The sequence below is a fragment of the Peribacillus sp. Bi134 genome, assembly GCF_918698065.1.
Lineage (GTDB): Bacteria > Bacillota > Bacilli > Bacillales > DSM-1321 > Peribacillus.
The window spans coordinates 56,146-171,488 of the sequence record NZ_CAKKLN010000009.1; the positions used below are offsets into that span (position 1 = coordinate 56,146).

At 39.5% G+C, this 115,343-nt stretch carries 100 protein-coding genes, 1 tRNA gene, 4 pseudogenes and 3 riboswitches (2 of these 108 only partly in view); of the genes and pseudogenes, 82 read left to right on the forward strand and 23 right to left on the reverse strand.

The genetic code is table 11. From position 1 onward, the window contains the following. The 4 genes from LQ188_RS20595 to LQ188_RS20610 all read left to right on the forward strand — a co-directional run. On the forward strand, positions 1-937 hold the 3' portion of the coding sequence (locus LQ188_RS20595) for a glycosyltransferase (RefSeq protein WP_230178028.1). Its footprint begins 854 nt before the window's first position; 937 of the gene's 1,791 nt are visible here — the last part of the coding sequence; its start codon lies off the left edge, out of view; its stop codon occupies positions 935-937. Positions 938-1,181: 244 nt separating this feature from the next. Then, positions 1,182-1,667, forward strand: coding sequence for a PaaI family thioesterase (locus tag LQ188_RS20600; RefSeq protein ID WP_101223403.1), 486 nt, complete (start codon positions 1,182-1,184; stop codon positions 1,665-1,667). Positions 1,668-1,898: 231 nt separating this feature from the next. Next, the gene (locus LQ188_RS20605) at positions 1,899-2,354 is read left to right on the forward strand and encodes a LytTR family DNA-binding domain-containing protein (RefSeq protein WP_101223402.1); all 456 of its coding nucleotides are present in this window, start codon (positions 1,899-1,901) and stop codon (positions 2,352-2,354) included. Continuing rightward, complete coding sequence (locus LQ188_RS20610; RefSeq protein WP_230178030.1) at positions 2,351-2,770, forward strand: DUF3021 domain-containing protein; 420 nt, start codon at positions 2,351-2,353, stop codon at positions 2,768-2,770. Before LQ188_RS20605 ends, LQ188_RS20610 begins: the two co-directional genes overlap by 4 nt. Positions 2,771-2,833: 63 nt before the next feature. Here the strand turns inward: LQ188_RS20610 and LQ188_RS20615 are convergent, their stop codons facing one another. Beyond that, positions 2,834-4,900, reverse strand: a complete 2,067-nt coding sequence (locus tag LQ188_RS20615) for a Na+/H+ antiporter (protein WP_230178032.1) — start codon at positions 4,898-4,900, stop codon at positions 2,834-2,836. A gap of 374 nt (positions 4,901-5,274) precedes the next feature. Between LQ188_RS20615 and LQ188_RS20620 the strand changes: the two genes are divergently transcribed. The 10 genes from LQ188_RS20620 (at position 5,275) to LQ188_RS20665 (ending at position 14,768) form a co-directional block, all read left to right on the forward strand. Then, complete coding sequence (locus tag LQ188_RS20620; RefSeq protein ID WP_230178034.1) at positions 5,275-6,852, forward strand: spore germination protein; 1,578 nt, start codon at positions 5,275-5,277, stop codon at positions 6,850-6,852. Positions 6,853-6,878: 26 nt separating this feature from the next. After that, positions 6,879-8,099 (forward strand): Ger(x)C family spore germination protein, encoded by a 1,221-nt coding sequence (locus tag LQ188_RS20625; protein ID WP_230178035.1) that lies wholly within the window; start codon positions 6,879-6,881, stop codon positions 8,097-8,099. Continuing rightward, the gene (locus LQ188_RS20630; protein ID WP_101223397.1) at positions 8,096-8,317 is read left to right on the forward strand and encodes a hypothetical protein; all 222 of its coding nucleotides are present in this window, start codon (positions 8,096-8,098) and stop codon (positions 8,315-8,317) included. The genes LQ188_RS20625 and LQ188_RS20630 overlap by 4 nt, the downstream gene beginning before the upstream one ends. A gap of 57 nt (positions 8,318-8,374) precedes the next feature. Next, the gene (locus tag LQ188_RS20635) at positions 8,375-9,475 is read left to right on the forward strand and encodes an endospore germination permease (protein ID WP_101223396.1); all 1,101 of its coding nucleotides are present in this window, start codon (positions 8,375-8,377) and stop codon (positions 9,473-9,475) included. A gap of 188 nt (positions 9,476-9,663) precedes the next feature. Then, entirely contained in the window at positions 9,664-10,770 is a 1,107-nt protein-coding gene (locus tag LQ188_RS20640; protein ID WP_230178036.1) for an endospore germination permease, read from the forward strand. A gap of 431 nt (positions 10,771-11,201) precedes the next feature. After that, on the forward strand, positions 11,202-11,939 hold the full coding sequence (locus tag LQ188_RS20645; RefSeq protein WP_363320603.1) for an extracellular solute-binding protein: 738 nt from the start codon (positions 11,202-11,204) through the stop codon (positions 11,937-11,939). A 21-nt stretch (positions 11,940-11,960) separates the two neighbouring features. Then, positions 11,961-12,431, forward strand: coding sequence for a hypothetical protein (locus LQ188_RS20650; RefSeq protein ID WP_101223394.1), 471 nt, complete (start codon positions 11,961-11,963; stop codon positions 12,429-12,431). A 77-nt stretch (positions 12,432-12,508) separates the two neighbouring features. Beyond that, positions 12,509-13,063, forward strand: a complete 555-nt coding sequence (locus LQ188_RS20655) for a sigma-70 family RNA polymerase sigma factor (protein WP_101223393.1) — start codon at positions 12,509-12,511, stop codon at positions 13,061-13,063. Further along, positions 13,064-13,786 carry an anti-sigma factor gene (locus tag LQ188_RS20660; protein WP_101223392.1) on the forward strand — a complete coding sequence of 241 codons (723 nt, stop codon included), beginning with the start codon at positions 13,064-13,066 and terminating at the stop codon, positions 13,784-13,786. A gap of 286 nt (positions 13,787-14,072) precedes the next feature. After that, on the forward strand, positions 14,073-14,768 hold the full coding sequence (locus LQ188_RS20665; protein WP_230178037.1) for a YjjG family noncanonical pyrimidine nucleotidase: 696 nt from the start codon (positions 14,073-14,075) through the stop codon (positions 14,766-14,768). Positions 14,769-14,858: 90 nt separating this feature from the next. Here the strand turns inward: LQ188_RS20665 and LQ188_RS20670 are convergent, their stop codons facing one another. Then, positions 14,859-16,157, reverse strand: coding sequence for an MFS transporter (locus LQ188_RS20670; protein WP_101223390.1), 1,299 nt, complete (start codon positions 16,155-16,157; stop codon positions 14,859-14,861). A 431-nt stretch (positions 16,158-16,588) separates the two neighbouring features. Between LQ188_RS20670 and LQ188_RS20675 the strand changes: the two genes are divergently transcribed. The 3 genes from LQ188_RS20675 to LQ188_RS20680 all read left to right on the forward strand — a co-directional run bounded on the left by LQ188_RS20675 (position 16,589) and on the right by LQ188_RS20680 (position 17,681). Beyond that, complete coding sequence (locus LQ188_RS20675; RefSeq protein ID WP_101223389.1) at positions 16,589-16,768, forward strand: IDEAL domain-containing protein; 180 nt, start codon at positions 16,589-16,591, stop codon at positions 16,766-16,768. 286 nt (positions 16,769-17,054) lie between these two features. Beyond that, positions 17,055-17,183, forward strand: a complete 129-nt coding sequence (locus tag LQ188_RS26865) for a hypothetical protein (RefSeq protein ID WP_260359184.1) — start codon at positions 17,055-17,057, stop codon at positions 17,181-17,183. Between the two features lie 177 nt (positions 17,184-17,360). Beyond that, complete coding sequence (locus LQ188_RS20680; protein WP_053533860.1) at positions 17,361-17,681, forward strand: antibiotic biosynthesis monooxygenase; 321 nt, start codon at positions 17,361-17,363, stop codon at positions 17,679-17,681. A gap of 710 nt (positions 17,682-18,391) precedes the next feature. Here LQ188_RS20680 and LQ188_RS20685 read toward each other — a convergent pair. Further along, entirely contained in the window at positions 18,392-19,795 is a 1,404-nt protein-coding gene (locus LQ188_RS20685; RefSeq protein ID WP_230178038.1) for a sigma 54-interacting transcriptional regulator, read from the reverse strand. Positions 19,796-20,098: 303 nt separating this feature from the next. Here LQ188_RS20685 and speB point away from each other — a divergent pair, with 303 nt between their 5' ends. The 9 genes and pseudogenes from speB to LQ188_RS20725 all read left to right on the forward strand — a co-directional run bounded on the left by speB (position 20,099) and on the right by LQ188_RS20725 (position 29,004). Further along, positions 20,099-21,097: an agmatinase gene (gene speB / locus LQ188_RS20690; protein WP_101223388.1), complete on the forward strand. Its 999-nt coding sequence runs from the start codon at positions 20,099-20,101 to the stop codon at positions 21,095-21,097. 99 nt (positions 21,098-21,196) lie between these two features. Continuing rightward, positions 21,197-22,636, forward strand: coding sequence for a sodium:solute symporter (locus tag LQ188_RS20695; RefSeq protein WP_230178039.1), 1,440 nt, complete (start codon positions 21,197-21,199; stop codon positions 22,634-22,636). Continuing rightward, positions 22,636-23,439: a class II aldolase/adducin family protein gene (locus LQ188_RS20700; protein WP_290370131.1), complete on the forward strand. Its 804-nt coding sequence runs from the start codon at positions 22,636-22,638 to the stop codon at positions 23,437-23,439. Before LQ188_RS20695 ends, LQ188_RS20700 begins: the two co-directional genes overlap by 1 nt. An 89-nt stretch (positions 23,440-23,528) precedes the next feature. After that, a complete protein-coding gene (locus LQ188_RS20705) occupies positions 23,529-24,518 on the forward strand; it encodes a D-2-hydroxyacid dehydrogenase (RefSeq protein WP_230178040.1) in 990 nt (329 codons plus the stop codon). 155 nt (positions 24,519-24,673) lie between these two features. Continuing rightward, entirely contained in the window at positions 24,674-24,766 is a 93-nt protein-coding gene (locus LQ188_RS27020; protein ID WP_220126990.1) for a putative holin-like toxin, read from the forward strand. Positions 24,767-25,019: 253 nt separating this feature from the next. Beyond that, entirely contained in the window at positions 25,020-25,592 is a 573-nt protein-coding gene (locus LQ188_RS20710; RefSeq protein ID WP_230178042.1) for a TetR/AcrR family transcriptional regulator, read from the forward strand. 61 nt (positions 25,593-25,653) lie between these two features. Then, positions 25,654-27,081, forward strand: a complete 1,428-nt coding sequence (locus tag LQ188_RS20715) for an MDR family MFS transporter (protein ID WP_101223383.1) — start codon at positions 25,654-25,656, stop codon at positions 27,079-27,081. A 219-nt stretch (positions 27,082-27,300) separates the two neighbouring features. Next, a pseudogene (locus LQ188_RS20720) lies at positions 27,301-28,347 on the forward strand (alkene reductase); the annotation flags it as partial. Positions 28,348-28,482: 135 nt separating this feature from the next. Then, positions 28,483-29,004: a topology modulation protein gene (locus LQ188_RS20725; RefSeq protein WP_230178043.1), complete on the forward strand. Its 522-nt coding sequence runs from the start codon at positions 28,483-28,485 to the stop codon at positions 29,002-29,004. Between the two features lie 168 nt (positions 29,005-29,172). On the opposite strand, the pseudogene LQ188_RS20730 reads toward LQ188_RS20725, so the two are convergent. The 3 genes and pseudogenes from LQ188_RS20730 to LQ188_RS20735 form a co-directional block, all read right to left on the reverse strand. Beyond that, positions 29,173-29,478, reverse strand: a pseudogene (locus LQ188_RS20730) (amidohydrolase); the annotation flags it as partial. Between the two features lie 55 nt (positions 29,479-29,533). Further along, positions 29,534-29,638, reverse strand: a pseudogene (locus LQ188_RS27025) (IS6 family transposase); the annotation flags it as partial. 188 nt (positions 29,639-29,826) lie between these two features. Continuing rightward, positions 29,827-31,059 (reverse strand): MerR family transcriptional regulator, encoded by a 1,233-nt coding sequence (locus LQ188_RS20735; protein WP_230178045.1) that lies wholly within the window; start codon positions 31,057-31,059, stop codon positions 29,827-29,829. 185 nt (positions 31,060-31,244) lie between these two features. On the opposite strand from LQ188_RS20735, the gene LQ188_RS20740 reads away from it, so the two are divergent. From LQ188_RS20740 to LQ188_RS20780, 9 genes are all read left to right on the forward strand, one after another. Then, positions 31,245-32,531, forward strand: a complete 1,287-nt coding sequence (locus LQ188_RS20740) for an FAD-binding oxidoreductase (protein WP_230178047.1) — start codon at positions 31,245-31,247, stop codon at positions 32,529-32,531. A 13-nt stretch (positions 32,532-32,544) separates the two neighbouring features. Further along, positions 32,545-34,017: an aldehyde dehydrogenase family protein gene (locus tag LQ188_RS20745; protein WP_230178049.1), complete on the forward strand. Its 1,473-nt coding sequence runs from the start codon at positions 32,545-32,547 to the stop codon at positions 34,015-34,017. A gap of 45 nt (positions 34,018-34,062) precedes the next feature. Beyond that, positions 34,063-35,481, forward strand: a complete 1,419-nt coding sequence (locus LQ188_RS20750; RefSeq protein WP_230178050.1) for an MATE family efflux transporter — start codon at positions 34,063-34,065, stop codon at positions 35,479-35,481. Between the two features lie 45 nt (positions 35,482-35,526). Next, complete coding sequence (locus LQ188_RS20755; protein WP_230178051.1) at positions 35,527-35,808, forward strand: cupin domain-containing protein; 282 nt, start codon at positions 35,527-35,529, stop codon at positions 35,806-35,808. 91 nt (positions 35,809-35,899) lie between these two features. Continuing rightward, a complete protein-coding gene (locus tag LQ188_RS20760; protein WP_148357307.1) occupies positions 35,900-37,519 on the forward strand; it encodes an amidohydrolase in 1,620 nt (539 codons plus the stop codon). Positions 37,520-37,938: 419 nt separating this feature from the next. Next, positions 37,939-39,237, forward strand: coding sequence for a hypothetical protein (locus tag LQ188_RS20765; RefSeq protein WP_230178224.1), 1,299 nt, complete (start codon positions 37,939-37,941; stop codon positions 39,235-39,237). A 172-nt stretch (positions 39,238-39,409) separates the two neighbouring features. Further along, the gene (locus tag LQ188_RS20770; protein WP_230178052.1) at positions 39,410-40,597 is read left to right on the forward strand and encodes a M20 family metallopeptidase; all 1,188 of its coding nucleotides are present in this window, start codon (positions 39,410-39,412) and stop codon (positions 40,595-40,597) included. 12 nt (positions 40,598-40,609) lie between these two features. Beyond that, positions 40,610-40,810: a DUF3311 domain-containing protein gene (locus LQ188_RS20775; RefSeq protein ID WP_053344651.1), complete on the forward strand. Its 201-nt coding sequence runs from the start codon at positions 40,610-40,612 to the stop codon at positions 40,808-40,810. Next, complete coding sequence (locus tag LQ188_RS20780; RefSeq protein ID WP_230178053.1) at positions 40,807-42,306, forward strand: sodium:solute symporter; 1,500 nt, start codon at positions 40,807-40,809, stop codon at positions 42,304-42,306. The genes LQ188_RS20775 and LQ188_RS20780 overlap by 4 nt, the downstream gene beginning before the upstream one ends. Before the next feature lie 317 nt (positions 42,307-42,623). Here the strand turns inward: LQ188_RS20780 and LQ188_RS26870 are convergent, their stop codons facing one another. Both LQ188_RS26870 and LQ188_RS20785 read right to left on the reverse strand, forming a co-directional pair. Next, the gene (locus tag LQ188_RS26870; protein ID WP_290370132.1) at positions 42,624-42,752 is read right to left on the reverse strand and encodes a hypothetical protein; all 129 of its coding nucleotides are present in this window, start codon (positions 42,750-42,752) and stop codon (positions 42,624-42,626) included. A gap of 1,240 nt (positions 42,753-43,992) precedes the next feature. Next, positions 43,993-45,240, reverse strand: a complete 1,248-nt coding sequence (locus LQ188_RS20785; RefSeq protein ID WP_230178054.1) for an alpha/beta hydrolase — start codon at positions 45,238-45,240, stop codon at positions 43,993-43,995. 430 nt (positions 45,241-45,670) lie between these two features. Next, a riboswitch (M-box (ykoK) riboswitch) is annotated at positions 45,671-45,836 on the forward strand. A 265-nt stretch (positions 45,837-46,101) separates the two neighbouring features. On the opposite strand from LQ188_RS20785, the gene mgtE reads away from it, so the two are divergent. The 5 genes from mgtE to LQ188_RS20810 all read left to right on the forward strand — a co-directional run bounded on the left by mgtE (position 46,102) and on the right by LQ188_RS20810 (position 51,883). Continuing rightward, positions 46,102-47,460, forward strand: coding sequence for a magnesium transporter (gene mgtE / locus LQ188_RS20790; protein ID WP_202190588.1), 1,359 nt, complete (start codon positions 46,102-46,104; stop codon positions 47,458-47,460). A 377-nt stretch (positions 47,461-47,837) separates the two neighbouring features. Beyond that, a complete protein-coding gene (locus tag LQ188_RS20795; protein WP_230178055.1) occupies positions 47,838-48,866 on the forward strand; it encodes an NADP-dependent oxidoreductase in 1,029 nt (342 codons plus the stop codon). Between the two features lie 240 nt (positions 48,867-49,106). After that, on the forward strand, positions 49,107-51,059 hold the full coding sequence (locus LQ188_RS20800; protein WP_230178056.1) for an FUSC family protein: 1,953 nt from the start codon (positions 49,107-49,109) through the stop codon (positions 51,057-51,059). Positions 51,060-51,218: 159 nt separating this feature from the next. Further along, entirely contained in the window at positions 51,219-51,632 is a 414-nt protein-coding gene (locus LQ188_RS20805; protein ID WP_063235961.1) for a YbjN domain-containing protein, read from the forward strand. Between the two features lie 177 nt (positions 51,633-51,809). Then, a tRNA-Gly gene (locus tag LQ188_RS20810) sits at positions 51,810-51,883 on the forward strand. Between the two features lie 854 nt (positions 51,884-52,737). Here the strand turns inward: LQ188_RS20810 and LQ188_RS20815 are convergent. Continuing rightward, on the reverse strand, positions 52,738-53,406 hold the full coding sequence (locus LQ188_RS20815; RefSeq protein ID WP_230178058.1) for a phenylalanine--tRNA ligase beta subunit-related protein: 669 nt from the start codon (positions 53,404-53,406) through the stop codon (positions 52,738-52,740). Positions 53,407-53,512: 106 nt separating this feature from the next. Between LQ188_RS20815 and queG the strand changes: the two genes are divergently transcribed. From queG to LQ188_RS20855, 8 genes are all read left to right on the forward strand, one after another. Then, a complete protein-coding gene (gene queG, locus LQ188_RS20820; RefSeq protein WP_230178059.1) occupies positions 53,513-54,652 on the forward strand; it encodes a tRNA epoxyqueuosine(34) reductase QueG in 1,140 nt (379 codons plus the stop codon). Between the two features lie 199 nt (positions 54,653-54,851). Then, positions 54,852-55,709 carry an amidase domain-containing protein gene (locus tag LQ188_RS20825; protein WP_101223367.1) on the forward strand — a complete coding sequence of 286 codons (858 nt, stop codon included), beginning with the start codon at positions 54,852-54,854 and terminating at the stop codon, positions 55,707-55,709. Positions 55,710-55,776: 67 nt separating this feature from the next. After that, positions 55,777-56,265 (forward strand): tRNA (uridine(34)/cytosine(34)/5-carboxymethylaminomethyluridine(34)-2'-O)-methyltransferase TrmL, encoded by a 489-nt coding sequence (trmL, locus tag LQ188_RS20830; protein ID WP_101223366.1) that lies wholly within the window; start codon positions 55,777-55,779, stop codon positions 56,263-56,265. Positions 56,266-56,344: 79 nt separating this feature from the next. Then, a complete protein-coding gene (gene nfsA / locus LQ188_RS20835; RefSeq protein ID WP_101223365.1) occupies positions 56,345-57,094 on the forward strand; it encodes an oxygen-insensitive NADPH nitroreductase in 750 nt (249 codons plus the stop codon). A gap of 290 nt (positions 57,095-57,384) precedes the next feature. After that, entirely contained in the window at positions 57,385-58,233 is an 849-nt protein-coding gene (locus LQ188_RS20840) for an ABC transporter ATP-binding protein (protein ID WP_101223364.1), read from the forward strand. Continuing rightward, a complete protein-coding gene (locus tag LQ188_RS20845; protein ID WP_230178060.1) occupies positions 58,184-59,104 on the forward strand; it encodes an iron-hydroxamate ABC transporter substrate-binding protein in 921 nt (306 codons plus the stop codon). Before LQ188_RS20840 ends, LQ188_RS20845 begins: the two co-directional genes overlap by 50 nt. Positions 59,105-59,170: 66 nt before the next feature. Continuing rightward, complete coding sequence (locus tag LQ188_RS20850) at positions 59,171-60,181, forward strand: iron ABC transporter permease (protein ID WP_230178061.1); 1,011 nt, start codon at positions 59,171-59,173, stop codon at positions 60,179-60,181. After that, positions 60,178-61,185: an iron ABC transporter permease gene (locus LQ188_RS20855; protein WP_230178062.1), complete on the forward strand. Its 1,008-nt coding sequence runs from the start codon at positions 60,178-60,180 to the stop codon at positions 61,183-61,185. The genes LQ188_RS20850 and LQ188_RS20855 overlap by 4 nt, the downstream gene beginning before the upstream one ends. An 83-nt stretch (positions 61,186-61,268) precedes the next feature. On the opposite strand, the gene LQ188_RS20860 is transcribed toward LQ188_RS20855, so the two are convergent. Continuing rightward, the gene (locus LQ188_RS20860; protein ID WP_101223360.1) at positions 61,269-62,216 is read right to left on the reverse strand and encodes a response regulator; all 948 of its coding nucleotides are present in this window, start codon (positions 62,214-62,216) and stop codon (positions 61,269-61,271) included. Between the two features lie 4 nt (positions 62,217-62,220). Further along, the gene (locus LQ188_RS20865; protein WP_230178225.1) at positions 62,221-63,483 is read right to left on the reverse strand and encodes an ATP-binding protein; all 1,263 of its coding nucleotides are present in this window, start codon (positions 63,481-63,483) and stop codon (positions 62,221-62,223) included. A 427-nt stretch (positions 63,484-63,910) separates the two neighbouring features. Here LQ188_RS20865 and LQ188_RS20870 point away from each other — a divergent pair, with 427 nt between their 5' ends. The 3 genes from LQ188_RS20870 (at position 63,911) to LQ188_RS20880 (ending at position 69,096) form a co-directional block, all read left to right on the forward strand. Continuing rightward, positions 63,911-64,900 carry a glutaminase gene (locus tag LQ188_RS20870; protein WP_202190600.1) on the forward strand — a complete coding sequence of 330 codons (990 nt, stop codon included), beginning with the start codon at positions 63,911-63,913 and terminating at the stop codon, positions 64,898-64,900. 199 nt (positions 64,901-65,099) lie between these two features. Next, on the forward strand, positions 65,100-66,734 hold the full coding sequence (locus LQ188_RS20875; RefSeq protein ID WP_101223358.1) for an APC family permease: 1,635 nt from the start codon (positions 65,100-65,102) through the stop codon (positions 66,732-66,734). Positions 66,735-67,200: 466 nt separating this feature from the next. After that, positions 67,201-69,096, forward strand: coding sequence for a PrkA family serine protein kinase (locus LQ188_RS20880; RefSeq protein WP_207437311.1), 1,896 nt, complete (start codon positions 67,201-67,203; stop codon positions 69,094-69,096). Positions 69,097-69,283: 187 nt separating this feature from the next. Here the strand turns inward: LQ188_RS20880 and LQ188_RS20885 are convergent, their stop codons facing one another. Next, positions 69,284-69,493 carry a metal ABC transporter ATPase gene (locus tag LQ188_RS20885; RefSeq protein WP_034315156.1) on the reverse strand — a complete coding sequence of 70 codons (210 nt, stop codon included), beginning with the start codon at positions 69,491-69,493 and terminating at the stop codon, positions 69,284-69,286. 118 nt (positions 69,494-69,611) lie between these two features. Here LQ188_RS20885 and LQ188_RS20890 point away from each other — a divergent pair, with 118 nt between their 5' ends. The 14 genes from LQ188_RS20890 to LQ188_RS20955 all read left to right on the forward strand — a co-directional run bounded on the left by LQ188_RS20890 (position 69,612) and on the right by LQ188_RS20955 (position 88,462). After that, entirely contained in the window at positions 69,612-69,791 is a 180-nt protein-coding gene (locus LQ188_RS20890; RefSeq protein WP_098370934.1) for a hypothetical protein, read from the forward strand. Positions 69,792-70,247: 456 nt separating this feature from the next. Then, positions 70,248-71,417, forward strand: a complete 1,170-nt coding sequence (yhbH, locus tag LQ188_RS20895; RefSeq protein WP_101223356.1) for a sporulation protein YhbH — start codon at positions 70,248-70,250, stop codon at positions 71,415-71,417. A 1,498-nt stretch (positions 71,418-72,915) separates the two neighbouring features. Next, the gene (locus tag LQ188_RS20900; RefSeq protein WP_230178063.1) at positions 72,916-76,125 is read left to right on the forward strand and encodes a toxin Cry1Ac domain D-VI-related protein; all 3,210 of its coding nucleotides are present in this window, start codon (positions 72,916-72,918) and stop codon (positions 76,123-76,125) included. Between the two features lie 190 nt (positions 76,126-76,315). Continuing rightward, the gene (locus tag LQ188_RS20905) at positions 76,316-76,843 is read left to right on the forward strand and encodes a hypothetical protein (protein WP_101223353.1); all 528 of its coding nucleotides are present in this window, start codon (positions 76,316-76,318) and stop codon (positions 76,841-76,843) included. A 616-nt stretch (positions 76,844-77,459) separates the two neighbouring features. Further along, positions 77,460-78,815: a nucleotide sugar dehydrogenase gene (locus LQ188_RS20910; protein ID WP_230178064.1), complete on the forward strand. Its 1,356-nt coding sequence runs from the start codon at positions 77,460-77,462 to the stop codon at positions 78,813-78,815. A 58-nt stretch (positions 78,816-78,873) separates the two neighbouring features. After that, positions 78,874-79,566, forward strand: coding sequence for a Wzz/FepE/Etk N-terminal domain-containing protein (locus tag LQ188_RS20915; RefSeq protein WP_230178066.1), 693 nt, complete (start codon positions 78,874-78,876; stop codon positions 79,564-79,566). A gap of 35 nt (positions 79,567-79,601) precedes the next feature. Further along, a complete protein-coding gene (locus LQ188_RS20920; protein ID WP_290370133.1) occupies positions 79,602-80,300 on the forward strand; it encodes a CpsD/CapB family tyrosine-protein kinase in 699 nt (232 codons plus the stop codon). Positions 80,301-80,361: 61 nt separating this feature from the next. Then, the gene (locus LQ188_RS20925) at positions 80,362-81,093 is read left to right on the forward strand and encodes a CpsB/CapC family capsule biosynthesis tyrosine phosphatase (RefSeq protein ID WP_230178068.1); all 732 of its coding nucleotides are present in this window, start codon (positions 80,362-80,364) and stop codon (positions 81,091-81,093) included. Between the two features lie 26 nt (positions 81,094-81,119). After that, on the forward strand, positions 81,120-82,931 hold the full coding sequence (locus tag LQ188_RS20930) for a nucleoside-diphosphate sugar epimerase/dehydratase (RefSeq protein ID WP_101223349.1): 1,812 nt from the start codon (positions 81,120-81,122) through the stop codon (positions 82,929-82,931). Positions 82,932-83,178: 247 nt separating this feature from the next. Then, the gene (locus LQ188_RS20935; RefSeq protein ID WP_290370134.1) at positions 83,179-83,763 is read left to right on the forward strand and encodes a sugar transferase; all 585 of its coding nucleotides are present in this window, start codon (positions 83,179-83,181) and stop codon (positions 83,761-83,763) included. 82 nt (positions 83,764-83,845) lie between these two features. Further along, positions 83,846-84,466 (forward strand): acetyltransferase, encoded by a 621-nt coding sequence (locus tag LQ188_RS20940; RefSeq protein WP_101223347.1) that lies wholly within the window; start codon positions 83,846-83,848, stop codon positions 84,464-84,466. A 15-nt stretch (positions 84,467-84,481) separates the two neighbouring features. Then, entirely contained in the window at positions 84,482-85,642 is a 1,161-nt protein-coding gene (locus LQ188_RS20945) for an aminotransferase class I/II-fold pyridoxal phosphate-dependent enzyme (RefSeq protein ID WP_230178070.1), read from the forward strand. Between the two features lie 113 nt (positions 85,643-85,755). Then, entirely contained in the window at positions 85,756-85,929 is a 174-nt protein-coding gene (locus LQ188_RS20950; protein WP_157831043.1) for a hypothetical protein, read from the forward strand. A 1,036-nt stretch (positions 85,930-86,965) separates the two neighbouring features. Beyond that, complete coding sequence (locus tag LQ188_RS20955) at positions 86,966-88,462, forward strand: helix-turn-helix domain-containing protein (RefSeq protein ID WP_230178072.1); 1,497 nt, start codon at positions 86,966-86,968, stop codon at positions 88,460-88,462. Positions 88,463-88,819: 357 nt separating this feature from the next. On the opposite strand, the gene LQ188_RS20960 is transcribed toward LQ188_RS20955, so the two are convergent. The 6 genes from LQ188_RS20960 to galU all read right to left on the reverse strand — a co-directional run bounded on the left by LQ188_RS20960 (position 88,820) and on the right by galU (position 96,087). Next, on the reverse strand, positions 88,820-90,004 hold the full coding sequence (locus LQ188_RS20960) for an MFS transporter (RefSeq protein WP_230178228.1): 1,185 nt from the start codon (positions 90,002-90,004) through the stop codon (positions 88,820-88,822). A gap of 56 nt (positions 90,005-90,060) precedes the next feature. Then, on the reverse strand, positions 90,061-90,738 hold the full coding sequence (locus LQ188_RS20965; RefSeq protein ID WP_101223342.1) for a FadR/GntR family transcriptional regulator: 678 nt from the start codon (positions 90,736-90,738) through the stop codon (positions 90,061-90,063). A 447-nt stretch (positions 90,739-91,185) separates the two neighbouring features. Next, positions 91,186-92,517: an amino acid permease gene (locus tag LQ188_RS20970; RefSeq protein WP_230178229.1), complete on the reverse strand. Its 1,332-nt coding sequence runs from the start codon at positions 92,515-92,517 to the stop codon at positions 91,186-91,188. 755 nt (positions 92,518-93,272) lie between these two features. Beyond that, positions 93,273-94,667, reverse strand: coding sequence for a cytochrome P450 (locus LQ188_RS20975; RefSeq protein WP_230178074.1), 1,395 nt, complete (start codon positions 94,665-94,667; stop codon positions 93,273-93,275). A 196-nt stretch (positions 94,668-94,863) separates the two neighbouring features. Further along, positions 94,864-95,004: a hypothetical protein gene (locus tag LQ188_RS20980; protein WP_230178076.1), complete on the reverse strand. Its 141-nt coding sequence runs from the start codon at positions 95,002-95,004 to the stop codon at positions 94,864-94,866. A 222-nt stretch (positions 95,005-95,226) separates the two neighbouring features. After that, positions 95,227-96,087 carry a UTP--glucose-1-phosphate uridylyltransferase GalU gene (gene galU, locus LQ188_RS20985; RefSeq protein ID WP_101223339.1) on the reverse strand — a complete coding sequence of 287 codons (861 nt, stop codon included), beginning with the start codon at positions 96,085-96,087 and terminating at the stop codon, positions 95,227-95,229. 168 nt (positions 96,088-96,255) lie between these two features. On the opposite strand from galU, the gene LQ188_RS20990 reads away from it, so the two are divergent. The 6 genes from LQ188_RS20990 to LQ188_RS21015 all read left to right on the forward strand — a co-directional run bounded on the left by LQ188_RS20990 (position 96,256) and on the right by LQ188_RS21015 (position 103,758). Then, positions 96,256-97,929, forward strand: a complete 1,674-nt coding sequence (locus tag LQ188_RS20990) for a DUF6044 family protein (protein ID WP_101223338.1) — start codon at positions 96,256-96,258, stop codon at positions 97,927-97,929. A gap of 15 nt (positions 97,930-97,944) precedes the next feature. Continuing rightward, positions 97,945-98,967 carry a glycosyltransferase family 2 protein gene (locus LQ188_RS20995; protein WP_101223337.1) on the forward strand — a complete coding sequence of 341 codons (1,023 nt, stop codon included), beginning with the start codon at positions 97,945-97,947 and terminating at the stop codon, positions 98,965-98,967. Next, the gene (locus LQ188_RS21000; protein ID WP_101223336.1) at positions 98,927-99,382 is read left to right on the forward strand and encodes a GtrA family protein; all 456 of its coding nucleotides are present in this window, start codon (positions 98,927-98,929) and stop codon (positions 99,380-99,382) included. Before LQ188_RS20995 ends, LQ188_RS21000 begins: the two co-directional genes overlap by 41 nt. A 346-nt stretch (positions 99,383-99,728) precedes the next feature. Next, positions 99,729-99,875: riboswitch (cyclic di-AMP (ydaO/yuaA leader) on the forward strand. A 138-nt stretch (positions 99,876-100,013) separates the two neighbouring features. Then, positions 100,014-101,840, forward strand: coding sequence for an APC family permease (locus tag LQ188_RS21005; protein WP_230178231.1), 1,827 nt, complete (start codon positions 100,014-100,016; stop codon positions 101,838-101,840). Positions 101,841-102,102: 262 nt separating this feature from the next. Beyond that, positions 102,103-102,957, forward strand: a complete 855-nt coding sequence (locus LQ188_RS21010; RefSeq protein ID WP_101223334.1) for a RhaT/GlcU family sugar-proton symporter — start codon at positions 102,103-102,105, stop codon at positions 102,955-102,957. Positions 102,958-102,972: 15 nt separating this feature from the next. Beyond that, positions 102,973-103,758, forward strand: a complete 786-nt coding sequence (locus LQ188_RS21015) for an SDR family oxidoreductase (RefSeq protein ID WP_101223333.1) — start codon at positions 102,973-102,975, stop codon at positions 103,756-103,758. Between the two features lie 65 nt (positions 103,759-103,823). On the opposite strand, the gene LQ188_RS21020 is transcribed toward LQ188_RS21015, so the two are convergent. Continuing rightward, positions 103,824-104,369: an NAD(P)H-dependent oxidoreductase gene (locus tag LQ188_RS21020; RefSeq protein WP_101223332.1), complete on the reverse strand. Its 546-nt coding sequence runs from the start codon at positions 104,367-104,369 to the stop codon at positions 103,824-103,826. Between the two features lie 422 nt (positions 104,370-104,791). On the opposite strand from LQ188_RS21020, the gene LQ188_RS21025 reads away from it, so the two are divergent. From LQ188_RS21025 to LQ188_RS21055, 7 genes are all read left to right on the forward strand, one after another. Next, positions 104,792-105,259, forward strand: a complete 468-nt coding sequence (locus tag LQ188_RS21025; RefSeq protein WP_230178078.1) for a GNAT family N-acetyltransferase — start codon at positions 104,792-104,794, stop codon at positions 105,257-105,259. 140 nt (positions 105,260-105,399) lie between these two features. Continuing rightward, a riboswitch (SAM riboswitch) is annotated at positions 105,400-105,511 on the forward strand. A gap of 254 nt (positions 105,512-105,765) precedes the next feature. Then, on the forward strand, positions 105,766-106,788 hold the full coding sequence (locus tag LQ188_RS21030) for a methionine ABC transporter ATP-binding protein (protein WP_230178080.1): 1,023 nt from the start codon (positions 105,766-105,768) through the stop codon (positions 106,786-106,788). Between the two features lie 13 nt (positions 106,789-106,801). After that, the gene (locus LQ188_RS21035) at positions 106,802-107,452 is read left to right on the forward strand and encodes a methionine ABC transporter permease (RefSeq protein WP_053537357.1); all 651 of its coding nucleotides are present in this window, start codon (positions 106,802-106,804) and stop codon (positions 107,450-107,452) included. A 21-nt stretch (positions 107,453-107,473) separates the two neighbouring features. Beyond that, on the forward strand, positions 107,474-108,346 hold the full coding sequence (locus tag LQ188_RS21040) for a MetQ/NlpA family ABC transporter substrate-binding protein (RefSeq protein ID WP_101223329.1): 873 nt from the start codon (positions 107,474-107,476) through the stop codon (positions 108,344-108,346). Positions 108,347-108,433: 87 nt separating this feature from the next. Then, positions 108,434-109,636 (forward strand): M20 family metallopeptidase, encoded by a 1,203-nt coding sequence (locus tag LQ188_RS21045; protein WP_230178082.1) that lies wholly within the window; start codon positions 108,434-108,436, stop codon positions 109,634-109,636. A 192-nt stretch (positions 109,637-109,828) separates the two neighbouring features. After that, entirely contained in the window at positions 109,829-110,035 is a 207-nt protein-coding gene (locus LQ188_RS21050; protein ID WP_076372309.1) for a Fur-regulated basic protein FbpA, read from the forward strand. Positions 110,036-110,060: 25 nt separating this feature from the next. After that, on the forward strand, positions 110,061-110,255 hold the full coding sequence (locus LQ188_RS21055) for a Fur-regulated basic protein FbpA (RefSeq protein ID WP_101223327.1): 195 nt from the start codon (positions 110,061-110,063) through the stop codon (positions 110,253-110,255). Between the two features lie 15 nt (positions 110,256-110,270). On the opposite strand, the gene LQ188_RS21060 is transcribed toward LQ188_RS21055, so the two are convergent. Further along, positions 110,271-110,864: a dienelactone hydrolase family protein gene (locus LQ188_RS21060; protein WP_230178084.1), complete on the reverse strand. Its 594-nt coding sequence runs from the start codon at positions 110,862-110,864 to the stop codon at positions 110,271-110,273. Positions 110,865-110,995: 131 nt separating this feature from the next. Next, positions 110,996-111,391 (reverse strand): SRPBCC domain-containing protein, encoded by a 396-nt coding sequence (locus tag LQ188_RS21065; protein WP_101223325.1) that lies wholly within the window; start codon positions 111,389-111,391, stop codon positions 110,996-110,998. Positions 111,392-111,574: 183 nt separating this feature from the next. Between LQ188_RS21065 and LQ188_RS21070 the strand changes: the two genes are divergently transcribed. From LQ188_RS21070 to LQ188_RS21080, 3 genes are all read left to right on the forward strand, one after another. Then, complete coding sequence (locus LQ188_RS21070; protein WP_230178085.1) at positions 111,575-112,189, forward strand: undecaprenyl-diphosphatase; 615 nt, start codon at positions 111,575-111,577, stop codon at positions 112,187-112,189. A gap of 110 nt (positions 112,190-112,299) precedes the next feature. Further along, on the forward strand, positions 112,300-112,725 hold the full coding sequence (fabZ, locus tag LQ188_RS21075; RefSeq protein WP_063575217.1) for a 3-hydroxyacyl-ACP dehydratase FabZ: 426 nt from the start codon (positions 112,300-112,302) through the stop codon (positions 112,723-112,725). Positions 112,726-112,733: 8 nt separating this feature from the next. Next, positions 112,734-113,147 (forward strand): NUDIX domain-containing protein, encoded by a 414-nt coding sequence (locus LQ188_RS21080; RefSeq protein WP_230178086.1) that lies wholly within the window; start codon positions 112,734-112,736, stop codon positions 113,145-113,147. Between the two features lie 61 nt (positions 113,148-113,208). Here LQ188_RS21080 and LQ188_RS21085 read toward each other — a convergent pair whose 3' ends face one another. Continuing rightward, positions 113,209-113,790 carry a TIGR00730 family Rossman fold protein gene (locus LQ188_RS21085; RefSeq protein ID WP_054399715.1) on the reverse strand — a complete coding sequence of 194 codons (582 nt, stop codon included), beginning with the start codon at positions 113,788-113,790 and terminating at the stop codon, positions 113,209-113,211. 252 nt (positions 113,791-114,042) lie between these two features. Between LQ188_RS21085 and LQ188_RS21090 the strand changes: the two genes are divergently transcribed. Then, a complete protein-coding gene (locus LQ188_RS21090) occupies positions 114,043-114,492 on the forward strand; it encodes an 8-oxo-dGTP diphosphatase (RefSeq protein ID WP_101223321.1) in 450 nt (149 codons plus the stop codon). 57 nt (positions 114,493-114,549) lie between these two features. Here the strand turns inward: LQ188_RS21090 and LQ188_RS21095 are convergent. Next, positions 114,550-115,343: pseudogene (locus tag LQ188_RS21095) on the reverse strand (NCS1 family transporter); it runs 609 nt beyond the window's last position.

Below are 115,343 nucleotides of genomic sequence, written 5' to 3' on the forward strand. Positions count from 1 at the left end.
GAATGCCCAACAATTAATCGTGAACAGTGATATTGGGATAACCTGGAGAAGCGAGGAAATGGACAGCAGTCTTGAACTGTCTACAAAGCTATTGGAGTATGGGATTTTAAGGAAGGCTGTAATAATGAATCCAACCAAAATGCATATAAAGCTTTTTGGCGAAGATTACCCGTTATATGCTGTTACAGAGAAGGATTTTCGTGACGCTGTCAAATTAGCACTATGCAATAAGGATATATATGAGTTTGCGGCAAAACGAATGTATCAGGTCAGCAGGCAGTTTTTATTTTCGGAAGCAATAAAAAAACTGCAAGTACTATTATGGAGCAAGCGTATTACAGATTTTGTAGAGCAAAGCACAAATATGTTTTATATTGATGTAGATGACTTTGATGAACTGACTAAGCATGCACCATCAAATAAAGTGAAAAAATTGCCTGCAGAGTTAAGTGCTGACGAAGCTTTCACCTATATCGTCAAAAACATACCTGAAGAAATAAAACGAGTCGAAAAACTGTTTAAACTGTCTGGATATGGGCAAATCATTTCAGCAGAAAAAGCCGGATGTTATTCATTTCTCCACATCCATAAAAGTTATGGAAACTATGAACAAAATTTTCAAAACAACATGCCATATTTAAAAACTATAGGATTTGAAACCTATGGAAATCCTAAATTAAAGCCAAAAGATGTGGAAATTTCAATGAAGGGACGGGCAACTGCTGATAAAGAAAAATATGATATGAAAGGGAAAAATAAAGAATTAGCTAAAGAAGTAAAGCAATTAAAAAAACTGAACACAGTTCAACTGAAACAAATTACTAAGCTAGAAAAACAAAACCAAGCACTTGAACGTAAATATAATTCACTTTCGAAGTCGAAAATGGGTAAAATGACATTCAAGTATTGGGATTTAAGAAAAAGGCTTAACTTTTAAGAAGGTAAACCTGCAACAAAATAATAGATACACTTCTTAACTATATATATTTTCAAATGAAAGCCCCTGAATGCTGCTTGCTAACAGGGGCTTTTGTCATTTATCGAGAAAAGGAGCAAGGATTCTTGCAAACTTTTTATGTATGTTATCGATTTCTGCAGTATGTATAAAGCTGAAAGCTCAATAAACTATCTGGGAATTCTCTTTAATGATGTTATAATATTCTGAAAAAGGAGGAGAGATGATGGAGGAGATTGTGATAAAAGCGATTCAAGATGATTATCCAGATGCATTTGCATGGTGTTATGGATGCGGTCGTTTAAACGAAGAGGGTCATCACTTTCGAACCGGTTGGCAAGGCGAGCAAACAAGGACAATTTATACACCACGTCCAGAGCATATCGCAATTCCTGGATTTGTTTATGGAGGCTTGATTGCTTCTTTAATTGATTGTCATGGAACAGGCTCCGCTGCATTGGCAATGCATCGTAAAAATGGGCATGAAGTTGGAGATGGAGTGGAGCCTCCCAGGTTTGTGACTGCATCACTGAAAGTGGAATTCGTAAAGCCAACCCCAAATGATGTGCCATTAACAGCCGTTGGGACCATTCATGAGGTTCATCCAAAGAAATGGAGAATCGAAACAGAGGTATTTGCCATCGATAAACTATGCGCTCGTGGAGAGGTAATCGCTGTGGTGATGCCAAGCACTTTTACAAGCAAAGAGTGATCCGGACCCTTGGAACAGGTCAATAGTAAGCTGATTGATAAAAACGGATTCAAAAGCAGAACAAGATTTTTTGTATTAAAGGGCCGTCCAATTATTTGGACGGTTATTTAGTGTATCTGAGTATCCATTTCAAGCATGTTATCACTGTAAAGTTACATGTAACCGGAAATCACAAGCGAATTGTCAAAAATATCAATATACTTACATTATAAGCAAAGGGAGGTCGCAGAGTTGAAAATAAACGTAGAGATAGATAAGGAGATCAAGGCGATAGAGGTGCTTATCAGAAATCACGAATGGAATGAGGAAGTCCAGGAACTGATGGAGCGTTTGAAGGAAAAGAAAAGACCGTATTTTGTCGGCAGGAAAGAAGAAATGCAGCACGTATTTCGGGCAGAGGAAATTATCTGTTTATTTACAGAGCAAGATTCCATAATGGTGCGGACGAAACAGGGGACTTTCGAAATGAAAGAAAGGTTATATGAACTGGAAAGGGACCTTCCTGGTAATCAATTCGTGCGATTGTCCAAGTCAGTGATTGCCAATTTAGATGAGTTAAGCAGATTCGAGGCATCTTTCAACGGGACCTTATGTGTGTATTTCCGATCAGGGGAAAAAGAATATGTTTCTCGGCACTATGTTCAAGGAATCAAGAAAGCATTTCAATGGAAAAGGAAGGGATTATGATGAAAACACTATTATTCCGTAGCTTTGTTGGGATTTGCTTTGGGGCACTCGTGATGGTGCTGACGTGTTTTGCAGTGATTGCTTTTGGGGAGGTCACTGCATTAGACAGTGGAATATTTGTAAAAAACGCGATAGGCTGCATATTATGTGGCTGGTTCTTCAGCACGGCAACAATCTTCTTTGAAAATGAAAAATGGAGTTTGTTATTTCAAACCATTCTGCACTTCCTTACTGTCAGCATTCTTTACTTCCTATTATCTTTCTTTGTTGGTTGGATTCCATTCAGCTTAAAAGGATTGGCTATAGGAATTGGGATTTTCATACCTTTCTATATGATCATCTGGACCGTATTCTATCTCTACTTTCGCTTCCAAGTGAAAATATTGAATGATGGACTTGATAAAAGAAGGAATTGAGAGCGGTTGTGGATTTAAATAAAGAGACACCGCTCCCTGTCGTAACGGTGTCTCTAACATTTCTTAACTTTGTATCATTATCATTTCATCATAGATTAAGTTTTGTCTAAGCTCAGTTGCTGTTTGCATGGATATTTGATCATCTTCAACCATTTGTTGAATGATATCACGTTCGATTTGCATTGCAATCAACTGAAAATGACTCACCATCTCTTCAAAGCGATGTGCTTCTTTTTCACTTAATGTTCCGAATGGATTCAAATAACGATTATATCTTTGAATGACAAGCATCACTTCATGACGGTTTTCAGATGTAGTTTGTTGTTTGAGCAATGAAATGGCTTCCTTTGAAGCCTCTTTTTGGGCTTTTCGAAACTCCCGGATCAGGTCCGCATTTTTAACGATGGAGTCCTCTAATTTCGCTTCCCATTTCTTATCCCATTTGACATTGATCTTTTTCTTGAAAAGAATCGCCTGCAAATTGATCCAAGCCCTTTTCAGCGAAGATTTTTGCATATAATTTATGGTTCTTGAAAGATACACTTTATAAAGTTCTAAGGCTGTTTCAGATATAGTTCCTTTTTCGACTAATCCAGAAACGAATTCCAATTCCTTTTTGGTCCCTTGCTCCACTAAATCGCGTATTGTCCGATTATCGGGTCTGTTCGTGATTCCCCGTTCCAAATCAATCAGTTGTTCATTCAAATCTTCCATCACTTGATTGATAGCTTTCTGATTATCCATGGTTGCTTCTTTGCTTAGCTGATCGATCGTTTTATTTAAAACAATTTCATAAGCCTCCTCAGAGGTTAGCCGTTCATCTTTGAATTCAATCGGTGTCTTTACCAGTAATGGCAAGAGAACCGTAGCCAATGTGACGCTTAACAATATAACGCAAGCTGCGATGAACAAGACTGTATTACGCATCGGGAATAAAGTGTCATCTGGCATAAAATATGGTATGGATAAAGCTGTAGCTAATGTAATGGTTCCATGAATGCCGCTAACGGATGTCAAAAATGCAAATCGTGGTCTTGAAACATTCTCCTCATCAGTATCCTCGCTATCTTCTGGGTGAACCCTGGACATAATGAATTGCTCTAATGGATTCACTCTGTTTTTCGTAAAAGTATCATGCAGAATGTATACCCAAATAAAACGGATCACCAATAATAAAAGAACAATCAAAACACTAATCCCAAAAAGATTACCCCTACTTATGTTCGACTCAATTTCCTGATAAACACTCGGCAACATAAATCCTAATAAAGCAAATACAAGTCCATTCAAAACATAACCTAATACAGACCATGTATTAGATGATACAATTTGCAATTTAGTTGTGGAATTCTGAAGGCGATCCCGCTCGATGCCATGAATTACACCTGCGGCAACCACTGCCAAGATTCCGGAAACATGGAATTCTTCAGCTACCATATATATGACAAAAGGCGTAATTAGCTCAATAACAATAGACATGGAGATTTCTTCAAGTCCATGAACCCGTAAAAATAATCGTAATTTAACGATTAAGTAGCCCAATAGGATACCTATGAAAATACCGCCTATAGCTACAAATATAAAATTAAGCGAAGCATCTTTTATAGAAAATGCTCCAGTTAAGGCAGCTGCCAGGGCAACTTTAAAAGCCACGATTCCAGCAGCATCATTGAAAAGTGATTCACCTTCAAGGATGGGCATCATATTACCGGGCAATTTCAATCCTTTTGTAATCGATTGTACCGCTACAGCATCCGTAGGGGTAATTGTAGCTGCTAAAGCAAAGGCAACAGCCATCGGCATTTCGGGTATTAACCAGTGGATGAAAAAACCTCCTGCAAAAACAGTCACAAATACTAACCCAAAGGCCAATAACAGAATAGGCTTACGCAATTCAAGCATTTCTTTTCGGGACGTATTTTTTCCTTCTGTAAAGAGTAACGGAGCAATAACACAGATCATGAATAATTCTGAATGAAAATCCAACGATAATTGAAATGGCAATAATGAAAGCACTGCACCCATGGATATCTGATATATCGGTAGTGGAATACGGGGCCATATGGCATTTAATATTGTAGCGATTATTGTGGACACCAATAATCCGAGCAATGTGATTAAGAATGACATAGAATCTCCCTTATCGTTTTAGTCTGCTTGCCCATGAAACTTATTTAAAAAGAAAAAAAGAGGTATTTTAAAGCGAATATCCATCTTTAAAAAATAACCCCTATTTTATGGTCTTGTGTAGCTTGTTCAAAAAACAATATTTAGCCAGAGACAGTATTTTAATATGTAGCCTCGATTTTTGATATACCCCTTAGTTATTAATTACAAACAGGATATCACAAGAGTTTACGGTTTATTCAAAATCACTTATAACATAGCTTTTCCATGAAAATTAGTTCATGCCGGAAACAGGATTTCCTGTATAAAATACCCTTAATGAAGAAACATAGAAAAATGGAGTAAGAGCGACCTGCAAAAAAATGGGGGTATTCAGCTTGATTCGTAATGTAGGTAGATTGTTAAGGAAAACGAAAGAAAAAAAATCCAGTGTACAAAATAATTACCAGGATTCTAAGCCTGCAGATGCACTTGCTGCGAATTTCAATCAAAATGTAGAAACACTTCGTTCTGTTTATGATAATTGCTCGGATGTCATGTTCCGCTCGTTCTTACTTTTCGGAAAGACGCGGGCGATGCTCATTTACATTGCGGGACTCTCAGACATCGAGGCGATAGAGCAATATGTGCTATCTCCACTCATGCAGGAGTCATCAAAAGAACCACAACAATTAAATGAGTTTATTGAACATAAAATGCCCGTTCCTAAAGTGGTAAAAGTGAATATGTTGGCGGATTGCATTGAATCGATTTCCACTGGAAACCCGATCCTTCTATATGAAGGGGAAAGTGATGGATTTTCTTTAGGATTGTCCAAATGGGAAAAGCGGGCGATTGAAGAACCTATGGCAGAGGGGGGAGTTAGGGGGTCACGAGAGGGATTTATTGAATCTCTAGAGGTAAATACGTCCCAATTGCGACGTATTATTAAAAGTCCTGCCCTTAAATTACAATCGATGAAGATCGGAACGTATACCAGGACGAATGTTTCAATTGCTTATATTGATGGCCTTGCGGATAAAACACTGATTGAAGAGATTACAACTCGGTTGGAACGAATTAAAATAGACGGTATTTTAGAAAGCGAGTACATCGAGGAAATGATCGAGGACAATCCGTTTTCACCTTTCCCTCAGATCATGACGACAGAACGGCCGGATGTAGCCTGTTCTTGCTTGTTGGAGGGACGAGCTGTCATTCTTGTAGAAGGAACCCCTTTTACTTTAATTGCACCAATATCCTTCTTTTCTTTGATTCAATCACAAGAGGATTATGCTCAACGTTTTATGGCAGGCACTTTTATCCGTTGGTTACGTTATATTTTTATGGGACTATCTCTTTTGCTTCCGTCCCTATATGTTGCTATTTTGACGTTCCATCATGAGGCGGTCCCAACCGCACTCCTGCTAAGCAGCGCGGCATCCCGGGAATCGGTCCCTTTTCCTGCAATAGTAGAGGCATTGGCTATGGAAATTACCTTTGAAGCACTAAGAGAGGCAGGGGTTCGCTTGCCGAAGCAGGTAGGTTCTGCTGTCAGCATTGTTGGAGCGCTAGTGATTGGTCAAGCTTCCGTACAAGCGGGGTTGGTTTCAGCGCCAATGGTCATTGTGGTTGCGATTACGGGAATCGCTTCTTTTATGATGCCTCGTTATATTGCCGGAATTGCTTTCCGGATGCTGCGTTTCCCAATGATGCTGCTTGCCGGTACCTTAGGACTGCTTGGCATCGTGATGGGAATCATTGCCATAATCATTCACTTATGCAGCTTGCGTTCCTTCGGCGTTCCCTACTTAACGCCACTGGCACCGTTAAAAGGTAAAGAGCTGAAAGATGTGCTGTGGAGGGCTCCTTGGTGGAAGATGGATACACGCCCGCGCCTCACAGGGGATTCTAATGTATACCGTCAAGCACAGGAACAGGGACCAAATTCAAAAAGGGGAAGTGAAACGGAGTGAATAATGGTTGGAGGAGAACAAAGGTATTGGAGAAAGTAAAGAGGCGTCATTTCATGAAAAGCGTCTTTCTTTTGCTCGTTATTTGTGGAACGACCCCTTTTCTAAGCGGTTGTTGGGATCGAATAGAAATCACTGACTTGGCGATTGTCACAGCAGCCGCCATCGATAAGAACGATAATAATCAAATCGAACTATCCGTCCAAGTTTTTATTCCAAGTTCAATAAGTGGTGGAGGCGGCGGTCAAGGAGGAGGGACCAGTCAAGGAGGGGGTGCTGTTACGACATTGGTGAGATATGAAAAAGGCGCCAATATTTCAGATGCATTGTCTAAGCTTCAAAGCAAGCTTCCGCGAAAAGTATTTTGGGGACATTGTAAAGTATTTGTATTCGGTGAAAAGTTAGCGAAGGAAGGAATTAAAGAGCAGCTGGATTTTTTGCTGCGCCATCCGCAGCCAAGAGAGAAAGCAAATGTGTATGTCAGCAAAGGGAAAGCAAAGCCTATCCTTGAATCTTTGCCACCCCTGGAAAACTATTCAGGAGAAGTGCTTAGAGAACTATCTGATTTACATATAGGGATGCTGGTCACACTGCAGGATTTGGATGAAATGTTAACGGGTAAACCCCGAGCGGCCGCACTTCCATTCGTTAAAATTTTACCACCAGCAAAAGGGCAAACGAAATTACAGGGAATTCCTTACATTGTCGGAACAGCCGTGTTCAAAAAAGATAAAATGACTGGAACGATGACTGAAAAGGAAACTAGAGGGCTATTGTGGTTAAGAGATGAAGTGGAATCATACACAGTGACCTTACAACCTAAAGGTGTGAAGGGGAAGATATCTTTAAGTCCAGTGTCAGCCAAAGTCAAGATCATTCCGCAAATTATCAATGATAAATGGAAATTGTTGATGAAGGTAAATACAGAAGGAGCTGTTATACAAAATGGAACGAATTTAAACCTTTCAAATCCTAAGTCTCTAAAAGCTGCAGAACGAGCATATCAAAAAGATATAGAAAAACGCATCAAGATGGCTTTTCTGAATACTCAGCAGAAGAAAGCGGACATTTTAGGGTTGGGTAAAGATTTCTATAGGAAATATCCTAAACAGTTTAATAAGGTCGAAAACCACTGGGATGAGATATTCGCGGAAATGGAAGTGGAAATCGATGTTGCGGCCAATATTCGCAGACAGGGTTATATAAACAAACCGGCAGGATTGTCTGAGGAAGAGGTGAAGGACAAATGAGATGGGGGGCTTTTATTTGTACAGCCGTGATCGTAGCTTTAATCATTTTGTTTGAATGGCCGAAAATGAAACAAAATCCTAAAAAAGATAAAATGGCATTTCTTACACTGCTCCTCACTGGATTGATTCTGTCCATGTTCAACCTCCCACAGATGTCAGGGCCAACTCAATGGGTGGAAACTCTTTTCAGGCCATTTGGAGAGTTTATGGAAAAGTAAGTCTATTAGTGGGCGTTGCAGGATTAAATTCATACTATTAAAGAAAGGAGGAAGCAGATGGAGAAAGGGAAAATTTCATCATTACAGATGGCATTCATGATGTATCCGACGATTGTGGCAACGGCTATTCTCGGGATACCCAGCATCACAGCGAAATATGCCAAAACCGATTTATGGCTGTCCCCCATTTTTGCGGCACTCATAGGGTATGTGACGGTGTATATCGCTTATAAACTTCACAAGCTGTATCCGAAGCAAACGGTGATCCAATTCAGTGAACAGATTATTGGTTTGGCTCCGGGGAAAATTCTCGGTTTTTTATTCTTGTTTTTTTATATCCAGAACACGGGGCTAATCCTTAGAGGTTACGCAGAATTTGTTGTCGGCTCTTTTCTGGTACGTACCCCGATTAGTGTGATCATGGCATCGATGGTGCTTCTGTGTGCGTTCATCGTACGCGGGGGAATAGAAGTGTTGGGGCGAGCTGCTGAATTGTTTGTACCTGTTTTCATTTTTCCAATCTGTATCTTAATCCTTTTGCTGATTCCCGATCTTGAATTCAAGAATATATTCCCGATATTGGCGGATGGTATAATGCCTCCAATCAAGGGTGCGATTGTACCGGGAGGATGGTTCAGCGAGTTTTTCCTGATCATTTTCCTCCTTCCTTTCTTGGCGGATATGAAAAAAGGGATGAAATCCGGGATGATGACTGTGTTTGCCGTGATGATGACGTTAATTGTGGTGAATCTTACGGTTCTTTTTGTACTCGGGTCAACAACATCCACAAAGCTTTACCCCTTGATGAATGCATCTCGATACATCAGTTTTGCCGACTTTTTTGAACATGTAGAGTCCGCCGTCATGGCGGTATGGATAGTAGGGGCGTTTGTAAAAATTTCCGTGTTTTATTATGCATCCGCTTTAGGTACAGCACAGTGGCTGAATCTCTCCGACTATCGTCCTGTTGTATGGCCGATAGGGATTTTGATTGTCATATTCAGTTTGTGGTCGTTGCCTAGCTCTGTGGATGTCAGTCGTAATGATATCAACGTCTTCCCTTTACAAAGTATTTTGATGCAAACGATTATTCCTCTGTTATTGTTGGTGATTGCTGTTTTAAGGAAAAGAAATCGTAAAGGAACCGAAACCAGCTGACTGGGCATTTTTTATGCTAAATATCCTATCGTTAAGGTGCTATCAATATTCGTACTCGCGCAGAGGGCAGGACCAACTGAATGGATTGCATCTCTTTTTTAGCCGTTTTAAGAGTTTATGAAAAAGTAGATCTATCAGTGGGTTGCGTGATTTCAAATTTCCATACTATCACAGAAAGGAGGAAGATGATGGAGAAAGGGAAAATTTCATCTCTACAGATGGCATTCATGATGTATCCGACGATTGTGGCAACGGCCATTCTCGGTGTTCCAAGCATCACAGCCAAATATGCCAAAACTGATTTATGGCTGTCCCCCATTTTGGCGTCTCTCATCGGGTATGCGACGGTGTATATCGCTTATAAACTGCACAAACTTTATCCGAAACAAACGGTGATCCAATTCAGTGAACAGATCATTGGTCGGATTCCGGGGAAAATTCTCGGTTTTTTATTCTTGTTTTTTTATATCCCGATCACAGGGCAAATCCTAAGAAGTTACGGAGAATATATTGTCGACTCTTTTCTGGTCAAAACTCCGATAAGCGTGATCATGGCATCGATGATACTCCTCTGTGCCTTTATCGTACGCGGAGGGATAGAAGTGTTGGGGCGAGCTGCCCAATTGTTTGTTCCCGTTTTTATCATTCCAATCCTCCTCTTAATCATCTTACTGGGCCCTGATATTGAATTTAAGAATATATTCCCGATATTGGGGAATGGAATTATGCCTCCAATCAAGGGTTCGATTGTACCAGGTGGATGGTTCAGCGAGTTTTTTCTGATGATTTTTCTCCTCCCTTATTTGGCGGATATGAAAAAAGGAATGAAATATGGGATGATGACTGTGTTTGCCGTAATGATGACGTTAGTTGTGGTGAATCTTATCGTTCTTTTTGTACTCGGATCAACAACATCCACAAAGAATTATCCCCTGATGAATGTATCTCGGTACATCAGTTTTGCCGACTTTTTTGAACATTTGGAGTCCGCCATCATGGCCGTATGGATAGTAGGAGCGTTTGTCAAAATTTCCGTGTTTTATTATGCGGCTGCTTTAGGTACCGCGCAGTGGCTGAATCTCTCCGACTATCGTTCTGTTGTATGGCCTATAGGGATATTGATTGTAGAATTCAGCTTTTGGTCGTATCCTAGCGCTATGGATGTCAGTCGTTTTGATATTATCGCCTTCCCTTTTTATGGGGTTTTGATGCAAACGATTATTCCTCTGATATTGTTGGGAATTGCTATGATCAGTAAAAGAAAAAGACAGAGAAAGGGAAGCAAATCAAGCTAAGCTTTTCTGCCAGTTGTTTTAAGAGATTTGAAAGAGTATGTGCATGAAAGCTGGTAGAAAGAGTTCTATTTTAATTTTAAAACAAAGGTGATTTGAGCGGGTGTTCGAGACACCTGAGTGGGGAGGATCGCCCGTGGAAAGCAAGTGCCCTACATTCCAAAACGTCAAATTTTAAAAGCCAAATAGTAGACAAACTCAATTACTAAGGAGTTTGTCCACAGTCCGCAACCATTCCGTTTTCGAATGGTTTTTTTGTTGAGAGAAAAAGTGAAAAACTAGAAATATCAGTGTGCTTTGCTGCAAGTTATAAATAATTAACAATTTTTTCAAACCGTTTTGAAGTTTGTCCCGTTATCTATAGTACAAAGGCTTTTTAGAAGGGAGAGAGAAAAGACTTGAAAAAGGTTCTTATTGTCGGGTGTATATCATTGATGCTAGTACTGTTAGGATTTTCACCGGAAATGGGTGCGAAACGGGGGCAAGCTGTCAACGACGTCGTAAAAGTATATGGACCAGGTGGACCTCTTGGACCAATCAAGGAAGTGGCGGAACAATTCACCAAAGAAACCGGGATAAAAGTTGAAGTAACAGCGGGACCCGAAGAAAAATGGATTGATCAAGCCAAACGGGATGCGGATATCATTTACGGAGGGTCAGAGTATATGCTAACAGATTTTATGCATGATCATCCAGGTATCATTAATGAAAAGAGCCGCACTGAATTGTATACACGGTCAGCTGGCATCCTGGTTAGAAAAGGAAACCCAAAGAATATACAGTCCCTGGAGGATTTAACGAAGAAGGGCGTAAAGATTGTGGATGTTAATGGAGCCGGGCAACTGGGGCTATGGGAAGATTTGGCTGGAAGGAAAGGATTGATTCCTGGAATTAGCAGGAATATTGACATTTCAGTGAAGTCCAGTGCTGAAGCTATCGATCTATGGAAGGCAAATTCAAAATTGGACGCTTGGATCACATATGAATCCTGGCATTACCGTCTGGCGGATGTGACGGACCTGGTTCAGCTCCCTGAGGAAGACAAGCTCTATAGAGGAACCCCGATAAGCATAACGAGTAAGAGTGAAAACAAGAAAAAGGCAAAACAATTTATTGATTATCTTAAAACGGAAGAATCCCATCAAGTATTTCAAAAATGGGGATGGAAGTAAATTGACGAGGAGTGAGAGTATATGAAAAAGTGGATGGTATTTTCAGTTTTTATGATGGTTCTAGCTTTGGCGGCATGTGGAAATGAAGCTAATGATTCATCCCAAAATGATCAAGTGGTTAGTGGTACTGCCGATGAAAAAGCAGAAACCCTAAAATTAATGGAAAGTGAAACAACAGGCGAATACTTGGCTGATTCGAAGGGAATGTCACTTTACTTTTTCAAGAATGATAAATCAGGAAAAAGCAATTGCATCGGTGATTGTCTGAAAAAATGGCCGCCGTTCATGGAAAGGGATTTTGCTGTTCCAAAAGGATTTGAGGAAAAAGACTTTGGAACCATTGAAAGGGAAGATACAGGGGAAGAGCAGGTAACGTACAAAGGTTTTCCGCTCTACTATTTTGTGAATGATAAGGCAGCGGGAGATGTCAATGGCGAAGGCGTGAAAAATGTTTGGTATATTGTAAATAACAAGACGGTTTTTCCAAAATAAGAAAAAGGGACGATCATTGATGGTCGTTCCTGTTACACGTTTTTTCCAAATTTACTGGTGAGGAGTTGCAGGTGCGATTGAAAGAAAAACTTGATAAGGAATTGATGGCATTAGTAATGAAAAAGCATCGTCCTGCTCTGGAAGAACTTTATGACAGGCATATTAAATTAATCTATGGTTTTATTTTTAAGTTCACAAATGGAAATCCTGATAAAACCAAAGAGATTGTGCAGTTGGTCTTTTTAAAGCTCTGGACCACAAAAAGCAGCTACAATTCCGAAAAGGGGCACTTTGTAAGCTGGCTTTTGACCGTTACACGAAATGTGTGTGTGGATTATGTCCGTAAAGACAGCGTTCATATTCGGAATAATAAACACATGGACATGAGTCGTCCAATTGACATAGAAGATCCGAATAATGATATAGAAAATGGGCTATTACACAGTGAAATTGCCAATGCAAAAAGTAAGTTAAGCAAGCCGCAAAAAAGACTGATTGATTTACTGTATTGGAAAGGGTACTCGTTAACCGAAATTGCCAAAATTGAAAATGAACCGATTGGTACCATCAAGAGCAGACTTCACCAGTCGCTTAAATTATTGAAAAAGCATTTGGAAGTAGGTGGTTTGTAAATGAATACAGAGTGCGCTAACCTGCTTTCATTTTTATCGGGTGAACTGGGTGAAAAAGAAAAAAAAGCATTCGCGGAACACTTAACACAATGCTCTGAATGCACTAGGGAGTATGAACAAATGACGGAAGCCTGGAAGTCATTGAAATGGGATTTCGAAGAAAAAGAACCCTCTTCTTCCCTGAAATCAGAGGTTATGAATTTTGTCTTTGAGACGGATGTTGAAGTTCCGGTGAGAAGGGAAAAGAATTGGAGGCGTTTTTTCTTTAAGCAGTTTACACCAGTAACTTCAGGTCTTTTGTTGGCAGCGCTAGTTTTGGCGTTTGTGCTGTTATATTCCAATATTCAACTGAAAAAAGAACTCGCAGCCATCAATCTGCCAATGGAGGTTAAAACGTCGCTATCTTTGCAGCCTGTCGATAAGACGGCTGTAAATATGAATACGGACGGTGCTGCATACATTTTGCAGCAAGGAGAAGAAAGACGGTTAATCGTGCAAATTCAGAATTTGCCTAGCCTTCAAGAGTCCGAGGTGTATCAGGTTTGGTTGCTGAAAGATGGAAAGCGGACTAATGCAGGAACTTTCAAGCCTGATGATGCAGGCACAGGATCATTGACATACAAACTGTCCATTAATGATAAATTCAATCAAATTGGCATCACAAGAGAACCAGACTCAAATAGTACAAAGCCGAGAGGAGAGAAAATAGTTGGCTCTTCATAAAAATAAGAGACTTGCCCGCAAAGGGAAGTCTCTTATTTTCTGTTGGTATTTAAAATGATAGCTGTGCGTCATAGAATAAACGCCATGGTCATGACAGAGTAAATATGATAACAGTTTGCCATTAGGAGTCATCCTCCATAAAGAACCATACAAAAAAGGATAGCCTTTGAAGCTGTCCTTTTTGTAGTTTTCCAAGCTTGCAGTATTTATTTAGCATGTATCTAATAAGTTATACGTAATTAAAGGAAATGTGTTAAGTTGGACTAAAATGATAATGGAGGCAGCGATGAAATACGAGATTATCTTATTTGATGTTGATGATACATTGCTAGACTTTGGAATATCGGAAAAAAATGCACTGCATGAAGCTTTTTTAGAGTTCGGTTTGCCTACAGGGGCGGAGGATTATGCGGGATGCTACCAAGAAATCAGTAAGGGATTATGGAGGGATTTGGAACAGGGGATTATTGATTTAGCAAATCTGGGAGTGGAAAGGTTCAAGCGGTTGTTCCTGAAGCAGGGGCTTGATATCGATGCGGATGCGTTCGGCCGTGTGTACCTAAGACATTTGGGAAAGGAAATACATCTTCTGCCCGGGGCTTTGGAGGTTTGCGAGAAGCTTGGAGGATGCAGGCTGGCCATTATAACTAATGGCTTTACGACAGTGCAGACAGCAAGAATAGGGGGGTCACCCCTTTGCAATACCTTTGAAACTTTAATAGTTTCCCAAGAGGCTGGGTTTCAGAAGCCTGATAGAGGGATTTTTGATTATGCATTTACGAAGTTAAAGATTACAGATAAATCGAAAGCGTTGATAGTGGGCGACTCCTTGACATCAGATATACAGGGCGGCTTGAATTATGGAATGGATACATGCTGGTACAATCCCCATCAAAAGGAAAATAATCTGGGAATCAGCCCCACCTATGAAATCCGGACGTTGACCGATCTTTTGGAGATTGTGGGAATTAAGGAAGTTTAGACAGGTATGTGCTTTCTAAAAAACAGAGGCCGGTTGTCCAAGTGAAAGGACGTTCAGCCTCTGTTATTACTTAGGCCTGGGATTTTAGAATCAGTTCAAATCCAGCTCTTGTGGATTGAGTGTTTGATCACTTTTGATCCTTCTGCTGAAATGCGGTGATAATATACAAAGCGCCAGGGAAATTGCGAGACCTGCCATCATGAATCCGCCAAATACCAGAGGGGATGGGCCATATGAATCCGCCATCGTGGTCCAGATCAGCGGACCGAAACCTGCAATGGCTGCCGCGACCTGATAACCGACAGATAGTCCTGTATAACGCACCTTGGCTGGAAAGAGCTCCGAGAATAACGTCCCTTGTGTAGAAAAAATGGCTCCCCAGATGACGCCGAGTACAACTGCCTGCATAAAGTAGAACCAGCCGGCTCCTTGCCCGATCATTGTGAAATATGGGATGGCCAGGATGAAAAGGAGAATCAGGCCCCCAAAATAGATGATTTTTCGGTCGATAAAATCAGAAATGTAACCAATGACAGGAATGGTTACTAGCATTGTAGCGCAGCCAATCGTTAAACCGGTCAAGGCTGACTCTTGGGAATAACCAAAATACAGTGTAGTAAAGACGAGAACATAGGACATGATGAATACATTGAAGAACCCATCCCCAATTTTTAGTCCGATCACTTGCAGCACACTTCTCCAATCGTGTTTCAACGTTTCAATAATGGGAACTTTCGCAAGATTGCCGCTATCTTTCTGCTGTTGGAATTCCGGCGTTTCTTCAATGCCACTCCTTACCCAGATTGCCAATGCAATCAGTACACCGCTTAAAAGGAATGGAATCCGCCAACCCCAAGATAAAAATTGGGCATCGGTTGTCAAGGAACTGATAAGGGTCAGGCTGAACGAACCGGCAACCAAACCGATGGGGACCCCTAGTTGCGGAATTGATCCATATAACCCACGGACACCCTTTGGAGCAGATTCCGTTGCCAATAGGATGGCTCCGCCCCATTCACCTCCCAAGGAAATCCCTTGAATCAATCTCAGCACCACCAAGATGGCGGGGGCTGCCAAGCCAACCTGGGCATAAGTGGGCAGAACACCGATAAGCATTGAACTCCCTCCCATACCAATAAGGGTGAACATGAGTGCTGCCTTCCGTCCGATGCGATCACCCATATGACCGAATAGGATACTCCCGATTGGTCGGGCTGCGTAACCAGCCCCGAAAGTGACAAAGGCGAGAAGAAGTGAAATGGCAGGGTCATGATTGGGGAAGAATAGAGTTGTAAAAACCAGGCCAGTAGCTGTCCCGTATAAATAGAAATCATACCACTCAATAACGGAACCGGCTAAACTTGCGAAAAGAACTCGACTTTTTTTCATGATAAATGCTCCTTTAATGCTAAGTTTTTCATCAAAATTGTTTTCAACAATAATAAGGTCGAAAAGAACAAAAATGATGGTTAATGAATATAAGTAAAAAACTGGATTATTTAGATTATTTTAGAGGGCTTATCCATACCGGTCAACATATTTCTGACTTTTCTGAAAAAAATGAAGCGAATAACTTAGCTCCAATCACCTGTAATGGAATATAATTAATTCTAAAGTAATGGAAATAAACGATTCGATATTCCCGGATAAAATGAAAAGTTTTAAATTCAAATCATTTAGTATTTTTTATGTATGGAAGAGTGGCAAAGTGGAAATCATGTGGATAAGGAAATAAAAAAGAGGAAAGGATAAGTTAATAAATAATAATAATCTCCAAGTTATTTAGTATAATAGAAAAAAGGTTAAGGAGTTGGTTTCGTATGGAGAAGCAATTGCCAGAAACATCGCTTGAACCTGAAGAGATGGCTGAAATGGTTTTGAAAAAGGCCCTTAGTGATTACCGGAAAGCACAAATCGAAAAAGAAATCGATCACTCATTAAGAAATCGTGATAAGGAAGAGTTCCTGCGATTAACTGAAATATTGAAGGGCATTTCATGAAATTTTAAACACTGTGAACAAGACAAGTAGTAATTGATTAAGAAAGTGCACCTAAAAAGCCAGCATAGTTTAAAAATATAAATATGTAGCTTTATATAACTGGAACATTCTAATTAAATAGCAATCTTTAGTATTATAATATTTTACATTGTAAGCGCTTTCTTGTATAATCAAATAAAGAAAACAATGGAGAGAAGTTATGGATTTCGGCAAATGGCAGAATTCACTGGTATTAGTGCCCTGAAAAGGTTTATGCACCGGGATAAAAACTAAAGGGGGAAAAGTTATGAAAAAGAATGGAGTGTCGTTAGTTGAATTTGTTCAGGAGGATCGTTTCGAACTCAGCTCCTACATTACTTCTTTATTTAATAAACTGAATGACTATGTTCCCAAAAGTCTTAAAGATAAAAGGTGAATGACAATAAAAAGTGGATCAGGAAGATATGTTATAACTTCCTGATCCATTTTTTATTTTGTTTTTGGATTTGGAGTTTTAAGTAGTGCACTTAAGTCGAAGTCTCAATAATTGACAATGAGAATCGTTATCGAATAAAATGATTCATTATAAGTATATCGATTGGAGTTGTTCAGATTGTTCGTCCAGATGAGAAAAATGGTGGTAAAAGAAGGTAATGCCGAACAAGTAGTAAAACGGTTCAGTGGGGAAGGGATCATAGAAAAGCAGGAAGGGTTCATCGATTTAAGTGTGATGGTGAAAAAAGTGCGTCGCGGGGATGAAGAGGTCATCATTATGATCAATTGGGAGTCGGAGGCGCATTGGAAGCAGTGGGAAAAGAGTGAAGCCCATATCGCAGGCCATAAAGCGAACCTTGGGAAACCAAAGCCTGAATATATCGTCAGTTCGGAAGGATCATTATATGAAGTGAAAGCTATAAAAAAGGCCGTGAAATAACCGACTATAAGCTAGCCTGTTTTAAATTCGGTACAATAGAAAAGATATTCCTAAGTTACTGGGTGGAATATCCCATTTCTCAATCATCGTGTTAGCATAAGGATGCGGAATGGTTACCGTTTACATATAATGGCTTACCTTCACTAAAAATTCAGGCTCCCATTATGGGTGCCTCTTTTTTATTCAACTCAAAATAGGATATATGTAATTCCAATTCTGTTGATATAGTAAAATATCTTTTATTTTCATTAAAATGGAGACAATCATGGAAATGTGAAGAAAAGGGAGCAGGAAGTAACAGGTGCAACCGTACAAAGGGAATAATGAGCTACTGGATCAACCGGTACAACAGGAGAAGTGGGGGCAATCGGTTTACGCTTCCAAGTAACCAAAATTCAGGTCATTCACAGTGAATGGAACCAACACTGTGTTTACCGTTGTGACTGGTCGCTAACAGTTGGTGAGGGCTTCACTGACGATCATCCGTTTGAATTAATATGAGATGTAACTTCAATAATTTGGAAACGTGATATTTTGAATCCCATTCAACTTGAATGTGGATTTTTTTTGAGGGGCTTTTTATTGGTATTATGGTCGATAATCTTCATAGTTTCACTTCGAATTGCTGTCATATAAGGCTTCAAAATGCGCCCTTAGCTTTAATTAGCTAAGGGACATTCATGGTTTACAGGGATTTTAGTCAGATGCATTTACAAATACTCTTTGTACTTCTTTAATTTATAGATGACTGTTGGCTGGCTGATGCCTAAATGTTCTGCCATTTCGTATGTGGTTTTACATTGTTTCCATGCTTTTGCAATCAGTTGCATTTCAACCTTTTCCAGTGTCTTCTTTAAATCGAAATTCTCTTCACATTCCTGTTCGATTGCCAGGAAGGTGGAATCTTCTGGCTGTTCTATTTGCCCTGTGATGGATTGGGGAAGGTGTTCGGGAAATATAATGGGCTCTTCGATGGTCAGGATTAGCCGTTCAATTAAGTTTTCTAATTCCCGTATATTTCCGGGCCAATGATAATGAGTCAAAATTTCATAAGTCGATGGATGGATTTTTTTGAATTTCTGGTATTTATCATTGGTTTTCTGTAAGTAATGCTGAATTAAGAGAGGGATATCTTCTTTACGTTCATGTAATGCAGGTATTTGGATGGGAATCACATTCAAACGATAAAATAAGTCCAATCTGAACTTACCTTGACTTACCATCTCCTTCAAATCTTGATTAGTTGCTGCAACCAGGCGGAAGTTAATATGGTTTTCTTTTTTTCCACCGATGCGCTTTATCTTTTTTTCCTGTAATACTTTCAGTAATTTAGCTTGCATGGCAAGTGGGAGTTCCCCGATTTCATCTAAGAAAAGCGTCCCGCTGTCAGCCTGTTCAATCAGGCCTTGCCTCCCTTGTTTATTTGCCCCTGTAAATGATCCCGGCTCATAGCCGAATATTTCTGATTCAAACAAACTTTCAGGTATCGTGCTGCAATTCACTTCGATAAAAGGTTCTTTCTTTCGGTTGCTTTGGTCATGAACAGCACGGGCAAAAGTGCTTTTCCCTACCCCTGAAGGTCCTAATAAGAGAATCGTGGCATCGGTTTTTGAAACATTATGGATCGTTTTTAAAATATGCTTCGTTTCATTACTTCTGGCAATCAAATAATGGTAATCCAGTTCCTTTTCTCTTAAATCCTCGACTTCCGTTTGATAGCCTTTTATTTTTCGTTGTAATTGCTCAAATTGATCCTGCAATTGCAAAATCTCGGTTTGATCCTGACCATAGCTGATTACCCTAACGAGAAGTCCTTCCTTATTAAAAATGGGATAGCCAGTCGACATGACAACATGACCCGTTTTCGTTTCTTGCATTATGCGCTTCGCTTTCTTTTCTTTTAAAACGATCGCATTGATGGAAGGCGTGAGAAGGCCTTCACTTTCTAATTGATAGACGGAGGTACCGATATAAGAGTCACTTTTCATACCATAAATCTCCCAAAGCTTTGGGTTGGAATATAAAATGATCCCATCTTGATCGGTAATGAGAATGTTATTATTCGATGTTTCAATAATCTTATTTAGTTCTTCCTCCAGCATATCATCGTACATAAGTTCCGCTCCTTTGGGTTTTGGGATGCTGTTTAATTAAAATATAAATCAAAAAGTCTAAATAATCAAAAAATAAATCGAAAAACAAGAAAATGATTAAGTTTTTAATCAGTTGAATGAAACAAAATGACGAAAAGCCCTATATACCACAGCAAAATAGTTGGTCTGAATCTTGCTTATGTAATAGATAGAAATAGAATTTCCATAGCCATTCTATTAGAAAAGATGAAAGTTTGTAGGGCAGCTGCAATTGCAGTGGTGTGAAAAAAATTATGGCAGAATTAGAATTTAGGAGGATGTTACATGATGAAGTATCAACCGAAAGACTCATTCAAATCACCCCGTTTTTGTGGAGTGCGTACGTTTATGCGGCTCCCATTTGTTGAACGGGTAGATGAACATATGGATTTTGTCATTACGGGGATTCCTTTTGATTCCGGGCAATCATTTAGAACGGGTGCGAGATTCGGACCAGAGGCCATTCGCGATTTTTCAATCCTTTTACGTCCTTATAATCCAGAACAAGATATTAATATTTTTGACTATATATCAGGAATAGATTATGGGGATATCCCGATCATTCCGGGGTATATTTCTGAAACATATAAAAAAATCGAAGCAGAGCTTACCCCCGTCATTGAAAAAGGGATCATTCCCATTTCATTGGGAGGCGATCATTCCATTACACTAGGGGAGTTACGTGCGATCGTAAAAAAACATGGACCTGTTGCCCTGCTTCAATTCGATGCTCACTCTGATACTTGGGATAGTTATTTTGATCAAAAGTATAATCACGGAACCGTTTTTCGCCGTGCAATAGAAGAGGGGCTCATCGATGTATCGCGATCTCTTCAAATTGGTATGAGGGGCGGTCTGTACGGACCGGAAGATCTTCAAGATGCCCGGGATTTAGGTTTGGGCGTTTATACGACAAACGATTATAAACGTCTCGGGGTTGAAAAGATGCTGGGGGTCATTCATGAGCGTGTTGCGAATGGTCCGGTGTTTTTATCTTTTGACATTGATTTTTTAGATCCGGTCTATGCTCCGGGAACGGGGACCCCTGAAGTGTCCGGTGCCAGCATTGATGATGCCTTGGCTTTGGTGAGAGGCTTGACGAATATAGATTTTGTTGGATTCGATCTTGTTGAGGTTTTACCATCATACGATCACGGACAAATCACGGCTGCCGCAGCCGCTAATATTGTCTATGAATTCATCACACTCATCGCCCTCGCAAAAAAAGGGAAACTGGAGAAAAAAGAGAGAGTCGGAGATTTGGAGACCCAGCTTAACAATTAGTTCCTTCATTTAACTGTAAAGAAGGAAGGAATCGTTGAAGTCCTTTCTTCCCTCTTTACAAAGCGAAAGAACAATACAAGCCCAAAAGGAGATGTGTAAATGCATATTTTGGATATATCGATCATGATTCTATATTTTTCTGTTTTAATCATTGTGGGAGTAATCGGATCCAAACGGGCAAAAACAGCAGATGATTTCATTGTGGCAGGACGTAATCTTGGTCATTTTATGTATTTATCCTGTTTAGCTGCTGTGATATTAGGGGGGGCTTCTACTCTAGGAACAGCAAAGTTAGGTTATCAGTTTGGGATATCCGGTATTTGGCTAGTGGTGATGATCGGGCTCGGCATAATCGCTATCGGGTTGTTTTTAACAAATAAGATATTTAATTTAAAAGTATTGACGATCAGTGAAATGCTTGAGAAGCGCTACAACTCTCAGACAAGATTGATCAGTGCACTTGTCTCTGTTATCTATACATTCATGCTGACTGTAACGCAAGTGATTGGGATGGGGACGATTTTACATGTTTTGGCTGGCTGGAATTTAACGGTTTCCATGATAGTCGGGGGTGGGATCGTATTATTTTATACAATATTAGGAGGTATGTGGTCAGTCACCATGACTGATGTCGTGCAATTCGTCATCATGACGATCGGCATTTTCTTTGTCATGCTTCCGATGAGCATCTCTAAGGCAGGAGGGTGGGGCTCGCTTAAAGAAAATCTCCCTGCCTCACATTTCGAGTTAGGCAACATTGGCGGAGAAACAATTTTTCAATATTTCCTACTATTTACTCTAGGAGTAGTTGTTGGCCAAGATATTTGGCAGCGTCTTTTTACCGCACGAACCAAAGCTGTTTCTCGTGGCGGAACGGTTGGAGCGGGAATATATAGTGTTTTTTATGCGATTGCAATCAGTATCATTGGAATGTGCGCTTTTATTATCCTTCCTGATTTAGGCGATCCCCAAATTGCATTTACCAGTATAGCGATGGAAACTTTACCTGCTGGCCTATTGGGGGTTGTCATTGCGAGTGTGGTTTCGGCCCTAATGTCCACAGCTTCAGGAACTTTGCTCGCTTCGTCAACTTTAGTTGTTAATGACATCATTAAAAAATATATCGGTCCGGGAATGAATGAACGTCAATTTTTAAAAACATCCCGAATTACAACTTTAACGATTGGTGTATTGACCATAATCGTTTCGATATGGATTCAAGATATTTTAGTTGCATTGGATGTAGCTTACGCAATTTTATCCGGTGCTGTGTTCTTTCCAATCATCCTTGGCTTCTTTTGGAAAAGGGTCACGGCTACAGCGGCATTTTACTCGATTCTGGCCAGCATGATCGTTATTATTGTCGGATTGGTGATTAATGGACCTTCCTCCACTCAACCAATCCTGTACGGGCTCGCTACTAGTTTTGTCGTCATTACTACGATCACTCTCCTAAGTCCGAATAATGATCACAGAAACAAAAGTGAAGTGAAGCAAGATATAAAGGGCAAAGCTGACATGGACACAATGGCTAATTGATGGTTCGGCAAAAAAACGGAAAAATTGAGGAGGAAAGTAAAATGACAAAGACAATTTCCCTGCAACCCGCAACATTCAATACATTGGAAGAAGAACGCATTCACAGGAAGGAACGGTTGGCAGCTTCTTTCCGTCTTTTTTCAAAGTTTGGTTTCGATGAAGGGATAGCCGGCCATATTACGGTCCGTGATCCTAAATATACAGACCATTTCTGGGTTAATCCGTTTGGGATGCATTTTAGTCAAATTTCCGTTTCGGATCTAATATTGGTCAATCATAAAGGTGATATTGTAGAGGGTGAACATTCTGTGAATGGTGCTGCCTTTGCCATTCATTCTGAAATTCATAAAGCGCGACCGGATGCCATTGCAGCGGCACATGCTCATTCAGTCTATGGAAAGACATGGTCTTCCTTAGGGAGATTGTTAGATCCGATTACGCAAGATGCCTGCCAATTTTACAGAGATCATGCATTATTTGATGATTTTACGGGTGTGGTTTACGCATCCGAAGAAGGGAAACGCATTGCTAAGGCTTTAGGTCAATGCAAAGCTGTCATCCTCCGTAACCATGGATTGTTAACTGTAGGCCAGTCTGTAGATTCAGCTGCGTGGTGGTTCATAACGATGGAACGTTCATGTCAAGCACAGATAATGGCTGAGTCTGTAGGTAAGCCTATTTTTATAGAAGAAGAGTATGCAAAGTTAACGGCAGAACAAACGGGAACGGAATATGAGGGATGGCTGAGTTTTCAGCCTCTTTGGGACAGAATCAGAAAAGAGCAGCCAGATTTCTTGAGGTGACCATAAAGCAGGCATGGTCTAATCTGCAACGGATTGTTTTCCCATAAAAGAGGGAAAAGGGTATCGTAGGTTCTTGAGGAGGTTTTATAATGTCCGATTCTAAGAAAACAGCACCTTCACTCTATATCAGGGTCGATATACCGGAAAAATACATCAATCAGTTTAAGGAGATTTGTTCAGAAGTTGTTGTCGAGCCATGGGAGTTCGGTGAACCTGAACCACAACCAACAGTTGATCTATCGAAGTTTGATGTCATTTATACGCTGGGGCTTCATGATAATCTTAACATTATAGAAAAAGCTCCAAATATTAAATGGGTCCATTCAGACACTGCTGGAGTGGAGGCCATGCTGAATGAAGATATACAAAACAGCGATGTCATCATCACCAATGTCAAAGGCTGCACATCTGTCCCAATAGCGGAGCATACAATTGCGATGCTGTCTTCATTAGCAAGAGGTGTACCGACAATGATCAGAAATCAAATAAACAAAACTTGGGTTGAAATTCCTGTGAAAGATCTCGAGAATGCGACAGTGGGGATAATTGGATATGGGGATATTGGCTATGAGATAGCAAAGAGATGTAAAGCACTTGGTATGACCGTTATTGGGTGCCGCCGGAATCCCTCCAAGAGGAACACGGAATATGAACCTGCTGATTTGATAATGGGAATGGATCAAGTGGATGAGGTCCTTTCCAGTTCCGACTTTGTCGTCTTGGCCCTTCCGTTTACAAAAGATACATCATACTTTTTTAATAAAGAACGCTTAAATAAAATGAAAAAAGGCAGCTATGTAATTAATGTCGGCCGAGGTAATACGATTGTTGATGAAGATTTAATTCATTCCTTGAGCAATGGGCACATAGCAGGAGCGGCTCTAGATGTGTTTGAAGTAGAACCTTTACCTAAGGACCATCCTTTCTGGCAGCTGGAAAATGTCATGGTTTCCCCACATAATGCTTACAACTCTTCCAAACACCTAGATCGTGTTATGGAATTATTCCTGAAAAATTTAAAGCTTTATTCTGACGGTAAACCCTTAATGAACGTTGTAGAAAAAAAACTTGGTTATTAACAGTAATCGGTCTTTTGAAAAGAAATTCTAATGGAGTACAAGGGCAGACCCTATTGGGTTTGCTTATTTTTTTTTTAAAAGCCACTGCTTCATCTTTTTTTTGTATAGGACAATCTCTGATCAGGAAAAGCTTGTTATAAGGAGGCGATGTATGAATGGGTACTTTCGAAGTTATTTCCCTGATGCTAAGCTTTGGCATGTTTGTAATTGCTATTCTTGATTTCAAAAATCATGACAAGAATCCTTGAAGATATTGAGGCAGGAAGATGTGTTTGATTAATAATGGAAGCGTTTTAAAAAATGCCGGGTTGTTTAAGAAGGTATTGATTTTCACGATTTTTTAAATTTGCAGAGAACACCATTAGGAGGTGTTCTTTTTTGTTTCCAATGAGTTTCAATCGCATATTCAATGCATATATAAGTATCATCTTTGACAAAACAATGATATACAAGTATAGTCTCTAATAGACCGGTTGATATAATTCAAGGAGTGATCCAGCTATGGCAGAGAAACGAAACTCTAAAGACATTCTTATTGAAGCTGCTTCCCGACTTTTTCGAATACGTGGATATTATGGTGTAGGGCTTAAAGACATTATTGAGGAAAGTGGAATCCCAAAAGGTTCTCTGTATCATTATTTTCCGAAAGGCAAAGAAGAATTGGCGATAGAGGCGATAATTCATACTAAAGAATTCGTGATAGATGAAATTCAACGGGGCTTTGATGAAATCGATGACCCCATCAAAGCCATTCAGGCTCATATTTTTCAATTATCCGAGGTATTTGGGGATAGTGAAAATCTATTAGGACTGCCAATCGGAACGATTGCAGCGGAAACATATACGACGAGTGAGCAGATAAGAACGGCCTGCCAAGAAGCGATAGAAGATTGGCAATCCATATATGTGAAGAAATTACTCGAGGCGGAATTCAGTGAGAAACGGGCAAAAGAATTGAGTATCGTAATTAATGCTTTGATTGAAGGTGGTATCCTTTTATCCTTAACGGCGAAAAGCGGGGGACCTCTCCAGGCCATTGCCGAACAGATACCATTATTGCTGATAAATAAATAAGTCATACGAAAAAATTATCTTAAGCTTAGGTCGAACAGTTAGTAATTGGAGGAAATATTTTATGTCTACAGATGCAACACAGCAACAAAAACCAGTCATTAGAACGACTCCCATTTTAATTGCATTTTTAATTGCAGGGTTCATTGGGTTATTCAGTGAGACGGCATTAAACATGGCTCTGGGTGATCTAATACAAGAGTTCAATGTCAGTCCTTCCACCGTGCAATGGCTGACAACGGGTTACCTATTAACATTGGGGATATTGGTTCCCGTTTCGGGACTCTTGATCCAGTGGTTCAATACTCGTCAATTATTCATTGCCTCAATGGTATTCTCCATCATTGGGACGCTCATTGCAGCAATTGCACCTGGGTTCGGCATCTTGATGCTAGCCCGTGTCATCCAGGCAATCGGAACGGGTCTTTTATTGCCTCTCATGTTCAATACCATTTTATTGATTTTCCCTATCCATAAAAGGGGAGCGACGATGGGATTGATGGGGCTGGTGATCATGTTTGCCCCAGCAATCGGGCCGACAGTTTCAGGTTTGATTATTGAAAACCTGAAGTGGAATTACATTTTCTGGGTGTCTTTGCCGTTCTTTGTGATCGCTTTACTATTCGGTCTCAAGTATATGCAAAACGTTTCAATAATCACCAAACCTAAAATTGACGTACCATCCATTATTTTATCAACCATTGGTTTTGGCGGAATTGTTTATGGCTTTAGTATTGTCGGAGAACAAGGATGGAGCAATGCGATAGTTCTTTCCTCTATCATTGTCGGACTTATAGCGCTCTTCCTGTTTGCTGTAAGACAATTCAACATGGATAAACCGATGATTGACTTGCGCGTTTTTAAATACCCGATGTTCACATTTGGTTTAATAACCGTCTTCATCACCTTCATGATCATCATGTCATCAATGATTCTCTTACCGCTATACCTGCAAACCGGGCTTGCATTAGCAGCATTTTCTGCTGGGCTGGTACTATTACCGGGGGGAGTGCTTAATGGTATCATGTCTCCGGTTACGGGGCGCATTTTTGATAAGTTCGGGCCAAGAGGGTTAGTGATCCCTGGCTTCATTATCATGATTGTCATGTTATGGACCTTGACGAACGTAACGACTGAAACGACGATCATTATGGTAGTCGTCATGCATTCCCTCCTTATGATTGGTGTTTCGATGGTCATGATGCCGGCCCAGACAAATGGGCTGAATCAACTGCCGAAAAATCTTTATCCGGATGGAACTGCTCTAATGAATACATTGCAACAAGTATCAGGGGCTATCGGTACAACCGTTGCCATTACAATCATGTCAGCATCCCAAAAAAATTATATGGCAAATGCAGAAGATCCGTTCGATCCATCTGCCATTAGCGGTTCATTGACTGCAGGCGTTCAAGATGCCTTTATTTTCGGTCTTGTCCTTGCAATCATTGGTTTGATCGTGTCTTTTTTTATCAGAAGAGCACGAGACTAATAAGATAGTAATGAAGAAAAATAAATTAGCCAGCAGGGAAAGTAATTTTCTCTGTCTGGCTTTTTCATTGGTATTTATTACCATATTTTATCAAAAGTGCTAAAATCAGAGTTAATTATTTGAAAATTAACCACTTATCGGATAATCTTACACAATGAAAGTTACCAAAATTTAGCTCAGGTTAAGCGGTTAACGGGAGGAACTTATATGAAAACAATAAAAACCAAAATGTTTGAACCTGTAACAATAGGTGCATGGAACTTAAAAACAAGAACGGCTATGGCTCCTATGACACGTTCGTTTGCCGATAACGAAACTGGTGTTGTGAATGACCTGACCGTAGAATATTACCGAAAACGGGCTCAAGATGGAATCGGACTTATCATTACTGAAGGTGTAGTGATTTCACCAAGAGCAAAGGGCAATCCTGGAGTTCCCGGTATATATACTCAAGAGCAAATCAACGGCTGGAAAAAAGTAACGGAAGCAGTACACGCTGAAGGCGGAACGATTATTGCGCAAATCTGGCATGTGGGCCGTGCAAGTCACCATGAAATTGCAGGAGGACTTCCTCCGCAGGCTCCGTCACCTATCGCTGCAGAAGGTAAGGTTTCACGATTCGGCAAACCTTTTGACACTCCTGAAGAAATGACAGAGACGGATATTGCAGAAGTTGTGAACCAATATAAACAAGCTGCAAAGAATGCAATGGTTGCTGGTTTTGACGGTGTTGAAATTCATGGTGCACATGGCTACTTAATAGACCAGTTCAATTCTGACACCTCCAATGAAAGGACCGATCGGTACGGTGGTGATTTAAAACAGCGTCTGACATTTATGAAGGAAGTGCTAAAAGCAGTTATTGATGCGATTGGAGTGGAACGTACCCTTATTCGTTTCTCGGCTTTGAAAATTGACCAGCCTTCTTACATGTGGGAAGACCCTGAAAAAGCTATCCAAACATTTATTGAAGCGTTCAATGAAACAGGAGTCAAAATGATTCACCCATCCACGATGGAATTTACCAAACCGATTGCAAGAGGATTGACCATGCATGAATTAATACGCAGCCACTGGGATGGAATCATAGTCGGTGTGGGCGGGCTTGATCCTGAAACAGCAGAAGCAGCACTGGAAAAAGGCATCATTGACGTTGCGGCGATTGGCCGTCCGCTTATAGCCAACCCGGATTATCTGGCACGAATTAAGAAAGATGAAAAACTTGTTGATTACGAGGTAAAGAAACATTTAGGGCATCTGATTTAATAAATGTAAGGCTGGCTTGTTCTTTGACAGGACGCCGCAGCAACCATACTTCATTTTCTAAAACTGATGCGATTCTTCTTCAAGAAGGGTCGCCTTTTCTTATGAACATAAAAGGGGAGAGTGGATGGTATATCAATGGAACGTATCATGGTTATCGGAGTGTCCGCGGGTGTCGGAAAATCTACTTTTGCAAGAAGGCTTGGAGATCATTTGAATATCGAAGTATATCATTTGGATACATTCTACTGGAGGCCTGGCTGGGTGGAGGCTCCTTTAGAGGCTTTTATTTCTGCCCAGAAGAAGGTATTGAGTCATGACAAGTGGATAATGGAGGGCAACTATAGTAATTCTTTTAATTTACGTTCGGAGCTTGCCGATACGATTATTTATTTAGAACTTCCTCTCCGTGTTTGCCTTTACCGGGTTATAAAACGTTGGTTGTCTAATATAGGTAAAACAAGGCCGGATATGGGCAAAGGCTGCAATGAAAAATTAGACTGGCAGTTTATTAAATTTATCATGACTACCTATTTTCCTCGCAAGAAAGAAATGAAAGCCAGATTTGTCGATCTTCAAAAGAGTGACCCTGAAAAGCTAATAGTTATTTTAAAAAGCAAGCACGAAATTGAAGGATATCTGTTGAATGTGATGGGATAAGCTTTTTATGACACTTAGAGATGTTAGAAACTGCTCTTAACAAAAATTTGGAATTAATATAAAGACCAAACGGAAAAGGGATCTTCCAATCGAAGATCCCTTTTTATACCATGAACTAAATGGCCGTATATGCAAGGGGCGATTACGGTAACCCACTAATCTAGTCTATCATCTTTTAACTAAAGGCTTTACATCTTGCGGAATAGGGGAGATATAGCTTTTCCCTTGTAATCGTTCTTTTAGCTCCGTTTTTGCCTTTTCAACTAATTCTGGATTTTGAAGCACTTCTACTGCAGTTGCCGCAATAACCTTGCCAGCATGAAGCATTCCTTTATGGGCAATGGATGTTGATCCTAGTGTAACCCACTGCCAGCTATGCAAAGGTGACCCAAGAACAAAACAAGCTGTTGTGCATTGGGCAGTAGGAACAATCCAACTAACATCTCCCACATCCGAGGAACCTGTTAATGGCGCTTGGAGGCCCTCAATGGGTTCTAACCAATTTGCCAGTGCATCATCAATATAGATCAACCCAACGCTAATCGTTGTATGAGCAACAGATAAAACCCGTAAGTGCATCATTTCTACCTAATTACAAAAGCTAAAGTTCCCATCTTACTGTTTGCAAAAAAATATCATGATGATAATGTTTCCACTAGAATGAATTTTGCTTTTCCATTCTGACGCACCTTTATTAAAGTAATAGTATCAGTATGTCCAAAATTCAGAGATTACTTGCAATTATCTCGAACCAGAACTTTTTTGGCTACAATGGAGCTGTATCATCCGTCGACGAGCAGCTTTTCGGCCAGCCTATTTGTGCTATTTTTTCATACTAGCCAAATACATTAGCATGTGGAATTTTTCGTCTATTACATGATAATCAAAAAAAGTTCCTGGATCTGTACAGTAACCAATATTTTCACTTTGTGTAATTTGAAATCCGTTGACTGATATATTTTCTTCTATGTATTTTGGATATAAAATATGCACGTGGGAATTTGGATATAAGGCTGAAATATTTTTCAAGGATTTGGCCGAGCTATCATAATAGGAGTACCCGCCGACAATTGTTGAACTGCTATGTAAATAGTTTTTTAGAACATGAATTGGGAACTGCGGATTGAGCAGTGAAAAATCATTTGCTGTAAAACTATCCACAAAAACATCGATGCTAAGCGGTTTCAATGGCAGATTTAAATCAGAATTCAAAATATAAAGGACATTTGGCTTCGGATTCATACGCTCAATTCTTTTTCTAACCTTCTTGAGCATCGCAAGCGAATAGCCACTGAATACATAGGATGCGCTCGTTTCAAGAACATCGATATATTTGGGTAGTGACACAAAAGCGTCAACGTTTGTTTCCACGATTAACTTGTTTTTCAAATCTACATTTTGTAGAACTTTTTGAAACCAAAAATTACTTTTTTCAAATAAGTTAATCATATTGGGATTGATCTCTTTAATCGTTTCTTTATCGTAAAAATAAGATGGATAAGGAGACGTCTCGTACAAGTTCCCGGTAATGATAATACCTTCCTCGATAGCTGCCTCGTATCCACAGGTACAAGTTAAACTCCCAGTTTGAATGTAGACTTTTTTAATCGTCACATCTTTCATTTCAAGTGGAATGTGGCACTTCGGACAATAGAGCAAATTTACAAAGGAAAGTGGGACCCCTGTAAAATTCTCTTCTTTGGATGAAGGCGAGTTGGTTTGAACCGTTTTTTCAATCAATTGGATAGCTTTTGATATGTCTTCTTTTTTCTTGGTCAGCTGGTTCTTTTTATCAATGAGAAAGTTGTTGTAGTAGTCGATATCCTCATGGTCCGAGAAGTTTGTGACACGCTGATACGATAAAATTTGTTGAATTTCTAGCAGTGAAAAATGAAATTTTTTCAGCTCAGTAATAAAAGCCATGTCGTCGAGACACAATTGGTTCATTTGATACTGGGTGTTTTTTTTGTCTGGTATTAATAATCCCAGTTCAATGTAATAACGAACGGTATCGGTGGTAACATGAAAAAGCTTTGCAAATGTACCAATTTTCATAGATGCCCCCCAATGAAGAAAGTGGAGTTACTCCACTTTTTTACGAAAATGAATTCAAAAAACTCTTAAATGGCTATTGACTTGGAGGAAACTCCAGGTCATATGATGGACTCAATAAGTGTGAATATTGTGAATAAAATTTGACTGTATTATAGCATACATGTCACATAAGGAGAATAACAAGCATGGATAAGATGGATCGAATGGATACTCTATCACTGTGGGCAGTGACTGCAAACAGCTATGAAAAAGGAAAGTTTCTTGAAGGAAATGAAGAGGCTGATGTTGTCATTATTGGAGCAGGTTTCACAGGTCTTTCTTCTGCGTATCATTTGCAAAAATTAGGGAAGAGTGTCATTGTCCTTGAGCAAGAAACGATCGGATATGGTGCCAGCGGTCGTAACGGCGGGATGGTATTGCCAGGCTATAAGCCAACGATGAAGGAGCTTGCCAAAAAGTATGGTGCCGACGAGGCAAGACAGCTTAACGATCTCTCCTTGTTTAGCGTTGAACTGGTTAAAAAAATCATTGACGAGCATCAAATCAACTGTGACTTTAGAAAGACAGGTCACATTGTGGCGGCTTACAAAGCCAAGCATTTTGAAGAATTGAAACATGAAAGCGAATTCTTAAACAAAAATTTTGGGTACGATTCAAGCGTGCTTGATCGAAGTCAGTTGCATCAAGAGATCGATTCCCCACTTTATTATGGCTGCTTAGTCGACAACTCGAGTTACTCGTTCCAGCCACTGAATTATGCAATTGGTTTGGGAGAAGCAGCTAGATCGATCGGTGCAAAAATCTTTGAGCATTCGAAAGCACTATCTATTGATTACGGTCAAAACAGAGTGAAAGTTGTAACAGAAAAAGGAGCTGTTACTGCGAAAGACATTATTGTCGCTACAGATGGTTACTCCGGAAAAATCATGAATGAACTGAACAAAGGCGTACTGCCAATTTCGGCACGTATTATTGCTACTGAACAGCTTCCAGAATCACTGGTGAATACCGTCATTCCTAAAGATCGCATGGTTTTTGATACAAGCAATTTCCTTTACTATTTCCGACGTACACCAGATAATCGGATCGTATTCGGCGGTGGCGATATTCGTCCAAACTTAGGCGATGCCGTTTATCAAAGTGTTTACGATGCCATGGTTAAAATAATGCCAAAACTAGCAGGAAGCAAGATTGATTTCAGTTGGGGTGGATTTATCGGGGTTACAATTGATACGTTCCCTGTTATCGGCAAATCCAAAGAAGGCGCATATTTCGCAACGGGTTATACGGGCCACGGCGCTTCTCTCTCGACATTGTTTGGCAAGTTATTGGCACAATGGATCGTTACGGGGAGTGCAGGTGGATATCGATTTGAAAAGGAACGCCTCAAATCATTCCCATTCTATAATCAGAAAACCATGCTGGTAAATCTAGCACATATTGGTTTTAAACTGGTAGATATTATTGCTTAAAGGAGAGTTGTTTATGAAAATAAACATGTTCATTGACGGGAAATGGGTAGAAGCATTATCCGCTGATAGACGAAACATTATCAATCCTGCAACCGGAGAGGTGATCGCAACGTCTGCTGATGGATCAGCAGACGATGCGAAGATAGCAATCAAGGCGGCCCGTAAAGCGTTTGTCAGCGGGATCTGGTCGGATTTATCAGCTGATGAAAGAGCTGATTATCTCTATAAGATAGCAGACCGTCTTGAAGAGAAGGCAGCTGAAATTGCACGTTTGGAAACTGCAAATAACGGTAAGGTTATTCGTGCAACCACCTATGTGGATATTCCGGTATCGATTCAATGCTTCCGCTATTATGCTGACTTGATCAAAGTCATGAAAAAGGAATCTTACACTCGTGCTGATTCTTCAGAAACAATTATTATTCATGAACCGATTGGTGTTTGTGGACTTATTGTACCTTGGAACTTCCCACTTATGTTAGCTGTTTGGCAAATTGCTCCTGCACTCGCCGCAGGGAATACAATTGTACTTAAGCCTGCTGAGGTCACTCCTGTAAGCGTTTTCAAATTATTTGAAATTATCGAAGAGGTTGGACTTCCGGCCGGAGTGACAAACTTGCTATTGGGACCTGGATCAACAGTTGGGAATGAGCTTGCCGAGAGCCATGATGTTGACAAGATTGCCTTTACCGGTGGAACAAAAACAGGCCAAAGCATTATGCGCGCAGCTGCGGGCAATATGAAAAAAATCACCCTTGAACTGGGTGGTAAATCTCCACTTATTGTGTTTGACGATGTGGATTTTGAAGCTGCAGTCGAGAATGCGATGTTTGGTATTTTCCACAATGCTGGGCAAGTTTGTTCAGCTGCATCTCGTTTGCTTGTACAAGAGACCATTTACGATAAGTTTGTTGAAAGATTAGCCGAGCGTGCAAGCAAAATTGTAGTTGGCAACGGGGAAAGCGAAAACATTGAAATGGGAGCCCTCACAAATGAGACTCATATGAATGAAGTTTTACATTACATCAAGAGCGGAATCGAAGAAGGTGCAAAATTAGTTTGTGGTGGTAAGCGCTTAACAGAAAATGGGCTTGATCGAGGATTTTTTATTGCGCCAACGATCTTTGCTGATGTAAATGCGAATATGCGTATTGTTAAGGAAGAGATTTTTGGTCCAGTCCTTGTTGTACAGAAATTTAAAGATGAGGAAGATGCCATCCAAAAAGCGAATGATTCCATTTATGGATTAGCTGGTGCTGTATTTACTGAAGATATGGATCGAGCAAAACGTGTCATTAGTAAATTGCGTGCGGGAATTACTTGGATTAATAGTTATCATCTCGCTTATGTTGAAGGTCCTTGGGGAGGATTTAAGCAAAGTGGAATCGGCAGAGTGTTAGGTGCTGTTGGGCTGGAGCACTTTATGGAAACGAAGCAAATCAATATCCACCAGCATGCCAAGCCTGTAGGTTGGTATGCGAATTAATTGAGCTTAACTTACTACATCTATTATTTATAGGGGGACATGCTCATGAAAATAGCAGACAACCGTCCGTCATCGAAGATAGAGCAAGTAGAAGTAATGAATAAGCCAGCGTATGATTCATTGCTGGGAACTAAAAGTATTCCGTTACTATATTTACGATTTGCTTTGGCAGGAATTATGGCTAACGCGATTCTAGGGGTTGCAGCGGTTGTCGATGGCTATTTCGTCAGTGGCTTTCAGGAGGTGGAAGTCGAAGGGATTGGAATTGGATTTACGGTCATGGTTATTACCCGTATGCTTGGAGTTCTTTTGGGTGTGGGAGCCGGAGCGGTCATTTCACTTCGACTTGGAAAAGGGAAAATCGAAGAAGCTAGAGGTATTATGGGACAAACCTTATGGTTTACTCTTTTCTTCTCCATTTTGCTAGCTGTAATTGGAGTGGTCTTTGAAAATCAAATTATGACCTTATTCGGAGCAAGTGATGAAGCGCTTCCATATGCGGTGCAATATAGCCGACTGCTATGGATTTCATTGCCATTAACGATATTGGCCGTTGTATTAAGTGTTTTAACAAATATCGATGAAAAACCTGTATTATCAATGAACAGTTGGTTAGTCGCAGCAGTTGTTGGTGGGATTACAGAATGGATAATGGTAACAAAGTATGACATGGGGATGATGGGTTCCTCATGGGCCAATACGATTTCTCAATCGATCCCTGTTTTCCTGATCTTTTATTTCTGGTTTGGTAAAACAAAACTTAAGCCAAAAAAGAAAGATATGATGATTAATCTCAAGACGATCGGTGAAGTGGCTTGGACGGGCTTTGCATCTTTCTCGAGTCTGTTCATGATGTTTATTGCCATTATTTTCTTCAACAACATGCTGCAAAGCTACGGTGGTGGGCTGCACGTTGCCGCTTTCACGATTCAAAACGGTTACATTACAAATATGCTCGCCTTAGCAGCGCTCGGTGGGATGACAGGACTTCAACCGATCATTAGTTATAATTACGGTGCGGGCAACCTTGATCGTGTTAAACAAGCAATTAAGATGGGACTCATTTTTACGGTTGCCTTCTTTGTGATTGTGACAGCCATACTTATCATTTTTGCAGATCCAATTGTGTCATTTTTTTCCGTTGGTAATCCTGAATTGCAGAAACTGGGCATTTGGACGACAGTTGTATTCAATTCTTTGTTTACGCTTAATGCAGTCAGCTTGCTTATCTCCGGTTATTTCGAAGCACAAGAGAGAAACTGGTCCGCAACGTTTATCAGTGTTAGCAAAATGCTGTTGTTCATGTTCCCGTTTTTATTTATTTTCCCGAAATTCTGGGGTGTAGAAGGTATATGGTACGCAGGTCCTGCTGCAGAAATTCCAGGTCTTCTCATTGCCATATACTTTATGAAAAAAGAGTTCAAACGTTTAAAAGATACAAATGTTAAGGCAGTACGTTTATAAAACCTATTCCTTTAAAATTACCTATAAGAAAGAGAGAGGATCATCATGTTTTTTGCGAAAAAACTTACAGCAGAAGAAGCACAAGAACTAGGTGTTGACACGTGGGAACCATGGGTAGGCGAACCGAATAAAGGAACGTGGCATCTAGAAGAACAGGAAGTTTTCTATGTGACAGACGGTGAAGTGTTTATTACTGTTGATGGAGAAAAGTATCATATTACAAAGGGCTGGGTCGTTTCCTTGGCTAAGGACCTTGTCTGTGAATGGGAGTGTCCAGTATTTTTGAAAAAGAATTATAAAATGAACCATGAGATCAATCTGAAATAATGTGAAATGTGGAGTGGGCAAATTTTAAGCAGATGAATGCTAAATACTGAATTGATCACTCTAAAAGAGTAATTTCGAAAGGGATGAGTTTATGAAAGCTGATGTTGTATTGATAAATGGAGAAGTTATTACAGTAGACCAAAAGAATACAGTAGTCGAAGCTGTAGCGATAAAAGATAATCGTATCGCAGTTGTTGGTTCAAATCAGGAGGTTAAGAGTTTTATAGGAGAAAAAACGGATGTAATTGACTTGAAAGGAAAAACGCTTCTTCCTGGTTTCATTGATTCTCATATTCACCTCATTTTTTATGGGGTGAATCAGTTGGCGGTAAGTTGTAAAGCTGAACATATCGATTCTATCGAGGCTTTGTTAGATGACCTGAAAAAGAAAGCCTTAGTAACTCCTAAAGGTGAATGGATACGTGCTTGGGGCTTTAATGAAACCGCTGTGAAAGAAAAGCGTTATCCAACAATCGCTGAGCTAGATGAAATTTCAGATGAACACCCCATTATTGTATCACGTACTTGCAGCCATATAAGCGTGGTGAACAGCAAAGCATTAGAAATTGCGCAAATTAACGAGAACACCCCGGATCCTAATGGGGGAGTTATTGAAAAGAATAAGGCAGGAAGGCTAACAGGAAAATTAATTGAAGCAGTAAATATGAGTATGAACGAGTTTGCAAGTTATACAGAAAGTGAACTGATGAAGGCTGTGAAAATTGCATCAGATCATTTCGTTGCAGCGGGCATAACAAGTATACATGAGGCAGGTGGAAATGGTCCTGAGAGTTACCGTTTACTGCAACAAGCTGTGAAGAGTAAGGATATTCGTGTCCGAATATATGCAATGATATGTCAGGTGAATAACTCCCATGAATTTGTTAATAAAATGGTCGAAGCTGGTGTGGTAACTGGTACCGGAGATGAGAGATTCAAAGTTGGACCAGTTAAATTGTTTACAGATGGAAGTAGCACCGGGCCTACAATTGCAACTCGTGAGTCGTACTCCAGTGACTCTAACAATTATGGCATTCTTTATTATAGTGAGGAAGAAATCTATCGGGTTTTAGGTGAAGCGCATAAAAAAGGCTATCAAATCACTGTACATGCACAAGGTGATAAAGCCATTGAAATCTATTTGAATTGTGTGGAAAAGGCGTTGGAGGAATCACCAAGAAAAAACCATCGTCATCGGATTGAGCACGCGGGAATTTCTTCACCAGATTTACAAGAGAGAATGAAAAAACTCGAGATGGTTCCTATTCCAAATCCTCCATTTCCATATGAATTCGGAGAGATATATGTCCAACACTATGGTGATCGTGTTAATCACATGTATGCTGTTCGTGATTTTATTGATCGTGGCATCATGGCAGCAGGTGGATCGGATGCGCCAGTTACTGACTATAATCCTTTATTAGGAATTCATGTTGCTGTCAATAGAAAAAGCCAGTCTGGAATGGAGTTTGGTGCTAATCAATCTATAAACGTAATGGAAGCTATTAAACTATACACCTGGAATGGCGCTTATGCGAGTTTTGAAGAAGAGATAAAAGGAAGCATAGAGGTCGGAAAGTTGGCGGATTTAGTTATATTAAATGACAGCATTTTAAGTGTCAGCCCAAACCAAATTAAAGATTTAAAAGTAGAAACAACTATTATTGATGGTGAAATTATCTATCAAGAAGAACAATCAGTGAAAATTTAATATATCATAGTTTGCAAACCACGTAGCCCTTGTAAAGTTACGTGGTTTTTTATCGAAATAGGTACCCAAAATTATATATATGCTGAAAATCGAATGAGATGGAAAAGTAGTTATGAATCACTTGAATAACGTATACAACGTATTTTTACTTCATGTTGCATGATAAAATGATACATAAGAGAAAAAATTTGGCGTGGGTATGAATACAACTATATATTATACCATCGCTACCACTCTTTTCTTTTTTCTGCTGATATGATCAAGAGTAACAAAAGAAATAATAACCAGGGCTCATACAAATTGAGCAATATTTAGACAGCAGAAAAATTAGGATTACGATATCATGACTTGGATTAAACCAGGATATTCTAGAAAGAACAATGAATCTATTACAGATGGTAAAGGAAGTCGATTACTGGATGTATAAAATCGGACTTGTCGGTCTAAAAACTTCTATAGAACAAATTTTAGTTTTGGCAGAAGAATATAAACATGAGTTGGAATTCATCTCATTGCCCTATGTAAAGACCGAAGAGGTGGAGAATATTGTAAAGGAACATGAATCTCACGTACATGCATGGCTTTTTTCTGGTCCACTTCCCTATGAAATTGCGGGAAAAACAATACGTACAGATAAAATAATGGTCCATGTTCCTGCCACGGAATCAGGTTTTTATAAATCTTTTTTAGAGATGATCTACGAACAAGGGAAAATCATTGAGCATCTAAGTATCGATACTATGTCCTCAAATAATATAAGTGAGGAAGCTTTGTCACAGTTGAATATAAAAACCAAAAAGATTTATACGAAAGTGTTTGAGACAGATGTTGATACGGATGAATTGGTACATTTTCACTTGGATTTATGGAATACGGGAAAGACAGAAGGAGCTTTTTCTTGTTTTCCTTCCGTGTGTGAAGCTTTAAGGGAATATGGCATTCCAGCTTACCGAATGTCGATGAGTAAGATGGAAGTGAGGCAAACGCTTCGAATTCTTTCTGAAAAAGTAAAGACTTCCTACTTTAAGGATACACAAATCGGAGTTGAAATCATTGAAGTCGAATATTTTAACAAAGTTGCAGAGGAAATGAAAACTCCTTATCATTTACAATACTTGGAGCTACGGCTAAAAGAAATGTTGATTCAACTTGGAGAAAAAATAAATGGTTCCTTTTCAGAGAAAGGGAATGGAAGATACATGATTTTTAGTTCTCGCGGCGCAATTGAACGAGAAATCATTACCCTCGAAGATACCATTCAAAAATTGGCTTTTGAAGCAGATACAACCGTTGCCGTCGGAATTGGCTTCGGTGAGACTGCCTATTCGGCGGAAATCAATGCTTTTCGTGCTATTCAACATTCAAAAGAGATGAAGAAGCGAGAAATTGTGATTATTCAAGATGATGGAAAAATTATCGAATCACCAGGCAAAAAGAAAGAACTGCAATATGATACCCGTACCCACAATAAACCCCTTATAGAAAAGTTGAAAAACGGAAATATCAGTGTTAAAACGTATAAGAAGATATCGGCTCTTGTTCAAAGAATGGGCTGGAGTGATTTTACTACAAAGGACATAGCGACACATCTTGAGATGACAGAGCGGAATGTACGGCGTATTGTTGCGGATATGTGCGAAGTTGAGTTGGCACAATGCGTTGGTGAAGAGGCTAACGCCACCCGTGGAAGACCGAGTAAAATTTATCAATTATTATAATTACAGGCACCCAAAATTTGGGTGCTTTTTTAGTGCGAAAAAAGTTTGGAATTTTCAAAAAATATTGTAATAAAGACTGTGTGAGATTATACTCTATTTAAGGAATTTTTTCCTTAAACTATCCTAAATTAAGAAATGTTATGTAAATTGAATGAAAAAGGAGTTGTAGTGGATGTCTCAAACGATAATGATTCATGATTTGATCGAGGCTGTTAAAGATGAAGTGATTGCTTGGAGAAGATATTTACATAAGTATCCGGAGCTTTCTTTTCAGGAGGAAAAAACAGCACAATTTGTTTATGAAACGCTGCAAACTTTTGGTGAATTGGAAATTTCACGTCCGACAAAAACGAGTATTATGGCTCGTTTGATTGGTCAGCAGCCTGGGAAGGTTATTGCACTGCGGGCAGATATGGATGCGCTTCCAATTGTAGAAGAGAATGATTTTGACTTTGTGTCACAGAATTCAGGAGTTATGCATGCTTGCGGACATGATGGGCATACGGCGATGCTGCTTGGCACAGCAAAAATTCTTACACAGTTAAAGGATCAAATTAAAGGGGAGGTGCGCTTTTTATTTCAACATGCTGAGGAACTGCCGCCCGGTGGAGCTCAAGAAATGGTGAGAGCCGGTGTGCTGGATGGGGTGGATATGATCATTGGATCCCATCTCTTGTCGACTCTTCCTTTAGGGAAAATTAGTTTGGGTTACGGTCCAGTGATGGCTGGAGCTGATACTTTTAACATTACTGTGGTGGGTAAAGGGGGGCACGCCTCACAGCCTGAACTTACCGTCGATCCCATAGCAATTGGAACTCAGGTTGTATCAAATCTCCAGCACATTGTTTCGAGGTATCGAGATGCCCAGGAAGCCCTGGTGATTTCAGTGACTCAGTTCCATGCGGGAAGTGCGATTAATGTTATTCCAAGTAAGGTAAGCATTGGTGGATCAGTTCGCAGCTTCAATCCGGAACTGCGGGAAGAAATCCCGAATTTTATCGAACGGATAGTAAAAGGGATTACTGAAGCGCATGGAGCTACTTATGAATTCGATTATCAGTTTGGTTATGCTCCTACCATTAATGATGAAGAAGTTACCCGATTGATGGACGAAACGGTCTGTGAAATATTTGGTGAAGAAAGTCGAGAAATTTCAAAGCCAATTATGGGAAGTGAAGACTTCTCTGCTTTTCAAAAAGTAGTTCCGGGATCTTATATTGGAATAGGAGCTCGTAATGAAGAAAAAGGGATTATATATCCTCACCATCATCCCAAATTTACAGTCGATGAACAGGCTCTACAAAATGGGGTGAAGTTATTTGTTCATGGGACTTTAAAAATGTTAAATCTAACTTACTAGGGGGTTAAGAGTTTGAAAAAAATATATTGGCTCGGAATTATCCCGTTTCTTGGCTTTATTGTGGGCGCTTTGTTTACAAATAAAGTAACTCCCTATGTTCTGGGTATGCCATTTTTTCATTTTTGGATTGTACTTTGGTCTGTGCTGACCACAGGTATAATGGGGATTATTTATCTACTCGATCCTGCTAATCAGAAGGGAGATTCAAGATGAACATTGCCGTTTTTTTCATCCTGTTTTTTTTCGTCATTTCCGTTTTGATTGGTATCCAGGCTAAAAAAGGGAAAGAAATGAACTTGGAACAATGGTCAGTTGGAGGTCGCGGAATGGGAGCCCTATTGATTTTCCTCTTATCCGCAGGTGAAATGTATACTACCTTTACCTTTTTGGGTGCAAGTGGTTCGGCTTATGGGGAAGGTGGTTCCATCTTTAGTATCGTGACATATGGCTGTCTGGCTACAGTCATCTCCTATTGGACATTTCCGGCAATCTGGAGGTATGCAAAGAAACATAAATTAGTTTCCCAATCTGATTTTTTTGTGAAAAAATATCAAAGTCCATATCTTGGTGTGCTTGTTGCTGTAATAGGTGTTATAGCTTGTACTTGCTACTTAGTCCTGCAATTGAAGGGTTTAGGATATATCGTTTCTGCAACATCCTATGGGGTCATTTCTTCTACAGCTGCCATTTGGGTTGGAGCAATTGGTGTTACCATTTTTGTAATGGTTTCCGGTATTCACGGTTCTGCCAGGACAGCTATTTTGAAGGATATTCTGATTCTTGGCGTTGTTGTATTTTTAGGAGTTTATTTCCCACTTCATTATTATGGCGGTCTTCAACCTATGTATGAGGCCGTTGAACAGGCAAAGCCGAACTATACCATACTTCCAAATCAGGGAATGAGCGTTTCATGGTATATATCGACCGTTGTATTAAGCGCTATTGGATTTTATATGTGGCCGCACGGGTTTTCTCCTATTTATGCTGCCTCTAGCGAGAAAGCACTGCGAAAAAATGCAATCCTAATGCCAATATACCAATTGATTTTATTGTTTGCCTTTTTTGTCGGGTTTGCAGCGATCTTACAGATGCCTGGATTAAAAGGCGGCGACGCCGACCTTATCTTGCTGCAGCTTTCTAAACAAGAATTTGATCCATGGTTTGTAGGCTTAATCGGTGGTACTGGCGTGTTAGCCGCTCTAGTCCCAAGTTCCATGCTGTTGATGTCTATATCAACATTGCTTGCGAAAAATGTATACAGCGTATTCACTCCATCTGCAACGGAAAATCAAATTGCAAAACTGGTAAAATATTTGGTTCCGCTTATTTCTCTAGTAGGGATTTACTTGACCTTTAAAGGTGGAAACACCCTCTTTAGTCTCGCTTTAATCGCCTATAATTTTATTACACAACTTGCTCCTGCCTTTTTCGCAAGTTTGATGAGAAAGAATTTTGTAACCAAACATGGAGCATTTGCAGGGATAATAACAGGAGGAGTACTAGTTTCCATCATGGAACTGGGGAATATAAAAATTGGACAACTGTTTCCTTATCTTCCTCAAGCAATAAAAGACCTGAATGTGGGTATTATCGCCCTATTTGTTAACATTGTTGTTTTAGTGGTGGTCAGTTTGATGACAAAAAACTTTACTTATACTCATCAAGATACTGATGATTTGGAGACATCAACACTAGAGCAGAAGATCTAATGCAAAAAGAATCAAATAGCTAACGCAAAATGATTTTTTACATTCACTTCCTGTATAAATATGTAACACGAATTCCTTCCAATTAAAACTTTCCTGGGGTCAGTTTTGCAGCACTCCATTTACAGTTTGGAACGCTTTTAAAGAATTGGGCTTTTGGAATCAAAGTTGGTCCAGTGGACACAGGATAATTCAATGATCGCCCTTTTTTGAAGGGTAACTTTGAGAATTGTCCTTTTTAATCTCTTTCTGCCAAATAACTAAGAAGATTATCTGCAAAAAAACAACCGGTCTGAATATGACCGGTTTGTTTCATTTACTTACTCTGATTTAGAGCTCTGATCTTTATTTCTTTTATTTCCTTTGCTGTTGTCCCCGCTAATAGGAGTTTGTCCGTGTAATTGCGGTGAATTTTGGTTACCGCTGCCTTTATTGAACTTTTTTGTCATGTCTCACATCTCCTTTCTTTTTTCAAATACAGTTTGTCCCTTTTTGGTGAACTTATGTTTTTCACTTGTAAGGAACATCCTTATCAAGTGATCTTTTTCATTCATGGCTAGTAAGGTAGCTCGGTAGGAGGATAGATAGAATAATCATTGCCTGTTGAAAAAGGAGTTCAGCTGCATATCGATCTGCATTTTGCCCTTGAGGGATTTTACACAGACAAAGTGTGCAAACTGGCTGTTATCACTGTTGAAAGTTCTAATTATGAAGATGAAATAAAAAATGTTATGGAATGTTTGGGAACTAGAGGGTCTTTTTAACATAAGTTCATACAAGAGGGTTAAATTACATAGTTCTTACTTTATTTTTAATAAGCTTGCAGTAGTAGTTTGTAGCTCTGAAAAAAAGAAAAGTATATACAGATAAATGATTTCAAGGATACATGTGGTATTCCTTTTTAAAGCATGTATAAGCATCTTCATAGTCATCTTTCCTTTCTTATTGTAATTTCATCAATTATACTAATGAATTTATACAAAATCTTCCTCTTTGTTAGATTACCTGCCATTGTTTTTCTGGATGTAAGATTTTGTTGAAAAAGGATTGTTTACCTGGTGAACCTTCAGTTAAATGATTGAAGTCATTTTAAGTTAAAAATATTTCCAGCTATTACCTCGATGGAATATATTTCGTGTATTTTGGGAATCCAATAACTGATTTTGGTATTTACTTTATGAAGGATCAGCCGAATATTTGCTTCACAGTTACTAGCGCTTGTACCATAAATTCGATATGAGGGAGCTTTTCTGGTTTCTGCGGGGCAGGGTAGCTCGGAGAAAATATAAAAAACAAAAGGCAGAATTATTCTGCCCTTTGTCTTTAGTTTTTTTTGATTTGTACAATTTGAACGTCGATTTCCTCTCCAGGCACTCGCTTTCCGCGGGCGGTCCGGGAGCCTCCTCGGCTTGCGCCTGCGGGGTCTCCCCTGGACGCGCTTTTCGCAGGAGTCTCGCACCTTCCGTGTCAATCTACTTTGTTTTAATTTTTAGATAGAACCCTTTTGCTTTTAACTCATCCAATAAACTATTCAATTCAAATTCTTAATGATCTTCATTTCTTTTAGTAATACAAACACTTATGGGATACCCAGGGCTAAGATGATACAACCTAAAAAGATTATTCACCTTAATATTGGGGCACGAGGATCATTTGGGTGATCTTTGCAAACCCGGGGAGACACGACTCTTAATTGTTATTTTTACTGGTAAAGTCATTTTTGTTTAAAAATTCTATGATTCCATTAATTAATCCAGTGGATAATGGTAGTTCAGGATTTGTATAGGTTGCTAAATTTCCCGCTCGATCTGCAGGGGCTTCTTTCAATACGTGATTCATCTTTTCGAGTATAAGTAATTCAGAATCGCTTTTTTCCGTATGTAACGCCTTTGCGTTAGTTGCCGGCACTTGAATGTCTCTATTGCCGTTTACGATCAGAACAGGGATATTCAGTTCCTTTACTGATTCTATCGGGTTATATTGAATCCAAGAAATCATGTAAGGTTGAACAGAAGGGCGGAATACATTCTGCAAATCTGCACTGACAGTCTCGACTTGTTTTCCTTGTTTAAGCTTTGCCAGTATATCTTTCGATTCCGTTAATAACTTCGGTGTCAGTTGCTCTTCAAGCTGTTTGATGAGTACCTGGTCAATAGGTTCGCCTGGACCTGCCAATGAAATGAATATGTCTGTTTCTGTTTTCTTAGCTGCTTCCATTCCTATTAAAGAGCCTTCGCTATGGCCGATGATGCCGACTTTGGAAAAAAGGCCATCCTTTTTGGCAAATTGAATCCAGGCAGCTGCATCATCAATATACTGTTCAAATCTCAGGTCCGCTTCTCTTCCTGCCAATTGCATATTTTCACCAATTCCGCGCTTATCATATCTAATGCTTGCGATACCTTTTTCTGCAAGACTCTCGGCTAACATTTTCAAACTATTATTTTTTCCCGGATTTCCAATGGTGTTACCATCTTTATCGGTCGGACCAGAACCCGCAATTAAAATCATCACAGGAAAAGGCCCTTCATTTTTTGGTGTTTCTAAAAGGCCTTTAATGGTTCCGTTCTTTAAGTCGGCCTGCACGATTTCACCTGATTCTTTTTCTTCAACTGCCTGATCGGAGTTCTTGACCAATTCAAAGGGGAACTTTTGCCCTTTTTGAACAAATGTTCCTGAAATCCTTTTCTGATCTACTTTACCATCAAACGTTATTTGCTGATTTTGGATCTTCATATCAAAAAACAAGTCTGATTTACTTAACTTTACACTTGTTAAGGGGAATTCGTTCAACCCTTGTACAGGAATACTTATGGTTCCACCTTTCTTCGTAAAATGAACAATGATTGGAAGTGGTTGATTTGGAATCTTAATATCTCCCTCCCATCTGCCTTCAATAGCTTTCAATGAGCTCACTTCCTTTGAATTCTCTTCCACCTGTAACGCCTCCTTGGTTCTGCAACCTACCATTAATACAAAAGTACTTACGAAAATACATATAATCGTCAAAAGTTTTTTCATTCGAGCAATTTCCTTTCTAAAGTAATTAGAGATAAAAACAATTTCATGTAATGTTTTTTTTTGTTTCAGACATTCATATCCGTCTTCATTATAAGTAAGTTTTAATATCGAATTCCAATATTTTCCCTTGTGGTTGCGTTTATTTTTCCATTGTCCCTTTTTAAATAAGGTGGCAATTGTGGAGGGATTTTTAATTAAGAGAACAGACCGTCTTAATCGAGAGCGCCTAAGTCGGTGCTGTTTTCACGTTACCTTTTTAAATGTCGGGATATTAGGTCAAAATTAGAATTATTTGAATCAAACATTGACATCTAAAAGAAACTCTTTTAGAGTGGATGTGTAAATTAAATATCCTCGTTAGGTGAGGCTCCTGTGTAGGAGATACGCTACTGCCCAAAAATGTCGAAAGACGCCAATGGGTCAACAGAAACCATCGACATAAGGTGGTTTTTAATGTAGCTGGCTTTGTCCTATGCCACACAGTGCTAAAGCTCTACGAATGGAGGAACTGGATTTATGCTTGTATTTGTCATTCAGTCTTATACGACTGTTTGTATTTGTCATCCAGACAATGTACGCATATATACCGTATTTAACACCTTCATTTGTAATGGAGGTTTTTTTATTTTTTCCTGGGGGTGAGGAATTTGGATAACTATTCACGTCGACATACACGTGAATGAAAACAAGATTTTGGAAGGGGAATAAATATTTTTTCTACTCTTAGTATTTAAGGGAAATATTTTTTGGCTCCCCTAAAAAGGAGTGAGTGACAAGATGATAAAAGTCCTGACCGAAGATCAAATGACTTTACAAATCATAAAAGTTTTAAAAGAAGGAAAAAAGAATGAATTTTTAGCAATATTAGAAGAACTCCAACCTTATGACATTGCGCGAATTTTTGAGGGGCTACCAGAAAAACACCATACACGTTTCTTGTTGTTACTTGATTCAGAACAAATCGCTGAACTGATTCAAGAAGTTGAGAAAGTGCATCAATTAAAAATCCTTAGTAAATTAGGAATAGAGAAATCCGGTCATGTAATGGATCTAATGGATAATGATGATCTAGCTTCATTGTTAGAGGACCTATCCCCTGAAAAAATTGAAGAACTTCTTTCAGGCATGAAACAAGAAGAATCAAAAATCGTTCAAAACATCATGAATTATCCCCCTGAAACGGCCGGGCGAATAATGACAAACCGTTTTGTCTGGATCCCCCAACATTATACAGTTCGTGAATCAGTTGAAAAACTGAAAATCTTTGCGGAGTTTTCGGAAACGATCAATTATCTTTATGTAATAGATAATGATAAAAAATTAGTAGGTGTTGTCTCATATCGGGATTTAATAATAAATGATGAATCTGAAAAAATTCAAGATATTATGTATAGCCGGGTTATCTCGGTTACTGCTTATGAAGACCAAGAAGAGGTAGCTCGTGTTATTGAGCGATATGATTTTTTAGCAATTCCTGTAGTTGAAAAAAATAATGAGTTATTAGGAATTGTAACCGTCGATGATATTATTGATGTTGTCATTAAGGAAGCGAATGAAGATATTGAAAAATTATCGGCATCCGGTAAAGCTATAGACTTTGATACGAAGGCGCACGTGGCCGCATATCGTCGGCTTCCCTGGCTTATTCTACTTTTATTTATCGGATTGGTGTCTGGAACCATTATAAGCGGTTTTGAAGAAACATTGTCCAAAGTTGTTGCACTTGCCTTCTTTATGCCGATGATCGCAGGGATGACTGGAAATACAGGTACACAATCTTTAGCTGTTGTTGTAAGGGGCCTAATCACTAGTGATACGGATAAAGGAGTCGTGACCAGACTTATTATACGGGAATTGAAAGTTGGATTGATAATAGGCGTTACCTGTGGAATATTGATTTCCATCATAGCTTATGTTTGGCAGGGAAATCCCGTTCTGGGATTAGTGGTTGGAAGTTCGTTAGTGATGACCCTAATTATCGGGACTTTAGCTGGGACCATTATTCCTTTGATATTATATAAATTCAACATCGATCCTGCAGTTGCTTCTGGTCCGCTAATTACAACACTAAATGATATCCTCTCGTTACTTATTTACTTTGGAATTGCCACGATGTTTATTTCAAAATTGATGTAGACTATCCATTAAGCTAGTAGTTTTTTCAAGGGCGAACATAGTCTCAATGATTGCATTACAAACTGTCCAGGCTGATGTTTTAAATCGGGATAGTGCGGAGGTTGATCATCTGCCAAGCAGACAATAAAAATAGAGTTTTAAGCTGCGGCCTTTTCTCGGTATCCAATCGGGGAAAGGCCGTTAAATTTTTCTGGGAGTGAACCGTATATTGAAATGAAAAACATGGGACATAATAGGCTGTAGCAAGTTTGGGGTTTATAGGAAAGACTACATAAGAGTGTTATGGAGCAAAAACCAATCATATTCTTTGACCTATGAACTTCATCAGTGATACGCTTCTTTTCGAAATTACGTATTCAAACCAAGGAGGAACAATGATGACACAAACTAAACAACAAATAATCACCCTGGCAAACCGTCCAAAAGGTATGCCATCGAAAGGGGATTTCAACTTTGTTGAGAGTGAAGTTCCCACACCAAAGGATAATGAGATTTTAGTACGGACACTATATTTATCTGTCGATCCATATATGCGTGGCAGAATGCAAGATACCAAATCATATATTGCTCCATTTGAATTGAATAAGGTCATCACTGGCGGCGTTGTTGCTGAAGTTGTTGAGTCCAAATCGAATTCCTTCAAACAAGGGGATGTCGTTGTTGGGAATATCGACTGGGCAGAATACACAGTTGTCACCGAAAAGGAAATCCGCGTGATTGATCCCAAGGTGGCTCCGGTCACAACTCATTTAGGGATTCTTGGAATGACCGGTTTAACTGCTTACTTTGGTTTGCTTGATATTGGTAAACCTCAAGAAGGTGAAACGGTAGTCGTTTCAGGAGCGGCTGGAGCAGTTGGTTCAGTAGTCGGACAAATTGCTAAGATTAAAGGTGCGAAGGTTGTTGGCATCGCTGGTTCAGATGAAAAACTTGAGTATTTAACGAAAGAGCTGGGATTTGATGGAGCCGTAAATTATAAAAGTGATAGTTTTGCGACAGATTTAGCTAATGCTGTTCCCGATGGAGTCGATGTTTATTTCGATAATGTGGGCGGCGAGGTGTCCGATGCTGTTTTCACACTTTTGAATGCGAATGCCCGAATACCATTATGCGGAGCGATTTCCTCGTATAACGCAGAAGGAAAAGATCTAGGACCGCGTCTGCAATCGGCGATGATCAAAACGAGTGCACTAATGAAAGGTTTCACAGTTGGAAATTATGCCTCTAGATTCCAAGAGGGTGCTACGGATTTAGGTAAGTGGCTTCAAGAAGGAAAGCTGAAGTATGAAGAAACGATTATTGAAGGGTTCGAAAACACGCCTGATGCATTTTTAGGTTTGTTTAAAGGAACGAACCTCGGTAAACAGCTTGTAAAAGTTGCGGAGCCTGAATTCGCTCAACTATAAGTTTTCTGGAAATAAAGCTGAGGAAGGTCCATTGTTGGGATTTTTAAGCAGCTTATGACAAAAGCGGCCTTTTTTCGATTTAAATCGGGGAAAGGCCGTTTTCTTTCAAGTTATATGATCCTTCATTACCTTAAGTGGTATCTTTTGATCCATATGAAGGATATTAATTATGAGAAGTCACTTCATCAGACATAGCCTTCACTACAGAGTTGGAATCTTTAATGAAAGGATAAATTGAAAATGAGTGAAAATAAGCAAAGGTCCTCTTCGGAATCTCTGAAATTGGATACGATACATACTACATTTAAACAGGCTTTTGAAATAAAAAAGAATCCATTTCCTTGGATAAAAGCACTAAGTGCAGGTATAGCTGCTGCACTACCTGTTTTCATTGGCTTATTATTCGGAAATTTATCGTACGGTTTACTTGCAGGGATAGGAGGTTTCACTTATTTATACGTTTTTAACCAACCGTATCGCCAAAGAGCTAAAAAGATTTTCTTTGTGATGGTGGGTCTTGCTTTATCTGTTGTTTTAGGGACGCTTTTGGCTCCATACCAATTAGGAACAGCCATAATGATGGGTATCATCGGGGCCAGTGTTTTTTTTGTATTTGGTGCATTAAAGATAACCGGTCCTTCGGCGGTATTCTTCGTCTTGAGCTTTGCGCTTGCGACAGGTATGCCCGTTGACCAAAACCTTGCCCCATTGCGTGGTGGCCTCGTTTTAATGGGTGGGGCACTATCATGGATAATCTGTATGTTAGGCTGGTTTTTCAACCCTCATGGACCAGAATCGCTTGCGGTAGAAAAGGTGTACAGAGAATTGGGGGCATTCTTTGATTCCATGGGCACCGAGACTTTCAATAAAGCAAGACAAAGAACCGTATTGGCGATGAAACACGCTGAAGATACACTGTTAGCGGGGGTTTCAAACAGGAGAAGTCCAGATGAGTTGAAGCGATTATATCTATTGAATGAACATGCCAATGCCATATTCTTGGAGGCTCTGGAGATTACCTTGAACAAAAAGATCGTGATGCCGCCAGAATTAGGTCATTCCGTTCGTGCCTTGGCCGGTTCCATTGCATCTGGAACAAAGAATAAAAAAAAGATCCTTCAACCTGACCAAATGACTGATGAGGTGGAAGCGTTATTCATGATGATTTACAATGCAGATGCCATCATGAATGAACCTGTACAGAAAATCGATCAAGCAGCAACCATCTCCAAGCCTTCTTTAAAGACCATTTTTCTTGGGGCGTTCGATAAGAATTCCATTGTTTTCCTCTCTTCCGTTCGATATGGAACAATCCTTACCATTGCGGCGATCATCGCCTATTCCGCCGATTTTAACCGTTCGTACTGGATTCCCTTATCCTGTGCGGCCGTTATGTCGGGTCCGACCATCATCTCCACATTCCATCGGGCGGTCCAAAGGACTTTCGGGACGGTCATCGGACTCCTGATAGCAAGTTTAATTCTAGCAGCCGTTCATAACGAGTTCATCATCGTTCTGATCATTTTATCTTTGACATTCATTACAGAGCTTTTCATCGTTCGGAATTATGGATTGGCGGCGATGTTTTTTACCCCTTCAGCATTGATCATGGCGGAATATTCATCTCAAAGCTATGATTTCGGTTTTTTTGCGACTGTAAGGATAACCGATATTGTCGTTGGAAGCTTGATAGGGCTTATTGGGTCGCTGTTACTCGGAAGTCGTTCGGCATCCAGTCTTCTCAATCATTTAATAGCCAAAACGATTCGTAGCCAGGGGCAGCTATTATTGATGGCGTTCTCTGAAAAAGATAATGACCTTGCAATTGATGAAAGCAGTGAAAGGAACAAAATGCAAACAAATATGGTGAATCTATTAACCGTCTACAATGCATCCCTTGGTGAGATATTCAAAAACAAGGCTAGATTGGAATCTCTTTGGCCCGTTATATTTTCGATAGAACAGTTGGGATATTATCTAAATGCCAGCTTAAAATCCTCTGAACGGCCAATCCTTTCAGAGCGGGAGCTTGCTCAGTTGCTGTATGTTTTCGAAAACATGGCGATAGCGGCCGATAAAAGTCGATCACATACGAATAAAGAAGTGCCAGAAATAGAAGGATATTCAAAAATCCGTCAGGAAATTTTGGACCTACAAGATGCGCTTCAGTTTTCCGGAGAAGCAACTGGCTAATCAATCTATTGATCCGGGAGATCATATTTGAATCCCTTTCTTTAAATGAGTGATTCTTCGCCCCTATTAATAGGATGAAATTGGAAGGTTTATAGAAAAGTCTGTAAAAATGCCAGTTTTCATTATAAAATGTAATTACAAAGAGAAAGGTGATGAACCATGTCAAACGTTGCTAAATTTCGTGATTTTTTAACTAGTGAGAAAATCTATATGAATGAGTTGAATGAAGATGGCACCACCTTTTTTAGGGCTGAGCAAAAGTTAAAGGACGGCTGGAAGGTCCTTTTAGTATTTGCTTTCAATCAAGATGAAAATGTGGCGGACTTATTTTGCTTTAATGTCGCCGAGTTGAAGAATCCTGAAAAGAAACAGGATGTACATACACTGTTGAATGAATATAATGCTAATTTTAGGTATTCTAAGCTGTATGAGGAAAATGGGACCATTTCCATTCGGTATTCATACTCCATTGAGGGGGATATCGTACCGGATCTGGCGTTCAGGAAGTTAATCATGCTGCTTGAAACGGCACAGCAGGTTTATCCGCGGTTAATGGAAGTCATTTGGTCTTAGATGAAAAAGTTCTCTGATTCAGAGGACTTTTTAACATTTTTACTAGAGTGAATGAATATATTAACGTTACAATACGTTAATTATTAATTTTTTTTAAAAGAACTATTGCATTTTTTCACATTAAACTATATAATTAATTTTGTTGATTGGTAATTCGACAAACTTCTACAAGAATATGCGGGTGTAGTTTAGTGGTAAAACCTCAGCCTTCCAAGCTGATGATGAGGGTTCGATTCCCTTCACCCGCTCCAATACATACTCATAACGTAGGGTTTCGTTACCTGGAGAACGAAGCTTTGCGTTTAAATATTATTACAAGAATTCTACTGTTTACAGTGGGATTTTTTTTATTGTTCAAATTGCCTGCAGTAAGTATGTTATGCCCGAAAACCGATTTTTTATTTTTATATTATCCTCCATCCTGGAGAGTGGGGATTTCGATTCAGCACTAACTTAGTCAATGTGATTAACTACGTAAGTAGAATCAGTTTGACTAAGTGTGTGCTTTTTTTTGTCCAAACTTGCAAGTTATGTAGTTGAGGTCTGTTTAGACACTGTTAATGGGGAAGAGCAAGGTGTGCGGATATGTAATAACCATTGTTATGGTTGCAGTTTGGCACAAAAAGGGATTGGGAGTCCGAATAGTGAGGTGTAGGTTGAAACAAAAGTGCTCCGGCTGAAAACAGCAAAAACATTTTTTTCGGAAAAATTGTAGGCAATCTCGCTCTTTGTTTTTTTATTGTTTTATGAAACCCTCACTGGTTCGAAGAAATTTTTGACACTCCTGCCGAATAACTGGCTAGTCGAGACCCCACAGGCGCTTGCTTTGATGAGGCTTGGCAGTCAGTCGGCGGAAAGGGAGCGGATTTCTGGAATCAACTGGAATGTAATTTAAGAAAAGTCCGTAGGCTAGACTCATCCCAAACCAAATTTAAGCTAGGTGATCCTTTATGCTCTTAAAATCCAGGAATCATTTTATCGCTTTTTTCAGGGTATGGATCGATCGGTTGAATAAAAGGATACTAGAGGACTGGTTTTATTAATTGGAAAAATCATAAAAACCCCTTCCGATTGTGGAAAGGGTTTAATTTCGTTCAGATTTTAATTATCCTTCTACAATCGAGTAAGTCCCTTCACCACCATGGATTTCAAGGAACATGTCCATCAGGGATTTCGTCAGCTGATCTGCTTCCGTGATTGGAGTATTGGGTTGTAAATAAATGATTTGGATGGCTTTTTTCGTTTCTTCGGTGACTTTCGTGCGTTCTGAATCAACGTAAGGACTTCCGAATGCGCCCACATGATCGGCAGATGTAATCATATTCTCCATGGAATTCAAGCGGCCGTTCAAACCTTCATAACCATCTGACTCCTCGCCGATCTTAATCGAGATGTCCCCTGATAATTTTTCCGCATCATAAATGCCAATCGGAACTTCATATAACAGCGAGAAGAAGTTATTTAAATCGATGGCTGAATGAATGGGTGTCAAGTAATTCTGTTTTTTTACTCGACGGTAAAGGGCTTCCACGGAGGGGCGGTACCGTGACGGATTTGTTCCAGTAGCCTTGAAAATCTCCCGCCACACTTTAATGCCGGAAAAGTCGGTCAATTCCTTTTCTTCAAGATCGAAGAAAAGAGCTTCCTGAAATAATTGAAGTCTTCCTTTCACCATTTGCGGGGAGGGACCTACTTCGATGTTTTCATATGTAATGATCCCAACTTTGAATTGAGGGATTTTACTGCTAAGATTAGCTGATACGGTAATTTCCAACGGTTTCACCTCCAAAAATGATTGCAATTAGTTTATCATAGATAGCAATGGTTTGAAAAAGATTCAAGCTTTCAATGGGAATACTGAATGAACGTAGGTGATTAATATGGATATGAACACATTCAAGCAAGAAGTGATTATATATAGTAAGGAAATCGGCATCGATAAAATCGGCTTTACATCGGCCACGGCCTTTACCGAATTGAAAGGTCGGTTGATACGTCAACAGGAGCTGGATTATCAGTCAGGGTTTGAAGAAGCCGATATAGATAAAAGGGTAAGGCCTGAATTGATATTCGATAAACCGCAATCCATCATTTCGATTGCGCTTGCTTATCCTTCTAAATTGAAGGATGCTCCGCAAAGTACAAAAAGTGAGCGCCGGGGGATTTTTTGCCGGGCGTCTTGGGGAACGGATTATCATACCGTTCTTCGTAATAAATTGCAGTTACTTGAGGATTTCATTAGTGATAAGGTGCCAGGAGCAATGATGAAGTCCATGGTTGATACGGGCGAGTTATCTGATAGGGCGGTGGCTGAGCGTGCAGGTATTGGCTGGAGTGCAAAAAACAGTATGATCATCACACCGGAATTCGGGTCTTATGTATACTTGGGAGACATGATAACCAACCTGCCATTTGAACCGGATCAACCGATGGAAGATCAATGCGGGACATGCAATAAATGTGTCGATGTTTGCCCGACTGGAGCGCTCGTTCAGGGCGGGCAGCTAAATTCCAAGCGTTGCATTGCGTTCTTGACGCAGACAAAAGGTTTCCTTCCGGATGAGTTCAGGACGAAAATAGGCAATCGTTTGTATGGATGTGATACATGCCAGACCGTTTGTCCGAAAAATAAAGGAATGGATTTTCATTTTCATGAAGAGATGGAACCCGACCCGGAGCTGGCGAAACCGCTGTTAAAACCGCTGCTTTCGATTTCAAATCGGGACTTCAAAGAGACATACGGCCATGTATCTGGCTCTTGGCGCGGTAAAAAACCAATCCAACGAAATGCCATTTTAGCATTGGCCCATTTCAAAGATGAAACGGCATTGCCTCAATTGATACAGGTCATGAAGGATGATCCGCGGCCTGTCATCAGGGGGACGGCGGCCTGGGCAGTTGGGAAAATTGGCCGGGAGCAGGCTGTTTCCGCATTGGAAGATGCAAGAATGAAGGAAACGGATGAAGAGGTATTGGCGGAAATTGAGAAAGGACTGCAGTTTACCTTGGAAACTAAATGATATCTAAAATGCAGCCGCCCGGTAAATATTAACGGGGCGGCTTTTTTTGGCTTAGAATATTCCGTTACCTTCAAGGAAACCTTTTTAAAAGTATCATTATATATATAAAGTTGAAACTCCCACATTTTATGAAATTGTGTTTTTGTCCATGCCCTCATACATACACATTAGCATAGATGGTAAGAAGGAGGGTATGAACTTGAGGGAACAATTGCAACGCCTTTTACAAGAAAGAGTGGAGTTTTATACTTCCGATGATCTGGAACGGGGTGAAAGGAAGTTACATTTGAAGAAGGAAATGATGAGAAACCGTGCTGCGGAAATTGTTCGGGTGAATGCGGCAGGCAAGGTACATTCAAAGAGAAAGGAAGACAATGATACAGTTCTGACATATCACGTGCACCTGCAATATTTATTGAAACAGGAGGATTCATTTTATATAGAAGAAGAAATGGAGGAAAGGGAGGCCCGGTTTCGAAATGGTTATATAGTGGATGAAAGTGAGCTGATTCCGAGCTTTGAAACCGAAGGGGCACCGCCAAAATGTGATCCAGGCGCAGAGCGTCTCGCATATAAATATGATCGGATGAAGGCTGTCCAATATGCCGAGCGTTGGTGGAACGAATTCAATCCCGCTTATCATAAATTCACTGATGATTGTACGAATTTCATTTCACAATGTTTACATGCAGGAGGAATACCGATGTGGGGGGCCCCAAATAAAAGTAAGGGCTGGTGGATAAGAGGGAAAAGCTGGAGTTATACATGGACGACGGCCCATTCTTTATATCATCTGCTTAAAGCCGGGAATGCCATCAGGACAAAGCAGGTCGAGTCAGCCAAGGAATTGAATTTGGGAGATATCCTCTGTATAGATTTCGAAGGGGACGGACGGTTTGATCATAACTTGATCGTAACGGCGAAGGATCAGGACGGGATGCCGCTAGTGAATGCACATACGATGAACAGCCGTCACCGGTATTGGACATATGAGGATTCAACGAGATACACACCGAACATCGTTTATAAATTCTTTGTGATTTTGGATGGAGGGTGATTGGTTTTTAGTCTTTTTTGTTTAATGCTATAATTAAGGTGAAGTTCAAACTAGAGGTGAAAATGAAGTGTCAATACATGTAGTTTTATATCAACCACAGATTCCAGCAAATACAGGAAATATCGCAAGAACATGTGCAGGGACGGATACGTCTTTACATCTCATTCGCCCGCTCGGTTTCTCGACGGATGACAAACAGCTCAAACGGGCAGGGCTCGATTACTGGGAGAATGTAAAGATCCATTATTATGATTCGTTAGAAGAGTTTTTTGAAAAAAATGCCGGCGGTGAATTTTATTACTTGACGAAATTCGGGGAGCAGCCGCATTCCAGCTTCGATTACAGTGATCAAGACAGTGAGATATTCTTCATTTTTGGCCGTGAAACGACGGGGCTCCCGAAAGATCTGATCCAAGAAAATATGGATCGGTGCCTGCGGATTCCAATGACGGATAAAGTACGTTCACTTAATCTGTCGAACACGGCTGCCATCTTGGTTTATGAAGCACTTAGACAGCAAAATTACCGTGAATTGGATTTGAAAACAAAAGGTTGAGTTTCATCATTACTGTCATCGGGGGCATTATTTCAGCCCCGATGATGGATACTTTACATATTCTTTAGGGGTGGGAGCATTGAATAACATTATTGAGAAGATTTTAGATCACCGTTCCATACGTTCTTTTGAGGACAAGTTATTGTCTGAGGAGCAAATCAATACGATTGTGGAATGTGCCCAAGCGGCATCGACTTCAAGTTATATTCAAGCGTATTCAATCATAGGGGTAACCGATCCGGAAAAGAAAGCCAAGCTTGCTGAACTTGCCGGACCACAATCATATGTAGAGAAGAATGGACATCTATTCGTCTTTTGCGCCGATTTATATCGTCATGATATGGTTTCCGAAATGGAAAACACTGACCTGTCCGAATCAATTGAAAGTACGGAGAAATTCATGGTTGCCTGTATTGATGCTGCTCTTGCGGCTCAAAATGCGGCATTGGCAGCAGAATCGATGGATCTTGGCATTTGCTATATAGGCGGGATCCGCAATAATCTCCCAGAAGTGTCAGCAATATTGAATATACCGCATCGCGTTATACCATTATTCGCTCTAGTGGTCGGATATCCGAAAAACCGTTCGGATAAAAAGCCGCGTTTGCCGCTGTCCAATATTTATCATGAAAATGGATATCAGGAGGATAAGCAAGAGTTCATCGGACAACTTGAAGAGTATAATGAAACGATTTCCAGTTATTACGAGCGTCGGACTGAAGGTAAACGAAAAGACACCTGGACCGAGCAAATGGCTGGAATGCTTGGAAAGAAAAGCAGGTTGTACATGAAAGATTATGTTGAGAAGCAAGGATTTAAGAAACATTGATTGATGGTAATGGCTTATTGCCCTTCCCATAAGGGACATCTTCCAAAGTCCTGAGTATGGACCTAGCAGTAAAGATCCCGGAAATATTTCCGGGATCTTTACTGTGTTCATTTGTCAGTCGGTAATATGGACCGGCCCAAAAAATCCTGTCAGAATTTCTTCTTATATGCCCATGAAATTACCATTGACAATATATTTAGATAGAATTATAGTAATTAAGTAGTGGATAATGATAATCATTTTCATTTGAGTTTTTACTTACCTATTTTTCAGTAAATGGAGGTTAAAAAATGGTTCGCCTATATACAGAGGATTTGAATATTGGTTATGGTGAACGTTTAATTGTAAAAGATCTCAGTGTGGAAATTCCAGATAAAAAAATCACGACGATCATCGGTTCAAATGGGTGTGGGAAATCGACACTTTTGAAAGCGATCACCAGAATCATTTCTAATCAATCAGGTACGGTTGTTTTAGATGGGGTGAATATTTCAAAAGAAAGCACTAAGATCCTTGCAAGAAAAATGGCCATACTTCCGCAGACACCCGAGAGTGCAAGCGGTTTGACGGTTGGGGAGCTCGTATCATATGGGCGCTTTCCCTATCAAAAGGGTTTTGGGCGCCTGACCCAAAAAGACTATGATGTGATTGATTGGGCACTTGAAGTGACCGGTACGAAAGACTTCAAGTTCCGTCCGGTGGATGCTCTATCAGGAGGTCAGCGCCAGCGTGTTTGGATTGCGATGGCACTTGCCCAGGAAACGGAAATCATCTTCCTTGACGAGCCGACCACCTATTTGGATATGGCGCATCAGCTGGAGGTTCTAGAATTATTACAAAAGCTGAATGTAGAACAGGGACGTACAATTGTCATGGTTCTTCATGATTTAAACCAAGCTGCTCGCTTTGCCGACTATATCATTGCCTTAAAGGACGGGGAAATAGTCAAAGCAGGAGATTGTGAAGAAGTCATCACTCATGAAGTGCTTAAGGAAGTATTCCATATTGATGCGGTAATCGGACGAGATCAACGAACAAACAAACCAATGTGCAGCACATACAATTTATTAAAAGGAGATTTGACAACAAATGAAAAAGATAATGATCCCGTTTATACTGCTGTTAGTGTTAATTATTAGTGCTTGTGGTAACGAGTCAAACGAAAAAGAAAAAAGCTCCGCTTCCAAAAAGGAAAAATCAGGTACCATCACATATCAATCTGAAAATGGTCCTGTTGAAGTTCCGGCAGATCCTCAGCGTGTTTTAGTACTATCTTCTTTCGCAGGTAACGTAATGGCTTTGGATGTTAACCTTGTAGGTGTCGATTCGTGGTCTAAAATGAACCCGAACTTTAAAGAGTTAAAAAATGTCGAGGAAGTCACGGACGAAAACCTGGAAAAAATCATTGAGTTGGATCCGGATTTAATCATTGGTTTATCAACGATTAAAAATGTCGATAAATTAAAGGAAATTGCTCCGACTGTAACGTATACATACGGAAAAGTGGACTATTTAACACAGCATGTAGAAATTGGTAAACTTTTGAATAAAGAAAAAGAAGCTCAAGCTTGGGTGGATGATTTCAAAAAACGGGCAAAAACAACCGGTGATGAAATTAAGGCTAAAATTGGAGAAGATGCTACCGTTTCCGTTTTCGAAAAGTTTGACAAACAGTTCTATGTATACGGCGATAATTGGGGCCGTGGAACGGAAATTCTTTATCAAGAAATGAAATTGGGCATGCCTGAAAAGGTAAAAGAAGTGGCATTGAAAGATGGTTACTTTGCCTTATCATTAGAAGTCCTGAAAGACTATGCCGGTGATTATGTGATTTTGAGCAATAACAAAGATCAAGACAATTCATTCCAACAAACAGATACGTTTAAAAACATACCTGCCGTTAAAAACAATCAACTATATGAAGCTGATGCAAAAAAATTCTACTTCAATGATCCAATAACATTAGAATACCAATTAGACTTCTTTTCCAAAAGTTTTCTTGGAAAATAATACAGTGAGGGAGAGGGATTCCAATTCCTCTCCTTTTATTCTATAAAAAAGAGATGAGAGAGACAGATGACTAAAGAAAATCAACGTTTCATCCCATTTATATATAAACTGCTCATAGGGATTGCTGTATTCATAGGTATGTTCATTATTTCAATGGCATTTGGGGCGGCGGATGTTACTGTAAAAGATGTCTGGCAAGCACTGACATCAAATGCTGTCGGTGAAAAGCTTTCAATCATCCGGGAAATCCGTTTCCCTCGTGAAGTGGGCGCAATCTTTGTTGGTGCAGCACTTGCCGTTTCTGGTGCCATCATGCAGGGAATGACCAGGAATCCACTTGCCGATCCGGGGTTGCTTGGCTTGACGGCAGGAGCCAATGCAGGTCTCGCCATTACTTTGGCATTTATTCCAAATGCTAATAATTTAGGGATCATGATTGCGTGTTTTATAGGTTCCGCTGTCGGGGCAACCATGGTTTTCGGAATTGGTGCGATCAAAAAGGGCGGATTTTCACCTTTGCGGATTGTATTGGCTGGTGCTGCAGTCTCTGCATTCCTATTTGCCGTTTCGCAAGGGGTAGGCATTTATTTCAAGGTATCAAAAGATGTATCGATGTGGACAGCTGGCGGGAATATCGGAACTTCATGGGAGCAGCTTCGGGTAATCGTCCCGTTCATTTTGATAGGCATCCTGATTTCCCTTATCTTTTCCAGACAGCTCACCATATTTAGCTTAAGTGAAGAAGTGGCGGTAGGCTTAGGGCAAAAGACAACACAAATAAAGGCGGTTCTTTTCGTAGTCATCATTCTCCTGGCAGGTGCTGCCGTTGCACTTGTTGGAAATATGGTGTTCATCGGCTTAATGGTCCCCCATATTGTTCGGGCTATCGTGGGTACGGATTATCGATTCATCCTTCCAATGTCTGCGATTTTGGGAGCCACTTTCATGCTGCTTGCCGATACGATCGGCCGTACCATCAATTCTCCATATGAAACACCTGTGGTAGCGGTTGTTGCGATGATCGGTTTACCTTTCTTCCTCCTAATCGTGCGTAAAGGGGGTAAAGCATTTTCATGATCCAGTCATCATTAGTCAAAAAACAGCGATGGATGATAGGTGCATTAACTGCACTCATCATCGTTACGATCATTATTGGGACGTGTTCGGGATATTCCAATCTTTCTTTAGGACGACTGATTCCCACGCTTTTCGGGCAAGGGACGTTTAAAGAGGAATTCATTTTATTTTCCGTAAGGTTACCGCGAATCATCATCACCCTTTTAGCAGGCATGGCCCTTGCACTGTCGGGAGCCATTCTGCAAGGGATCACACGTAATGATTTAGCCGATCCCGGAATCATCGGGATCAACTCAGGAGCAGGTGTTGCCATTGCAGCTTTCTTTCTGTTTTTCCCGCTTGATGCTGGTTCTTTTGTTTATATGGTTCCGCTTGTCGGTTTTATCGGAGCGTTACTGACGGCCTGTTTAATATATATTCTCTCATTCAAAAGAAGGAGTGGCCTTGAACCCGTTCGGTTAGTGTTGATCGGGGTAGGTTTTTCAATGGCGCTTTCAGGCCTGATGATTGTCCTCATTTCATCAGCGGAACGAGAAAAGGTCGATTTCATCTCAAAATGGTTGGCGGGAAATATATGGGGCACGGATTGGCCTTTCGTTTGGGCGATTATTCCATGGTTAATCATCCTCATTCCATTCACTTTATATAAAGCGAATCGTTTGAATCTGCTTGGTTTAAGTGAACCGGTCGCAATTGGGGTCGGTGTATCGATTGAAAAGGAGCGGATCGTACTGCTAATCACGGCTGTAGCACTGGCAGCGGCTGCCGTTTCTGTTACAGGCGGAATTGCATTCATTGGACTTATGTCCCCGCATATAGCGAAATCCTTGGTAGGACCTCGAAATCAACTATTCATTCCGGTCGCCATTTTAATCGGTGGATGGCTATTGCTGCTTGCCGATACGATAGGCCGTAATATAATTGAACCCGAGGGGATTCCTGCAGGTATCATGGTTGCATTGATTGGTGCTCCTTATTTCATGTATTTATTGTTGAAAAAATAAGAACTTGCTAAAATCCCCTGAAATCCTTCAGGGGATTTTATGTTCCATTAAGTGCTTCCGTAGTTTTTTGTTTTAATCATTGATTATCTATATCTAATTATTTCATCAGGATTCAATCGTTTCGCTTCGAAATAAAATACTTGAATAAACTTTTTTGTATTTACCCGGGTAGGTGTAAGAACTATTGTTGAATCATTTTGCAATTCTTTCATTTTTTGGCGTACGACTGTGAAATCAAAAAATTTGGAAGCATAATTTTCAAACTTCGGATTTGAAAAATCCGTTAAACCGAGCGAGGCAAAATGATTTAAGGAATGGTTAATCGTTCTGCGTATTCGCTGTTCGGCAGCTTTTATTTCTCGATTGATATCAGCCTGCAAAGCTGATGTACCGAGCTTTTTTTTGGTGATTTCTACAAAGATATCTTTAAGGGTAGGGAAATGCTTTCCAAAAGTAAAAGTCCTTTCATACATAAATAAATATTGAAGCATCTCCATTAAATCTTTTGCGCCATTTTCTCCAACGATCCCTAATTCCGATAGTAGGAATTCACCTACCTCACTTATACTTTTTTCATTAAAACTATTGGATTTATCAACTTTTGGCTGTTCAAAATTCAATACACTATTCAAAGAAGCTTGGATATTTGTGATTGATCTTTCTAAATGAATCCGTTCCATAACTTTTCGGATAACTGTTAATATCTCAATACGATTGATTGGTTTGGTAATATAATAATCTATTCCAAGTGAGTATGCCTCACCAATCAGCTCCTTTGATTCAACCTGCGAAATCATTATTATTTTTCCGTTAAATGTACTTTTTATATGACGAAGTGTCTCAATGCCATCCCGGATGGGCATTAATAAATCAATGAATAATATATCAATTTGTTTTAAATTCAGAATATGGCCTTCTAATAGACTCCCATCCTCGGCTTCCTCCACCACTTCTCCTAAATCTTCGTTCTCTATAATTTGGCTTAAGTTCGAACGTATGGCACAATCATCATCTGTTATAAAAAAACGCATGGAATCATCCTTTCTGGATCAACTTATGAATGGGTAATTTTATTGAAAAAACGGCGCCGTTAAAACTATTCTCAAACAGGATATCGCCTCCCAGTTCTTTTACGACCTCTTTAACATATGAGAGACCAATCCCCGTTGAAGGTGTCCCGAAATGATCATATTTTGAAGTGAACCCAGGTTTGAATATGACAGTCTGATATTTTTGAGGAATTCCAGGTCCAGTATCAGCAACTTTAAATTCCACATTGTCATGGATTTCACACAAACTTAAACGGACGATTCCCTTATCTTTAATTGCTTCAACTGCATTTGCGACTAAATTATTGAAAAGAGATAACACGGTATACACATGATAATGTGAATCATTTTTTTGATCCAATGAGTATTCGAATTGTATATCCTTTCCTAGAGATAAGGCATATTTTTCATTAATTCGGATAATTAAATGAAAAAGTTCAGCAGCATTCATATAATCCTTAAAACTCTCATTGGAAATCAATTTGGAAAGACCGGCAAAAATTCGTTGATTATCTTTCTTGACTTCATGCATTTCACCCGCGATGCGCAATGCTTTTTGACTATATGGCTCTGTAAGAACATGAGATTGCTTTTCCCGTTTTTCCAGAGCTTTTAAATCTCGATACAAATCATACGATTTCTTTGTAATATTCTCAGCATTTTTTAATGTTTTTTTTAAATGAATCGTTTCCTCGTATAAGTTGGAAATGAGCATCAGCATATGTTCATTTTGTTTTCTGATTTGTCGTTCCCTTGATTGTGCTTCATAAAGCTTCATCATATTAAAAAAACTTAAAACGATAAAACTGTGGGCGAATGCGATCATGATCATCTCATTCAGTGAACCTAGCATAATTGTTGTTTCCAATACAATATATTGAAAGATTAATTCTACTGAGTCGGACAATATTTCGATAATGAGACCAATAAATCCAATAATCAAAGATCGGTTTTGAAAGCGATTGATTTTCACTAAATAAAAAAGAAAGCAGTAGGTGAAATAAAAGAAAAAACTTGGATAATGAACTTGGAAAGCGGAAGCCCAGGAAAAACTATCATGAATGAAAAAATCTATAAGAATACGAAATACCACAACCATTGTTCCTGTCAGGAAGCCCGAAAGAATGGCAGGTGTTTTCTGTAATAATAGTAAAAAGAAGAAAAGTACAGGTGGACCAAAACTTACCCGAAACGTTTCATTTAAAGGATAAAAACTCAATTCGCCTGCTAATGGGACTGTTAACAACATCAAAGCAAGGATATTGACCTCTTTTTTCATTAACGTACTCAGATTCAAGTCGTCACCTCCCAATTTGTTTAAAAAATCAGTATACAGTTTCATCAGCTTCAATACAACGCTTACTTTGTTCCTGAATGGAACGGCTTAAAACCAATTATCGCAAAACCAATCTGTTTTTCTATCCACAAAAAATGGTAACGGAACATGTGAGATGATTCCGTTTTTTTAGTGGATTTTTATTTTTTAGATTTTGTAGGTTTTCGTATGATTATGTAGTTCCCAATTTAAAATTAACGGTAGATAGAATTTTTTGAAAGCGCTTAACAATTATTAGAATATTCATTATGTTTTCATCTAATCTATTGCAGCATGATGGCATTCGGTAAAACGCTCATTTTGAATAATGATACAACAACTGAAGAGGTGGAAAAATGTGATTGAAGAATTGTCAAAAGAGTATGACATTCACGTTAGTAGTCAAAAGCAAGCCGACTTAGATGAATGGGTGGCACATTACAGACCCTATGCTACTGAAGGGCAAACCGCCAATTATATACCTGCATTGAGGAATGCACACTTATCGCAATTAGGCATTTGCATACTGGAGCCTGGTGGAACAATGATCAAGTCAGGGGATTGGGAAGTCCCATTCACGCTGCAAAGTATTTCAAAAGTGCTCAGCTTTATAGCCGCGTGCTTGGGTTGTGGCATTTCTTATGTGTTAGAGAGGGTCGATGTGGAACCAACTGGAGATGCTTTCAATTCAATTATTCGTTTAGAAATGCATAAGCCGGGAAAGCCATTCAATCCGATGATAAATGCAGGGGCGATTACCATAGCTTCGCTTCTCCCAGGTGATACTTCACGAAAGAAATTAGAATTTCTCTATACATTATTTGAAAATTTGCTAGGAAAGCGCCCGGCCATCAATGAGGCAGTGTATCAATCTGAGTGGCAAACCTCTCATAGAAATAGAGCCTTGGCTCACTATTTAAAAGAGACGAATTATTTAGAGTCGGATGTAGAGGAAGCTTTAGAGGTTTACCTCAAACAATGTTCCATAGTAGTAACCACAGAAGACATAGCCCTGCTTGGGCTGATTCTTGCACAAGATGGATACCATCCCATCCGTAAAGAACAAGTACTCCCCAAAAAAGTGGCTAAGCTGGCCAAAGCATTAATGCTTACTTGTGGTATGTACAATGCTTCGGGTAAATTTGCGGCTTTTGTGGGGGTGCCTGCCAAAAGTGGAGTATCTGGCGGGATCATGGCACTTGTTCCTCCAAGTTCCAGAAGCGGGCTTCCCTTTCAAGATGGATGTGGCATTGGTATATACGGACCTGCCATTGATGAATATGGGAATAGCGTAACAGGTGGTATGTTATTGAAACAAATGGCACAGGAATGGGATCTTAGTATTTTCTAAAAGCAGAGAAAATCTGTTCATATTAAAAAAGCAATATAGGGTACATCCAAAATTTGCATTACAATTCACTAAACTTAGCAAGAGGTGATGCAATTCAGCAATCACTTCAAGAATCAATTGGACGAACTTGAAACAATTGATAAATCAGTTAAGAACGTCATTATAAAGAATGAAATTTGGAAAGCATGGTGATGAACATATGAATAATTTGCAGCGAAAGATGGGTACGTTTTCGTTAACGATGGTAGGACTCGGGTCAATTATTGGCTCAGGTTGGTTATTCGGAGCATGGAAAGCAGCACAAATCGCAGGACCGGCTGCCATTATCTCCTGGATTATCGGGATGGTTGTTATTTTATTTATCGCACTATCTTACAGTGAATTAGGGGCAATGTTTCCTGAAGCTGGGGGGATGGTAAAATATACGCAATACTCTCATGGCTCGTTTATAGGTTTTCTTGCAGGTTGGGCAAACTGGATCGCAATTGTTTCTGTAATTCCAGTCGAAGCGATTGCTTCTGTTCAATATATGAGCTCATGGCCATGGAAATGGGCGGAGTGGACACATGGTTTAGTAGAAAATGGGAGTCTAACTGGGGCAGGCTTGGCAATTGCTTCTGCATTATTGGTCGTCTATTTTTTATTGAATTACTGGACAGTTAGTTTGTTTTCAAAAGCAAATTCATTTATTACAGTCTTTAAGGTTATTATACCTGGACTGACGATCGGCTCACTTTTATTTGCCGGTTTTCATGGATCTAATTTTACCTCTGCAGGAAGTATCGCTCCTAATGGTTGGGCAAGTGTGCTTACTGCTGTAGCAACTTCTGGTATCATCTTTGCATTTAACGGTTTTCAAAGTCCGATTAACATGGCAGGTGAGGCAAAGAATCCTGGACGTTCGATTCCATTTGCAGTAATAGGCTCCATCTTAATTGCAACGGTTATCTACGTTTTATTACAGATTGCATTTATTGGGGCCGTTGATCCGTCCATGATTGTGAACGGATGGCAACATTTGAATTTCAATTCACCGTTTGCTGATTTAGCAATAGTCCTAGGTATAAACTGGTTAGTTATTTTACTATACGTTGATGCTTTTATTTCTCCTTCCGGGACGGGAATAACATACACGGCGACAACGTCAAGAATGCTTTATGGAATGGAAAAGAATAAATATTTGCCAAGCGTATTTGGAAAACTTCATCCACTTTATGGTATCCCTCGTCAAGCCATGTTTTTTAATCTAGGTGTATCCTTCTTATTTTTATTTATGTTTAGAGGCTGGGGAGTATTGGCAGAGGTTATTTCGGTTGCGACATTAGTTTCTTATATTACAGGTCCAGTTACTGTTATGACATTAAGGCGCACCGGTCAGAATTTATACAGACCATTACGTCTAAAAGGATTAAGTATCATTGCACCGCTTGGCTTTGTTTTTGCTTCTTTGGTTTTATATTGGGCAAGGTGGCCACTGACAGGACAAGTATTATTTATCATTATGATTGGTCTCCCCGTTTATTTCTATTATCAAGCAAAAATCAATTGGAAGGGATTCCGTCAAAACTTCTTGGCTGGGGTTTGGATGGTTGTTTACTTACTCTGTATGATGACCATTTCATACTTAGGCAGTGAAAAGTTTGGTGGACTAAACATAATCCCATTTGGTTGGGATATGGTCCTCATAACATGTTTATCTCTAGGGTTTTATAGTTGGGCAATAAAGAGCGGATTCCAAACAGAATATTTGGAACAAGGACAAAAAGTAAATGAAGACTTGAGATCGATGGAGAATAACATTGCCGCTCACACTGAAAAAAAGGACGCTGTATAAATGGTGTAGCCACTTCATTGATTGGCATGCTCTAACTATTAATATCGATGAGGGTGAAAAAAAGGGGACGGCAAATTTAATTTGCTGTCCCCTTTTTGGATTTAAGAAAGGCTGTTATTTTTTTATTTCACACCTGGTTTATCATTATACCCGGCAGTGAAGATAGCGGCTAAAAATGTAATAGCAACCCCAACGATAATAACTGTGCCCATGCTGTGACCTCCCTTTACCCATATTGTCCCACTTAAGTATAGGCTTAGTATACCCTAATTTTTAGCAGGAGTGCACACAATTTTTCTTGTCAGCATAATTGTCCTCAATTCTTCAATGATTAAGCCTTTTTCGATACTGGAGAGCCAAGGGCTATTCGAAACAATGGCCGGCGACTTTTTAAAGTCTGACATGTTTGTCAGACTTGGAGCATAGATTTAAGTATTCTCTGAAAGTGACAGGGGGAGGTTCCTTAATGGATATTTTAAAGAAAATCGAAAAATTTAGAGAAGATGAACAGAAGCTGAAGTGGGAAGGCACCTTCGCAGAGTACTTAGAAATATTGAAAGAAACGCCTTTAGTTGCTCAATCTGCTCATTCACGTGTATACAACATGATCAGAGATGCAGGGATAGAGGAAGTAAATGGGACAAAGAAATACAATTTTTTCAGCGGTCAGTTGTTTGGCCTTGAAGATTCACTGGAAAGGCTCATCGAGGAATATTTCCATCCGGCGGCAAAGCGGCTCGATGTCCGTAAGCGGATATTGCTTCTAATGGGTCCTGTGTCAGGCGGGAAGTCCACACTCGTTTCTTTACTGAAGCGTGGACTTGAAAATTATTCATTAAAAGACACTGGTGCCATTTATGCAATAAAAGGATGCCCGATGCATGAAGATCCACTGCATCTCATTCCTCAATATTTACGGAATGATTTTTTTGAAGAATATGGAATAAGGATAGAAGGAAACCTATCGCCGCTGAATGTAATGAGGTTAGAACAGGAGTATGGAAGCAGGATTGAAGATGTGATGGTCGAGCGTATTTTCCTTTCGGAGGATAAGCGTGTTGGAATTGGAACGTTCAGTCCTTCAGACCCAAAATCACAGGATATCGCTGATTTGACGGGCAGCATCGATTTTTCGACCATTGCCGAATACGGCTCCGAATCAGATCCGCGGGCCTATCGTTTTGATGGTGAGCTGAACAAGGCGAACCGCGGGATGATGGAGTTCCAGGAGATGCTGAAATGTGATGAGAAGTTCTTATGGCATTTGCTATCATTGACACAAGAGGGGAATTTTAAGGCAGGACGTTTTGCATTGATCAGTGCCGATGAACTCATTGTGGCCCATACGAATGAAACGGAGTATAAAGCGTTCATTTCCAATAAGAAAAATGAAGCATTGCATTCCCGTATCATTGTCATGCCGATTCCATATAATCTGAAGGTTACCGAAGAAGAAAAGATTTATGAAAAAATGATTCGTGAAAGTGATGTCTCGGATGTTCATATAGCTCCGCATACATTAAGGGTGGCGGCAATCTTCAGCATCATGACACGATTGAAGGATCCCAAAAAGGGCGATATCGATTTAGTGAAAAAGATGAGGCTTTATGATGGGGAAAATGTCGAAGGATTTAATTCCGCAGACATCAATGAATTGAAAAAAGAATATCAGGACGAAGGCATGAGCGGAATCGATCCGCGTTACGTAATTAACCGGATTTCCTCTACGATCATTCGTAAGGAAAATCCGTCCATTAATGCGTTGGATGTACTTATGTCATTAAAAGCAGGTCTTGACCAGCATCCGTCCATTACGAACGAACTTCGGGAGAGGTATTTGAATTTCATTTCACTGGCACGTAAAGAATACGATGCCATTGCAAAAAATGAAGTCCAAAAGGCATTTGTCTATTCATATGAAGAGTCGGCGAAGATCCTCATGGATAATTATCTGGACAATGTCGAAGCATACTGCAATAAATCAAGGCTGCGTGATCCATTGACTGGGGAAGAAATCAATCCAGATGAAAAACTGATGCGCTCGATTGAAGAGCAAATTGGAATTTCCGAGAATGCAAAAAAAGCATTCCGCGAAGAAATATTGATTCGCATTTCTGCATATGCGCGTAAAGGTAAGAGATTCGATTATAATTCCCATGATCGTTTACGGGAAGCAATCCAGAAAAAACTATTTGCTGATTTGAAGGATGTCGTAAAGATCACTACTTCAACGAAGACACCAGACGAAAGGCAACTGAAGAAAGTGAACGAGGTCATCACGAGACTTATCGACGAGCACGGTTATAATTCCACCTCAGCCAATGATTTGCTGCGCTATGTGGGAAGCTTGTTAAATCGGTAATCCATACTTTTTTGCCCCTGCCCCCAATCGGGCAGGGGTTTATGGCCTTTTGCGGAAGGTAAATGAAAGAAAGGTGGACTTCTGAATTCCCTTGAAATCATGCATCTTTTGTTAAAGGGTGATTATAGAAGGCAAGAGATTAAAGCACCGGGCCCTTCTGAATGGAGGGAGTCCGGTGCTTTAATTTCTATTTAGTTACATTCAAACCATACTGTTCAATAAGTGTAATCAGTTGATTCGGTGATAGTTTTTCTTCGCTATGATCGATTTTAATTTCCCCATCATCAACATCGATGATCGCGCGTTCCACACCTTCCGTTTTCAAAAGTATGGACTCCAGATTTAAAATCGGTCCTTCTGACGTTGCTTCCTTTACATAAAGGGTAGTTGTTTGCATACTTCTTGCACCTCCTTACATTAGCTCATAATGTCTTATCTATACCCCATATTTCCATTAGATATGTTACGTTTTGGATTTGGAAATATTGGGTATCAATAAGTAGAGGTGATGGCAAATGAGTAAAGAGGAATTGAAAAAAGAACATGTTCCGGAAAATAGCTCCATGGCTAAGGATTATGAAGAGATGAAAGAACTTGGAAAGCAGATGGAAAATCAAAGGACGAATGAAGAATTGAAAGAGTGGGATAAACGCCCAGGTACAGTTCAACATGAAATAGAGGAAGATGAAGATTGACGAATATCACAACCAGAATCATTCTATCTGTGTAAAAGGGTGTCCAGAAAAACTGCTGGTGCACCCTTTTTGTTGTATTTCATTAATTACGCTGGCATTTTAATAATCCTATTATCCGAAAAATGAAACCCGCTTAAAGCGAACAGACCTGATGATCATCAGGTCTGTTCGTTTTCTTGAAATATTTATTTTGCAGTAGCATTTTTTAAAAAAACTTTAAAGGGCCTCTAATGCCCATGTCAGGACTTGTCTAGTTCGTAGGTAAACGTCCATTATTGAATTTTGTTGTAAATTATCCAGCATCGCTGCATAAGATAGAGTAATACTTTTCTTTTAATCCGTTTTTTCGCACTGTATTTTTGATTGGAAAACCGGAATGATGTGGGCTTTCCCACACTAATTTATTATATGAAGGAATGATGAAAAGCGTGCAAACATTTTTAAGGGGGGAAGAGAATGTCGGAAGAGAGTAATCAACAGTATGTTATCTCACAGGAAAATTGGTCCCTCCATCGGAAAGGCTATGATGATCAACAACGTCATCAGGAAAAGGTGCAGGAAGCGATCAAGAATAATTTGCCTGATCTAATTTCAGAAGAAAGCATCGTGATGTCCAATGGCCGGGATGTTATCAAGATTCCCATTCGCTCCTTGGATGAATACAAAATTCGTTATAACTATGATAAAAACAAACATGTTGGGCAAGGCGATGGAGACAGTAAAGTGGGGGATGTAGTCGCGAGGGATGGCTCACCGTCCGATGCCGGGGCTGGTAAGGGCCAAGGTGCAGGTGACAAGGCTGGCGAGGATTATTATGAAGCCGAAGTGTCGATGATGGAATTGGAGGAAGCCCTGTTCAGCCAATTGGAACTCCCTAATCTTCAGAAGAAAGAACACGCGGAGCACACGCTTGAACACATCGAATTCAACGATATCCGCAAGACAGGCCTAATGGGGAATATCGACAAAAAGAAAACGATGATATCGGCTTTCAAACGGAACGCTTTAAGGGGGGACCCAGGTTTTCATCCTATTTATAAGGAAGATTTTAAATTCAAAACTTGGAATGAGATTCAGAAACCTGATTCCAAAGCAGTTGTACTGGCAATGATGGATACTTCCGGAAGTATGGGGTTATGGGAAAAATATATGGCTCGAAGCTTTTTCTTTTGGATGAACCGCTTCTTGCGGACAAAATATGAAACCGTGGAAATCGAGTTTATAGCCCATCATACAGAAGCGAAAGTTGTTCCGGAAGAGGATTTCTTTTCAAAAGGGGAAAGCGGCGGTACGATTTGTTCGTCCGTATACCGAAAAGCATTAGAACTTATTGATCATAAATATGACCCCGCGAAGTTTAATATCTATCCGTTTCACTTTTCCGATGGTGATAACCTAACATCCGATAACGTCCGCTGCGTTAAGCTTGTTGAAGAACTCATGAAGGTTTCCAATATGTTCGGATACGGGGAAGTCAATCAATACAATCGTCATTCGACATTGATGACAGCTTATAAGAACATCGATAATGAAAAATTCAGGTACTATATCCTTAAACAAAAGGCTGACGTTTTCCATGCAATGAAGAGCTTTTTTAAAGACGAGGAAAGTAAGAAGTATGCTTGAAGAAATAAGTTAGCTTGTTCGGGATTGTAGGGAAGGCGTCATTCTCTCTACAATCTTTTTTTATTTATCGATCAATCTGATTTAAAATCATTCAGTTCCAGTTGGTGACTGATCGAAGGATTCTAAACAAATCTCCCTATGAGGCAGATGAATAGCATTTGCTCATTAATTAAAGATATGAAGTTACGGTTTTCGTTCATGACACTCCGTTCCACCCCTTCTTCACCTGCTAAGATAACTTCTTACGGGAAGGCGCAATATAAAAAATGGTTTATCTCATTTCATTTTTGAAACGTTATGACTTGGAATATATTATAAAATAAAGTAGCAGTGAGGACCCTTCCCAAAAACCCCATTGCAGAAGACCCATCTCTGAGCGGTTTCAAAAAATTGTGCCTTTGATAACCCCTCTGGCAGCCTGTTCCCTATGATCCCAGGGGGCAGGCTGGTTTTTTATGAGTAATTTTTTCGGTCCTTTAAGAAATCAAAAGTACAGGTGAAGTGAATATTAGTAGGTCTGTTTTCCTCAATAGCCATTCGATTTTATTTGCGATGCCCACTCTTCCTTTTTATCCTTATGCATTTAATCCAACGCTAGTTCTTCGGTAGTAAAATCAGCTGCCCTCTAATCTGCACCTGCTTTTTCGAAATCCAATGAAAAATGGACTGCATTTCTTTTCTGAATGAATGATTTTACTTTATGAAATACCGACACTAGCCTATTTGTATATAATGATGCCAGAAACTAAATCTGGATAATATCAACATCATGATAAAGGAGAAAGATGATGTCGAAGCAATATAACTTTTTATTACTATGGGTGTCACAAACTTGGTTCACCCTATTGAAATACAGGATCTATTTTATTCAAGCCTTTTTAGTCTTATTTCTGATGTATCTTTTATTAAATAAACAGGAAATAAATACGCAGAAAATCACCCTTATTTTAATAACTTCACTATCCTTTCTTAAAAGTGCCCATGGAAAAAAGGGTGAATAAAAGTAAAAGTGGTATGTAAGGAGATTACGGTGAAAAGTTCTATGGCGTGTACTAAGTGCGTTGGGTGATATATATGGTCATGTAATCCGACGGAACGTTATGACAATGAGCTATAAGAAAAATAGAAGAAACTCTTCAGGGAATGTAAAGGATAAATCCTTTCAAGCGTAAATGTGATAAGACGGAACCAATGGTTTCTTTTATCACATTTTTTTAGTTATGTAACCATAATGATTGTAGCCCTAAAAGAATCTTTAAATTTATGGATTTAAACGAAGGGATTTGATGAGAGGACATGCTTTTATAAAATGCAGGATCATTTCACCCGATGGAACTCATCACCATAAATGAAAATAATCACATTAAAATTGACGTTTAATGCCCAAATGTGGTTCCTAAAATGATTTTTTATGGATCATTATTGGAACGAGGTACTTCTCGAAAAAAAGTATTATTAATCTTGTAAGTAAAATTTTTTTTAGAGGAGCGTTTCTTTTATGAAGAAAAGTAAAATGTTAAAACCTATTAACGTTATGACAACATCATTTCTATTAGCAAGTACTCTATTAATGCCAAGTGCAGGATTTGCAGAAGAACTATCCACACCAAAGAATGAGGAAAGTTCGAATTCACAAGAGTCTGGGGTGAAAAATCAAGAAGCTCGTACACAAACAAACGAAACTAAATCTTCTGGGAAAGCAGCTTCAAAAATGATGGTAAATGAAGCAGTCGTCAATAATTTTCAAGAGTTGAAGGCAGCCTTAGAAACGGATAACGGAATTACTGCGATCCATCTTGGACAAAACATTGATATCAGCGGAGCGATTAAAATTCACCCGGAAAAATCGGAAATCGTGATCGAAGGAAATGACCATACATTATCGGAAACGGGAGCTGTAGGAGCGTCAGGTGGTATCTATGCCAACGGTAAAATATTAAGCAGTGTCCATGTGAAAAACGTAAATATTAAAGGAAAGAACTATTACGGTCTCATTACAATACATGATGTAACAAAAAATGTAGAGCAAATATTCGAAAATGTAAACTACAGTGGGCCACAATTAATCTGGAACCGTAACGGGATAGCTGTTTTCAAAGGAGTAAACGACATAGATATTAATAATACTACAATGCCGGGATCCTCACCTGCCCATGAGATGGCAGAAACCGGAAGTGTGGAAATCGATGGTGAAACCAAAATAAGCCATAATAATGGATACTCTCTTATTTGGTCGGTTACAAAAGAACCTCAATTTAAGATCGCACCAAATGCGAATGTGAAAATTTTTACAAGTAAGAGCGGGTATGGAGTATTTTATGCAACAGGCGGTGATGCAGATTTTTCCATTGGGGCTAATGCAAAGCTAGAGATTGATGGAAAAAAAGGAGTTACCGGATCTGGGAAGTTTAAGTCATTTAACGTGGATGCCGGTGCAGATGTACAGATGAATAGATCTGGTACGGATTCATACCCAATGGTTTCGCTTTATGGACCGGCACAGATCAATAATCAAGCGAAACTCCATGTAACTACAGAAGACGGTCATGCTTTGGAAGTGGAAAATAAACCAACCACCATTGACTTTAATACTCCTGAGAATGTTGTCTTGTCCTCAGTGAAAAAACAAGCATTAAATAATTTAAGCACCTCCCTTACGATGAGTATGGATACAGGCATGTTAAAGCTCTGGACGAGTCCGACAGGCGATCCTGCAAATAGTCATGTGGGCAAATCCGGTGGCAATCTTACTTGGCAAGGTATATATAAATATAACGTAGCTCAATCAATTGGTGGCAATCCAGAGAATTTCAATATTGAATTTAGTAAAACAAAAAAGATTGAATTAGGAAAAGATGTAGATGGGCAAGCAGAAAAAGACCTAACCGATGCGAAGAACAAAGTGGAAGATCTGTTCACGGACGATAAGTTCGATACATTGGAAGGAACGACAGATCAAGGGGCGATTGACGAAGCCCAAAAAGCGGTCAATAAACTTCCGGAAGGTGCAGAAAAAGACCGTCTGCAAGATTTACTGAACAAAGCGCAAGATTTATTGAACAAAAAAGAACAAGCAGAAAAAGACCTAACCGATGCGAAGAATAAAGTGGAAGATCTGTTCACGGACGATAGGTTCGATACATTGGAAGGAACGACGGATCAAGGGGCGATTGACGAAGCCCAAAAAGCGGTCAATAAACTTCCGGAAGGTGCAGAAAAAGACCGTCTTCAAGACTTATTGAATCAAGCGCAAGATTTATTGAACAAAAAAGAACAAGCAGAAAAAGACCTAACCGATGCGAAGAACAAAGTGGAAGATCTGTTCACGGACGATAAGTTCGATACATTGGAAGGAACGACAGATCAAGGGGCGATTGACGAAGCCCAAAAAGCGGTCAATAAGCTTCCTGAAGGTGCAGAAAAGGACCGTCTTCAAGACTTATTGAACCAAGCGCAAGATTTATTGAACAAAAAAGAACAAGCAGAAAAAGATCTAACCGATGCGAAGAACAAAGTGGAAGATCTGTTCACGGACGATAAGTTCGATACATTGGAAGACACGACGGATCAAGAGGCGATTGACGAAGCCCAAAAAGCGGTCAATAAACTTCCTGAAGGTGCAGAAAAAGACCGTCTTCAAGACTTATTGAACAAAGCGCAAGATTTATTGAACAAAGAAGAACAAGCAGAAAAAGATCTAACCGATGCGAAGAACAAGGTGGAAGATCTGTTCACGGACGATAAGTTCGATACATTGGAAGACACGACGGATCAAGAGGCGATTGACGAAGCCCAAAAAGCGGTCAATAAACTTCCTGAAGGTGCAGAAAAAGACCGTCTTCAAGACTTATTGAACCAAGCGCAAGATTTATTGGATAAAGATATAACGGCTCCAGATGCACCGAAATTGAATGAGGTTACAACAAACAGTAAAGAGGTAACAGGAAGCGGTGAACCTGAAGCAAATGTGACCGTCACCATTAATTCCAAGAAATATACCGGAGTTGTAGGTCCAGAAGGGAAATTCAAGGTTGCGATTCCAAATCAACCAGTCCATACGGTTATTACTGTTACCCTTACCGACGCGGCTGGGAATGTCAGCGAGAGTTCATCTTTCAGGGTAGTACAGTTTATGCCAAGTGAACCTGTAAAGATCAATCCTGTGTACCCAATTGCAGAGGTTATAACTGGAACTGCTCCTGAAGGGGCAACTATCGTTCGCTTATTGGTAAATGGCGAAGCACTGCGTACGGCACCTGTCAATGAAGATGGAACATTCAGTATATACAGTAAGTATGTAGGAGTAGATGAGAATGGAAATAATAAAACCCTACAAGTAGGCGATATCGTAACGGTTGACTACGGTGTTCGGACTCCATCGAACCTACAGGCTCATACTACGGTAATCAAGGAAGCGGAGAAACTGCAGGTGAATCCTGTAGCTCCTAATGCCGATTATGTTACGGGCAAGGCATCGGAGGGAACTAAGAGTCTCCGTTTGCTAGTGAATGGAATAGCGCAGAGAACAGTGTCTCTAACTCAGACTGGGGCAGGATTCATTAATCCAGATGGAAGTTACCAAATTTACAGCCGGTTTATTGTGGATGAAAATGGGGTTACTCGAAGATTGCAAGCAGGAGATGTCATTGAAGTTGACAATGGACCTCTAGTAGTTGGGGGAGAAATAGCAAAAACAGTAGTGAAATAATCAATTCGATAATGATGTAAGAAGGCCTCTCCTATTGGAAGTGGGTCCTTCTTACATGTTTGAAAACGCTTCTTAAAGTGTTTGAGTATTTTTTCGTTACAAGGAAAGAAGTCCAATTTTTAAATGAGATAAAAGGTACTGAAGAATCTCTCTTTAAGAAGGGTTTATATTTTTTAAAAGGAGTGGAATCATGATATTGAAGAGAAGGTTCAGAAGTATTGGAATCTGTATATTTACATTAAGTATATTTTTGACAGGCTGCATGTCAGGAGAAAAGGAAGTCCAGAAAGAAATGCAAAAGCAAACGAATACTTCTACTAAGGACGAAACGGATAAAAAAGAAACAGGACAAGAGAAGACCGTATCTGGCGTAAGTATTGGGATTGAAGAAGCATTGCAGCTCGAGCATCCAGATCAAAAAGGAAAAAAAGTTTTACAGTTACAGCTGAAGGCAACTAATAAAACGGCAGAAGAAAAATTTGTAGACGTTTTTGAAATGTCGGTATGGAATCAAGAGGATAAAAAACTACGTATCTATCCAGGAGATAATCTAGGCACGAAACTGGCTCCTGGAAAAAGTGTAAAAGGTAATGGGTACTATGTGATTGAAGGAAAGGGACCTTACAAGGTGCAGTATGAAAATACTGAAACGAAAGATAAGCAGGAATGGACTATTAACAAAGTGAAGGACATGACAGAGGACGAATCTGAAAAGTAGTATGTAATTTACATTTTGACTGAACATTGGAGTTCCCCCGATGAATGGCCCCCTGGTTAAAGGTCATCCAATCGGGGGATTTGTATTTCCTGAACGATATGAAGAATGGAGTATGGATAGAAAAAGACTATGTTCGTTTTTATCAGCACATTGCTAATTTATTTTGAGGGACGTCCATTATAAATGTGAAATGCGTGGGATTAAGTTTTGAATCAAAATGAGATATTTAATTATGAAAATAGGTGTTTTGGCTAAAAACAGAGTTTTACCCTAACCATGCACTTGTAACTCACGTCAAAAGAACAGGTGATTCTGGTTAAATAGGGTAGATGAATCAAAAACAGAACGCTTCATTCGAAATCTGGAACCAGCAACAAAAATAATTATGATAATTTATTAATGCTGACGATAAAAATTAACGGGAAACTTACAAGGCGACTTTTCAAGGCGGAACTCTAGGTATGGATTTCATTCATAAAAAATGATGTATCTGGTCAACTTTGCTGATTAAGAAAGATAGCGTTAGGAATTTGCTGGTTTTTTGTAGTGAATTTTCATTGTGCCTAATAATTTAAATGTTCGTTATGTTCTGATAAGGAAATGGAGGAGTTGAATCATGATAACAGCGACAACGCAAGAAAGGCAGCAACAAAAAAATACTGCCCAATACTCGCACAAATCTGCTCTGCAAAGAGAATTAAAGAACAAGACCGCTAAAGTCGGAGTGGTTGGATTGGGTTATGTTGGTCTCCCGACTGCTTGCCATTATGCATCTAAAGGTTATACGGTGACAGGATTCGATGTCTCTGAGACAAAAGTGGAAAGTTTAAATAGCGGAATCAACTATATCAATGATGTAGATAATGACGGGCTTAGAGATTTGATAAACCAAAAGCGGTTTACAGCGACGACGGATATGAAGCAGCTAGGAGACATGAATGTCCTTTTGATTTGTGTCCCGACCCCAGTTAATAAGTTGAAGGAACCTGATATCTCGTATGTGAGGGATGTAGGGAACATTGTCGCTGAACATGCGAATGAAGGTACAATGGTTATTTTGGAAAGTACAACATACCCAGGAACGACAGAAGAGTATATCTGTACACCATTGACAGATAGGGGATATGTGATAGGTGAGAACCTTTTTGTAGCTTATTCCCCGGAAAGAATAGATCCAGGAAATAAAAGTTTTAATATAAGCAACACGCCAAAAGTTATTGGGGGGATGACGGAAACCTGTACAGACCTAGCGTGCAAGTTCATCGGTTCGACAGCTCATCGTGTTAAGGGGGTTCGTGTTGCAGAATTAAGCAAAATCTTTGAGAACACTTTTCGATGGATTAACATGGCTTTGGTCAATGAAATGACGGTACTATGCAATGAGTTGGAAATTGATATATGGGAAACGATCAATGCGGCTTCTTCAAAACCATACGGGTTCATGAAATTCACCCCAGGCATTGGTGTCGGGGGACATTGCATTCCGGTAGATCCATACTACTTGCTCTATAAGGCAAAAGAACATGGTCATCGGACAAAAATGATTGAACTGGCAGGGGATATCAATGACGGAATGGTTCACTATTCATATAACCGCATACTTGAATTGCTTGCAGCCAATGACAAGCTCATGAAACACTCCCATATTGTGGTTTTAGGTGCAACTTACAAAAGTGATATTGGTGATTTAAGGGAAAGCCCGGTCGTCCGCTTACTTGAACGATTACAAAACAAGGTCCAGAATCTAAACGTAATCGAACCCTATGCAAAAGAAATCCGAATCAATGAACAGGTTCTACAGGTGGAAAAATACGATGCTGCCATTCTTCAAAAAGCCGATTTAGTTGTCATCGGAACACCACACAATTGTTTTGACTGGAAAAGTGTCCATGATCATGCTTCATTAATATTCGATTCTAAAAATGTGATGGAGGAAAATGGATTGCTTTCTGATAAGGTCATAAAATTATAGGCCGAGAACAAAAAAAGTGACAAACGAAAAGGTTTAAAGATGGATTGGAGTTGATTGAATGGCGGAGACACTCAATATAAAAGATCTTTTTCAAATGGTGAAAAAACGCATCGTGCTCATTATTATCATCACAACCTTATTAACTGCAATGACGGGAATCGTTAGCTTTTTCATTCTTTCACCTGTTTACCAAGCTTCTACACAAATCTTAGTCAATCAATCTAAAGAAAAGTCAGAACTTTACAATGTAGGTGAGATTCAAACCAATATTCAATTGATTGAAACGTACAGCGAAATCATAAAAAGTCCGATGATGTTAGAAAAAGTCAAAGAACGACTGAATCTTGATATATCAAATACAGCATTATCGGAACAAATCAAAATTGTAAGTAATGGGAATTCACAAATTTTTACCATTAAAGTTGAGGGTGCTGACCCTAAAATTACCGTTAGTGTCGCCAGTGCAATTACGGACATATTCCAAGATGAAATAAAAACGCTTATGAATGTGGACAATGTCAATGTCTTATCCAAAGCAACTATAGGAGATAATTCCTCACCTATAAAACCGAACCCGATCATGAATACGATCGTTGCATGTTTTGCAGGGTTAATCATAAGTTTATTTCTTACATTAATGATCGAATTTTTCGACAAAACAATCAAAGTTGAGTCTGATGTTGAAGAACATTTAAAGATTCCGATGCTAGGCATCGTGAATTTAATGGAAAATAAAAAAAAACGGAAATGATAGATCTGTAATTACAACCTCAAGAGGTGAAAAGCTTGACACGCGATAAACGGCATAAAAAGACGGAGATTAAAAAAAGAAGCAGTATTTCCATGTTGAAATCGAAGTCACCTGTTGTGGAGCAATATAGGACAATTCGAACGAACCTTCAATTTTCCGCTGTGGAAAAAGACATAAAGACGATGATTTTCACCTCTGCAAATGCAGGTGAAGGAAAATCGACGACTTCAATCAATGTCGCAGCAGTTTTTGCTCAGCAAGGGAGACGCATTCTCATCATAGATGCAGATTTGAGAAAGCCGAGTGTTCATACTAACTTTAATATGGAGAACTACTTGGGGTTAACGAATATCATATCAAAGCAAAATCAATTACTTGATGCTGTACAACCTTCCTTTTACCCTAATTTAGATGTGCTGACAAGTGGGCCAATCCCCCCAAACCCATCGGAGTTGCTTGGGTCTAACGGAATGGTGACAGTGCTGGATGAAGCAAAGCTAAATTATGATTTAGTAATTCTGGACACACCGCCTGTTAATGCAGTCACAGATGCTCAAGTACTAGCGAGTATGACAGACGGCGTGGTTTTGGTGGTGAGCAGCGGAAGCACTGAAATACAGCAAGCACAAAAAGCGAAGGAATTACTTGAGAATGCAAATGCAAAGCTTTTGGGTGCAATCCTAAATAAGAAAAAACAAAAATATCCTGACGAATACTACTACTATGGTAAATAAAATATGTAGTTTGGAAGTTGTATAAGTTTAGCATTCGTGGTTAGGAAAAAGAGGGATAACGATGATTGATATTCATAGTCATATTTTACCGAAGATGGATGATGGTGCTGGAGATATCCATGAAAGTATTGAAATGGCGAGAAAAGCTGTAGAACAAGGAATTTCCAACATCATAGCAACCCCTCATTATAATAAGGGGATATATGAAAATGATAAGGAAATAGTCGTGAATGAAACAGCAAAATTAAACCTAGTGCTAAATGACCTGGATATCCCGCTAAAAGTATGGCCTGGGCAGGAAATAAGGATATCCGATGAACTTTCGGATGATTATGACAATAATGAAATCATGGGCTTGAATGGTTCGCAGTACATCCTTCTCGAACTGCCTTCAAACCATGTGCCAGTGTATACGGAACGATTAATTTATGATCTGCAAATGAAAAGGATGACACCGATCATTGCTCATCCAGAGCGGAATTCGGAAATAATAAAAAATCCGCAACTTCTAAAAGAACTGATTTGGAAGGGTGCTTATTCACAAATAACTGCAGGGAGCATCACGGGCAAATTCGGCTGGAGAACAAAAAGGTTTTCCAAATATTTAGTTCAATCAGGTCTTACTCATTTTATTGCATCAGATGCTCATAATGTTGGAAACAGAGGTTTTCAACTCAGGGAAGCACATAAGTTGATTGAGAAGAATTTCGGTCAAGAAATAGTCGATGCCTTTAATGAAAATGCCGAGAATGTTTTGTACGGGATGAAAGTTAAAGAACTCTTGTTTGACTAAAAATATTAATATGGGGAGAAGTAGATTTGACATATTATAACCGGCTTTTCACATTAGTCTTACTGGACGCTGTGATTGTTGTGACGGCTGTATTTTTAAGTTATTGGTTATTACATCCGTATAATGAAATATCGGCATTTATAATGACAATTACACTTATTTTGCTTATGTGTCATTATTTCTTCACTGCTTATTTAAAACTCTATAAAAAGGCTTGGGAATACGCCAGTATCAAGGAAATGTTCAATATATTCAAAGTAACGGCCTTTTCTATTACGATTACTGCCGCCTTTCAGCTATACTTTACCCATTTTCTATATATTAGAGAGCTTTTCATTACTTGTATTCTATATATTGCCATGATTGGGTGCTCACGTTTGGCATGGAGGATCTATTTTGAACGATACATTAAGCAATCACCCAATAAAAAAAGAACGTTGATCGTTGGAGCGGGGTCTGCAGGGACGATGATAACGAGTCGATTGTTAAAATCCAGCAATATAGACTTAGTCCCGGTTGCATTCGTTGATGATGATAAAGCGAAGCTTAGTTTAGAAATCTTCAATATACCAGTTGTAGCAGCAACAAAAGATATTTCTCAAGTGGTTGAACAATACAAGATCGAACATATCGTGATTGCGATTCCTTCTTTGAAAAGAGAAGAAATAAATTCCATATTTTCGGAATGCACCAAAACTTACAAAAAGACTCAAATTGTCCCTAGCCTGGAAGCGATTGTTCAAGGCAAGGTTCCAATTAATCAATTGCAGGATATCCAGATGGAAGACTTATTGGGTCGCTTACCCGTTCAACTTGATGATAAAGGGATTTTAGAAAAGATTGTTGATAGCACTATATTAGTAACCGGTGCCGGCGGTTCAATTGGATCGGAAATCTGTCGTCAGATCATGAAGTATAATCCAGCTAAAATTGTATTGCTCGGGCATGGTGAAAACAGCATTTATGCGATCGAGTTGGAATTGCGAGAGGCTTATGCAGATACAATTGAGATCGTGACCGAAATTGCAGACATTCAGGACCGCCGGAGGATGTTTCAGGTAATCGACCATCATCGGCCTAATATCGTCTACCATGCAGCCGCCCATAAACATGTACCGCTTATGGAGTCCAACCCTAAAGAAGCGGTGAAAAATAACATGATAGGCACGATGAATGTTGCCGAGGCATCAGAGGCTGGCATGGTTAATATTTTTGTCATGGTTTCGTCAGATAAAGCCGTAAATCCGACAAGTATAATGGGTGCCTCTAAATGTTTGGCCGAGATGATGATCTGGTATAAGAGTTTGTCTAGTCATACTAAATTTGTAACGGTCCGATTTGGAAATGTCCTTGGCAGCAATGGCAGCGTAATCCCACTCTTTAAAAAACAAATAAAAAAAGGGGGACCTTTGACAGTCACTCATCCGGATATGATTCGCTATTTCATGACAATTCCGGAAGCTTCAAGATTAGTCATTCAGGCAGGGGTCCTGGCCAAAGGAGGAGAGGTATTCGTACTTGATATGGGCGAACCGGTCAAAATTGTCGATTTCGCTAAAAAGCTTATCCAACTGTCAGGCTACAGCGTTGAAGAAATTGGAATAACTTATACTGGAATCCGGCCAGGTGAAAAATTATACGAAGAATTGCTTGGGGAAGACGAAGTTTACTTGAATCAGATTTACCCGCAAATCCATATTGGAAAACCAAGAGAAGTAAATTGGAAAGCGATAAAAGAGATTATCACAACATATGAAGACATGAGCGAAGAAACGTTAAAAGATAGAATGCTGAATTTGGCGAATTACAGGAAGAATAACAAAATTCCCATACCGTGATAATGCCTCAAATCCGGGTGATGTTAGCAATTAACAGAAAAAGTAAAGCAAGTGTCACAATTTTGATGATTTGCGTTTTTCAATGAAGGAAATTGGGCAATATATTCACCTTTTAAAAAATGTTAAAGAGAAGTAAGAATAATAGATGCGAAGAAATTTTCAATTAATCACTAGAATTCTGTATAGCTATCTGAAGAATTCCTTCGTTACTTGATAACGATACACAATGATAATTTGGGAGGAAAAAATGAAACGGGCTTTTGAATTTTTGATATCTTGTCTGGCGCTTATATCCTGTTCACTTCTTATGCTGTTTATCGTCATCCTAATCCGTTTAAAATTAGGTTCACCTGTCATTTTTAAGCAGGAGCGGCCAGGATTTAATAGCAAACCATTTTATCTGTATAAGTTCAGAACGATGACAGATGAAAAAGATGAAAAAGGGGATTTGATTCCTGATGAGAAGAGATTAACTGATTTTGGGAAATTACTTAGAAAATTAAGTTTAGATGAATTACCTCAATTATTTAATGTCATGAAAGGCGATGTGAGTTTTGTAGGCCCACGGCCATTATTAATGGAATATCTCCCATTATATACTTCCGAACAAGCAAGGAGGCATGATGTCCGGCCTGGAATGACGGGGTGGGCCCAAGTGAATGGGCGAAATGCAATCTCGTGGGAGAAAAAGTTTGAGCTTGATGTCTGGTACGTTGAAAATCAATCCTTTTTACTGGATATGAAGATCTTATACCTTACCTTGATTAAGGTATGTAAACAAGAAGCCATTACCCAGGAAGGACATGTCACAACCCAAAAATTTGTTGGATAATGGGATGAATGATATTGATTTAAGGTTTACCATCTCGAGGAAACGGAAACCCCAAATTTAATGATGTGAGAAGTGATTTGAATTGAAGAAAATCGTAATAATCGGTGCGGGCGGGCACTCAAAAGTTGTTCAAGATATTGTTGAAGCAATGGGTGAATATCGGCTCATGGCTATTTTAGATGATCAATACGAAGTGCTGAAAAGAAAGGGAAATATATATTTTGGCCCCATCTTAAGCTATAGAAGCTTATTTATTCATTTTGAATATAAGGTAATTATTGCGATAGGCAGGAACGATTTAAGATTAAAAATCGTAAACGAACTGAATTTAGATGTAATGGATTATGAGACAGTCATTCATCCAACTGCTATAGTGGGTAAAAATGTTTCGATAGGTAAAGGAACGGTCATTATGCCTAATGTCGTCTTGAACGCTGGCGCTAAAGTGGGGAATCACGTCATTGTTAATACGTCTTCAGTCATTGAGCATGATACCCATCTTGATGACTTTATCCATATAGCACCAAGTGCTACCCTGACAGGAGCTGTCAAGGTAGGAACTGGTAGCTTGATAGGAGCTGGATCTACGGTCATACCAAGCATAACGATAGGGGAATGGTGTACGGTTGGTGCCGGGTCAACCGTTATTAAAGACATTTCTGATGCATCTACCGCTGTGGGGTCCCCAGCTAGGATAATATAATAAGGAGTGTGTGGGATGGAGAATAAAAGATTGTATCTTTCGCCTCCTCATATGAGTGGGAATGAACAAATGTACATTAGACAAGCGTTCGAGACAAATTGGATAGCGCCACTAGGACCGAACGTAAAAGCTTTGGAAGACGAATTTGCCAAATATGCGGGCACTAAGGGAGCGGTGGCAGTAAGTTCAGGAACTGCGGCCATTCATTTGGCACTGCAAGTATTGGGAGTCACCACTGGTGATACTGTATTCTGTTCTTCATTAACTTTTATAGCCAGTGCAAATCCTATCATCTATCAAGGTGCGAAGCCTGTTTTTATAGATTCTGAATCTGATACATGGAATATGTCACCTAAGGCATTGGAACTGGCTTTGGAATATGCGAGGAAAAATCGGAGAATTCCAAAAGCTGTAATTTTGGTCCACCTATTTGGACAAAGTGCAAAGGTAGATGAGATTAAGAGCATTTGCGGGAAATATAAGGTTGCTTTAATAGAGGATGCGGCCGAATCCCTTGGTGGATCTTACAAGGGGAAGCAAACAGGAGCGTTTGGTGATATAGGGATTTATTCGTTTAATGGAAATAAAATCATAACAACTTCTGGAGGGGGCATGCTGGTTTCAAATAACGAGGAATACTTACATAAGGCTCTCTTCCTATCTACACAAGCACGTGATGCAGCACTTCATTATCAGCATAGCTCGATTGGATATAACTATCGTTTAAGCAATATTCTAGCTGGAATCGGCCGTGCCCAATTAGAAGTATTGGATGACCGTGTTAAAGTTCGGAGAGAAATTTTTGATCGTTATAAAAAATCTTTAGGGAACATACCTGGCATTACCTTCATGCCTGAATTAAAAGATACGATGGGGAATCGCTGGCTTACCGCATTAACAATAGACGACAAAATCAATGGAGTACGATCCAGTGACGTGATTAATGCGTTAGAAGCAGAAAATATTGAGTCCAGACCAGTATGGAAACCATTACATTTACAGCCTGTCTTTAAAAATGCAGCATTTTTTACAGAAAGCGGCGATAAAAGCATTTCAAGTATGTTATTTGAACAAGGTTTATGTTTGCCGTCCGGTTCGGGTATGACATTTGAAGATCAAGAGCGGGTCGTGGAAATTGTAAAGGAAATACTTGAACCGTCCAAATTAACCCAATGATTCTTTCGTCGTGTGATACGAGTTAATTCATTAAAGGAACTGTTGCATGCAGTCACATTTAGCAGATATACCAAAGCCCGTTTTCTTACAATGAAAAGGAGGCAAACCAAAATATGAGAATTACATTTAAACAGATTTATCAAGATATCGACAATTTAGTATGTTTATCCAATAACCGAAATGGTTTGAATTTCAGAGAGATTGAGCTTACAAGAAAAAGACTGGTTGAAAATATAAAAGCGATAGAACTGCATACCATCATTTTAAAAAAGAAAGATCCTGGATGAAAATCCCCATATCATCCTTACCTTTTAAAAATGATTTCATTTTTGGGAGCCTTTTTAAATCTACAATAGAAATGAGGGTGCTTATGAAGATTGGTGATAAAGTTATTTATAAATCAAGGGAATATAAAATTATTTACATCTATAGAAATGATTTAAAAGCCGAGCTTCTTTCCTTTGATGCTAAGCATGAGAAATTCGAATTAGCGCATATATCCCATTTGATAAAGACTAACCCGGCTTATGTAGAGAATCTACAAAAGGTGTCCCCTTATGAAAATTGTTGAGTAGCGGTTGTTGAATAGAATGCAAATGACACACCACCCTGGCGTTTGGTCAGTCTGTCGAGCAATTCAACACAGTCTTTTTCTTGACTTATGCAATCAACCTATAAAGATGATGTATCTTCAATATTCTATTGAACCTTGTTGGGGTAGGTATTAAACCTATGAACAATTTTTTCTTCCTCAATATGGATGCCTTCTATGAATTTAACTTTTCATTTTCATAAACCTCTTTACTGACTTTTTACATGGGAGCACTGCTTTTGAGGCGTTGCTCATTTAAATAGTAAGCACTGCATTCTTTTAAGGTGTATTCCCTTAAATCCTCTATAAAAGAATGAGGTGTTTTTTTTTGTCCGGAACAAATGAATGCTGTAAAGAAAACCATTATTGCTTAACGATTGATAAAGCAAAAGAAATTGTTTCTAAAATGAAATGCTTCATTGTTAATTTGGGTTATATTACTAACTGCATTTACATTTTAAACCTTACAACTATACATAGCTTGTTGATAGTATTCGACGGGTCATGCTTGTTACATCAAAGATAAGTTTCAATTATTGATTTCCACATACCACTTATGAAACGACGCAGGAATAAAATTATGGTAAATTTGGGTAGTAAGTAGTGTATATTTTCTGTTATTTTTTAAAAAAAGAGTGAGGGAATTTTTAATATTAGGTATTAATACTCAACTTATATATTAATAGTTTTAGTAAGAAAAGATATGAAAATCAAAAGTTAAAGGTGATTGTATGAATCGATTTACTGACCGCTATTCAAAACTGCTGTATCATTTATTTTATGAGGATAACTGGTGTAGTTTAACAGAGCTATCAAAAAAAACAGGTTATTCGAAAAGCACATTATGGCGGGATATATTGCATATGAGTTCAAATCTTCCACCTGAATGGAAAATTGATAAGAATGAAGTGCAGGGCGTAAGGTTAATGAAACCTAAAAACGGCACCTTGGAAGAGCTTTGGTTTCATCTTAAAAGTGAAAACACCTATTTTCAAACCTTGGAATTAATTCTTTTTAACAATGGAGTAACGATAAAATATATTACTCAAAAAGTGCATATTAGTCGCTCTTCAGTGTACCGACAGTTAGAAAAAATAGAAGAAGTATTAAAAAATGCCGAAGTTCATTTATCAAATAGTCCGTTTAAAATTGTTGGGGATGAAATAAAGATTAGAAGATTCATCATGCAGTATGTAGAGTATATGTCCGGCAATTTAAATGATTTTATTACTTCCTTTAATCTTAAGGAGTTTCAAGACACTTTATTGGAGCTATTGAAGGAACATTCAACTTCTTTACACATGGGTGCCATACAAAGACTAGCGATAATCCTTCATATCTCCAACATTCGAATAACCCATAATTGTTTTGTGACATTCCCAAAAGTGGTTATAAATGAAAATGAAACATCCACAGCATTCGAAATATCAAAGAAACTATTTAAATTCATGGTGAAATGTCCAAATAGGGAGAAACAGATTTCTGAAATTTTATTTTTTTCTTTATATTTTATGAGCGAAGAAATGTCTTTAAATCGTACCCAAGAACTTCGGTACATTCGTTCCAAATTTAATTCGGATAGCGGTAAGCCTTTAGGTCAATTTTTAAGTAATCTATCAAAGAAAATTGGGCTGGATGTTTCTCAGGATGATATTTTCATGTACGAATTTGCGCAAACTCTTCGTGGGATATCGTTTGACTTACAGTTAAAAACGGATACGAGAATAAATAATATTTTGCAATTCGTTCCTTATTTTGAGAATAATGAGTTATTTGTGATCATTGAAGAAATAGCACAATACATATCGGATGAATTTGCTATTTCTTTTGAAAATATAGAAGTATTAGAGATATTCATGTTGGTCCAAGCTTCAATTTTAAGAAAACAAAACCAAATGGTTATAGAGACTGCATTAATTTGCCGATCATATGTAGAGAAAGATTATATTCGTGAGGTATTGAAACATCATTTCGGAAACAAGCTAAATATTTATGTTATGGATTTTTCCGATATAGACTCACTTTTCAGAAAAAATGGGTTTGATATCTTAATAACCACAGATTTAGGGCAGTTAATTAATATTGAACACATTCCTGTATATAAAGTTTCTTCATTTCCAACTCCCTCTGAATTAAAAGAAATTAAGATGTTCACTCGAAAGAATTTCATTGATCGGTATGGTTTAAATCCTAATATTTTATATCCATTTGAAGAAGACATTGATTGAGATCAGTCTTAAGGCATTTATTCACTTGTACTTTACCCCACTGATAACGAACAGTACTATGCAGCAAATAATTTTACCTCGTCTAAGCCTAGGTCATTTCTTTTTTCTCCAAAAGGAGAAGGTGGAATTTACTTATCTGACAGAGTTTAAGGTTGATAATTTACTAAAGGTAAGGGATCCACGAAATTACCGAAGCGAGAACGCCATACATTCCTTCTCAATTTATACCACAGACCATTCTCTTTAATCGAAACTAAAATCACGAAATAGGAACCTGTCGTACTGCTATCAGTGGCTGGTATGTAAATGGCCCCGGTACAATACCGGGGCCATGGCCGTTTAGAACCTTTACTGGCTTTATTGAGTAGTTACATATTCATTATTTCCTGCACGCATTCCAACAATGAAAATAAGTGCCGATATTGCGGCCAACATCAATAAGGGAACTGTCCAGCTGTGTGTAATGTCATGAAGCAAGCCGAATAATACTGGTCCAATGGCAGCTAAGAGGTACCCGAATGATTGAGCCATTCCTGATAATTCCGTCGCCTCATGGGTGCTTTGTGTTCGAAGACTAAAGAACATCATCGATAAACTGAATATGGTTCCAACTCCAATCCCGATCAATATCATGCATACTGGTATGAAGAGAGTGCTTCCGTATAATATGCCGAATATCCCTGCAATAAGGAAGACGACAGGCGGGATCACTAACAGACGCTGACTTTGTAAGCGTCCAGCTAAAATTGGCACAAGGAATGTTATTGGAATGACTGCAAGCTGCATGATGGAAAGCATCCAGCCAGCTTCATCGGCGTTCAGGCCTTTTTGCTCCAGGATTTCCGGCATCCAGGTAATTACTGTATAGAAAATAAACGATTGCAAACCCATGAAGAATGTAATCTGCCAGGCTAAACCAGAACGCCATAAGTTAATCTTTTTATCCTTTTGTTCCGTTTGTACATCCTTACCTGAGTTGAATGGCCGTCTTATTTGCGGCATCCATAAAAAAACTGTAATAAGTGATAAAATTCCCCAACATCCAAGGGCACCAGCCCATCCCAACCCCGATGAAGAAGCAAGGGGAATGCTGATCCCGGAACCTATTGCGCCACATAAATTCATGGAAACAGCATAGGTTCCTGTCATCAAACCGATGTTCCTGGCAAAGTTATGTTTAATCAGACTTGGTAACAATACATTGCCTATTGCAATGGCCAACCCGATTAAAATGGTCCCTATGAACAATGTCGGCACTCCGCCAACTGAGCGTATCACAATTCCGATTGTTAGTAATATCAAGGAAAGGAAAAGCGTAAGCTCCATTCCAAAACGCCGTGCTATCCTAGGTGCAAACGGTGATAATAAAGCAAAGGAAAGCAAAGGCAATGTCGTTAATGAACCTGATAATGTATTGGATATCCCCAAGTTATCGCGGATCGAAGTGACAAGGGGGCCAACCGAAGTTAAGGGAGCCCTCAGATTTGCCCCCAGAAGAATGATTCCGATGATGAGTAGTCCAACTCTGGGTTTAATATCCATTTTAGTTTGTTCTAGTTGATTTGCCGCTTGATGAATGCCCATAATCTCCTCCTTACTTACTCTATAGATTTTTTGAATTGTGCAATGTATTCATTCACTGTTTCGGTTGCCCGGTTCACATCTTGTTCGATGATGGCATCTACAAGTTTGCAATGAATGTTCAAATGAAAGTTCACATCAGAACTCATCTCCACTATCTGATGGATGGATTCATGCAGGGAGTGTTCCATATGTTCGTACAAATCAATCAATAAATCATTATGTGATGAAACCATAATCGATTTATGCAACTGTATATCGGCTTCTTCGTAAGCCTTGATATCCCTTGCTTCGGCAGCTTTACTGCATGCTGATATATGAAACCGCAATTGTTCTATATCTTCTTGATTACGTCTTAATGCCGCTAACTGAGCTCCCTCTCTTTCAAGGGCATGACGGACCTCTAACGTTTCTAATAAACTTGACTGCTGGATCCTTCTTTCAAATGCTGCCCCCAAGGCACTTGATGACCTTACGAATGTCCCCTTTCCTTGTTTCGTTACTAATAGCCCTGCATAAACAAGTGATCGTACAGCTTCCCTTAATGTATTTCTGCTTACATCGAACTGTTGGATCAAGTCCATTTCAGGGGGAATTTGATTTCCAATTTTCCATTCACCTGATTCGATTAACGATTCGATTTGGGAAACCACTTGCTCTACAAGTGATAAGCGATTTGTTTTAGATATAGACAAGATACACACCTCTAATTTGTAGGATGATTGGGTCATTGGCTATTTTAACATATGTATGTTGAAAATGGAGCAAACGAGTATTTTAAATCCAAATTTGTTTCCTTTTATTCTTCAGAAAAAAATTTCAGAAATCCGCTCCCTTTCAGCCGACTGCTTGCCATGCCTCATCAAAGCAAGCATCTAGCGGGGTCTCGACTAGCCAGTTATTCAAAATTCTTCAATCCAAGTGGGTTTCATCCAAAACTCGTAACCCAAGTTTGTTTAAAATCATTGTGAGGGGTGAGACCATTTCAATTGATGGAACCGCCAGTTGGTCCATAGTTTTAAAAAAACATTCCAATCGACATTCGAACTGTATTAGCACTAAAAAGACTGAAGGCAAACTCGACTTTCTTCGAGTTTGCCTTCAGTCTGAAATCCCCATTAAAGTCAGGGGGGATAATATTTCTATTTTTTTTGTTTGACAATAAAGGAAAGAAGGATAAATATCACTAACGTGACAAGACATACTGTGGTCCCAATGATGTTTTGCTTATTAAAGATAAATGCCAAAAAGATAATGCTTAATGCCGTGATGGCTAATATAGTTGTATATGGGTACCATTTTACCCGGAAACCTGGTTTGCCAATGTATTGCTTACGCAGCTTCAATTGCGCGGAACAAATACTGATCCATAATAATAAAACTGTGAATCCAGGAATGGCCATAAGGTAGCTTAAAATCAGGTCGGGGTACAAATAGGATAAAAACACACCAGCCAATATGCATAATGTAGTTAAAAATATACCATTAAGCGGGATACCCTTTTTTGTTGTTTTTAAAAATGCCTTAGGCGCTTCCCCATTATGGGAAAGAGTGAACAGTATCCTTGAAGTAGCGTATATACCTGAATTTGCAGCTGATAAGACAGCGGTTAAAAGAACGAAATTCATGATATCGGCGGCTCCGGGAAGACCCGATAAGCTGAAAACCTGAACGAAAGGACTTACTTCAGTGCTTACTTGGTTCCAAGGTATTACCCCGCAAATAATAAATATCGGCAAGACATAGAAAAGAATCACCCGCCATACTGTTCCTTTAATGATTTTTGGTATGACTCGCTGACTATCTTTTGTTTCCGTAACGGCTACACCAATTAATTCTGCGCCACCATATGAAAACATTACCACTAAAAGTGCACTTAACATTCCGTCAATTCCTTTTGGGAAAAAACCACCATGTTCCGTGTAATTAGAAAATGAAGCAGTACTAGGAAAAAGTCCTAGCATGATCAAAGCTCCTAAAATAATAAAGGCAATCAAGGTTATTATTTTAATTCCTGCGAACCAAAATTCGAGTTCTCCATAGTATTTTACTTGAAACAAATTAATTCCTATAATTACTGAGGCGCAAAGTATACTTAACAGCCATAATGGTATTGTAGGAAACCAATATTGTAGAAAGCTTCCGGCTGCGACTATCTCTACAATGATCACGATAATCCAGTTAAACCAATAGAGCCATCCGACAATGAAGGATAGTTGAAACCCAAAAGCTTTATTAATGAGATGCTGTACGTTCAAATTAGGAAAAGCGGTTGCCATCTCTCCTAATGCGGCCATTACAATAAATAACAATAGCCCCCCTATTAAATAGGCTATTACAACACTTGGACCTGCCATATTTAATGTATCGGAACTCCCCTTAAAAATCCCTGTTCCTATCATTCCGGCTAGAGCAATGAACTGGACATGCCTCGGCAATAGGCCCTTTTTTAAATCTTGATGAGTCTTCTCCATTTTATTCATGCCTTTCCTTTTAATAAAATAGTCTATAAGTAAAACTAGGAAGTTCTTCTGCTATTGAACGCTTTCACGTACTAAAGTACTATATTAATATATCATGAATCGGAAAAATGTCAATTTAGGCATGTGAACTGGAATAGATTCCCAATCAGCAAAACAGGAATAGTTTTTATTATCTAAAAGTATTTGGATTTTATGAAATAAATCAAAGGAAAAATTAACAAATCGGCGTAAGGCACTATATTGAAATAAATACATATTGTAAAGAGAGAAAAATAATTCTGTTTAATCGCAGTATTTCTGACATTTTGTTGGTAGTGAATAAGATGATGTAATCAGTTCAAGTCCTTCCATAAATATGTCAGGTTGTGATGGCGGTTTTGGATTTGGGGTTATGGAACATACTGCTGAATAACAAAAAACCGACCATTCAAGGTCGGTTTTTCTTTTAATATAAGGTACGAAGCGGGAGAAGCTAACGAGACTATCCGTTTTCATTTAAAAAGGGGAGAAGGGGCGGCTGTAGGTGTTCGGTTTCTTGTATCGGGTCAATTTCGCTTAGAAATTCCAAATAACCGGAATATACCTGCGAGGCCATCCCTAAATAGTGCAATTCAGTGTGAATGATTCCCTTCCGTGGTGAATGGAGCATATACATTTTTTCATCCCTCCTTTCCAAAAGAATAGGCAAGCCTGTTATAGGCGGTAATCGAACCAATGAAATGTTATGTTTATATGAGATTTTCACTTTAAAAATTGGATGCGCCAGGTTCGAAGGCTTCTGAATCTCTTTCTTCTATCACCATGCGCAGTCCACTCTTAGGTCTGAGTGTAAGGGATGGAAGGGGGGTTACTTCATGATGATCATGTGCAAGCTTTATCCTATACCGCTTTGCAATGCAGGCCAGGACAAACACCGCTTCCATCATCGCAAAATGATTGCCGATACAAACCCGCGGCCCTCCGCCAAACGGAAAGTAAGCGAACGCAGGCAGGCTTTTCATGAAGTTGTTTTCAAATCTTTCAGGAATAAATGATTCCGGTTGATCAAAATGCTCTGGATCATGCTGCATCACATAAGAACTTATTAGAATCATATCGCCTTTTTTAAAGCGATATCCTCCTATTACGACATCCTCCGTCACATCACGGGATAGGATATACAGTGGCGGGTACAGGCGAAGTGTTTCATGAATGATATTTTGAGTGTATGGTAATTTCATGAAGTCTTCAGGCTTGGGTGTCCGGTGACCGATTATGCTATTCACTTCACTGAAAAGCTTGGCTTGAATTTCTGGATGCTTCGAAATTGCGTACAGTGCCCAGGAAAGAGCATTTGCTGTCGTTTCATGACCGGCAAGGAAAATAGTCATCAATTCATCACGGACCTGATGGCTTGTCATACCCAATCCGTCGTCGGCATCACGTGCGTCCATCAGGATCCCAAGCATGTCTTCATGTTTTACTGTGTCGTTCTTCCGTTTTTCAATAATGCCGTAAATCACTTTATCAAGTCTTTGTATCGCCTTTTTATATTCACGATTGATTTTGGTAGGTACCCATAATGGCATACGGAAAATCTTTCTCATCCTTTTGACTGTAATTCTCAAAGCGGTTTCCAGCGGTTTTCCAACAATTTCATACCCATCCTTGAATTCCATGCTGAACATCGTCTTGCTGATTATCCCGAGAGTGATGTCCATCATATCCTTCGTTATGATCCGTTCTTCATCATGTTGCCAAGTTGATATATAATCCATTGTGGTATCAATCATATCCTTGGCGTATTGGCTAATATGATTCTTTTTGAAAGAGGGTTGGATAAGCCTTCTCTGTCGCATATGAAAGTCTTTTTCGCTTGTAAGCAAACCTTCACCGATAAGCGGTTTTAAAACATTGAAGTCCTTGGATTTGATGAAGGATTTTTGTTTTGTTACGAGTATTTGTTTTATTAAATCAGGATTTAAAACGTGATAAACATTTTGGAATGGGCCCAAACGGAATTTAGCGACTTCTCCATATTCCTTGGCCAATCGGGTCAGAAAACCAATGGGATCTGCTTGAAACTCCTTTGTATGTCCGGAAATCACCCTTCCTTTTGGAACCTTTGGAGAAGTGCGGAAGACATCATCAGCGTGGCTCAATGTGGTTTTTCCCCTTTCTTTAAAATAATTACATGTAATCATTCTATGAGGATCAGTTAAATTGGTTTGGACAAGTCTTTAAAGAAAGGGCGGATAATTCTATGGAAGTAATAAGGTTATATAAGAAGCCATAAAAAAACTCTGGCTGAATAGAGCCAGAGTTTTTCATGAAGCTTTAGATTTGATGATGTGGGATTTACCTTCTTTCTTCATCGTCCCTATGTTGGAAGCGATCATTTTTTTCTTTAATGGGCCCGCCAAATTCTGCATTGATTTCCTTTACCACTTGATCTAGGAATTCATCTGATATTATTGGATTATTAGTTTTTTTATGCATGTACAATCCTTTCTGGATATCGTTGTTTGGATAAATAATGAAGTATACGTTATCAACATAACCTCACTTTTAATAAATTATTCTTTCTTTGTCCAACATTTTCACTTGCATTTACATTTCACGGAAGCATTTATAAAAGACTGTTATATCTAGTTTAGTGATGATGGTATGTGGAAATAGCCCAATCACCTCTAGGTAATTGGGCGTGGGTTATATACTTGATTAAGGGAACAGCTGCCTTAAATATGTTATTAGCTGATCACGAAGTTCAGGTCGTTTCATGGCGAAATCTATTGAAGCCTGAAGGAAGCCGAATTTATCGCCGACGTCATATCGATTTCCTTCGATGATATACGAATATAATGGTTCCTTTTCTAACAAAAGGTCTAAAGCTTCGGTAAGCTGGATCTCCCCCTTCCGGTCGGGCTGTACGGTTTCAAGGATTTCAAAAATCTCAGGTGATAAAATATATCGGCCAATAATCGCCTGTGTTGATGGTGCATCCTCCACTTTTGGCTTTTCCACTAAGTTTCTTACCAGAAATAAATCCTCATATCGTTCTTGGAAATTTACGATCCCATACTTGGAGACATCGGCAGGTGACACTTCCTTACATCCGATAATGCTCGCTTGAACCTTGTTATACCGTTCCATCAACTGCTTCAAAGCTGGAACCTGGCTATCCACGATATCATCCCCTAACAGGACGGCAAAAGGTTCGTTTCCGATAAAAGTTTTGGCACATAATACTGCATGCCCGAGACCTAATGGTTCCTTTTGTCTTACATAGTGGATATCCACCATGTTGGAAATGTTCTCCACGATCTTAAGCAGCTCATTTTGACCTTTCATTTGCAGAAGCATTTCCAGTTCAATGGATTTATCGAAATGATCTTCAATGGCACGTTTGTTTTTACCCGTAACGATGATAATATCTGTAATCCCTGATTGAACCGCTTCCTCGATAATATATTGAATGGTCGGCTTATCGACAATCGGCAGCATTTCCTTTGGTTGAGCTTTCGTAGCAGGTAAAAATCGTGTTCCTAAACCGGCTGCTGGAATCACCGCTTTCTTTATCATAGCCCAGCCCCTTTTTAAGGTACTTTTATATGCTTTTAGTTCTACCCTTCATTTTATGTAGCCATTGGTTGACCTATATCAAAATAGGTTAAAATAAATTCCTGAAAAAGAATAGATTTACCTTTGAAGCAAATATTATGGATATATGAATTTGGTCAAGAGGTGTATATGTTGCCAATTGAAAAACAAGAGAGAACACAAATCCTTTTTGCCTTACTCGTCATTGTTTTATATCTTTCTCCTTTATTCATCCTTGGAGAAAATGCGCATATTCGCGTACATGATAATTTGGACTCCAACATTGCCTGGTATAAAGTCCTATCAGAAAGCGGTGAGTTATTCGGTGCGATAGATGCCAAAATTCCCCAAATCATGAATGGTCTGCCCCGAAATGCCTTTGGCAGTGAGTTCAGTATTATCGTGTGGCTTTACGCACTTTTTCCGACAATGGTTGCATATGCAATAAGCCAGGCATTAACAAGATTTATTGCATTCTTTGGTATGTATATCTTATTAAAGAAACATTTGGTTACAGGAAGCCAATCAGGTTGGATCAGGGTTGGAACATCCTTGGCCTTTGCCCTTACCCCATTTTGGCCGTCGGGAATGCTCAGTACACTTGGGATGCCGCTTGCACTTTGGGCTTTTTTGAATATTCGCAGCAAGGACCATTCGTGGAAGAATTATTTGGTCCTTACACTTTTGCCGCTTTATTCAAGCATCGTGCTTGGTTTTTTCTTTTTCCTTGTTGCAATGGGCTTTCTTTGGTTAATGGATGTGATCAGGAGAAAAGGGTGGAATATAACGTTTCTTCTTTCGATCGTGTATATGACCTTCATTTTTGGTTTGGTGGAGTACCGTTTGGTGTCTTCATTCATTTTTGATTCGGAGCCAAATAGCAGAGATGAATATTTTCACGCAAGGCTGCCGCTCGATTGGGTCATCAAGCTTACTTTCAAAAATTTCGTTCTTGGACATACGCATGTCATGACTGTACATGCGCTTATTATCCTGCCGATTACAGTCTTTGCCCTTTATATCATTCTGACCAAAAAACTGTGGCGACAGGAAAAGGTATATGTATTTTTATTCGGCTTGAACTTTATACTCTCAGCATGGTACGCATTCTGGTTTTATAAAGGCTGGGTTCCTTTGACTGAAAGGTTTCACACCCTGGATACCTTTAATTTTGCCAGATTTCACTTTTTAAGGCCGATGGTGATTTATTTGGGCTTTGCCCTCGCGATAAAAATCATTTGGGAACACAGCGATTATGCTAAGAAAACCCTTTCCATTTTCATCGCCGTCCAAATTATGATCTTAATGGGCTTCAATGAAGAAATCACTTACAATAAAAAACCATCTTTTAAAGAGTTCTATTCAGAAAGCCTTTTCCAGGAAATAAAAGATCATATTGACCTTCCACAGGAAGAGTATCGTGTTGCTAGCATAGGGCTGCATCCTGCAATCGCACAATTTAATGGATTTTACACGCTCGATAGCTATAACAATTTCTATCCGCTTTCTTACAAACATCAATTTCGTCAAATAATTGAAAACGAATTGGCTAAGAATAAAAACATCAGAATCTACTTTGATGAATGGGGAGGACGTTGTTACCTATTTACCGATGAGCTTGGGAAGCATTATATGTTCAAGAAAGGCTCGAAGAAAGAGCTGGAAAATTTGGATCTTAATATGGATGCCTTTAAAGGATTAGGTGGCAAATATATATTTTCTGCCATCCCAATCAACAACGCGAAGGAGAATGGATTGGTGCTAGATGGGGTTTTCACAAAGAAAGGAAGCAAATGGAAAATTCATTTATACAGAGTCATGTGAAAAGGGGGGAATAGAATGAATTCACCGATAGTAACGATTGTTGTACCTTGTTATAACGAAGAAAGCGTTTTGCAGGATACCATTTCCCAGCTTTGTGGATTGATGAGGGGATTAGTCGAAGAAAACGTTGTTTCTGGTCAAAGTAAAGTCCTGCTGGTTGATGATGGAAGCAAAGATCAAACTTGGAAGATCATTTATAAGGAAACGATCAATAATGAATTGGTTCGCGGGCTAAAGCTTTCCCGGAATGCAGGACATCAAAATGCACTCCTGGCAGGATTGTTTACAGCCAAGGAAGCCTCGGATTGTGTGATTTCCATTGATGCAGATTTACAGGATGATATTCAAGTCATCCCTGAATTCATTCGGAAATTCAATGAAGGATGTGAAATCGTATATGGTGTCCGCCAGAAAAGGGACCTTGATTCATTTTTTAAACGAACATCTGCAACTGGTTTTTATAAATTGATGAACAAGATGGGGGTTAACCTTGTCTATAATCATGCCGATTTCAGGCTGATGAGCAGAAGGGCGATCGCGGAGTTGGAACGATTTGATGAAACGAATCTCTTTTTAAGGGGGATTGTCCCGCTTATTGGGTTTAAGACGGATTCTGTTTATTATGACCGAAAAGAAAGATTGGCTGGGGAAACGAAATATCCATTTAAGAAGATGGTTGCTTTTGCGCTTGATGGCATTACTTCCTTTTCAGTTACACCGATCCGGCTTGTATTATGGCTAGGATGTCTTTCCTTTTTCATTAGCTTACTCTTTGGGTCTTACTTTTTATGGTTAAAGTTTTATGGGCAGACCGAAACTGGTTGGACCTCATTAATCACCTCCATATGGTTGATCGGCGGACTGCAGTTGATTGCTGTCGGCTTGATAGGGGAATATATCGGAAAAATCTATAATGAATCCAAACGCCGGCCTAAATATATTGTTGATCTTGATTTATTTAATCCGCTCGATTTAAAAAAACGGGAGCAACTAGACAATGAACGGAACAGTATTGAAAAACTATCTAAAACACACTAACTCCTTTATCCGCTTTTTATTGGTTGGAATAGTCAATACAGCGGTTGGACTTTCCATCATGCTTTTTCTTATGAATGTTCTTGAATTATCATACTGGGTCTCCACCTTTTTCGGCAATGGAACGGGAGCTGTAACGAGTTTTCTTTTGAACAGGACTTTTACCTTTAAAAGTGATATAGAATGGCGGCGAGGAGTTGCCCGTTTCTTTTGCGTCATCCTTATTTGTTATTCCGCCGCTTATTCTATAGGCCAAGCCATTGCGGAATCACTGGAAGGATCCGTCCATTTATCCATACAACAAAATTTGGCTGTTCTCATAGGAACAATCTTTTATACCGTGCTTAACTATATTGGCCAGAAATACTTTGTCTTTAAAAAAAGCAATCTGAGACCAATTCAAGAAGGAAGGAACTAATTAGGTGAATCAGTGGAATAGTGCCCCTATTGGACGGGAATAAAAGCGGAATTTGATATTTAATGCAAGTTTACCCTTTTAATGACGATCCGAGCTGGGGCAGATCTGGTTAATTCATCGCATTCTTCATGAAGGTGATTTTTTTCCTTTTCGGACCACCTTTTGTTAATTGGCCCCTGGATTTTGACCTTTACTTACCTCCTTTCCTACCTTCGAATCATGTCATTGCATGACTTATGTTATATAAGCCAAGAACAAAACCTCACTTACAAAGAATTATTTATTTTTGAGCAAAATTTTCATTTACATTTCCATTTCACGGGAGTATGATAATCAACAGTTTCATATTTCTAAATCGCTTAAACCTTATGGTGCGGGGGACCCGTTATTGGGATTGTTTACAATCCAGGGGGTGAATCCTTTTTAAAAAGGTAGGGCTACTCTTAGGTCCGAATCCGACAGCTAACCTCGTAAGCGTTATATGAGAAGGAAGGTGGAGCTTGTTAGACAAAAAAATTGATGTCTACAGGTCTATTTAGCTATGACTTGTAGGCATTTTTGTGTTTCGTCTAGTTTTTTGCTACAGCTGGGTAACATAAACTTATAAATTAACTATGGTGGTGAAATCTTGATGTTATCTTCTATAAAGAGGTTCTTGATTGGGAGACCTTTAAAGTCAAATGCACTTGGTGAACAAAAGCTTAACAAAACAAAGGCTTTGGCGATATTATCTTCTGATGCTTTGTCTTCGGTTGCATATGGGCCGGAGCAAATATTGATCGTCCTGATCACGGTCGGTGCTGCAGCATTCTGGTATTCCATCCCTATCGCGATCGGAGTATTGATCCTCTTAACTGCTTTGATTTTGTCTTATAGACAAATCATTTTCGCTTATCCGCATGGCGGGGGGGCCTATGTGGTTTCAAAAAACAATTTAGGAGTCAATCCAGGGTTGATAGCTGGAGGATCTTTATTGGTAGATTATATATTAACTGTGGCTGTAAGTGTCTCTGCAGGTACGGATGCAATCACGTCCGCTTTTCCTGGCCTGCATTCCTATAATGTCGTCATTGCCATCATATTCGTGATTCTACTTACAATCCTGAACCTTCGGGGGGTTACGGAGTCAGCCTCTGTTTTGGCCTATCCGGTGTACCTATTCGTTTTAGCCTTGTTCATCTTGATCGGTGTTGGAATTTACAAGATTTTAACAGGAGGAGTTTCACCTGAATTGCACACATCAATCGGGACTCCGGTAGCGGGCATCAGTTTATTTATACTGCTAAGAGCATTTGCATCAGGAAGCTCCGCCTTGACAGGAGTAGAAGCAATTTCCAATGCAATCCCGAACTTTAAAGATCCAGCCCCGAATAATGCTGCGAAAACTTTAATAGCGATGGGTTCATTGCTAGCTGTATTATTTTCGGGAATCGTATTTTTAGCCTATTATTTAAGCATTGTTCCCAGCGCAGAGGTAACGGTCGTCTCCCAGATTGCTGAAGAGATCTTTGGACGGAATTTCATGTATTTCTTCATTCAAGGTACGACTGCCCTGATCTTGATACTTGCGGCCAATACTGGCTATTCGGCTTTCCCTCTGCTTGCGGTAAATCTTGCGAAGGATAAATTCATACCAAGGGCGTTTACGATCAGAGGGGACCGATTAGGGTATTCCAATGGAATCATCATACTGGGACTTGCATCCATCATCTTGATTGTCGCATTTGAAGGACATACTGAAAATCTCATTCCGCTTTATGCGGTAGGGGTATTCATTCCATTTACGTTGTCCCAGACTGGCATGATCGTTAAATGGGTTCGCGAAAAGCCAAAAGGCTGGATGATGAAATTAACCATAAATTCAATTGGTGCCATAATTAGCTTTATCGTCACGATGATATTCTTTTTAACCAAATTTACTCAGGTTTGGCCTGTTTTGATTTTTTTACCTATCATCATTTTAATTTTTCATCGGATTAAAAAGCATTATGAAGCAGTTGGTGACCAACTAAGGATTACAACATGCGAGCCGATCTTACCAATTGAAGGAAATATCATTATCGTACCTGTGGCAGGTATAACTCATGTGGTTGAGAACTCTTTAAATTATGCAAAATCGCTCTCAGCAAATCAGGTCATTGCCGTTTATGTTGCTTTTGAAAGAGAAGATGAAAAGAAATTCGGAGAAAAGTGGAAAAAGTGGCAGCCGGATGTCAGGCTCGTTACACTGAATTCTTATTATAGAAGTATCATTCAGCCACTAACTAAATTTGTGGATACAGTTGAACATAAGGCGAGTGAATCCAATTATAAAGTTACGGTGGTCATCCCCCAATTCATTCCGAAGAAGGGCTGGCACAATATACTTCATAATCAATCAAGTTTACTGATTCGCGCCTACTTACTTTATAAAAGAAATGTGGTTGTTACGACAGTGCCATATCATTTGAAGAAATAAGTTCCATATCTATAACTGGAAGCAAACCTGCATAAGGTTTGCTTTTTTTATAATCTTATAAAAAAAGACAGCAGTACAGCTGTCTTTTCTCCAACTAAACGCTCCCGATTTATTAGCATCGGAAGCTTTCTTTGTGTTGAACACTATTTTCGCAAAAACACTTCATAAAATTACCAAGGGTCAATTCAAATAAAGCGAACATATTAAAAAGAAGACAAAATGAAATTTATTAGCTTTGAACTTACATATATGGGGGTTGAATATGGATATATTATTAGCTCTCTTGCCGGCACTATTCTGGGGAAGCATCGTTTTATTTAATGTGAAACTCGGGGGTGGGCCATATAGTCAAACACTGGGTACAACCATTGGCGCATTGATTTTTTCAATAGGTGTTTATATTTTTGCCGATATTAAGTTGTCATTTCTCGTGTTTGGAGTCGGGGTTGTCTCCGGATTGTTTTGGGCCGTTGGACAAGCTAATCAGCTTAAGAGCATTGATTTAATGGGAGTATCCAAAACGATGCCGATATCTACTGGAATGCAGCTCATTTCAACGACTTTATTCGGGGTCATCGTTTTTAACGAATGGTCCACAATGAAAGCGATCATTTTAGGCGTCTTGGCATTAGTTTTCATTATTATAGGAATCGTCTTGACCTCACTGGAGGATAAAGAATCAAAAGAGGGCAAATCGGGAAACTTGAAGAAAGGAATTGTTATTCTCCTCATCTCGACATTCGGTTATTTGGTTTATGTGGTCGTGGCCCGTCTTTTCGATGTTGATGGATGGTCAGCATTGTTCCCTCAAGCGATAGGGATGGTGATAGGCGGTCTGTTATTGACTTTTAAACATAAACCGTTTAATAAATATACGATTCGCAATATCATTCCGGGATTGATATGGGCTGCAGGGAATATGTTTTTATTCATATCCCAGCCCCGTGTGGGAGTGGCCACTAGTTTTTCCCTTTCGCAAATGGGCATTGTCATCTCAACTCTCGGCGGGATCATCATTTTACGTGAAAAGAAAACGAAACGCCAACTAATTGGAATCATAATCGGAATTATCTTGATCATCATTGCTGGGATTATGCTCGGGATGGCAAAAAGTTAATTGGAGGGTGATTAAATGTATACAGATTTAGAAGGTAAGGTCGTTGTTATAACCGGTTCATCCACTGGTTTAGGGAAAGCGATGGCCATTCGCTTTGCCAAGGAAAAGGCAAAGGTCGTGGTTAATTATCGCACTAAATCAGAGGAAGCAGATAGTGTAATGGAGGAAATCAAAACAAATGGCGGGGAAGCAATTGCAGTAAAAGGCGATGTCACCGTTGAAGAAGATGTGATTAATCTTGTTCAATCAGCGATAAAGAATTTCGGGAAACTCGATATATTCATCAATAATGCAGGAATTGAAAATCCGGTTCCGTCTCACGAGATGCCGTTAAGCGACTGGAATAGGGTAATCAATACCAACTTAACGGGAAATTTCTTGGGCTGCCGTGAAGCTATCAAGTATTTTGTCGAGAACGACATTAAAGGGAATGTTATAAACATGTCCAGTGTACATGAGATGATTCCCTGGCCTTTATTCGTTCACTATGCTGCAAGCAAGGGCGGGGTGAAGCTGCTTACGGAGACACTGGCACTTGAATATGCACCAAAGGGAATCCGTGTGAACAGCATTGGTCCTGGAGCCATCGCCACGCCAATTAATGCCGACAAGCTTGAAGATCCCGAAAAGAAAAAGGATCTTGAAAGCATGATTCCGATGGGGTATATCGGAAAGCCTGAAGAAATTGCTGCGGTTGCTGCATGGCTGGCATCTTCAGAGTCCAGTTATGTAACGGGCATCACTCTATTCGCTGACGGAGGAATGACGAAATACCCTGCATTCCAGGCGGGAAGAGGATGAATTTTGTTTAATGATGCAAAAAGACTCCCAGCAGGCTCAAACCTACTGGGAGTCTTTTTTTATCATTAACGAGTATGATGATTATACCAGCTAATGAAATTATCGACGACCGTATCGATAAACTGGACAGTCGACTCATGTGTAAGCCTGCCTTCGTTATCGATTTTGTCATGCACTGCACCAACATATACTTCATTCCCTGGAAGGAGTGGGGAGGCGATGCCTATTGCGAATAAGATTTCACGCAAATGCAATTGAGCTTTAACCGTTCCTAATTGCCCCATTGAAGCACCCATGATCCATGATGGTTTGCCGATCAAGACTTTATCGACACGTGATAACCAATCGATTGCATTGCCCAATACACCTGGAATCGTACCGTTGTATTCAGGAGTTACCCACAAAACTGCATCTGCTTCGGCCACTTTGCTTTTAAATTCTTTTACAACTGATGGAGGGTCATTTTCAATATCTTGATCATAAAAAGGTAAATCCCGAATGTTCAATATTTCGAGATCGAACCGATCTTGATATCTAGATTGAATATATTTGGCAAGCTTAAGGTTGTAAGACTCTTTACGGATACTTCCCACTATTGCAACAACTTTCATCTTCAATACCTCCAATGATTTTTATAATGGATAATCATGTAAATGTATTCCACTTACCTATTATAATTGGAATGTAAATGAAAGGGAAAAAGGATGCTTGGAAAAAAGTTGAGTTAGAGCTTAATAAACAAATTCCTCTCGAACATTCATTCACTTAGGGTTACCCTGCAAAGTTAGACTCGAAAATTAAATAGATTTGTTTGTGCCAATCCAATCCCCATTACTAGAACTCACCAAACAATATTGCATTTGTTTTTAATTTAATATTATGGCCATTCCTATAGGGATTAAGGAAAAATCCTTTCAGAGAAAATGAAATAAGACGCTTGAAAAAGTAAATAATGAAATATCATGAAGACCGTAAGTGAAATGAGTTTTTTTGCTTGAAAACTATTTTACTAAAATGATAGGAGAGGATGAAGTTGATCTTTCGTACCATTGATACGAACAAAGATAAAGATATTATCATTAAATTCAGGAAAGATTCCTTTGTTGTAAGTTTTGGATCTGAGGCAGGTTTTGGAGATGAAAATACATATCTGCAACGAATGGAAGAAAGGGTCCGTAAATTCCCGGGGGGGCAGGTGATCATTGAAAAGGACCAAGTACCGATTGGGCAAATGGAACTTCGAATTCGGGCGTATGAAGGAACTGAGATCGGCTATGTAGATCTATTTTATCTTATTCCCGGATACCGCAGTAAAGGCCTTGGCAAGGAATTGGTTCGCTATGCAGAAAACTTTTTCGGGCGATTTAATGTATCCGAATATCATTTAAGGGTTTCTCCGGATAATCAAAGGGCGATTCGCTTATATAAGAATTCAGGCATGATGAAGATAAGGGAAGAAAATGAAATATACCCAGTATGGAGAATGGGCAAATCATTATAGAATATAAAATTTAAACTATATTAATATAATTTAAAAGTGTCAATCACTATACTGTGAAAATATTTTAACCGATGAAAAATATAGTTGACTTTAGAGAAATTAGAATATATAGTGAAGGACATAATTAAATATAACGTTAATTCTTATCAAGAGATGTGGAGGGACTTGGCCCTATGATACCTCGGCAGCGGGTTTTTACTTTTGTAAAAATACTGTGCTAATTCCAACGGACGAAAGTTTGAAAGATAAGAAGGAGCTTTTCTTAGATAATTAATTTAAGAGTTTACTCTTTTTTATATGTCTAAAGAGGCCTCTTCTGTCTGATGACGGAAGAGGCCTCTTTTGTTTATTCAAAATGTATATGGTTATTAGGAAATTTGGTGCAATTACTCATGAGTTTCGCATACTCGTGAGTTTCGAATTTAACCCTATCATTATGAAGCGTTGCAAAGCTCTTCTCTCTGGATAATGAATTCGTACAAATAAACAACATGGGGGGAGATTGGATGATTGAGTTTCAAAATGTTAAAAAGGTATATCAAACAAAGAAACAGACTGTCGAGGCTTTGAAGGGCATTAATTTGACAGTGGAAAAGGGGGATATATTCGGTGTAGTCGGTTATAGCGGGGCCGGGAAGAGTACGTTGATCAGGTTGGTCAATTTGCTTGAACATCCTTCAGATGGTTCGGTGATTGTTGGGGGCAAGGATTTAACCAAATTGAGCGCGAAGGAATTGCGGGCAGAAAAGAAAAAAATCGGGATGATCTTTCAGCATTTCAATTTGCTAAACTCAAAGACCGTTTTTGATAATATCGCCATGCCGCTGATTTTATCGGGAACCCCTGGTAAAGAAATCAAAAAGCGGGTAGGCGAGCTGTTGGAGTTCGTTGGCTTATCGAGCAAAGCAAAGAGTTATCCGGAACAATTATCCGGCGGTCAAAAGCAGCGGATCGGCATTGCGAGAGCATTGGCTACCAATCCATCGATCTTATTGTGTGATGAAGCTACCTCGGCATTGGATCCGCAAACAACGAGTGCTGTTCTGCAGCTCTTAAAGAAAATCAATAAAGAATACAATATTACCATTCTGTTAATCACTCATGAGATGTCTGTCATTCGGGAAATTTGCAATAAGGTAGCGGTCATGGAGGGCGGATGCGTCGTTGAACAAGGTTCGGTTTTCGAAGTTTTTGCGAAGCCGCAAACGGATATTGCAAAAAACTTCGTGAGAACGGTCATACATGACGAAATTCCACAAAGTTTCCTAAAAAGCATAGGGTCCCATATCCCGATTATTTGGAAAATTAACTTTATTGGGACTACTTCGGGTACTCCTTTGCTTTCAACCATCTCGAAGAAATATGATGTTCATTTAAGTGTTTTATCAGCCAATATTTCTGAAATTCAGGAAACGCCTTTCGGGAATTTGATCATCGAAGTGACCGGGAATAAAAATGAGGTGGACAAGGCTTATCAGTATATTAAAGATGAGGGGATTCTCGTCCAGGAGGTGCAGATAAATGGGTAATACGCTTTGGGGAATGGAAATAACGGCAGATCAGCTGTCGACAGCTTTCGGTGACACACTTTATATGGTAGCCATCTCATTGGTATTTTCCGGATTGATTGGTCTTCCGCTTGGTATCCTGCTTGTCATTACAAGAAAGGGCCATATCCTGGAGAATAAATGGGTCTTTAATGTATTGAACCCGATCATCAATATATTGCGGTCGGTTCCTTTCATCATCTTGCTAGTAGCACTTATTCCGTTTACCAGAATGATTGTAGGCAGTGCGATCGGAACGAATGCGGCCATTGTTCCGCTAATCTTTTACGCGGCTCCTTATATCGCCCGGCTTGTGGAGAACTCCCTGTTGGAAGTGGACAAAGGGATCATCGAGGCAGCTCAGGCGATGGGGGCGACGACATGGCAAATCATTTATCGTTTTTTGATTCCTGAGGGACTTAGTTCGTTGATCCTTACATTTACAACAGCGACAATCGGGCTTGTTGGATCTACGGCCATGGCAGGTGCCGTCGGTGCAGGCGGGGTCGGAGATTTAGCTTTGGCTTACGGTTATCAAAGGTTTGATACGATGACGATGATCGTCACAGTGGCGGCGCTCGTGATCATCGTTCAATTACTGCAATCCACCGGGAATTTTGTTTCAAGAAAAATCAGAAGAAGATAAAAATAACAGGAGGTAGGAGAAATGAAGAAAATCTTATTAACGATCATAGTATTGGCATTGGCCATCTTGTCTGCAGCATGCGGGAAAGAAGAAGGTGCATCAGGCGGTTCGGATGATGTGAAAACAGTAAAAGTCGGTGTCAGCAGCGGGGATACAAGAACATGGGAATACATTGTCGACATAGCGAAAGAGGAAGGGCTTAATATTGAACTGGTCACTTTCAATGATTATATCCAACCGAACCTTGCTTTAAGTGAAGGTGAAATTGATGCCAATTCATTCCAAACGGTCGCATACTTCGATGAATTCGTTCAAGACCAAAATCTGAAATTAGAGGCCATCGGGTCGACTGTCATTGCTCCTATGGGCCTTTATTCGAAAAAACATAAAGATCTCAAGGATCTTCCGGATGGCGCTACGATTGCCGTTCCGAATGAAGCAACGAACTTTGGCCGTGCACTGCTTCTTCTTCAGGAAGCTGGATTGATTACATTGAAAGAGGAATTCAATGGATCGGGATCATTGGAAATCATTAAGGAAAATCCGAAAAACTTGAAAATCCAACCTGTTGCTGCCGGCAATACACCGCGTCTATTGGATGATGCCGATGCTTCAGCCATCAATAATAACTTTGCCGTCGAAGCAGGCCTTACTTTAAAAGATTCTTTATTCCATGAGAGTAAAACGGCGAAACCATATATTAATATCATTGCAGTTAAAAAGGGTAATGCCGATCGTCCTGAGCTGCAAAAATTAGTGGAGCTTTATCAATCGAAAAAAGTGGAAGCGTTCATTGAAAAAACGTTTAAAGGAAACACCATTCCTGCATATGTTTCTGTAGATGAATTAGTGAATTACCAGGATGCTTGGACAAAACCAGCTAATGAAAAATAATGATTCAGATTCAAAACGAGTGAAGGAATGCCGGATGGATTCAAGATGCCTATCCGGTTCCTTAAACCAAAAAGGGGAGATAAGAATATGGCGAGAGAATTAGTGCAGAAGCAGCATCAGCAGATCATTGAAGATCACATCGACTTTCATTCCAAATTATATATCGAAACGAGTCAAGCCATTCATGCTAAACCCGAAATTGGGAATCAAGAGTTTTTCGCTTCGGATACCTTAACCGGAATACTTCGAAATGAAGGATTTGAAGTAACCCGCAATATTGCCGGGCATGAAACAGGATTCATCGCCAAAAAAACCTCTTCAAAGAAAGGTCCCACAATTGCATTTTTAGCCGAGTATGATGCATTGCCGGGTTTAGGCCATGCTTGCGGCCATAATATCATCGGCACAACGAGTGTTGCAGCGGGCATTTCCTTGGCTCAAGTGCTGGAGGAAACGGGCGGAGAGGTGATTGTTTTCGGAACACCGGCAGAAGAGGGCGGGCCGAATGGAAGCGCAAAAGGCAGCTTTGTGAAGCACGGTCTATTTGATGGGGTTGATGCGGCAATCCTTATCCATCCTGGCGGGCAAACGCGTGTCACAAGTCCATTTCTGGCAGTCGACCCCCTAGATTTTCATTTTTACGGGAAGTCAGCACATGCAGCAGCTGCACCTGAAGAAGGCGTGAATGCGCTTGACGCGGTGATTCAGCTGTTCAATGGCATTAATGCTTTGCGTCAGCAGCTCCCGACTGAGGTCAAAATCCACGGAATCATCACCAATGGCGGGGAAGCTCCTAACATCATTCCCGAATATGCTTCAGCCAGATTTTACATTAGAGCAACAACATGGAAACTTTGCCAAGAAGTATCCAATAAAATACGTGCTGTTGCCGAAGGGGCAGCACTTGCCACAGGAAGTTCGGTTAAAGTTGAACGTTTCCAAAATGAAGTACTCGATTTTGTCATTAATCCAGTTCTGGATGAACTGTTAAAAGAAGAGCTCTCTCAATTAGGGGAAGCAGTGGGTCCTCGAAAAGAGAGTGGCTTTGGCTCGACGGATGCAGGTAATGTAAGCCATGTAGTGCCGACAGCACATCCTTATATAAAAATTGGCCATGATGAGCTGATTGCCCATACGAATGAATTCCGCGACTGTGCCAAATCTCCTGCTGGAGACAAAGCCATCCTGACCGGAGCAAAAGCGCTTGCACTTACAGGTTATAAACTGATTACGGATAAAGACCTGTTGGATAAAGTGAAAGCAGCATTTCATGAAGCGAAGCAAAAATAAATAAGATGCACGAAAAAAATTGTTGACTGCGGATCACAGAGTTAGTATTATAAAAACAATAATACCGAGTAATTTAATAGGGATTATAGGTTAATTGACCGGAAAACCGGAGACTTTTCTTTCATGTAAAGAGGTGTCTTCGGTTTTTTTGTGAATGGGCAAGTCGAAAGATTATCAAAAGGAGGATTTAGCATGGGGATATTATTACGTAAAGCCATTGAGAAAAAAAGAAACTTCCTGATAAACAAGTTGATTAACAAGGGAATTTATAAAAAGAATGACATCCATCTATTTGAATTAACCTTAACCGATTTAGAGAATGAATATATTAAAATAAGCAAAATTGAAGAGAAGGAATCCGACGATCATTCCCCCTGTCTAAGGATACATTTCATATAATATCAGAATAAAAGGAGAGGGTGAAATGAGGAAGAGTGTGGAAGAAAGGCGGAAGGAATTAATCTTTAAACTTATGATCCATACTGTAAATAAGACTGTGGAACAGCTTATGAAGTTAACCTTAAAAGAATTGGAAACAGAATATAAAAAGGTTCAAAATGAATGTCATCCCCATAGTGATGCGGGTTCGATACAATGGATCAATACAAAACGGCATTAGGTTGAATGTGTAACCTCAATGTTGCATAAAAAATTTCATCATTTTGCTAACGGCAGCCTGGGCTGATTCTGCATGATATTTTGAATTGTAAGGATCACTGAATCCGTGTTTTCCGTTGAATTTATGAACCTCGACATTCGTTCTTTCTAAAACTAAAATTAACTCGTCCACATTAAATGATGGCTCTTCTAGTGGGAAAAATAGCAATGCAGGGCATTGTGGCGCCAAGTCTGCATAATTCCTAATACGTGAACCGTAGTAACCAACTATTCCATCGACACACTCTTCCTCACTGCACAGCCAAGCTACAGTTGCCCCTGCACTGAATCCAAGAATAAAAATCTTTTGGTATACATCTTTTATATCCGATAAAATATGCTTTATCTTATATAAAGCACCCGTGAAGCCAACGTTCTCCATAAAATGTCGATAAGCAGCAGCCTCTTGGGAATAATCAAAAGGCGTCTCGCGGTCTAACAAATTCGGACAGATTACATCAAAGTCATTGTTTGATAATGACTCACAAATACCATGCATATGTTGGTTCAGTCCATATATTTCGTGAATGACAATGACGACAGTATCGGACTTTTTCTGTATGTGCAGCATTTTTTACCTCCTTATGCGAATTTCTTCTATTATAAATACAGTCGTCTCCCTTCAGACGCTATATACGAAGGGGGATAGCACCGTTTTTTAATAAACATGGAAATGAACTAGGTTCTCTTTCAAATGAATGATTAGGTATAGGGAAGTTCTTTTCCTTCTAAACATGCTTTTAAGTTAGCCAAACTAAGTTCATATCCGTTCATGTTAATGGATACTCTAGTGCCTTCGGATTCTGGGAATATTTCAAAAGTGAAAACGAGTTTATCCGAATCCGAAGAATAAGAAAACCTTTCGCAAGGGATTATCTCTTGGATTGTAAAGCTCATTGGGATGCTTTCATTCTCTTTAAGATTGTTATGTGCACTAGGCATTAATACGAAGATTGCCTTCTCTCCAACCTGGAGTTTAGGAATATTCCATTTTGAACCCGGGGCATACCATTTTGAAATGATTTCATCATTCGTGATCGCATTCCAAACCGTTTCTTGGTTTTCATGAATTAGAACAGAGTTCCTATCATTATTCATTTGACTAACCTCCGTATTTTTCTTGGATTATATAGAAAGTTCAGGAAATATACAAGACCCCACCAAGCTTCTTTAACCGGGTGACAATATTGTAAGACGGCAGCTTAAACTGTTAGGAAGAACGATGGCGATATATTTCCTTTCTCTTTAATATGTAAGAAAAAGAGGAAGGTTGGGAATGAAATGGACTTTTTTGAGTCGAATACCAATGTATTCAGAATGATCAATGACTTAGGGAAACAGTACGATTATTTAAACCCTTCTGCCATTTTCATTGCCGAGTACATGGTATTTTTATTAGCTTTGGCAGTCATCTTAATATGGTTCACTCGAAATGAACAGAGTAGGATGATGGTTGTTTGTGGGATGATTACGTTTGTAATAGCTGAAATGATGGGGAAAATGGCAGGGAGATTACATTATAATAATCAGCCATTTGCCGAATTGGCCAATGTTAATCAGTTAATTGAAAAAGCAGTGGATAATTCATTTCCAAGCGACCATACCATCTTGTTTATCTCGTTTTGTGTATCTTTTTGGCTTTTCAAAAGAGGATGGTGGTTGTTATGGATCATGCTGGCTTTCCTTGTTGGCATTTCCCGTATTTGGGTAGGTGTCCACTTTCCGGCGGATGTGCTGGCAGGAGCAATACTGAGCACCATTTCAGGATTGGCGGTTTACCTTGTTGTTCCTAAAATAAGCTTGATTCATAAATTATTAGGGGGATATGAGAGGTATGAAGAAATGGTTCTGTCCCCATTAACTAAATCGAAGGAAAAAAAATCAAAGGATTTGTAAGCGAAAACAGGGTTGCTCAGGCAGCCTTTTTTATAATACAAAAATATCCAAATGGTGATGCTGATGGTAAAATAAAGTAAAAGCAATCCATCTCAATGGGGGACTTAATATTGATTGATATCCAAGAAATCAAAGACATTATCAGGCATCGCTATCCATTTCTTTTAGTTGATAGAGTTTTGGAACTGGAAGAAGGAAAGAGGGCGGTGGCCATTAAAAACGTCACGGCAAATGAAGAGTTTTTTTCTGGTCACTTTCCCGATTACCCAGTGATGCCAGGTGTGTTGATCGTGGAGGCATTAGCACAGGTAAGTGCTGTTGTCATGCTTACAAAAGAAGAAAATAAAGGACGGATCGGGCTTTTGGCCGGGATCGATGGATGCCGTTTTAAAAGGCAAGTAAAACCAGGGGACCAATTACGTTTAGAAGTGGAGATTACTCGCTTGAAAGGTCCTATCGGTAAAGGAACAGGCAGGGCTACTGTCGAGGGGGAAACTGTATGCGAGACAGAGCTCATTTTTGCTTTTGGTGATTGATGGTGATAATGATAAAAAAAGCTTACGGGTATGTGACAAGAATCAATAATGGAGAAACACAGGTATTGGTTTTTCAACATCCCATTAGGGAAGCGGGCATACAGATACCTAAGGGAACGGTGAAGCCTAAAGAAGATGCTTACCAAGCAGTGATTAGGGAAATGAAAGAAGAAACAGGTCTGGAAAATTTTCATGTGGAGAAATTAATAACAGAAGATTTTTGGGAGAACGTCGATGGTGCCATACATAATAGATATTTTTATCAAATAAGTGTATCGAATGTTCCTGATGAATGGGACCATCAGCCGACGGGTGGAGGAGATGAAGCGGGGCTGACATTTCATTTCTTCTGGATTTCATCCGAACATGAAGTGCAACTTATCAAAGGGCATGGAGATTATTTAAACCGGATATTTACTTAACCTGCAGTTTATCACAGCCGGCCAAGATCATTATTGATCTTGGCCGGCTGTTTTTTAATGATCAGGTTTGTTTCTCGGTAATGAAAGTTTTTACGGTTGGCGGTTCATATGTAATGAATTGATCAAGAAGTCCATTAGGTTCAACATCCACCAGCGCCATGGAACGGAATTTTTCATGCAGGAACTGTTCGTCGGACATATGGTTGAATAAAGCGACCAAAGGATCATAATAGTGATTGATATTTAAGAGTCCGCAAGGTTTTTGATGAAGACCAAGCTGAGCCCAAGTGAAAATCTCAAAGAATTCTTCCAATGTTCCTGGCCCGCCTGGCAAGGCCATGAACCCATCTGCAAGCTCAGCCATTTTTGCTTTTCTTTCATGCATGGATTCCACGACGATCAGCTCGGTTAAGTTCTTATGTGCTATTTCCTTTTTTTCTAGGAAATCTGGCATTACGCCAATTACATTTCCGCCTGCTTCCAAGACGGAATCTGCAACTGCACCCATGATCCCTACACTTGAGCCCCCATAGACAAGGGTAATCTTACGTTTTGCCAGTTCCGCACCCAGTTTTTTAGCCTCTTCTACATAGATAGCAGATGCACCTTTGCTCGATCCACAAAATACAGCTAGACTTTTCAAAATATCACATCTCCCATTTAGTAATCTTCCTTTCTTATCATACAAAATTCAAGGGGATTTGTTAAACTTGAATTATCTAACTCACGAGTAAATAGCGCAAACTCACGAGTAAACCAGTGAAACTCACAAGTAAATAGCTCGAACTCACGAGTAAATAGCGCAAATTCACGAGTAAAACAGTGAAATTCATGATTAAACAGCGCAAACTCACATGTAAACAGCACGAACTAACGATAAAGGGGTTCTTAATAAATGTTTAAGTATACAGTCTGTTTTGTAAAGAAGAATAATGAACTTCTCATGCTTAACCGGGAGAAAGCTCCAATTATGGGTGTTTGGAACGGGGTGGGAGGCAAAATCGAGAAAGGTGAAACGCCTGATATAGGTGCACAGCGTGAGGTATTTGAGGAAACTGGGATAGAGGTGGAGCCTTTTTTTTCTAAAGGAACGGTAACCTGGGAGACTCCAGAAGGTGAAGTGGATGGAATATATGTATATTTGTATATGGCGGATGAGGATTTAATATATGAAACACCGAAAAAAACGCGGGAAGGCATTCTTGATTGGAAATCCATTGATTGGATACTTCATCCACTTAATCTCGGAATTGCTGAGATGGTCGCACAGTACTTGCCGGTATTAATGAAAAAAGAAGGAGACTATACATTCACTTACAAAAATGGTCAAATATATAATTCCTGAAATCAACATTACTTAAAAAGGGATACTGCCATTTTGAGCAGTATCCCCTTCAATAAGTTAAAACTCATTCTCGAATATCGTCCCCTTTTTGAATCTTGAATCCTTAAAGGCGAACTTCATCAGAATAATATAGGCGATGCCTGCCACAATAACGCCGATGATCCAGGCAAGCTCGACTTTTATAAAGGCGGCGCCGGCACCGATAAGCATGGCGAGCAGTGCGCATGGATTATATCCTGCAAATGGCCCGTATTCTCTGTACAAATCGGCAACATTCATTTTTTGCTTTCTTAATATATAGTATTCGACTAATAAAATCGAAACGATTGGACCTAAAAAAGCGGAATAAATCAGAATGAATAAACCAAGGCCCTTCGCCGAAGAATCCTGTACAAGCACCCAAGGGAATGAGCAAAAGGCAAGAACTCCGGTTATGATAACGGCAACCTTATATTTCAACTTTGTAAGCAAAGTAATCACATATGTTGGCGGAATAATATTGGCAACCATATTTACCGCAATTGCACCTATGACGATAAATGCTGAAACGCCTACTGTGATATAAGGATTATCCACCACAATGGCAAACGCCTTAACTGGATTGGAAATGCCAGTAGCGGAAGCAAGCATTACACCGATTGTCAGTACGAAGCCGTATGCTAGTAAAATGGGCGAAAAATACAAAAATCCTCGTTTTGCATCACTGATGCCAGACTTAAGCTCTCTTGAATAGTCCCCTGCGCTTAAAAAGATAGCCGCGTAGTTTCCTAAAAACATCATGATGAAAGCAAAGAACGGCAAGCCCCAAGAGCCTTCAGCATGTACCCATTTTTCCGCGATGACCTCGCTAT

Excerpts from the sequence above, each read along its gene's own strand:
- LQ188_RS20600 (WP_101223403.1), top strand. The coding sequence starts at position 1,182 with ATGGAGGAGATTGTGATAAAAGCGATTCAAGATGATTATCCAGATGCA.
- LQ188_RS20610 (WP_230178030.1), top strand. The coding sequence starts at position 2,351 with ATGATGAAAACACTATTATTCCGTAGCTTTGTTGGGATTTGCTTTGGG.
- LQ188_RS20615 (WP_230178032.1), bottom strand. The coding sequence starts at position 4,900 with ATGTCATTCTTAATCACATTGCTCGGATTATTGGTGTCCACAATAATC.
- LQ188_RS20630 (WP_101223397.1), top strand. The coding sequence starts at position 8,096 with ATGAGATGGGGGGCTTTTATTTGTACAGCCGTGATCGTAGCTTTAATC.
- LQ188_RS20635 (WP_101223396.1), top strand. The coding sequence starts at position 8,375 with ATGGAGAAAGGGAAAATTTCATCATTACAGATGGCATTCATGATGTAT.
- LQ188_RS20640 (WP_230178036.1), top strand. The coding sequence starts at position 9,664 with ATGGAGAAAGGGAAAATTTCATCTCTACAGATGGCATTCATGATGTAT.
- LQ188_RS20645 (WP_363320603.1), top strand. The coding sequence starts at position 11,202 with ATGCTAGTACTGTTAGGATTTTCACCGGAAATGGGTGCGAAACGGGGG.
- LQ188_RS20650 (WP_101223394.1), top strand. The coding sequence starts at position 11,961 with ATGAAAAAGTGGATGGTATTTTCAGTTTTTATGATGGTTCTAGCTTTG.
- LQ188_RS20660 (WP_101223392.1), top strand. The coding sequence starts at position 13,064 with ATGAATACAGAGTGCGCTAACCTGCTTTCATTTTTATCGGGTGAACTG.
- LQ188_RS20665 (WP_230178037.1), top strand. The coding sequence starts at position 14,073 with ATGAAATACGAGATTATCTTATTTGATGTTGATGATACATTGCTAGAC.
- LQ188_RS20670 (WP_101223390.1), bottom strand. The coding sequence starts at position 16,157 with ATGAAAAAAAGTCGAGTTCTTTTCGCAAGTTTAGCCGGTTCCGTTATT.
- LQ188_RS20675 (WP_101223389.1), top strand. The coding sequence starts at position 16,589 with ATGGAGAAGCAATTGCCAGAAACATCGCTTGAACCTGAAGAGATGGCT.
- LQ188_RS26865 (WP_260359184.1), top strand. The coding sequence starts at position 17,055 with ATGAAAAAGAATGGAGTGTCGTTAGTTGAATTTGTTCAGGAGGATCGT.
- LQ188_RS20685 (WP_230178038.1), bottom strand. The coding sequence starts at position 19,795 with ATGTACGATGATATGCTGGAGGAAGAACTAAATAAGATTATTGAAACA.
- speB (WP_101223388.1), top strand. The coding sequence starts at position 20,099 with ATGATGAAGTATCAACCGAAAGACTCATTCAAATCACCCCGTTTTTGT.
- LQ188_RS20695 (WP_230178039.1), top strand. The coding sequence starts at position 21,197 with ATGCATATTTTGGATATATCGATCATGATTCTATATTTTTCTGTTTTA.
- LQ188_RS20700 (WP_290370131.1), top strand. The coding sequence starts at position 22,636 with ATGGTTCGGCAAAAAAACGGAAAAATTGAGGAGGAAAGTAAAATGACA.
- LQ188_RS20705 (WP_230178040.1), top strand. The coding sequence starts at position 23,529 with ATGTCCGATTCTAAGAAAACAGCACCTTCACTCTATATCAGGGTCGAT.
- LQ188_RS27020 (WP_220126990.1), top strand. The coding sequence starts at position 24,674 with ATGGGTACTTTCGAAGTTATTTCCCTGATGCTAAGCTTTGGCATGTTT.
- LQ188_RS20710 (WP_230178042.1), top strand. The coding sequence starts at position 25,020 with ATGGCAGAGAAACGAAACTCTAAAGACATTCTTATTGAAGCTGCTTCC.
- LQ188_RS20715 (WP_101223383.1), top strand. The coding sequence starts at position 25,654 with ATGTCTACAGATGCAACACAGCAACAAAAACCAGTCATTAGAACGACT.
- LQ188_RS20725 (WP_230178043.1), top strand. The coding sequence starts at position 28,483 with ATGGAACGTATCATGGTTATCGGAGTGTCCGCGGGTGTCGGAAAATCT.
- LQ188_RS20735 (WP_230178045.1), bottom strand. The coding sequence starts at position 31,059 with ATGAAAATTGGTACATTTGCAAAGCTTTTTCATGTTACCACCGATACC.
- LQ188_RS20740 (WP_230178047.1), top strand. The coding sequence starts at position 31,245 with ATGGATAAGATGGATCGAATGGATACTCTATCACTGTGGGCAGTGACT.
- LQ188_RS20745 (WP_230178049.1), top strand. The coding sequence starts at position 32,545 with ATGAAAATAAACATGTTCATTGACGGGAAATGGGTAGAAGCATTATCC.
- LQ188_RS20750 (WP_230178050.1), top strand. The coding sequence starts at position 34,063 with ATGAAAATAGCAGACAACCGTCCGTCATCGAAGATAGAGCAAGTAGAA.
- LQ188_RS20755 (WP_230178051.1), top strand. The coding sequence starts at position 35,527 with ATGTTTTTTGCGAAAAAACTTACAGCAGAAGAAGCACAAGAACTAGGT.
- LQ188_RS20760 (WP_148357307.1), top strand. The coding sequence starts at position 35,900 with ATGAAAGCTGATGTTGTATTGATAAATGGAGAAGTTATTACAGTAGAC.
- LQ188_RS20765 (WP_230178224.1), top strand. The coding sequence starts at position 37,939 with ATGTATAAAATCGGACTTGTCGGTCTAAAAACTTCTATAGAACAAATT.
- LQ188_RS20770 (WP_230178052.1), top strand. The coding sequence starts at position 39,410 with ATGTCTCAAACGATAATGATTCATGATTTGATCGAGGCTGTTAAAGAT.
- LQ188_RS20780 (WP_230178053.1), top strand. The coding sequence starts at position 40,807 with ATGAACATTGCCGTTTTTTTCATCCTGTTTTTTTTCGTCATTTCCGTT.
- LQ188_RS26870 (WP_290370132.1), bottom strand. The coding sequence starts at position 42,752 with ATGACAAAAAAGTTCAATAAAGGCAGCGGTAACCAAAATTCACCGCAA.
- mgtE (WP_202190588.1), top strand. The coding sequence starts at position 46,102 with ATGATAAAAGTCCTGACCGAAGATCAAATGACTTTACAAATCATAAAA.
- LQ188_RS20795 (WP_230178055.1), top strand. The coding sequence starts at position 47,838 with ATGACACAAACTAAACAACAAATAATCACCCTGGCAAACCGTCCAAAA.
- LQ188_RS20800 (WP_230178056.1), top strand. The coding sequence starts at position 49,107 with ATGAGTGAAAATAAGCAAAGGTCCTCTTCGGAATCTCTGAAATTGGAT.
- LQ188_RS20805 (WP_063235961.1), top strand. The coding sequence starts at position 51,219 with ATGTCAAACGTTGCTAAATTTCGTGATTTTTTAACTAGTGAGAAAATC.
- queG (WP_230178059.1), top strand. The coding sequence starts at position 53,513 with ATGGATATGAACACATTCAAGCAAGAAGTGATTATATATAGTAAGGAA.
- LQ188_RS20840 (WP_101223364.1), top strand. The coding sequence starts at position 57,385 with ATGGTTCGCCTATATACAGAGGATTTGAATATTGGTTATGGTGAACGT.
- LQ188_RS20845 (WP_230178060.1), top strand. The coding sequence starts at position 58,184 with ATGAAAAAGATAATGATCCCGTTTATACTGCTGTTAGTGTTAATTATT.
- LQ188_RS20850 (WP_230178061.1), top strand. The coding sequence starts at position 59,171 with ATGACTAAAGAAAATCAACGTTTCATCCCATTTATATATAAACTGCTC.
- LQ188_RS20855 (WP_230178062.1), top strand. The coding sequence starts at position 60,178 with ATGATCCAGTCATCATTAGTCAAAAAACAGCGATGGATGATAGGTGCA.
- LQ188_RS20860 (WP_101223360.1), bottom strand. The coding sequence starts at position 62,216 with ATGCGTTTTTTTATAACAGATGATGATTGTGCCATACGTTCGAACTTA.
- LQ188_RS20865 (WP_230178225.1), bottom strand. The coding sequence starts at position 63,483 with ATGTTGTTAACAGTCCCATTAGCAGGCGAATTGAGTTTTTATCCTTTA.
- LQ188_RS20875 (WP_101223358.1), top strand. The coding sequence starts at position 65,100 with ATGAATAATTTGCAGCGAAAGATGGGTACGTTTTCGTTAACGATGGTA.
- LQ188_RS20880 (WP_207437311.1), top strand. The coding sequence starts at position 67,201 with ATGGATATTTTAAAGAAAATCGAAAAATTTAGAGAAGATGAACAGAAG.
- LQ188_RS20885 (WP_034315156.1), bottom strand. The coding sequence starts at position 69,493 with ATGCAAACAACTACCCTTTATGTAAAGGAAGCAACGTCAGAAGGACCG.
- LQ188_RS20890 (WP_098370934.1), top strand. The coding sequence starts at position 69,612 with ATGAGTAAAGAGGAATTGAAAAAAGAACATGTTCCGGAAAATAGCTCC.
- yhbH (WP_101223356.1), top strand. The coding sequence starts at position 70,248 with ATGTCGGAAGAGAGTAATCAACAGTATGTTATCTCACAGGAAAATTGG.
- LQ188_RS20900 (WP_230178063.1), top strand. The coding sequence starts at position 72,916 with ATGAAGAAAAGTAAAATGTTAAAACCTATTAACGTTATGACAACATCA.
- LQ188_RS20905 (WP_101223353.1), top strand. The coding sequence starts at position 76,316 with ATGATATTGAAGAGAAGGTTCAGAAGTATTGGAATCTGTATATTTACA.
- LQ188_RS20910 (WP_230178064.1), top strand. The coding sequence starts at position 77,460 with ATGATAACAGCGACAACGCAAGAAAGGCAGCAACAAAAAAATACTGCC.
- LQ188_RS20915 (WP_230178066.1), top strand. The coding sequence starts at position 78,874 with ATGGCGGAGACACTCAATATAAAAGATCTTTTTCAAATGGTGAAAAAA.
- LQ188_RS20925 (WP_230178068.1), top strand. The coding sequence starts at position 80,362 with ATGATTGATATTCATAGTCATATTTTACCGAAGATGGATGATGGTGCT.
- LQ188_RS20935 (WP_290370134.1), top strand. The coding sequence starts at position 83,179 with ATGAAACGGGCTTTTGAATTTTTGATATCTTGTCTGGCGCTTATATCC.
- LQ188_RS20945 (WP_230178070.1), top strand. The coding sequence starts at position 84,482 with ATGGAGAATAAAAGATTGTATCTTTCGCCTCCTCATATGAGTGGGAAT.
- LQ188_RS20950 (WP_157831043.1), top strand. The coding sequence starts at position 85,756 with ATGAGAATTACATTTAAACAGATTTATCAAGATATCGACAATTTAGTA.
- LQ188_RS20955 (WP_230178072.1), top strand. The coding sequence starts at position 86,966 with ATGAATCGATTTACTGACCGCTATTCAAAACTGCTGTATCATTTATTT.
- LQ188_RS20960 (WP_230178228.1), bottom strand. The coding sequence starts at position 90,004 with ATGGATATTAAACCCAGAGTTGGACTACTCATCATCGGAATCATTCTT.
- LQ188_RS20970 (WP_230178229.1), bottom strand. The coding sequence starts at position 92,517 with ATGGAGAAGACTCATCAAGATTTAAAAAAGGGCCTATTGCCGAGGCAT.
- LQ188_RS20980 (WP_230178076.1), bottom strand. The coding sequence starts at position 95,004 with ATGCATAAAAAAACTAATAATCCAATAATATCAGATGAATTCCTAGAT.
- galU (WP_101223339.1), bottom strand. The coding sequence starts at position 96,087 with ATGATAAAGAAAGCGGTGATTCCAGCAGCCGGTTTAGGAACACGATTT.
- LQ188_RS20990 (WP_101223338.1), top strand. The coding sequence starts at position 96,256 with ATGTTGCCAATTGAAAAACAAGAGAGAACACAAATCCTTTTTGCCTTA.
- LQ188_RS20995 (WP_101223337.1), top strand. The coding sequence starts at position 97,945 with ATGAATTCACCGATAGTAACGATTGTTGTACCTTGTTATAACGAAGAA.
- LQ188_RS21000 (WP_101223336.1), top strand. The coding sequence starts at position 98,927 with ATGAACGGAACAGTATTGAAAAACTATCTAAAACACACTAACTCCTTT.
- LQ188_RS21005 (WP_230178231.1), top strand. The coding sequence starts at position 100,014 with ATGTTATCTTCTATAAAGAGGTTCTTGATTGGGAGACCTTTAAAGTCA.
- LQ188_RS21010 (WP_101223334.1), top strand. The coding sequence starts at position 102,103 with ATGGATATATTATTAGCTCTCTTGCCGGCACTATTCTGGGGAAGCATC.
- LQ188_RS21015 (WP_101223333.1), top strand. The coding sequence starts at position 102,973 with ATGTATACAGATTTAGAAGGTAAGGTCGTTGTTATAACCGGTTCATCC.
- LQ188_RS21020 (WP_101223332.1), bottom strand. The coding sequence starts at position 104,369 with ATGAAAGTTGTTGCAATAGTGGGAAGTATCCGTAAAGAGTCTTACAAC.
- LQ188_RS21030 (WP_230178080.1), top strand. The coding sequence starts at position 105,766 with ATGATTGAGTTTCAAAATGTTAAAAAGGTATATCAAACAAAGAAACAG.
- LQ188_RS21035 (WP_053537357.1), top strand. The coding sequence starts at position 106,802 with ATGGAAATAACGGCAGATCAGCTGTCGACAGCTTTCGGTGACACACTT.
- LQ188_RS21040 (WP_101223329.1), top strand. The coding sequence starts at position 107,474 with ATGAAGAAAATCTTATTAACGATCATAGTATTGGCATTGGCCATCTTG.
- LQ188_RS21045 (WP_230178082.1), top strand. The coding sequence starts at position 108,434 with ATGGCGAGAGAATTAGTGCAGAAGCAGCATCAGCAGATCATTGAAGAT.
- LQ188_RS21050 (WP_076372309.1), top strand. The coding sequence starts at position 109,829 with ATGGGGATATTATTACGTAAAGCCATTGAGAAAAAAAGAAACTTCCTG.
- LQ188_RS21055 (WP_101223327.1), top strand. The coding sequence starts at position 110,061 with ATGAGGAAGAGTGTGGAAGAAAGGCGGAAGGAATTAATCTTTAAACTT.
- LQ188_RS21060 (WP_230178084.1), bottom strand. The coding sequence starts at position 110,864 with ATGCTGCACATACAGAAAAAGTCCGATACTGTCGTCATTGTCATTCAC.
- LQ188_RS21065 (WP_101223325.1), bottom strand. The coding sequence starts at position 111,391 with ATGAATAATGATAGGAACTCTGTTCTAATTCATGAAAACCAAGAAACG.
- LQ188_RS21070 (WP_230178085.1), top strand. The coding sequence starts at position 111,575 with ATGGACTTTTTTGAGTCGAATACCAATGTATTCAGAATGATCAATGAC.
- LQ188_RS21080 (WP_230178086.1), top strand. The coding sequence starts at position 112,734 with ATGATAAAAAAAGCTTACGGGTATGTGACAAGAATCAATAATGGAGAA.
- LQ188_RS21090 (WP_101223321.1), top strand. The coding sequence starts at position 114,043 with ATGTTTAAGTATACAGTCTGTTTTGTAAAGAAGAATAATGAACTTCTC.